The organism is Thermomonas sp. (assembly GCF_019104945.1).
Lineage (GTDB): Bacteria > Pseudomonadota > Gammaproteobacteria > Xanthomonadales > Xanthomonadaceae > Thermomonas.
The window spans coordinates 1-114,603 of the sequence record NZ_JAHRWW010000053.1 but is presented as its reverse complement, the minus strand read 5'-3'; the positions used below and the strand labels follow the sequence as shown (position 1 = coordinate 114,603).

100 protein-coding genes and 2 tRNA genes are annotated in these 114,603 nt (G+C 58.1%); 38 read left to right on the top strand and 64 right to left on the bottom strand.

Going from position 1 to position 114,603, the window contains the following annotated elements:
• From KUL77_RS12515 to KUL77_RS12420, 20 genes are all read right to left on the bottom strand, one after another.
• Positions 1-237 (bottom strand): hypothetical protein (locus tag KUL77_RS12515; protein WP_297147797.1); only part of this gene is annotated, 237 nt, incomplete at its 3' end.
• A complete protein-coding gene (locus KUL77_RS12510) occupies positions 234-998 on the bottom strand; it encodes a ParA family protein (protein ID WP_297147795.1) in 765 nt (254 codons plus the stop codon). The genes KUL77_RS12510 and KUL77_RS12515, both read right to left, overlap by 4 nt.
• Positions 998-1,906 (bottom strand): flagellar motor protein MotD, encoded by a 909-nt coding sequence (motD, locus tag KUL77_RS12505; RefSeq protein ID WP_297147793.1) that lies wholly within the window; start codon positions 1,904-1,906, stop codon positions 998-1,000. The genes KUL77_RS12510 and motD overlap by 1 nt, the downstream gene beginning before the upstream one ends.
• A 12-nt stretch (positions 1,907-1,918) precedes the next feature.
• Positions 1,919-2,659 carry a flagellar motor protein gene (locus tag KUL77_RS12500; protein ID WP_297147791.1) on the bottom strand — a complete coding sequence of 247 codons (741 nt, stop codon included), beginning with the start codon at positions 2,657-2,659 and terminating at the stop codon, positions 1,919-1,921.
• Between the two features lie 10 nt (positions 2,660-2,669).
• Positions 2,670-4,454, bottom strand: a complete 1,785-nt coding sequence (locus KUL77_RS12495) for a chemotaxis protein CheA (RefSeq protein ID WP_297147789.1) — start codon at positions 4,452-4,454, stop codon at positions 2,670-2,672.
• Positions 4,455-4,456: 2 nt separating this feature from the next.
• Positions 4,457-5,071, bottom strand: coding sequence for a protein phosphatase CheZ (locus KUL77_RS12490; RefSeq protein ID WP_297147787.1), 615 nt, complete (start codon positions 5,069-5,071; stop codon positions 4,457-4,459).
• Entirely contained in the window at positions 5,068-5,460 is a 393-nt protein-coding gene (locus KUL77_RS12485) for a chemotaxis response regulator CheY (protein WP_297147786.1), read from the bottom strand. The genes KUL77_RS12490 and KUL77_RS12485 overlap by 4 nt, the downstream gene beginning before the upstream one ends.
• A 93-nt stretch (positions 5,461-5,553) precedes the next feature.
• Positions 5,554-6,303, bottom strand: a complete 750-nt coding sequence (locus KUL77_RS12480) for an RNA polymerase sigma factor FliA (RefSeq protein ID WP_297147784.1) — start codon at positions 6,301-6,303, stop codon at positions 5,554-5,556.
• Complete coding sequence (locus KUL77_RS12475) at positions 6,303-7,157, bottom strand: P-loop NTPase (protein WP_297147782.1); 855 nt, start codon at positions 7,155-7,157, stop codon at positions 6,303-6,305. Before KUL77_RS12475 ends, KUL77_RS12480 begins: the two co-directional genes overlap by 1 nt.
• Entirely contained in the window at positions 7,144-8,733 is a 1,590-nt protein-coding gene (gene flhF, locus KUL77_RS12470; protein ID WP_297147780.1) for a flagellar biosynthesis protein FlhF, read from the bottom strand. Before flhF ends, KUL77_RS12475 begins: the two co-directional genes overlap by 14 nt.
• Positions 8,734-8,765: 32 nt before the next feature.
• Positions 8,766-10,844 carry a flagellar biosynthesis protein FlhA gene (flhA, locus tag KUL77_RS12465; RefSeq protein ID WP_297147778.1) on the bottom strand — a complete coding sequence of 693 codons (2,079 nt, stop codon included), beginning with the start codon at positions 10,842-10,844 and terminating at the stop codon, positions 8,766-8,768.
• Positions 10,841-11,983: a flagellar biosynthesis protein FlhB gene (gene flhB / locus KUL77_RS12460; protein ID WP_297147776.1), complete on the bottom strand. Its 1,143-nt coding sequence runs from the start codon at positions 11,981-11,983 to the stop codon at positions 10,841-10,843. Before flhB ends, flhA begins: the two co-directional genes overlap by 4 nt.
• A 4-nt stretch (positions 11,984-11,987) precedes the next feature.
• Positions 11,988-12,776, bottom strand: coding sequence for a flagellar biosynthetic protein FliR (gene fliR / locus KUL77_RS12455; RefSeq protein ID WP_297147773.1), 789 nt, complete (start codon positions 12,774-12,776; stop codon positions 11,988-11,990).
• Positions 12,777-12,785: 9 nt separating this feature from the next.
• A complete protein-coding gene (locus tag KUL77_RS12450; protein WP_297147769.1) occupies positions 12,786-13,055 on the bottom strand; it encodes a flagellar biosynthetic protein FliQ in 270 nt (89 codons plus the stop codon).
• 14 nt (positions 13,056-13,069) lie between these two features.
• Positions 13,070-13,807 carry a flagellar type III secretion system pore protein FliP gene (gene fliP, locus KUL77_RS12445; protein WP_297147805.1) on the bottom strand — a complete coding sequence of 246 codons (738 nt, stop codon included), beginning with the start codon at positions 13,805-13,807 and terminating at the stop codon, positions 13,070-13,072.
• Positions 13,808-13,893: 86 nt separating this feature from the next.
• Complete coding sequence (gene fliO / locus KUL77_RS12440) at positions 13,894-14,295, bottom strand: flagellar biosynthetic protein FliO (RefSeq protein WP_297147766.1); 402 nt, start codon at positions 14,293-14,295, stop codon at positions 13,894-13,896.
• 8 nt (positions 14,296-14,303) lie between these two features.
• Positions 14,304-14,636 carry a flagellar motor switch protein FliN gene (gene fliN, locus KUL77_RS12435; protein ID WP_297147763.1) on the bottom strand — a complete coding sequence of 111 codons (333 nt, stop codon included), beginning with the start codon at positions 14,634-14,636 and terminating at the stop codon, positions 14,304-14,306.
• Positions 14,633-15,628 carry a flagellar motor switch protein FliM gene (gene fliM, locus KUL77_RS12430; RefSeq protein ID WP_297147760.1) on the bottom strand — a complete coding sequence of 332 codons (996 nt, stop codon included), beginning with the start codon at positions 15,626-15,628 and terminating at the stop codon, positions 14,633-14,635. Before fliM ends, fliN begins: the two co-directional genes overlap by 4 nt.
• 10 nt (positions 15,629-15,638) lie before the next feature.
• Positions 15,639-16,127 carry a flagellar basal body-associated FliL family protein gene (locus KUL77_RS12425; RefSeq protein WP_297147757.1) on the bottom strand — a complete coding sequence of 163 codons (489 nt, stop codon included), beginning with the start codon at positions 16,125-16,127 and terminating at the stop codon, positions 15,639-15,641.
• Positions 16,128-16,212: 85 nt separating this feature from the next.
• Complete coding sequence (locus KUL77_RS12420) at positions 16,213-16,962, bottom strand: flagellar hook-length control protein FliK (RefSeq protein ID WP_297147755.1); 750 nt, start codon at positions 16,960-16,962, stop codon at positions 16,213-16,215.
• 137 nt (positions 16,963-17,099) lie between these two features.
• Between KUL77_RS12420 and KUL77_RS12415 the strand changes: the two genes are divergently transcribed.
• Together KUL77_RS12415 and KUL77_RS12410 are read left to right on the top strand one after the other, a co-directional pair.
• Positions 17,100-17,429, top strand: a complete 330-nt coding sequence (locus tag KUL77_RS12415; RefSeq protein WP_297147752.1) for a hypothetical protein — start codon at positions 17,100-17,102, stop codon at positions 17,427-17,429.
• 102 nt (positions 17,430-17,531) lie between these two features.
• Positions 17,532-17,822 carry a hypothetical protein gene (locus KUL77_RS12410; protein ID WP_297147749.1) on the top strand — a complete coding sequence of 97 codons (291 nt, stop codon included), beginning with the start codon at positions 17,532-17,534 and terminating at the stop codon, positions 17,820-17,822.
• A 378-nt stretch (positions 17,823-18,200) separates the two neighbouring features.
• Here the strand turns inward: KUL77_RS12410 and fliJ are convergent, their stop codons facing one another.
• From fliJ to rpoN, 9 genes are all read right to left on the bottom strand, one after another.
• A complete protein-coding gene (gene fliJ / locus KUL77_RS12405) occupies positions 18,201-18,647 on the bottom strand; it encodes a flagellar export protein FliJ (protein ID WP_297147747.1) in 447 nt (148 codons plus the stop codon).
• Entirely contained in the window at positions 18,644-20,017 is a 1,374-nt protein-coding gene (gene fliI, locus KUL77_RS12400) for a flagellar protein export ATPase FliI (protein WP_297147742.1), read from the bottom strand. Before fliI ends, fliJ begins: the two co-directional genes overlap by 4 nt.
• Positions 20,018-20,101: 84 nt before the next feature.
• Positions 20,102-20,701 carry a FliH/SctL family protein gene (locus tag KUL77_RS12395; RefSeq protein ID WP_297147739.1) on the bottom strand — a complete coding sequence of 200 codons (600 nt, stop codon included), beginning with the start codon at positions 20,699-20,701 and terminating at the stop codon, positions 20,102-20,104.
• On the bottom strand, positions 20,698-21,699 hold the full coding sequence (gene fliG / locus KUL77_RS12390) for a flagellar motor switch protein FliG (protein ID WP_297147803.1): 1,002 nt from the start codon (positions 21,697-21,699) through the stop codon (positions 20,698-20,700). The genes KUL77_RS12395 and fliG overlap by 4 nt, the downstream gene beginning before the upstream one ends.
• On the bottom strand, positions 21,689-23,365 hold the full coding sequence (gene fliF, locus KUL77_RS12385; RefSeq protein WP_297147737.1) for a flagellar basal-body MS-ring/collar protein FliF: 1,677 nt from the start codon (positions 23,363-23,365) through the stop codon (positions 21,689-21,691). The genes fliG and fliF overlap by 11 nt, the downstream gene beginning before the upstream one ends.
• A gap of 54 nt (positions 23,366-23,419) precedes the next feature.
• Complete coding sequence (fliE, locus tag KUL77_RS12380; protein WP_297147734.1) at positions 23,420-23,776, bottom strand: flagellar hook-basal body complex protein FliE; 357 nt, start codon at positions 23,774-23,776, stop codon at positions 23,420-23,422.
• Positions 23,777-23,838: 62 nt separating this feature from the next.
• Entirely contained in the window at positions 23,839-25,317 is a 1,479-nt protein-coding gene (locus KUL77_RS12375) for a sigma-54 dependent transcriptional regulator (RefSeq protein ID WP_297147732.1), read from the bottom strand.
• Positions 25,314-25,733 carry a response regulator transcription factor gene (locus KUL77_RS12370; protein WP_297147729.1) on the bottom strand — a complete coding sequence of 140 codons (420 nt, stop codon included), beginning with the start codon at positions 25,731-25,733 and terminating at the stop codon, positions 25,314-25,316. The genes KUL77_RS12375 and KUL77_RS12370 overlap by 4 nt, the downstream gene beginning before the upstream one ends.
• Positions 25,733-27,121, bottom strand: a complete 1,389-nt coding sequence (rpoN, locus tag KUL77_RS12365) for an RNA polymerase factor sigma-54 (RefSeq protein ID WP_297147726.1) — start codon at positions 27,119-27,121, stop codon at positions 25,733-25,735. The genes KUL77_RS12370 and rpoN overlap by 1 nt, the downstream gene beginning before the upstream one ends.
• 189 nt (positions 27,122-27,310) lie before the next feature.
• Between rpoN and tadA the strand changes: the two genes are divergently transcribed.
• A complete protein-coding gene (gene tadA / locus KUL77_RS12360; protein ID WP_297147723.1) occupies positions 27,311-27,802 on the top strand; it encodes a tRNA adenosine(34) deaminase TadA in 492 nt (163 codons plus the stop codon).
• A 34-nt stretch (positions 27,803-27,836) separates the two neighbouring features.
• Complete coding sequence (gene orn, locus KUL77_RS12355; protein WP_297147721.1) at positions 27,837-28,388, top strand: oligoribonuclease; 552 nt, start codon at positions 27,837-27,839, stop codon at positions 28,386-28,388.
• A gap of 26 nt (positions 28,389-28,414) precedes the next feature.
• On the opposite strand, the gene KUL77_RS12350 is transcribed toward orn, so the two are convergent.
• From KUL77_RS12350 to ppsA, 5 genes are all read right to left on the bottom strand, one after another.
• The gene (locus KUL77_RS12350) at positions 28,415-31,534 is read right to left on the bottom strand and encodes an efflux RND transporter permease subunit (protein WP_297147719.1); all 3,120 of its coding nucleotides are present in this window, start codon (positions 31,532-31,534) and stop codon (positions 28,415-28,417) included.
• 1 nt (position 31,535) lies between these two features.
• Complete coding sequence (locus KUL77_RS12345) at positions 31,536-32,915, bottom strand: efflux RND transporter periplasmic adaptor subunit (RefSeq protein ID WP_297147715.1); 1,380 nt, start codon at positions 32,913-32,915, stop codon at positions 31,536-31,538.
• Positions 32,912-34,144, bottom strand: a complete 1,233-nt coding sequence (locus tag KUL77_RS12340; protein WP_297147712.1) for a TolC family protein — start codon at positions 34,142-34,144, stop codon at positions 32,912-32,914. The genes KUL77_RS12345 and KUL77_RS12340 overlap by 4 nt, the downstream gene beginning before the upstream one ends.
• A 120-nt stretch (positions 34,145-34,264) precedes the next feature.
• The gene (locus tag KUL77_RS12335; protein WP_297147710.1) at positions 34,265-34,675 is read right to left on the bottom strand and encodes a hypothetical protein; all 411 of its coding nucleotides are present in this window, start codon (positions 34,673-34,675) and stop codon (positions 34,265-34,267) included.
• A gap of 63 nt (positions 34,676-34,738) precedes the next feature.
• Positions 34,739-37,108 (bottom strand): phosphoenolpyruvate synthase, encoded by a 2,370-nt coding sequence (ppsA, locus tag KUL77_RS12330; protein ID WP_297147706.1) that lies wholly within the window; start codon positions 37,106-37,108, stop codon positions 34,739-34,741.
• A gap of 78 nt (positions 37,109-37,186) precedes the next feature.
• Between ppsA and KUL77_RS12325 the strand changes: the two genes are divergently transcribed.
• From KUL77_RS12325 to KUL77_RS12310, 4 genes are all read left to right on the top strand, one after another.
• Complete coding sequence (locus KUL77_RS12325; protein ID WP_297147703.1) at positions 37,187-38,008, top strand: pyruvate, water dikinase regulatory protein; 822 nt, start codon at positions 37,187-37,189, stop codon at positions 38,006-38,008.
• 82 nt (positions 38,009-38,090) lie between these two features.
• Positions 38,091-38,576, top strand: coding sequence for a DUF1249 domain-containing protein (locus KUL77_RS12320; protein WP_297147700.1), 486 nt, complete (start codon positions 38,091-38,093; stop codon positions 38,574-38,576).
• Between the two features lie 44 nt (positions 38,577-38,620).
• Positions 38,621-38,696 (top strand) — tRNA-Ala (locus tag KUL77_RS12315).
• A 22-nt stretch (positions 38,697-38,718) separates the two neighbouring features.
• A tRNA-Glu gene (locus KUL77_RS12310) sits at positions 38,719-38,794 on the top strand.
• 70 nt (positions 38,795-38,864) lie between these two features.
• Here KUL77_RS12310 and KUL77_RS12305 read toward each other — a convergent pair.
• From KUL77_RS12305 to KUL77_RS12295, 3 genes are read right to left on the bottom strand one after another with little or no spacing between them, the layout of a single operon-like run.
• The gene (locus KUL77_RS12305) at positions 38,865-40,313 is read right to left on the bottom strand and encodes an aminotransferase class V-fold PLP-dependent enzyme (protein WP_297147697.1); all 1,449 of its coding nucleotides are present in this window, start codon (positions 40,311-40,313) and stop codon (positions 38,865-38,867) included.
• Positions 40,310-40,918 carry a DedA family protein gene (locus KUL77_RS12300; RefSeq protein ID WP_297147695.1) on the bottom strand — a complete coding sequence of 203 codons (609 nt, stop codon included), beginning with the start codon at positions 40,916-40,918 and terminating at the stop codon, positions 40,310-40,312. The genes KUL77_RS12305 and KUL77_RS12300 overlap by 4 nt, the downstream gene beginning before the upstream one ends.
• 3 nt (positions 40,919-40,921) lie before the next feature.
• Positions 40,922-43,933, bottom strand: coding sequence for an EAL domain-containing protein (locus KUL77_RS12295; RefSeq protein WP_297147692.1), 3,012 nt, complete (start codon positions 43,931-43,933; stop codon positions 40,922-40,924).
• Positions 43,934-44,118: 185 nt separating this feature from the next.
• Between KUL77_RS12295 and KUL77_RS12290 the strand changes: the two genes are divergently transcribed.
• Positions 44,119-45,573 carry an aminotransferase class V-fold PLP-dependent enzyme gene (locus tag KUL77_RS12290; protein ID WP_297147687.1) on the top strand — a complete coding sequence of 485 codons (1,455 nt, stop codon included), beginning with the start codon at positions 44,119-44,121 and terminating at the stop codon, positions 45,571-45,573.
• A 4-nt stretch (positions 45,574-45,577) separates the two neighbouring features.
• Here the strand turns inward: KUL77_RS12290 and KUL77_RS12285 are convergent, their stop codons facing one another.
• The 6 genes from KUL77_RS12285 to KUL77_RS12260 form a co-directional block, all read right to left on the bottom strand.
• Positions 45,578-46,573: a two-component system response regulator gene (locus KUL77_RS12285; RefSeq protein WP_297147685.1), complete on the bottom strand. Its 996-nt coding sequence runs from the start codon at positions 46,571-46,573 to the stop codon at positions 45,578-45,580.
• A complete protein-coding gene (locus KUL77_RS12280) occupies positions 46,570-50,253 on the bottom strand; it encodes an MHYT domain-containing protein (protein ID WP_297147682.1) in 3,684 nt (1,227 codons plus the stop codon). Before KUL77_RS12280 ends, KUL77_RS12285 begins: the two co-directional genes overlap by 4 nt.
• A gap of 100 nt (positions 50,254-50,353) precedes the next feature.
• Positions 50,354-51,301: a cysteine synthase family protein gene (locus KUL77_RS12275; RefSeq protein WP_297147680.1), complete on the bottom strand. Its 948-nt coding sequence runs from the start codon at positions 51,299-51,301 to the stop codon at positions 50,354-50,356.
• 129 nt (positions 51,302-51,430) lie between these two features.
• The gene (gene infA / locus KUL77_RS12270; RefSeq protein WP_143878402.1) at positions 51,431-51,649 is read right to left on the bottom strand and encodes a translation initiation factor IF-1; all 219 of its coding nucleotides are present in this window, start codon (positions 51,647-51,649) and stop codon (positions 51,431-51,433) included.
• Positions 51,650-51,746: 97 nt separating this feature from the next.
• On the bottom strand, positions 51,747-52,469 hold the full coding sequence (gene aat / locus KUL77_RS12265; RefSeq protein ID WP_297147668.1) for a leucyl/phenylalanyl-tRNA--protein transferase: 723 nt from the start codon (positions 52,467-52,469) through the stop codon (positions 51,747-51,749).
• A gap of 18 nt (positions 52,470-52,487) precedes the next feature.
• The gene (locus KUL77_RS12260) at positions 52,488-53,558 is read right to left on the bottom strand and encodes a GGDEF domain-containing protein (protein WP_297147665.1); all 1,071 of its coding nucleotides are present in this window, start codon (positions 53,556-53,558) and stop codon (positions 52,488-52,490) included.
• 140 nt (positions 53,559-53,698) lie between these two features.
• On the opposite strand from KUL77_RS12260, the gene lysS reads away from it, so the two are divergent.
• Positions 53,699-55,210 carry a lysine--tRNA ligase gene (gene lysS, locus KUL77_RS12255; RefSeq protein WP_297147664.1) on the top strand — a complete coding sequence of 504 codons (1,512 nt, stop codon included), beginning with the start codon at positions 53,699-53,701 and terminating at the stop codon, positions 55,208-55,210.
• Here the strand turns inward: lysS and metH are convergent.
• The 3 genes from metH to KUL77_RS12240 are packed head-to-tail and all read right to left on the bottom strand — an operon-like array spanning position 55,207 to position 59,931.
• Positions 55,207-57,897 (bottom strand): methionine synthase, encoded by a 2,691-nt coding sequence (gene metH, locus KUL77_RS12250; RefSeq protein WP_297147662.1) that lies wholly within the window; start codon positions 57,895-57,897, stop codon positions 55,207-55,209. The genes lysS and metH overlap by 4 nt on opposite strands.
• Positions 57,894-58,991, bottom strand: coding sequence for a homocysteine S-methyltransferase family protein (locus KUL77_RS12245; protein ID WP_297147659.1), 1,098 nt, complete (start codon positions 58,989-58,991; stop codon positions 57,894-57,896). Before KUL77_RS12245 ends, metH begins: the two co-directional genes overlap by 4 nt.
• A 10-nt stretch (positions 58,992-59,001) precedes the next feature.
• Positions 59,002-59,931: a metalloregulator ArsR/SmtB family transcription factor gene (locus KUL77_RS12240; protein WP_297147657.1), complete on the bottom strand. Its 930-nt coding sequence runs from the start codon at positions 59,929-59,931 to the stop codon at positions 59,002-59,004.
• A 145-nt stretch (positions 59,932-60,076) separates the two neighbouring features.
• Between KUL77_RS12240 and KUL77_RS12235 the strand changes: the two genes are divergently transcribed.
• The 5 genes from KUL77_RS12235 (at position 60,077) to KUL77_RS12215 (ending at position 70,714) form a co-directional block, all read left to right on the top strand.
• Complete coding sequence (locus KUL77_RS12235) at positions 60,077-61,225, top strand: acyl-CoA dehydrogenase family protein (RefSeq protein WP_297147654.1); 1,149 nt, start codon at positions 60,077-60,079, stop codon at positions 61,223-61,225.
• Positions 61,226-61,293: 68 nt separating this feature from the next.
• Positions 61,294-66,243, top strand: a complete 4,950-nt coding sequence (locus KUL77_RS12230; protein WP_297147652.1) for an NAD-glutamate dehydrogenase domain-containing protein — start codon at positions 61,294-61,296, stop codon at positions 66,241-66,243.
• A gap of 89 nt (positions 66,244-66,332) precedes the next feature.
• Complete coding sequence (locus KUL77_RS12225) at positions 66,333-67,103, top strand: NAD kinase (protein WP_297147649.1); 771 nt, start codon at positions 66,333-66,335, stop codon at positions 67,101-67,103.
• A gap of 25 nt (positions 67,104-67,128) precedes the next feature.
• The gene (locus tag KUL77_RS12220) at positions 67,129-69,774 is read left to right on the top strand and encodes an EAL domain-containing protein (RefSeq protein ID WP_297147647.1); all 2,646 of its coding nucleotides are present in this window, start codon (positions 67,129-67,131) and stop codon (positions 69,772-69,774) included.
• Entirely contained in the window at positions 69,767-70,714 is a 948-nt protein-coding gene (locus tag KUL77_RS12215; RefSeq protein WP_297147644.1) for a 5'-nucleotidase, read from the top strand. Before KUL77_RS12220 ends, KUL77_RS12215 begins: the two co-directional genes overlap by 8 nt.
• Position 70,715: 1 nt before the next feature.
• Here KUL77_RS12215 and KUL77_RS12210 read toward each other — a convergent pair whose 3' ends face one another.
• Genes KUL77_RS12210 through recN form a run of 3 tightly spaced genes read right to left on the bottom strand, consistent with a single transcriptional unit; the run spans position 70,716 to position 74,427 of the window.
• Entirely contained in the window at positions 70,716-71,258 is a 543-nt protein-coding gene (locus tag KUL77_RS12210; RefSeq protein ID WP_297147640.1) for a DUF2939 domain-containing protein, read from the bottom strand.
• A 37-nt stretch (positions 71,259-71,295) separates the two neighbouring features.
• On the bottom strand, positions 71,296-72,744 hold the full coding sequence (sbcB, locus tag KUL77_RS12205) for an exodeoxyribonuclease I (protein WP_297147637.1): 1,449 nt from the start codon (positions 72,742-72,744) through the stop codon (positions 71,296-71,298).
• A 24-nt stretch (positions 72,745-72,768) separates the two neighbouring features.
• Positions 72,769-74,427, bottom strand: a complete 1,659-nt coding sequence (gene recN / locus KUL77_RS12200; protein WP_297147634.1) for a DNA repair protein RecN — start codon at positions 74,425-74,427, stop codon at positions 72,769-72,771.
• Between the two features lie 121 nt (positions 74,428-74,548).
• Between recN and hrcA the strand changes: the two genes are divergently transcribed.
• From hrcA to recJ, 12 genes are all read left to right on the top strand, one after another.
• Positions 74,549-75,574 (top strand): heat-inducible transcriptional repressor HrcA, encoded by a 1,026-nt coding sequence (gene hrcA, locus KUL77_RS12195; RefSeq protein ID WP_297147801.1) that lies wholly within the window; start codon positions 74,549-74,551, stop codon positions 75,572-75,574.
• Between the two features lie 61 nt (positions 75,575-75,635).
• Complete coding sequence (gene grpE, locus KUL77_RS12190; protein WP_297147632.1) at positions 75,636-76,139, top strand: nucleotide exchange factor GrpE; 504 nt, start codon at positions 75,636-75,638, stop codon at positions 76,137-76,139.
• Positions 76,140-76,240: 101 nt separating this feature from the next.
• The gene (gene dnaK / locus KUL77_RS12185; protein WP_297147629.1) at positions 76,241-78,157 is read left to right on the top strand and encodes a molecular chaperone DnaK; all 1,917 of its coding nucleotides are present in this window, start codon (positions 76,241-76,243) and stop codon (positions 78,155-78,157) included.
• 74 nt (positions 78,158-78,231) lie between these two features.
• A complete protein-coding gene (dnaJ, locus tag KUL77_RS12180; RefSeq protein WP_297147627.1) occupies positions 78,232-79,365 on the top strand; it encodes a molecular chaperone DnaJ in 1,134 nt (377 codons plus the stop codon).
• A 63-nt stretch (positions 79,366-79,428) separates the two neighbouring features.
• On the top strand, positions 79,429-80,544 hold the full coding sequence (locus tag KUL77_RS12175; RefSeq protein ID WP_297147625.1) for a prephenate dehydrogenase: 1,116 nt from the start codon (positions 79,429-79,431) through the stop codon (positions 80,542-80,544).
• 118 nt (positions 80,545-80,662) lie between these two features.
• Entirely contained in the window at positions 80,663-82,873 is a 2,211-nt protein-coding gene (locus KUL77_RS12170) for a DUF1631 family protein (protein WP_297147623.1), read from the top strand.
• Positions 82,874-82,923: 50 nt separating this feature from the next.
• The gene (gene dapB, locus KUL77_RS12165) at positions 82,924-83,625 is read left to right on the top strand and encodes a 4-hydroxy-tetrahydrodipicolinate reductase (protein ID WP_297147620.1); all 702 of its coding nucleotides are present in this window, start codon (positions 82,924-82,926) and stop codon (positions 83,623-83,625) included.
• Between the two features lie 138 nt (positions 83,626-83,763).
• The gene (gene carA / locus KUL77_RS12160) at positions 83,764-84,909 is read left to right on the top strand and encodes a glutamine-hydrolyzing carbamoyl-phosphate synthase small subunit (protein ID WP_297147617.1); all 1,146 of its coding nucleotides are present in this window, start codon (positions 83,764-83,766) and stop codon (positions 84,907-84,909) included.
• Complete coding sequence (gene carB, locus KUL77_RS12155) at positions 84,902-88,150, top strand: carbamoyl-phosphate synthase large subunit (protein WP_297147615.1); 3,249 nt, start codon at positions 84,902-84,904, stop codon at positions 88,148-88,150. The genes carA and carB overlap by 8 nt, the downstream gene beginning before the upstream one ends.
• Positions 88,147-88,626 carry a transcription elongation factor GreA gene (gene greA / locus KUL77_RS12150; protein ID WP_297147613.1) on the top strand — a complete coding sequence of 160 codons (480 nt, stop codon included), beginning with the start codon at positions 88,147-88,149 and terminating at the stop codon, positions 88,624-88,626. The genes carB and greA overlap by 4 nt, the downstream gene beginning before the upstream one ends.
• Before the next feature lie 17 nt (positions 88,627-88,643).
• Positions 88,644-89,555, top strand: a complete 912-nt coding sequence (locus KUL77_RS12145; protein ID WP_297147610.1) for a phosphoglycerate mutase — start codon at positions 88,644-88,646, stop codon at positions 89,553-89,555.
• Complete coding sequence (gene recJ, locus KUL77_RS12140; protein WP_297147607.1) at positions 89,552-91,234, top strand: single-stranded-DNA-specific exonuclease RecJ; 1,683 nt, start codon at positions 89,552-89,554, stop codon at positions 91,232-91,234. Before KUL77_RS12145 ends, recJ begins: the two co-directional genes overlap by 4 nt.
• A gap of 5 nt (positions 91,235-91,239) precedes the next feature.
• Here recJ and KUL77_RS12135 read toward each other — a convergent pair whose 3' ends face one another.
• Positions 91,240-91,452, bottom strand: a complete 213-nt coding sequence (locus tag KUL77_RS12135; protein WP_297147605.1) for a DUF2945 domain-containing protein — start codon at positions 91,450-91,452, stop codon at positions 91,240-91,242.
• 112 nt (positions 91,453-91,564) lie between these two features.
• On the opposite strand from KUL77_RS12135, the gene prfB reads away from it, so the two are divergent.
• A protein-coding gene (gene prfB / locus KUL77_RS12130) for a peptide chain release factor 2 (RefSeq protein ID WP_297147603.1) occupies positions 91,565-92,693 on the top strand; the annotation gives its coding sequence in 2 pieces (ribosomal slippage) (positions 91,565-91,639 and positions 91,641-92,693; 1,128 coding nt in all).
• 20 nt (positions 92,694-92,713) lie between these two features.
• On the opposite strand, the gene KUL77_RS12125 is transcribed toward prfB, so the two are convergent.
• Both KUL77_RS12125 and KUL77_RS12120 read right to left on the bottom strand, forming a co-directional pair.
• Positions 92,714-94,456, bottom strand: coding sequence for an EAL domain-containing protein (locus tag KUL77_RS12125; protein WP_297147600.1), 1,743 nt, complete (start codon positions 94,454-94,456; stop codon positions 92,714-92,716).
• Positions 94,457-94,462: 6 nt separating this feature from the next.
• The gene (locus KUL77_RS12120; protein ID WP_297147597.1) at positions 94,463-95,698 is read right to left on the bottom strand and encodes an HD-GYP domain-containing protein; all 1,236 of its coding nucleotides are present in this window, start codon (positions 95,696-95,698) and stop codon (positions 94,463-94,465) included.
• 189 nt (positions 95,699-95,887) lie between these two features.
• On the opposite strand from KUL77_RS12120, the gene KUL77_RS12115 reads away from it, so the two are divergent.
• A complete protein-coding gene (locus KUL77_RS12115; RefSeq protein ID WP_297147594.1) occupies positions 95,888-96,274 on the top strand; it encodes a hypothetical protein in 387 nt (128 codons plus the stop codon).
• A gap of 26 nt (positions 96,275-96,300) precedes the next feature.
• Here the strand turns inward: KUL77_RS12115 and KUL77_RS12110 are convergent, their stop codons facing one another.
• A complete protein-coding gene (locus KUL77_RS12110) occupies positions 96,301-96,699 on the bottom strand; it encodes a helix-turn-helix domain-containing protein (RefSeq protein WP_297147591.1) in 399 nt (132 codons plus the stop codon).
• Between the two features lie 612 nt (positions 96,700-97,311).
• On the opposite strand from KUL77_RS12110, the gene KUL77_RS12105 reads away from it, so the two are divergent.
• The 8 genes from KUL77_RS12105 (at position 97,312) to KUL77_RS12070 (ending at position 102,336) form a co-directional block, all read left to right on the top strand.
• Positions 97,312-97,512: a hypothetical protein gene (locus KUL77_RS12105; protein WP_297147589.1), complete on the top strand. Its 201-nt coding sequence runs from the start codon at positions 97,312-97,314 to the stop codon at positions 97,510-97,512.
• Positions 97,512-98,543: a replication initiation factor domain-containing protein gene (locus KUL77_RS12100; protein ID WP_297147587.1), complete on the top strand. Its 1,032-nt coding sequence runs from the start codon at positions 97,512-97,514 to the stop codon at positions 98,541-98,543. Before KUL77_RS12105 ends, KUL77_RS12100 begins: the two co-directional genes overlap by 1 nt.
• Entirely contained in the window at positions 98,540-98,809 is a 270-nt protein-coding gene (locus KUL77_RS12095; protein ID WP_297147584.1) for a hypothetical protein, read from the top strand. Before KUL77_RS12100 ends, KUL77_RS12095 begins: the two co-directional genes overlap by 4 nt.
• 47 nt (positions 98,810-98,856) lie before the next feature.
• Complete coding sequence (locus tag KUL77_RS12090) at positions 98,857-99,066, top strand: hypothetical protein (protein WP_297147581.1); 210 nt, start codon at positions 98,857-98,859, stop codon at positions 99,064-99,066.
• Between the two features lie 12 nt (positions 99,067-99,078).
• Positions 99,079-99,306 carry a hypothetical protein gene (locus KUL77_RS12085; RefSeq protein WP_297147578.1) on the top strand — a complete coding sequence of 76 codons (228 nt, stop codon included), beginning with the start codon at positions 99,079-99,081 and terminating at the stop codon, positions 99,304-99,306.
• A gap of 94 nt (positions 99,307-99,400) precedes the next feature.
• The gene (locus tag KUL77_RS12080) at positions 99,401-100,903 is read left to right on the top strand and encodes a hypothetical protein (protein WP_297147576.1); all 1,503 of its coding nucleotides are present in this window, start codon (positions 99,401-99,403) and stop codon (positions 100,901-100,903) included.
• Between the two features lie 3 nt (positions 100,904-100,906).
• Positions 100,907-101,200, top strand: a complete 294-nt coding sequence (locus KUL77_RS12075) for a DUF2523 family protein (RefSeq protein WP_297147573.1) — start codon at positions 100,907-100,909, stop codon at positions 101,198-101,200.
• A gap of 5 nt (positions 101,201-101,205) precedes the next feature.
• Complete coding sequence (locus tag KUL77_RS12070; protein ID WP_297147571.1) at positions 101,206-102,336, top strand: zonular occludens toxin domain-containing protein; 1,131 nt, start codon at positions 101,206-101,208, stop codon at positions 102,334-102,336.
• Positions 102,337-102,520: 184 nt separating this feature from the next.
• On the opposite strand, the gene KUL77_RS12065 is transcribed toward KUL77_RS12070, so the two are convergent.
• The 9 genes from KUL77_RS12065 to grxD form a co-directional block, all read right to left on the bottom strand.
• Entirely contained in the window at positions 102,521-102,865 is a 345-nt protein-coding gene (locus tag KUL77_RS12065) for a hypothetical protein (protein WP_297147568.1), read from the bottom strand.
• Positions 102,866-103,307: 442 nt separating this feature from the next.
• Positions 103,308-103,709: a hypothetical protein gene (locus tag KUL77_RS12060; RefSeq protein ID WP_297147565.1), complete on the bottom strand. Its 402-nt coding sequence runs from the start codon at positions 103,707-103,709 to the stop codon at positions 103,308-103,310.
• A gap of 100 nt (positions 103,710-103,809) precedes the next feature.
• Positions 103,810-105,096 (bottom strand): O-antigen ligase family protein, encoded by a 1,287-nt coding sequence (locus KUL77_RS12055; RefSeq protein ID WP_297147562.1) that lies wholly within the window; start codon positions 105,094-105,096, stop codon positions 103,810-103,812.
• A gap of 189 nt (positions 105,097-105,285) precedes the next feature.
• Positions 105,286-105,597: a hypothetical protein gene (locus KUL77_RS12050; RefSeq protein ID WP_297147559.1), complete on the bottom strand. Its 312-nt coding sequence runs from the start codon at positions 105,595-105,597 to the stop codon at positions 105,286-105,288.
• A gap of 209 nt (positions 105,598-105,806) precedes the next feature.
• A complete protein-coding gene (gene ppnN / locus KUL77_RS12045) occupies positions 105,807-107,150 on the bottom strand; it encodes a nucleotide 5'-monophosphate nucleosidase PpnN (RefSeq protein WP_297147799.1) in 1,344 nt (447 codons plus the stop codon).
• Between the two features lie 142 nt (positions 107,151-107,292).
• The gene (locus tag KUL77_RS12040; RefSeq protein WP_297147553.1) at positions 107,293-110,550 is read right to left on the bottom strand and encodes a carboxypeptidase regulatory-like domain-containing protein; all 3,258 of its coding nucleotides are present in this window, start codon (positions 110,548-110,550) and stop codon (positions 107,293-107,295) included.
• A 200-nt stretch (positions 110,551-110,750) separates the two neighbouring features.
• On the bottom strand, positions 110,751-111,359 hold the full coding sequence (locus KUL77_RS12035) for a YhgN family NAAT transporter (protein WP_297147550.1): 609 nt from the start codon (positions 111,357-111,359) through the stop codon (positions 110,751-110,753).
• Between the two features lie 3 nt (positions 111,360-111,362).
• Positions 111,363-112,082 (bottom strand): SDR family NAD(P)-dependent oxidoreductase, encoded by a 720-nt coding sequence (locus tag KUL77_RS12030; RefSeq protein WP_297147547.1) that lies wholly within the window; start codon positions 112,080-112,082, stop codon positions 111,363-111,365.
• A gap of 2 nt (positions 112,083-112,084) precedes the next feature.
• Positions 112,085-112,408 (bottom strand): Grx4 family monothiol glutaredoxin, encoded by a 324-nt coding sequence (gene grxD, locus KUL77_RS12025; RefSeq protein WP_297147544.1) that lies wholly within the window; start codon positions 112,406-112,408, stop codon positions 112,085-112,087.
• Positions 112,409-112,558: 150 nt separating this feature from the next.
• Here grxD and KUL77_RS12020 point away from each other — a divergent pair, with 150 nt between their 5' ends.
• The gene (locus tag KUL77_RS12020) at positions 112,559-113,137 is read left to right on the top strand and encodes a Fe-Mn family superoxide dismutase (RefSeq protein WP_297147541.1); all 579 of its coding nucleotides are present in this window, start codon (positions 112,559-112,561) and stop codon (positions 113,135-113,137) included.
• Positions 113,138-113,208: 71 nt separating this feature from the next.
• Here the strand turns inward: KUL77_RS12020 and KUL77_RS12015 are convergent, their stop codons facing one another.
• Positions 113,209-114,348 carry a 5-(carboxyamino)imidazole ribonucleotide synthase gene (locus tag KUL77_RS12015; RefSeq protein ID WP_297147538.1) on the bottom strand — a complete coding sequence of 380 codons (1,140 nt, stop codon included), beginning with the start codon at positions 114,346-114,348 and terminating at the stop codon, positions 113,209-113,211.
• On the bottom strand, positions 114,345-114,603 hold a 259-nt coding region (locus tag KUL77_RS12010), incomplete at its 5' end, for an AIR carboxylase family protein (RefSeq protein WP_297147535.1). The genes KUL77_RS12015 and KUL77_RS12010, both read right to left, overlap by 4 nt.

Genomic DNA, 114,603 nt, shown 5'->3' with positions numbered 1-114,603 from the left:
AACACGTTGGGGTGCTTCAGGCTCAGTAGCTACTTCAGGCTCAGTAGCTACTTCAGGTTCAGCAGCTACTTCAGGTTCAGCAGCTACTTCAGGTTCAGCGACTGCTTCAGGCTTGTCTTCTACCTTTTCCACGGCTGGTGGGGATGGGGCGGGGGCTCCTAACAGCGCGTCTAGGTAGGCATCCACTGCCGCCGTGGGTGTTGGCGTGTTGCTGGGCGGGGGCGCTTGTGTGCTCATGCGGCTTCCCTTGCGGCAGGGGCGGTGTCGAGCAGCCATTGCAGGGCGTGCTCGTAGGCCATTAGACCGCGACCATAGAGGTGTTCTTTGCTGGCAAGCATATCGGCATCGCGCAGGCGCGTATCGAGCGGAATGGGGGTGCTGCAGATGGCGTCACCGTACAGCGTCTGCATTTGCTCAAGCACGTGCTGGCCGGACTTGGTGCGGCGGTCAAACAAGGTGGGCAAGACTTGCCGCAGCATGGGGCGCCCGCGTGAGCGCTCGACCATGGCAGCGGTATGCATCATGCCTTGCAAGCCGTGGATGGCGAGTGGGTCGGTTTGGCTAGGGACGATCAGACGATCGCAGGCGGCGAGCGCGTTGACCAAAAGCAGGCTAAGCGTGGGCGGGCAGTCCAGTAGCACGTAGTCGTAATCGTCTTTAGCGGCCTGCAGCGCACGCTCCAGTGCAAGGCCAAGGCCCGGCTGGGTGGCGCTGCGGCGTTCTAACGTGGCCATCGCTGGCTGGGCGGCAATGAGGTGGATGTTGGCAAGTGGGGTGGCGTGTGCAATTTCAGCAACACTTTGCCCGTTGAATAGCTCGTGTGTCCCGGCCGGTGGTGGGTCTGAAGGCACACGGAAGGCGCAGGTGATGGAGCCGTGCGGGTCCATATCAACGACTAAAACACGGTGGCCCAGCTCGGCGAGCCCGCGCGAGAGGCAGAGCGTGGTGGTGGTCTTGCCGACGCCACCTTTTTGGTTGGCAATAGCCCAAACCTGCATTATGGCTGTACTCCGGTGGTGGGTTGCGGGCTTTGCGTATCGCGCATGTCCACTCCATTCATGACGCTGTTGACGGCTTGTGAGTTTTCTAAAATAACGATTTCTACCCGCCGGTTGCTGCTACGCCCGGCCTGCGTGATGTTATCCGCAATGGGTTGGTATTCACTGTAGCCCATTGCCGCTAAACGATCAGGGCTGATGCCAGAAGTGATCAGGGCGTTTACGACATTCGTGGCGCGGGCGGTGGAAAGGTCCCAATTGGAGCGGAACTGCGCGTTCGAAATAGGTTGGTTGTCGGTATAGCCTTCGACGCGCACGGCGTTAGGGGCTTCGCGCAGGGCGTTGCCTAGCTGGTGGATGGTAGTAAGGGCCGCTTGGGTGGGCTGCGCTGAGCCGCTGGGAAACAGGAGGTCGCTTTGAATTTCGACCTCCAAATAATTGCGCCCGCGTTTGACCTGCACGACCCCGCTGCCGATAAGACCTGAAAGTGCCGATTCAATTTTGCTGCCGAGTGCACTGAGCTGTGCGCTGCTGGCGGCTTCCGCCATCTTTTGTGCTTCCGGTGTGGCGTTTTCCATGTCGCGCCGGGTCAGCGGCATTGGAACTTCAATACGGGTGGGCTGCGCCGGGCCACGACGGGCGCCAGTGTCGATTACTGAAGGGTGGTCGAAATCACCACCGCGCAGCTGCACTTGCCCCACTTGAATGGGCTTGATCGAACGCGGCGCGCCGCCAAACGCCGCCGATAGCGCATCGGCTACGACGCGGTACTTGCCTTCATTGAGGGTTGAGATGGCGTACATCACTACGAAAAACGCGAGGAGCAGGGTGAGCAGGTCACCGTAGGGAATGGCCCATGCTTCGTGGTTCAAGTGTTCTTCGGGCGGGTGGCGGGGGCGGCGGGCCATACGTCGCCTCGATCAATGTACGAAGCCGCTGAGGCGCGACTCGATGTTGCGCGGGTTTTCACCTTCGGCAATGGCGATAAGACCTTCGATCAGCATGTCGCGTTCCACCTGCTGACGATGGATGATGCCTTTGAGCTTTGATGCCACGGGCAAGAAGGCGAGGTTCGCCGATGCAATGCCGTAGATCGTGGCGGTAAATGCGGCCGCGATGCCGTGGCCGAGCTTGCTGGGGTCGGTGAGGTTTTGCATGACGGCAATCAGGCCGAGTACCGCGCCGATGATGCCAAGGGTAGGGGCATAGATACCCATGCCTTCATAGACTTTCGCAGCGGAAATGTCGCGGTGGTTCTGCGCTTCCGATTCGATTTCCATCATCTGCCGTAGGGTTTCAGGCTCAACGCCGTCCACGACCATCTGCAACCCTTTGCGCATAAATGGGTCGCGTAAATTATCGAGATGCGATTCCAGCGCGAGCAGGCCTTGCTTACGCGAGGTGGTGCTCCATTCCACCATGCGCGCAATCAGCGAGGCGTGGTCTTGCGGCGGCGGCACGAACACCCACTTCAAAATTTGTAGGGCGCGCCGAAAAGTAGGCAGGGAGGTTTGCAGCAAGATCGCAGCGAAGGTGCCAACGATGACGATGACGAATGCCGCTGGTGACCACAGGCCCGAGAGGCCTGCGCCTTTGAGCATGCTTCCGCCCACCAAGGCGATCAGCCCAAGGATCGCACCGATAATGCTGAGAATATCCATATACCCACACCTATCGGCTGCGGGCGCCTGCACTTGAGCCGCGCATCGCGGAGCCCAGCAGTGCATCGACATCCAAGATCATCGCCATGCGCCCGTCGCCCACAAGGCTTGCCCCCGCATAGCCGGAGATCCCGCGCAGTGAACGCGGCAGGGCTTTGATCACAACTTCTTCACGGCCAACGACGCGATCCACCAAGAGGCAGAAATGCTGTTCGCCCGACTGCAGCACCACGCCGCGCGTAGCGTCGATGGGATCGCCGGGGATACCCAGCCAATTGCGCAGGGAGAGCACGGGTAGTGGGCGCTCACGCAGATCAAGCACGCGCTGGCCGTCCATCCATAGCACGCGGCTTTCTTCGTGGGTGACCACTTCAATGACGCGCACCAGCGGCAGGGCGTACACGTCTTCGTCAATTTCCACCAGCAGTGTGGGCAGAATGGCCAGTGTCAGCGGCACGCGAATGATGAAACGTGAGCCTTTGCCCAGCTCAGACTGAATTTGTACTTGCCCGGAGAGCTCGCGGATTTTGGATTGCACCACGTCCATACCCACGCCGCGCCCGGAGATATTGGATACCTCGGTGCGCGTTGAAAAACCGGGCAGGAACAGCAGCGCCAAACATTCGTCTTCAGACAAACGCAGTGCGGCTTCGCTATCGATGAGGCCTTTTTTCACCGCACTGCGGCGGATGCCTTCGGGGTCGATGCCCGCGCCATCATCGCTGACTTCAATCGAAACGTGATCGCCTTCTTGCTGTGCCGAGAGCAGTACCCGGCCTTGTACGGGCTTGCCCGTGGCTTGGCGCTTCTCGGGCGTTTCGATGCCGTGGTCGATGGCGTTGCGCACGAGATGCACAAGCGGGTCGGACAAGGCTTCCACGAGGTTGCGATCGAGTTCGGTTTCACCGCCCTCAACCACTAATTCCACCTGTTTGCTGAGCTGGCGTGCAACATCACGCGCCACTTTGGGGAAGCGAGTGAACACGCGGCTCACTGGCTGCATACGCGCCGACATCACCGCGCCTTGCAGGCGTGCGGTGACGGTGTCGAGTGCGGTAACGGCGCGGTCGAGTGTTTCGCTGCGTAGGGTGGGGCGAATGGTTTTGAGGCGGTTGCGCGCCAGCACCAGTTCGCCCACGAGATTGACGAGCGCATCAAGGCGACGCACGTCCACGCGCACGGTGTGTTCGGCCTCGCTGCCGCCTGCGGCGGGCTTGCTATCGCCTGCAGCCGGTTTAGTTGGTGCTGCAGGTTTTGCAGGCTCAGGTGCGGGCGGAGGTGGCGGAATTTCGGCTTCGCCGGGAATTCCTCCCTTGCCGTGCAAGCTGTCGAGTAGTGCGTCGAAGTCGAGGTCGTCGAGATTGTCGGGCAGATCAAACGCGGGCGCAGCAGCGGCAGCCGGAGCGGCAACATGTGCGTCTTCACCACGAATTTGAATGAGCAGGGCTGGGTCAACGGGTTCAAGCTCAGCACCGTGGGTCAGCGCGTCCATCATGTCGATCAATAGATCAACCGAACGGTAGGCCGCCTCGAAGGTGTCGGAGTCCAGCATACGGGTGCCGCTGCGGGCGGCGTCGATGCGGTCTTCAAACGCGTGGCAAAGCGCCACCATCGGCGCGATGTCAAGGAACCCCGCGCCGCCTTTGATGGTGTGGAAACCACGGAATACGGCGTCTAGCGTGCTGCGATCTTCGGGCGCTTGCTCCAGATCCACGACCTGCTCACCGAGGCGGTCGAGGATTTCTCGCGCTTCGATGAGAAAGTCGGCACGGGCGTCGTATCCGTCTGACGTCATACTTAGATCCCGAGTGCGGCCAGTAGGTCGTTGGCCTCGTCTTGCGTGGCAGGTGCCGGGTCAACGCCTTGCACCGCCGGGCCGTGGCCTTGAGTATCGGTGCTGGTCATGGCTTTAAGGTCACCCAAACCACTTTGCAGCGAACGAATCAAATGAATGACCTTCTGAATGATTTGCCCGGTAAGGTCTTGGAAGCCTTGCGCCTCGGCCATTTGCGACAGGCGTGAGCGAATGGCTTCGACTGTGGCCTCGTGCTCAGGGCCAAGCGTGCCAAGCAGGGTGCGGCATTCGTCGGCCAGATCCAAGGTGCGCATGCTGGCTTCTTCGGTCATTTTGACCACATGTTCCAGCCGACTGCAGGCATCGGGAAGGCCGCTGTTGCTTTCTTTTGCGGCTGGAATCCGCGCATCGATACTGCGCTCAAGATCATCCAGCTCGCGGGCCAAGCTCACCAAACTGGCCACCACCGGTTGCCGGCGCCATTCCATCAATGAGTCGAGATGGCGTCGCCAGACGCTGCCATCACCTTGTTCCAGCGCCGCCATGGCAGCGCGGAGACGTTCGGCAATATGGGCTTCGTCAGCTGGGATGGCCGGTGGTTGCTCGGGCAGTGTCATGCAGCACTCTCCATTCGCTCAAAGATCTTGGTGAGCTTATCTTCAAGGGTCGCTGCGGTAAACGGTTTAATGATGTAGCCGTTCACGCCCGCCTGCGCCGCTTCGATGATCTGCTCACGTTTGGATTCGGCGGTAACCATCAGCACCGGAATCTTTTTTAATTCGGGGGCGGCGCGGATCGCCTTGAGCAATTCGATGCCGGGCATGCCGGGCATGTTCCAGTCGGTAATCACGAGATCGAACTTGGCTTTTTGTAGCTCCGCCAGACCTGTTGCACCGTCATCGGCTTCGGCGGTATTGGTGAAGCCCAAGTCGCTTAGCAGATTTTTGACGATGCGACGCATGGTCGAGAAGTCGTCAACGATGAGGATGCGAATGCCTTTGTCCATGTTGAATCCTGTAAACCTTGTTCTATGGGTATCGGTCAGAGGGAGAGTAACTTGAAAGTGGGACCGGGGCCACGTGTACAGGATAGGCGATATTTAGCCTTCGTCGGCATCAATCTCGCTGCGCCAATCGGTAAGACGTGAGCGAAGTCTCAACATGGCCTGCCCGTGGATCTGACAAACCCGCGATTCGCTGACGTTGAGTACCTCGCCAATTTCGCGCAAATTCAATTCCTGCTCGTAGTACAGCGAGAGCACCAGTTGTTCGCGCTCAGGCAGGTTGCCGATGGCATCGCCCAGTGCACTCCGAAATGCGCCTTGCTCAAGGCGACGCTCGGGGGTGCCGGTGTCGCGCTGGTCAAGCTTGGGTTCGCCGTCGTGTTCTTCGGTGTATTCGTCGAGGCTGAGCAGCTGCCCGCGCGCGGCGTCTTGCACAATGCTGTGGTATTCATCCACGCTCATGCCCAGCCCAGCGGCGATTTCTTGGGTGCTGGCGGCGCGGCCTTCGCGTTGTTCGATGCTGCGCGTCACTGCCACCACATCGCGGTAGCGGCGGTGCACCGAACGCGGAACCCAGTCGCCCGAGCGGATCGCGTCGATCATCGCGCCGCGAATGCGGATGGATGCATAAGTTTCGAAGGTGGCGCCTTGGTCGGACTGGAAATTACGTGCTGCCTCCAATAGGCCGATCATGCCGGCTTGGATCAGATCGTCGATTTCAACACTCGACGGCAAGCGCGCGGCGAGGTGGTGGGCGATACGGCGGACGAGTTCGGAATGCTGCCCGACAATGCCAGCGACATTGCTATTTTGCTGTGCGCGGTATTGGGCAGTTCCGACGTTCATCACGCAACGGTGCTCCCTTGGGTGGCGACTAGGCGGTCGGTGAAGAATTCAACGTGTCCACGTGGCCCTTGTGGGGCCTGCCATTTGCCTATCTTGCGCACAATGTCGCGAAAAGCAAGTGATGCAGGGGCGGTGGGAAAGGCTTCCACAACGGGCTCTTGGCGCTGAATGGAGAGGCGTAACCATTCATCACGGGGAATGGCGCCCAAATAGGACAGGGTGACATCTAGGAAGCGCGAGGTGACGCGTTCGAGCTTGTCGAACACGGAGCGGCCTTCGTTGACGTTCGGCACTTGGTTGGCCAGCACCTGGATGCGGTTGACGCCGCGGTCGCGGCTTAGAATTTTCACCAGCGCGTAGGCGTCGGTTACCGAGGCGGGCTCGTCGCAAACCACAAGGATGACCTCCTGCGCGGCTTGGCAGAAGGTCAGCACGCTATCGCTAATACCCGCTGGGGTATCAACGATCATCACATCGAGTGGGATGTTGAGTTGAGAGAACGCATTGACAAGGCCAATGTGCTGCTGCGGCAAAAGCTCGGTCATATGGCGCTTGCCCGAAGCAGCAGGCACCACCATCAGCCCTTTGGGGCCTTCTAAAATGGTGTCTTGCAGCTCGCAGCGCCCGGCAAAGACGTCGGCCAAGGTGAATTTGGGTGATAGGCCCAGCATCACATCGACATTGGCTAGGCCAAGGTCGGTATCGAGTAATAGGGTGCGCTGACCCGCTTCGATCATGGCCATTGCCAGATTCACGGACGTCGTGGTTTTACCCACACCGCCCTTGCCGCCGGTAACGGCGATAACACGCGGGGCGCGGAGAGGTTCGTTGGAGGTGGCGTCAGGCGAATGCATGGTGACCATCATCATGGAGGGGGCTGGCCGCGCCAGCCCGGCGCGGAAAATCAATAGCGCTGACCATACACCGTGCATCGGCCAGCTCGATGTCATCGGGCACCTGCTGGCCAGAGGCCGTGTAGGCCATAGGCAGATTATGCTGCACCAGCACCGATAGCGCAGCCCCTAGACAGGTGCTTTCGTCTAATTTGGTTAAAACGGTGGCTTCTGGGGCGGCCGAACGGTAGCGTTTCAGCAGTTCAGACAGGTCGGCTGGGTTGCCATTGGCAGGAACCACCAGCATGCAGCGCACGTTGCTGGCGCCGCGCACCCATAGGATTTGACGCAGTAGGCCGCGGTCGCGCAGGCCGTAACCAGCGGTATCAATGAGCACCAGGGGGTAGTCGGCAAGTTGCTCTAAGGCGTGGGTGAGGCCTTCGGGGCCGTCGGCGTCGCATACCGTAACGCCGAGGCGGCGGCCTAGGGCGTGCAGTTGTTCGCGTGCGCCGGTGCGCTCGTTATCGGCGCTGATCAAGGCAACATCGCGGGCGCGGTGGCGGGCGGCATAGCGCGCGGCAAGTTTGGCAATGGTGGTGGTTTTACCGGCGCCGGTAGGGCCAAGTAGGGCGATAACGCCACCTTTTTCTAGCGGGTCTTCGGTCGCAATAGGAAGCTGGGCCGCAAGCGCATTACGGGTGACTTCAACCACATCGCTGGTGGAAAGTGCGGGGTCAAGCTGGCCTGCGATCTGCTGCGCCAATGTGTCGCTGCAGCCGAAGGCGGCCAGCATGTCGAGTGCGGCGGCGCGCGCCGGGGAGCCGCGTAGGCGTTCTCCAGCAAACTGGCCGAGTTCGCGTTCAATCATTTTGCGCATAGAACTGAGTTCGGCGCGCAGTGCAGTGACGGCGGGGTCGGTCTCGACGGAGCGTAGCGGCGGTGCAGGGGTGGTACTAACCGCTGGTGCGGGGGCGGGCTGAGCGACAGCCGCGACCGGCGGTGCAGGCGGCTGAACCAAGCGGGTGGCCGGGTTGTTCGCCAAGGCCTCGCGTAGCGCTTGTGCAGGCGTCTGTGCAGGTATTGGTGCAGGCGCGGGGGGCGCTGTCGCGGCCACCGGTGTCTGTGCGGCTTTGGGGGCGCGACGCAGTGCTTTGACAAGGTCTTGCTGTGGCTCGAGCGTGGGTTCGATACGCTGCAGCGCGGCCGTGGTTTCGGCGGCGGGTTTGCGCGCTGAAAAAACCGACATCACTTGTTCGATACGGCTGCTGGAGCGTTCTTGCTTAACGGATGCTGCGGCGGCTTCTGCGGGGGCGACCGGCACGCCGTCGATATGGAACACCGCGCGCTCATGGTGGTTAGGTTCGGGAACGGTATGCGGCGCGGGCTGCGGTTCTGGTGCACTGCGCGGAGCCGGTGTTGTCATCGTGCGCAGGGTTTGCTGCACGAGCGCTTCATCGTAATCGGTGGCCGCGACCACCTCGACACCACCCTCGGCCAGCTGGTGGCTGGACAAAATAACCGCGTCCGGACCTTGTTCGTCGCGGATACGGCGCAGCGCGGTGCGCATGTCGGGAGCCGTGAAGCGTTTGATTCTCATGGTCGTTTTTTAATGTCGTGTCGATAAAAGGGTTAACCAACAGCTCCTAGCAGCCGCAACCGCTTGTCTTCCGGAACTTCACCATACGCCAGAACCGAAAGCTGCGGTACGCTGTGGCGCACCAGCCGTGAGATAGCTGCGCGGATCCCACCGGGAACAAGCAAAATGGCGGGTTCCCCCCGTTGTTCTTGCCTGCTCACGCACTCGCTGAGGCTTTGATGCAGCCGCTCAGCAAGCCCGGGTTCCAACGCAGCCCCTTGGCCGTTAACCGAGTCTTGCAAGATGCGTTCCATTTGCGGAGCTAAGGTAAAGACCGGCAGTTCGGCGGCCATCCCATTGAGTTCTTGCACGATAAAGGCCCCAAGCGCCGTGCGCACGGCGGCAGTGAGCGCGGCGGGGTCTTGGGTCATGATGCCGTGTTCAAGCAGGGCTTCCACGATGCGGCGAATTTGCTTGAGCGACACGCGTTCGGCCAGCAGGGATTGCAGCACGCGCACGATCACCGACAGCGGCAGCAGCTTCGGTGTCAGGTCTTCGACGAGCTTGGGCGACATCTTGCCGACACTGGAGAGCAGGTGCTGCACTTCATCGTGGCCCAACAGTTCACTGGCGCGCTCGCGCACAACGTGCGAGAGGTGGGTTGCAATGACGGTACCCGCATCCACCACGGTATAGCCTAAGGACTCAGCGTGGGCGCGCTGGCTGGGCAGGATCCATGTGGCATCAAGCCCAAAAGCCGGGTCTTTGCCGGGAATGCCTTCCAGCGGGCCAAACACTTTGCCGGGATCCAGCGCCATCATGCGGTCGGGGTGAAGTTCGCCGCTGCCCACCGGAACGCCGTGTACCAAAATGCGGTATTGGCCCGCAGGGAGCTCCAAATTGTCGCGCACGTGTACGGCGGGGATAAGAAAGCCGAGGTCTTGGGTAAGTTTTCGGCGCACGCCTTTGAGCCGCGTCAAAAGTTCGCCGCCTTGTGATTTATCGACCAGTGCAATGAGCTTGTAGCCCACTTCCAAGCCCAATGGCTCGGCAGGGCGGACTTCATCCCAACTTAGCTCGGCTGCGGGGGCCGCGGCTTGCGCAGCCGCTTCGTCGGCCGCGGGGACTAGCGCTGCGGCGTCTTCATTTTTCTTCAGTCGCCACGCGGCATAACCAAGGATGCCCGCAAACAGCAGGAAGGGCAGGTTGGGCATTCCCGGTACGACACCAATCAGGCCCATAAGACCGGCCGCTACGATCAGCGCGCGGCGCTGGCCGAACACCTGTTCGCCCACAGCGGCGCCCATTTCCTGCTCGCGGGTAGCGCGGGTGACCAGCATGGCCACGGCAGTGGACACCAACAGGGCCGGAAGCTGGGCCACAAGGCCGTCACCAATGGCCAGCAGGGTGTAGGTCTGCATTGCATCAGCAAAACCCAAACCGTGCTGCAAGGTGCCGATTGCCACGCCGCCAACAAGGTTGATGACAAGAATAAGCAGGCCCGCGATGGCGTCGCCGCGCACGAATTTGCTGGCACCGTCCATCGAGCCATAGAAGTCGGCTTCGTTACGCACTTCTTCGCGGCGCATTTTGGCGTCTTCGCGCGAGAGCAGGCCCGCGTTGAGATCGGCGTCGATCGCCATCTGTTTGCCGGGCAATGCGTCAAGAATAAAACGCGCCGACACTTCAGAAATACGCCCAGAGCCTTTGGTGACCACCACAAAGTTAACGATGGTGAGGATGGCGAACACGATGATGCCGACGGCATAGCTGCCGCCAACCACGAAATTGCCGAATGATTCGATCACATGCCCCGCTGCTGCGCCGCCTTGGTGGCCATGCAGCAGCACCACACGGGTGGAGGCCACGTTCAGCGAAAGCCGCAGCAGGGTGACCATCAGCAGTACGCTGGGGAAGACTGAGAATTCCAGCGGCCGTTTCACATACACCACCGCCAGCAGCACCATGAGTGACAACGCGATATTAATGGTGAAGAGAATGTCGAGCAGGAACGGCGGCAGCGGCACCACCACCATCGACAGCATTGCCAGCACCACCACCGGTGCGGCGGCACCACTGCGCAGTGAATGCAGTAGAGAATTCAACGAGTTGCCTTGTGGTGTTGCGCTCATCTTGGGGTCTGCCCATCATCCAATGCGGGGTCAATGACGACTTTGGCCAGTTGCGGCATTGGCCCCATACGTGGGTTCCAGCGACGCAGCTGGAAGACGTAAGAAAGCACTTGGGCCACGGCGGCGTAGAGCGTCACGGGAATTTCCTGATTCAATTTGGAATGGCGATACAAGGCGCGTGCCAAAGGGGGCGCCTCGATCATGCTGACCCGGTGTTTTTCGGCGACATCGCGAATGCGCATGGCAATTTCATCCACCCCAAGCGCTACCACTTTTGGGGCGGCCATCTTGCCGATTTCGTACTTGAGTGCGACCGCATAGTGGGTGGGGTTGGTGATGATGACATCGGCCGTAGGCACGGCTTCCATCATTTGCCGCTGCGCCTGCTGGCGGGCGATTTGCTTGAGCTTGCCTTTAACCTCAGGGTTACCTTCGGTTTCTTTGAACTCGTCGCGCACTTCTTGCTTGGTCATCTTGAGCTTTTGCGCCCAGTTCCAGCGCTGATAGGGCGCATCGGCGGCGGCGAGCAGGCCCATCGAGCCCACCACATAGCCAAGTACGTGCAGCATGCTGACCATGCCTTGGCTCACCGCGCTTTCCAGCGGCATCCGCTGCAGGCCAGGAATGGATTGCAGCGCGTTGCGCATCGCCCACGCCCCCACCAGCCCAACGATGAGCACGCGCAGCAGCGAGCGAATGATTTCAGCAACGCCTTCTTGCCCGTACACGCGGCGCAGCCAGGCCATGGGGCTTAGGCGTTCAAATTTGGGCTCCAGTGCCTCTGTACTAAAGCGCAGGCCCCCCATGGCCAGTGGAGAAATGAAGCAGGCCAGCAGGGCCACTGCAAGCATGGGGAGGATGGGCAGCACAGATGTGCCGAGCATCAGTACAGCGTGTTTGATTAAGCGATCATGCTGACCAATCAATTCTGGCTCGAAGGCGAGGGCATTGTGCATCCAGCCCAACGATGTGCGCGCCATGAAGCTGCCGCTGGCGAGCAGGGCGATGACGGAGCAGCCTAATACCGCGACGTTGGCAAGTTCTTTAGAGCGCGGGACATCGCCGCGTTCGCTGGCTTCGCGCAATCGTTTCGGTGTCGGGGCTTCTGTCCGGTCTTCGCGATCGGCTGTTTCACTCATGCTCTCAACCTGTTACGGCGCGGGCGGCTTGGAATGCCTCCATAAACAACGCGCGTATAGGTCCTAGCAATTCTTGTGCCAAGGCAGCCAGCAGGAACAGCCCCATAAGTAGGGCGACTGGCATGCCAATTTGGATGGGGTTGAGCTGTGGCGCAGCGCGCGCCAGCACGCCAACGATGATATGTACAGAAAGCAGGGCCACGGTGACCGGTAGTGAAATCAGCACGCTGGCACGCAAAATCACGGGAACAAATTCGGGGACGCGGGCGAGGAAGGCTTGCGTGTCCGGTAGTGCAACACCAATGGGAACCGCGCGGTAGCTATCGGCCACCAGACTAATCAGTGCAAGATGCGCATCCAAGGTGAAAAACATCAAACCGAAGGTAATAAAAAACCATAGCGAGACTACCGACATCGACGACTGATTGGCCGGGTCTGTCATCGTGGCAAACGAGAGCGCCATGTCTTGCGAAATAAACTGGCCGGCGAGGTTGCCCGCTTCAAAGGCAAGCCGAATCATCAAGCCAATAGCTGCGCCAATGGCGAGTTCGCGCAGTACCGACAGCGTGGTGAGGGCGCTCACCGTTGCCGCAGGGGGGGCAGGTAGGAAGCTGGCCATCATGGCCGAGAGCACTAGAATCAAGAGCAAGCGCGCACGCAGTGGGATGCCCCGTCCACCGACAAATGGCAATACCTGCAGCATGGCTCCGACACGCAGCGAATACCACAGTACAGTAGAAAACAGCGCAAATAGGTTGATGCCGGTAGCGGTGGTGAGCGTGATCGTGTCCACGGCGCGTGGTTAGCCGATCAAATGTGGAATTTGCCGGAACAGCTCCGTGGTGAACGATACCAGCCGCCCCAGCAAGAAGTTGCCGGTGATCGCCATGGTGGCGGCAAGCGCAATAACCTTAGCCACGAAGGCCACAGTGGGTTCGTTGATCGAAGTCGCGGCTTGGATGATACCCACGATCACGCCGGTGACCAGCACAGCGAGCAGCGGCGGCCCACCGAGTAGAAGTGCGAGATAGAGACCTTTGGCCAGCTGGGTTAACGCCATTTCTGGAGACATTGCGCGTTTCTCCTTTAGGTGACGTTGAAGCTGCCGGCCAGCGAGCCCACCACCAGCACCCAGCCATCGACCAGAACAAACAGCAGAATTTTGAACGGCGCAGAGATCAGCATGGGCGAGAGCATCATCATGCCCATCGACATCAATACGCTGGCCACCACAAGGTCGATGATCACGAATGGGATGTAGATCAAGAAGGCAATTTCAAACGCGGTCTTGAGCTCGGATGTGAGAAATGAAGCGGCCAGTACACCGAACGGCACGTCCTGCGGCGTTGCGTAGGGGCCGGTACCAGACAGGCCTGCAAACGTCATGAGGTCGGCATCGCGAATTTGTGCCAGCATGAACTCTCGGAACGGGCCGGAGGCTGCTGTCCACGCGGTATAGAAATCAATTTTCTGATCCAGATACGGCGCGATACCTGCCACCCAAGCCTGATTAAACACCGGCTGCATAATCATGGCCGTGAGAAACAGCGCCAGCGCCAGCAAAATCTGGTTGGACGGTGCTTGGCCGGTGCCAAGTGCCTGTCGCAGCAGGCTCAATACAATGATGATGCGGGTAAATGCCGTGATACCCAGCAGCAACGCAGGTAGCAGGGTGATGCTGGTCATCAGCAACAGCACCTGCATCGGCATACTCACCGGCTGGTTGCCTACTTGGCCGATATTGACCGCAGGAAGATTGGGCAGTGGCGAAGGCGGCGCTGGTGGCGCGGCGGCAGGGGCTGCCTGTGCAAAGACATCGCCCATGCCAAACCATGTAAGCGCAATGAGTGCGAACAGCCAAAACCAAGGGCTTGCGGCAAGCTGTGTTGGGCGCTGCCAGCGCGCCGCGCTCACGGGTTTTTCCTCATGTGCTTGGCCAGCAGCTGCGCAAATGCGGGCGCCTGTGCGGCGGGGGCTTCAGGGAGAGGGGTTTCAAGCTTGTGCAACACGCGTGTTCCTGATGCACCGGTGCCTAGCAGCAATTGGGTGCCGCCCACATCCACCACCACAATGCGTTCGCGCGTGGTGAGTGGCAGCGAGGCCACCAGCCGCAGCCCTTGGCTACGTTGTCCGAGCGCACCGGGCATGCGCCGCGCAAGCCAGGCCAAAATAAAAATTAGGCCTAGGACAATCGCCAGCGAAAATAGCGTGCCGCCAATCGCGCCTGCTGTACTCGGGGCTTCCGGTTGAGCAGTGTGCGCCGTTGTTGTCGTGGCCGCAGGCTTGAATGGCAGAGAGGTGGGCTGCTGCATTGGCAGACTCAGCGCAGGCGCTTGATGCGTTCGGCGGGGCTAACCACATCGGTCAAACGCACGCCGAATCGGTCGTTCACCACGACAACTTCACCCTGTGCAATGAGTGTGTCGTTGACGAAGACATCCATCGGTTCACCAGCCGCACGCTCTAGCTCCACAACGGAGCCTTGATTGAGCTGAAGCAGACTGCGAATCGGAATTTTGGTACGGCCAACGACCAGCGACAACGTCACCGGCACGTCGAGGATGACGTCGAGGTTGATATCACCCGTATCCGCATTTTTTTCGGATGTTAATGAATCAAAGGCGGCGCGCTCGGCTTCGTTATCTGTGCTCATGGTTGTTTCCGAATATCTTGAATAGCAAGAGGGGCATGTACCGAGGTGATCTTGACTGAGTTGTGGTCGTTATGAACGCCAAATTCACCAGAAAATAGTGGCATGTCCTCCACAAAAAGAGGGACTTCAGACTGCGGGTTGATCGGAATGATGTCGCCCACTTTGAGTTTGCTGAGCTCGCGCAGGCTGATCTGGCGCTGCGCCAAAATACTGGTGAGCTCTACCTCAACATCGCGCAGCTGCGCATGGAGCGAGCGCGTCCAGGTTTCGTCACGCTCGATACGGTCGCCTTGAACGCCTGCATCAAGGTGCTCGCGAATCGGTTCAAGCATGGACCACGGTAGCGCCATGTGCATCTCGCCAGCACCGCCATCAAGTTCAACGTGAAAACGCGAAACGACAATGTACTCACGTGGGCTGATGATATTGGCGAAATGCGGGTTGACTTCAGAATTCATGTACTCGAATTCAACCGGCATCACAGGTAACCACGCTTCGGTGAAGTCGGCAAAAATCTGCTTCAGCAGCAGATTGATGACGCGCATTTCGGTTTGCGTGAACTCACGCCCTTCAATTCGGGTGTGGTATTTGCCGTTGCCGCCAAAGAAATTATCGACCACGGTAAAGATCAACCGTGGCTCCATCATGATCATGGCGGTGCCGCGCAGCGGTTTGACCTTGAACAGATTGATATTGGTGGGAACGTGGAGCGAATGGATGTATTCGTTGAACCGAATCATATCCACACCGCGCACGGTGAGGTCGGGCGAGCGACGCAGTAAATTGAACAGGCCAATGCGCCATGCGCGGGCGAAGCGGTCGTTGATCATTTCAAGCGACGGCAGGCGGCCACGAATAATGCGTTCTTGGCTGGAGAAGTCATAACCGCGCACCTCGCCTGGTGTCGGCGGCGCTTCAGTTTCAACCTCGCCGGAATCAACGCCGTGAAGTAGGGCGTCGATTTCGTCTTGGCTAAGTAGGTCGGCGGTCATGACGGGCTCCTTACTGGATCACAACACTGGTAAACAGCAGTGCGTCAACCTTGTCGGCAGCGTGTTGTTCTTTCAGCACTTTGCGCACTTCTGTGAGCGCTTGTTTTTGCAGTTGTTCTTTGCCGTTGCGGCCATTGAGCTGCTCGGAGGTTTGCTGGCCAAACATCAGCAATAGCTTGTTACGAATAATGGGCATGTGCAGGGTAATGGCCGCCGCAGTCTCGGGGTCACGTGTCTGTAGCTGGATATCCGCTTGTAAATAATGCACGGCATTCGGGTCGGCCAAATTGACCACGAATGATGGTTCCAGCGCGATGTACTGCGGTGGCGCTAGCGGTTTTGGGCCTGCTGGCTTGGAGGGCTTCATCAAGAAAAACGCCGCACCGCCACCCGCAAGCAGCAGTACCAATAGCGCAATGATGATGATTTTGAGCTTACCCGATTTTTTAGCGGGCGCAGCGGCTTCTTCGGCTTTGGCGGGTTTGGATGCGGGAGGCACGGAGAAATCCTTCCTTGATGACGAACCTGAATTCTACCGTGCCAAGCCCTGCAAATCTCGTGCCGAACCGCCTCTATCTATGAATTTAGGCGTACACGTCCAAAAGCCCACGCGCCGGGCGCGAACGCGGCGTATTGGGGCCGCCGTTCGGATCGGGCTCGCCGGGAAGAACGCCTTCTTCGTTACCCTGCTGCGCAAAAGGTGCACCGCGCGAATGTTGCGCCTGTTCTTGAGGTTGCCCGGTTTGCTGCTGGCCAACACCTGCGTGCGCCAGCTGAAAGCCTTGTTGGCTCAGCATGTCGCGCAGCGCTGGGATACTGGCTTCCAGTGCATGCCGAACGTCGGGCTGGGCGCTGCTGAATTCGGCACGGATTTGGTTGCCGTCAAGCTGCAGTTGAATATCGATCGCACCGAGATGCTTGGGGTTGACACGAATTTCTGCGCGGCTGATTTGCTGCCCGGCCATCCACAATACGTGGCTGTTTAATTCGTCACCATAGCCTGCGTCGGCTTGGGTAGGTTGCTGCAAAACGCTGACAGGAGCCGGTGCGACCTGCTGCATTGGGCGTACTTCAACGGCGCTCGGCTGGGCGTGCACGGCGTTAGCGGCGGGCTCGGCGAGGGTAAATACGTCGTTCGAAGTGGCCACGCTCGTGCTGATGGGTTTGGCCGTGCTGGCTGTGGCGAGGGCTGCGGGCGCACTGGTATGTGGCACTTCTTGTGCGCTCTGGTGCTTGCCTTCCACAGCCCGCAGCGCAGGCTCGGCCGATTCGGTAGATTTGATGCTCGAAGTGGTGGCAACGGGCGTTGTGGAAGACGCCGCGGAGGCGGGCATCGCCGGGTCCGTAGCCGAAACTGCAACTGGAGCGAGCGTAGGTGCTGGCGTTGAGGTGGTTGCAGGCGCAGCGGCGGGGGCGGCGTTTTCACTGGCTTTGGGGTGTTGTGCCGGTGCTGGCTTGGCAGGTGAGGCTAATGTACTCGCGTCAGAAGGTGTTGTTTCTGGAAGCACTGATACGGTGTTTTTTGCCGGTTGTGGCTTGGATAGTGCTGCCACGATTGTCGCCGCTGCTTTGGGCGGTAACGCGGGCGCTGCGGGCGCTGGCGTGGATGCAGTTGGCTGCACGACCGCGGCAGGTGTTTGCAGCGCACGGACTTCCACTGGATGGCCTTGCTGGGCTGCCGCCATTGGTGGCATGTGCGGTGCTTCGCTCACTGCATGTTGCGAAGGCTGCGGTTGTGCAAGTGCAGCGGCAACAGCGGTATCAACTGTCGGAGCTGCCACTGTTGGAGCTGCCACTGTAGAAGCTGCCACTGTAGAAGCTGCCACTGTCGGGGCTGCCACTGTCGGGGCTGCCACTGTCGGGGCTGCCACTGTCGGGGCTGCCACTGTCGGGGCTGCCACTGTTGGGGCTGCCACTGTTGGGGCTGCCACTGTCGGGGCTACAACTGTCGGAGCTGCCACTGTCGGGGCTGCCACTGTTGGGGCTGCCACTGTTGGGGCTGCCACTGTCGGGGCTACAACTGTCGGAGCTGCAATTGTCGGAGCTGCAATTGTCGGAGCTGCAATTGTCGGAGCTGCAATTGTCGGAGTTTCTGGTGCTAGCGGTGTTGCTGTTTGCGTTTGCAAAATATGCGAAATCGCTGTTGCGATGTCGGCGCGAGGCGGCGGCGATGGAAGCGCCACTGCGGGCGTAAGGCTAGGCTGCGCTACTGCACTGTTGCTCATTACTGCAGGCGTCACTGCAGTAGGGATGGGCTGTGTCGTCTGCAGCCACGACGCCAATAGTGGGTTTCCCGCATCAGTCACTGGCTCGCTGGGTTTGCGGGGCAAGGGCGTTACGGGCGCGTGCTGCGTGCTGGCTTCGGTGAGAGATAATGCACTTGCTGGAACCGTGGGTTCACCTAATAGCTGCTCAAAGAGCTGCGCCGCCGATGCGGCATCACCCTGCGGCTCACCCTCTAACGCCGAGCCCATGGCAGAGGCCGCGTTTTGCAAGAGCGCAGTACCTGCGCCGGTTAAGGCTGCAAGAGGTGAAGCTGCCACTGTAGCGGCCACCGAAGCCGGGTTGCCCATCATGGCGTTCCCCCTTCTTGTGCCGCACGCACGCGGCGCGCGCCGATGTCATCGAGTTCGCGCTGTTCGCGTCTGCCTGCTTCGTAGAGTTCGTCGGCGCGGTAGCTGGCAGCGAGCTGTTCTAATACTTTGGAATTACGGCTGGCCAACATTAAGCGTGTGCGCTCAATTTCACGGTGCTGCACAGAGGTATCCACGGCCTGTGTTTGCTGCTTCACGGCCACATCGAGCTTACCGCGAAAGGCGACATGGTTGGCCAGCATAGCGGGCGAAAGCGTGCTTCCAGCAGGACTCAGAGTGAAACTATCGGCATAGTCTTTGAGAAGGTCGAGGCGTTGCTGCTGTTCATTGACGGTTTTTTCGCGTTCGGCCAGCTGCTTGGCCACGGCATCTTGGCGTTGCTGGGCGACACGAATCAACGGGTCTAAGCGTTCTGAACGGGTCATGGGGTCTCCGCTCCGTTATCAATCAATTGCGCCAGAGCTTCACGGCTGGCTTCAACATTGGATGCTTCCAGCACGTCCTGCGCAAGAAATTGTTGAATTCTTGGCCAGAGCGCAAGTGCATCGTCTACCAGTGGATCGTTGCCACGTTGGTAGGCGCCGATTGCGATTAGGTCGCGCTGCGCATTATACGCCGCCATTAGCTGCTTCAAGCGGCGGATACGGGCGCGCCACGGGCCGTCGGTGATTTCCTGCATCACGCGGCTAACCGAGACTTCCACGTCGATCGCCGGGTAGAGGCCGGAGTCGGCAATGCGGCGGGTCAGCACGATATGACCATCCAAAATCGCGCGGGCGGCGTCGGCGATAGGCTCTTGCTGGTCGTCACCCTCTGTTAGAACGGTGTAGAACGCGGTAATTGAGCCGCGGCCGTCAGAGCCGTTACCGGCGCGTTCCACCAAGGCAGGCAAGCGCGCGAAAACGGAAGGTGGATAACCACGTGTGGTTGGAGGTTCACCAACGGATAGGCCAATTTCACGCTGGGCGTGGGCAAAGCGGGTGAGCGAATCCATCAGCAGCAGCACGTGCAGGCCTTGGTCGCGGAACCATTCGGCAATGGCTGTGGCGCGCAGCGCGCCATGCAAACGCGCCAGCGGCGGGCGGTCTGCGGGGGCAGCTACGACCACGGCGCGGCGCAGGCCTTCGGGGCCAAGCGTGCTTTCCACGAAGTCGCGCACTTCGCGGCCACGTTCGCCGATCAGGCCCACCACGATCACGTCGGCGGCGGTGAACCGGGTCATCATGCCGAGCAGTGTCGATTTGCCGACACCAGAACCTGCAAACAGGCCGATACGCTGACCGCGACCAATAGGGAGTAGGGCGTTGATGGCGCGCACGCCCACGTCGAGCGAGCGGGTAATGGGTTCGCGCATCAGCGGGTTGATCTGCACACCGGTGAGGCTGACGTAGTCTTCGGCACGCAAGGGCGCACGCCCGTCTAGGGCGACGCCGTCGCTATCAATCACGCGGCCTAGCAGGCCTTCGCCAACGGCGACTTCACCGCGGCTGGTGCCGGTAATGACGCGTGCACTGGGCAACACGCCGGAGGTGTCGGACGTGGGCATTAAGAAGGTGCGATCACCGGAGAAGCCGACCACTTCGGCATCAACCCAGCGCCCACCCATGCTCTCTACCCGGCAGCGTGAGCCTAGTGGAGCGCTGCAGCCGGTTGCTTCTAGGGTGAGCCCCACGGCGCGGCGCAGCACCCCTTCGCGGACAAGACCCAAGGCTTCTACACGCGGATCGCGCGCGCGGAGCTGCGTCGCCAGACGCAGGCTGCGGGCCTCATCCCATTGTGCAGCGGCAACGCTCATCCGTACTTCTCTACTTTGTAGTGGCATCGTCCCATCAGGTGATGCAAGTATTGTGCCGCCTTTGTTGGGTGCGAAACGTGCAGGTTACGTATGCTCACTGTTAATAATCGCCTGCAGGGCCGTTTTAAGCCGTGCATTGAGGCTGCCATCGATGCGCACGCCGTCGGCATGAACGCGCAGGTCGCCACGCGAAAGGGTGGCGTCACCGCTGATGCGGACGCTCTCTTTGAGCATTAAATGCGGGGTGAGCATGGCGAGATCCGCTGGATGCAGGCGCAGCTCGACTTGCCGGTTATCGTCGTCGGCAATTTCCAGCGCTTCTTTGACGAGGTCGGCCAATAGCGTGGGGTCGGCTTCATAGCTGCGCCCCAGCAGAGCGCCGGCGATGCGCACTGCTAGCTCTCCCAGCGCATCGCCGACCTCTGCATCTAACCGCGAAAGTGGACGGGTAAAGGCGTCCAATATGCCTTCCATCTGCACGATAATCCGCCGCACTTCCGCTTGACCGCTGGCTACCCCTTCTGCATGCCCACGCGCAAAGCCTTCCTTGCGCGCCGCTTCTTCAATCGCTTGAAGCTCTTCAACACTAGGCAAGTGCCGTGTCGGTTCCAGAATTTCCTCTTCCACAATGGGAGCAGGGTTGGAAACCAGCTCGGGCGCGGCCCAGCGGATCGCCGTTGTCATACAAAGACCTCTGCCTTCGCCGCCAGCTGGATCGTGCCGTCATCGGCCATCTTGCGCACAATGGCCAGGATTTCTTTCTGCGCGCCTTCCACTTCGGCCAGACGCACAGGGCCGCGCGATTCCATGTCTTCCATGAGCATTTCGGCGGCGCGCTGCGACATATTGTTGGTGATCTTTTCTTTGACCTTGCTGTCGGCGCCGCGCATGGCCAGTGCCAATTTATCGGCAGGCACTTCGCGCAGGATCTGCTGCATCGCCCGGTCATCGACTTCAGCCAAGTTGTCGAAGACGAACATCAGGTCGCGAATCTTGCCGGTGAGCGGTTCGTCGATCTCGGAGATTCCGGTTAGGATCGCCTCGTCTTGCCCGCCGTCCATAAAGTTCAAAATGCTGGCCGCCGCTTTGATGCCACCGATATTGGACGACTTCAGGTTCTGGTTGCCCGAGAACTGCTTGGCCATCACGTCATTGAGTTCATTTAGCGCATTTGGCGGAATGCCATCGAGCGTAGCGATGCGGATCAGTGCTTCAGAGCGCGTGCGTTCCGGCAAGAACTTCAACGCTTCGGCGGCTTGATCGGGGTCTAAATGGCATAAAACGATCGCGATGATTTGCGGGTGTTCAAGGCGGATGAGATCGGCAATGGCGCGCGGCTCCATCCACTTCAATGTGTCCAGGCCGGTGGTGTTGCGGCCCAGTAAGATGCGGTCGATCAGGCTGCTGGCGCGGTCTTCACCCAAGGCCTGCACCAAGACAGCGCGCACGTAGTCGTCGGCGCCGCTGCCGATATTGGGCATTTGCAGGGTCGTGACGAAGTCGCCCAGCACGCGCTCGACGGTTTCGTGTGCGATGCCGCTGACCGAGGTCATGGCCACGCCCAGTTTCTGCACTTCTTTGGCGTTCATGTGCTTCAGCACTTCGGCCGCCTGTGCTTCGCCTAGCGAAAGCAACACGACCGCAGCGCGCTGTACGCCGCTTAATTGTTCGTCACGATTCATCGGCATTGACCATGTCCCTCACAAGTGCGGCAACATGTTTTGAATCTGCAGCAACAGCACTTCGCGCCACTTCCACTTTCTCGTCAAAATTTAACACGCCGGGGATCTTCTGCTGCGTGAGCGCGGGGCGCACCGGAGCTTCTTCACCGTCTGCATGTTCAATGGAGGTGATTGTGGCAGCTTCAACATCGTCTTTCACGGCGATTTTAGGCGTTGTGATGGCGCGGAAAGCGGGGCGTAGCACAAAGAGCACCACGGCGAGCACAGCAAGCCCACCCAGCAAGGTACGCAGCATATTGAGGGCGTTCGGGTTTTCCCAGAGCGGTGTTTTTTCGGGCTCTGCAGCCGGTTGGCGTGCGAACGGCGAGTTCACAACGGTGACAACGTCGCCGCGCTGGGCGTCAAAGCCTACCGCCTGCTGCACCAGCGATTCGATCTTGCTGATTTCTTGTGCAGTGAGCGCGCGCTCGGTGGGCTTGCCCTTTTTATCGGCAGGGCCAGCGAGGTTATCCACCAGTACCGCTGTGGTGACACGCTTGATGATGCCCGGTGCCTGCCGAGTATGGGTTAGGGTGCGATTGATTTCGTAATTGCGCACCGAACTGCGCGAGCCATTGGTGGCGGCGGTTTGGGTTGCCTGCGCCTGCGCCTGCGCCTGCGCCTGTTGGGCGTTGGCCTGTTCGGCTGCACCGGGGGTATTGCTGGCACTACCCGGTACGCCCTGCGGCCCCGCAGCAATATTGCCGCTTTCTGAAAGCTGTTCGCTGCGCACGATTGCCGGGTCGGGGCCGAACTTCTCGCTGGCCTGCTCGCTTTGGTTGAAATCCATATCAACACTGACCTCGGCGCGCACGCGGCCGGGGCCGGTCATCGGCTCTAGCAATTCTTGAATGCGGTGAACGAAGACGGTTTCTTGACGCCGCTGCTGTTCAAACTGCTTGGCGCTTACCGCCGCGTCGCTATCCGGGTCTGGGTTTGAGAGTAGACGGCCGTATTGATCGACCACGGTGACGTTTTCTGCGACCAACCCAGGAATGGAGGACGAGACAAGATGCACGATGGCATCCACTTGGCCTTGCTCTAGCGTTGCACCCGGACGTAATTGCAGAGCCACCGAGGCGCTGGCGGCTTCTTTTTGCCGAGTAAAGGCCGAGGGCTTGGGCAGGGCGAGGTGTACCCGCGCTTCGCGCACCGGGCGCAGATTGGTGATGGTGCGCGCCAGTTCCGACTCTAGGGCGTGCTGGTAGCGGGCGTTTTCAACGAACTGGCTGGTGCCAAAGCCTTGGTCGCCTTCCATCGCCGCAAAACCTTTATCCGGATTGGCGCCAAGCCCACCCGCTGCCAGCGCCATACGCGCTTCGCCGATTTTGTCCCCCGGCACCGATAGCACGCCGGTGGCGGCGTCGATTTTGAACGGAATCTTGGCTGCGGTGAGTACGCCGCGCGCGTCGCTGGCGGTTTTGGCATCGAGGTCTGGGAGTGGGGCGTAATCCGGGCGCTGGGTCCAGAAAAACAGCCAAAGCCCAAGCGCAATCGCCGCCGCCGCCACGGCAAACGTCATCATTTGGCGCACCAGTGGGATGTCCTGCAGACGGCCGAGGCTCTTCAGGCTCTCGGTCGTTTTGCTTAGGCCTTCATTGGCTTTGGTCAGGGCAGTGGCACTCATGGCATTGGCTATTTTATTAAATAATTATGAAAAACAATAGTTTATACAAGCAAGTTAAACCGGCATATTCATGATGTCTTGATACGCTTGCACCATGCGGTTGCGCACTTCGACCGTGGCTTTGAAGGCGACTTGCGACTGCTGCATGGCCACCATTACGCGGGCAAGGTCGGCGCGTGGATCGCCCAATTCAAACGCTTGCTGCAGGGCGCTGGCATCGTTTTGCGCTTTACTAACACCCTCAATGGCATTGCTTAAGGTTTGCTGGAAGTTGGATGTGCCGGTCTTGCCTACATCCACCGCATTGCCGGGGCGAATGTCGCCAATACTGGCCGCGCCACCAAGTGCGCCCTGCGTCCGCGTCTCGTGGGCGCGGATTTGGGAAAGGATGGAGCTGATCGCGTCGGACATCGCTGCAGCCGTGGGAAGTTAGAGTCTGCCCCCTCGCTGCAAAAAATGTGCCAGAGCAGGTGTCAAGAATCTTTCGTGTCGGGTTCCGTGGCTTGATCCGTTGCGGTGTCGGCGTGTCGGTCGATCCCGTATTTGCGCAATTTCTCGAGCAGCGTCGTGCGACGCAGCCCCAGCAGCGGGGCTGCGTGGGCCACGACACCGCCACTTTGCTGCAGCGCTTGGCGGATCAATTCGTTCTCGATTTCCGCAATGTGATGGCGCAGATCCAAGCCGCCTGCAGGCAGCGAGACCAGTGGCGATAGCATGGATGGATCAGGCGGCAACGGTACGGGCGGTAGCGGCTGTAGCGCTGGATCATCGGCCGTAGGCTGCAGCAGGTCGTCGGCGATGCCTTCGCGGTAGCGGGCAGGCAGGTCGATGGCTTTGACACTGCCGCTGGGATGGAGCACAGCAAGGCGTTCGATCAAATTGCTAAGCTCACGCACGTTGCCGGGCCATGCATACTGCTGCAAGACGGCGATCGCATCTTGGCTTAGGCTCACTCGGCCGCGCCCGCCTTCTGCGAGCTGGCGGGTAATGGCGTCGATCAGCTCCGGTAGGTCTTCGCTGCGTTCGCGCAGGGCGGGTATCTCAATAGGGAAGACGTTAAGCCGGTAAAACAAGTCTTCGCGAAACTTTCCGTCGGCGATATGAGCTTCTAAATTGCGATGGGTGGCTGCAATAACGCGCACGTCGCAGGCGATTTGCACCCCGCCGCCAACGCGCTCAAAGATGCGCTCCTGCAGGACGCGCAGCAGTTTGACCTGCATGGCCATCGGCATATCGCCGATTTCATCCAGCAGCAGGGTGCCACCTTCGGCCATTTCAAAGCGGCCTTTGCGCTGCACGAGTGCGCCGGTGAACGCGCCTTTTTCGTGGCCAAATAGCTCACTTTCAAGCAGATCAGGCGGAATGGCCCCGCAGTTGATCGCCACAAACGGTTTGCTGGCGCGCGGTGAACGCAGATGCACGGCGCGGGCAGCCACTTCTTTGCCGGTGCCCGATTCACCTAGGATCAAGACCGTGGTATCAAACTTGGCCACTTGGTCGATCATTCGGTTAAGCGACTGCACCGCGGCGCTGTGGCCGGTGGGGCCAATTTGCGGTTGCTCGCGGCTGGCGTCGTCGTCTAGCCGCTTGATGCTGGCTTGGCGCAGCACGTCTTGCAACTGGTTGCGGCGGATGGGGTAGTCCAGCAACCAGACCATTTCCGGATGCAGGTGTTTGCGCCAAGCAGCCTTTTCTTCTTGGTCGGGAAGTGTGATCACCGGCGGGTGCAGCGGGGTTTTGGAGAGCCATTGCACGAACGCTTCCCAAGCGGCGGTATCGCCGGGATCGCCCACGATAATCGCCACCCAATCGCTGGGCTTTACTTTATCAAGGTCGATATCCGCTGCATCCGCCACGATGCGCGGGGTGAAATCCATAAAATCAAGCAGGGTGGCGAGCCGTTCAACGCGGCCGTCATCGGTATCGACAAGAAGAATCCTAGACTCGCTCATCCTTGACGGCCTCCTGCTGGTGCGGCAGTAGTCAAGCGTTCCAAAAGAGGTAGCACTTCCTGAATATAGTTGAGCTTGCTGATAAACGCGTCGCTACCCGCGCGCAGGGCGTGCTCACGATGTTCGTTATCATCAAAATGGCTGACGATAGCGACAAATGGCGGCTTATCTTGGGCTTTTATCAGCCTAGTGGCCTGTAGGCCACCCATTTCGGGCATAGCTAAATCCATTAAAACGATGTCGGGGCGAAGGCTTTCAGAGAGGGCAACGGCTTGGATGCCATTGCCAGCGGTTCCGGCCACTTCGATCCACGGGTGTTTGCGCATATGCCGAAGCACTGCGTTAATGAAACCTTCGTGGTCGTCCACCAGCAGCACTTTGATCGACTGCGGCAGGGGTTGTTGCGGCTCTGCCATTATCCCACCTGTCTGCCTTTGACTGCGGCTGAGGACGCACCACGCCGTTGGCGGGCGGGCGCAATCCCCAGCTGTTCACGATATTTTGCCACGGTGCGCCTTGCAACGCGGATACCTTGGCGCGCCAGTAGGGTGGCAATCACTTCATCGGCCAGCGGCGTTTGTGACGGCTCGTCTTCAATCAACCGGCGCACCATGGCCTTGATCGCGGCGCCGGACACTTCTGCACCATCTAGCCGCACCGCAAAGAGCTGTTTGAGCTCCAGCGTGCCGCGTGGGGTTTGCATGTATTTGCCGTTGGTGATGCGGGAAACGGTGGATTCGTGAACGCCGATCTCTTCCGCCACCTCTTTTAAGGTTAAAGGTGCAATCGCCTCATCACCACGTTCCAAGAAGGCCTGTTGGCGCTGCACCAGCACCCGCGCGGTTTTCAGCAGGGTGTCGTTGCGAATGCCTAGGCTGCGCAGCATCCAGCGCGCTTCTTCGAGAAGACCGCGCAGGCTTTCGTGGCTGCCCGCCTGTTCGGCATACGTGCACAGGCGCAGCTTGGGCACGTTGCGCGAATTGAGCCGCACCTGCCAGCCACTATTGCCGCGCCATACGATGACGTCGGGCACGATAAACGCAGGTTCCGGCTCCGGTGGCTGCTCAACGGGGTGGGGCTGTAGCGACAAAATCAGCGTCACTGCTTCGGCGACAGCCGCCTCGCTCGCGCCAAGCGCCACTGCCAAGGCTGGGTGATCGTGCTTGGACAGAAGGTCAATGTGTTCGCCTACGATGCGCTCGGCCAACAGGCGAGCGGCGGAGGCGGGAAGCGCGTGCAGCTGCGCCAGCAGATTCTCGGCGGGCCCATCAGCGCTCATTCCTGGCCATTCACCGTTAAGCAAAAGACGCTGGCGAATGTCTAAGAGCTCTTGTTTGGGAAGCCCGGTTTGTTCGGCCCCTTGCGCGGCCAAAAGGGCAGGCTCGCCTTCTAAATAACCACTATCGTCGCAGTAATCTAGCCACCATGCGGCAATCGCCAGTTCACGTGCGCTGCACTGAAGCTGCAGTGTTTCTAGCAATCGCTGGCGCGGGTCGCTGGATTGCCCTGCAGCAATACGTGCCGTTGGGTCATCGTCTGGGTCGCCCGAATAGCTTCCGCCCGAGAGAAACATAGGGTCGGGCAGCTCGTCCCACGCGGCAGTATCCGCTGCGGCGGCATCGAGGCTAGTAGGTGGTGGATCGTCTTCCTCGGGCTCTTGTTCAAGCAGAGGGTTGCGGTCTAATAGCTGGTGAAGCTCTTGCTCCAGCTGCAGCGAGCCCACCTGCAGCAGCCGGATCGACTGCAGCAGCTGCGGGGTTAGCGTAACTTGCTGCCCCAATTTGACCTGCAAGCCCGCCTTCATCCCCGCGTCTTCCGTGCGGTGGCGTGCTTACAGCGCTGCGCTGGCAGGGCTTTATCCATTGGCGACAACGACATCCTTAGTGGGGTTCATGCGCAGCGAAGGCCGCACCATGCCGACACTATGGGAAATTGTGCTGCAAATGTCGAGTTTTTGACATCTCGCCTTGGTATGCGTTAAATCCGCGGTTTGATGCTGATCGATCGTGGGACGATGTTGGAACAAGACGAACATTGGATGCGCCAAGCCCTTGTCCTTGCGGAGCGCGCCCGCGATGAAGACGATGAGATTCCGGTGGGGGCGCTGGTGGTGGATGCCGATGGGCATTTAGTGGGAGAGGGGTGGAACCGCAACATCCGCCACCACGACCCGAGTGCGCATGCTGAAATCGTTGCGATGCGGCAGGCTGGGCAGGCGCTTGGCAATCATCGCCTCATTGGTTGCACGCTGTATGTCACCTTAGAGCCCTGCGCGATGTGCGCAATGGCCGCCGTGCATGCACGTTTGGCGCGCGTGGTGTTTGGTGCTAGTGACCCGAAAACGGGGGCCGCAGGCAGTGTGTTTGATCTCATCAGCGACCCGCGTCATAACCACCGCGTAGAGGTCACCGGCGGCGTGTTGGCCGATGTTGCTGGGCCGATGTTGACCCAGTATTTCCGCGCCAAACGCAAAGCCTCGGTATGATGAGCGTACTCGTTCAAGGCCACAATTAAGCACAATGAACACCAATTTGATCTGGATTGATCTGGAAATGACTGGGCTAGATACCAACAACGACGGTATCTTGGAAATCGCCACGGTGGTGACCGATGCGCAGCTCAATGTGCTGGCCGAGGGGCCTGAACTGGCCATTGCGCATCCGCTAGCCACGCTCGAAGCAATGGACGATTGGAACCGCAACCAACACAGTAAGTCGGGCCTGTGGAAGCGCGTGCTGGAGCAAGGCGTGCCGCTAGAAGAGGCGGAAGCGCGCACTGTTGAATTTCTAAAAGCTTGGGTGCCTGCCAATACGTCACCGATTTGCGGCAATTCGATTTGCCAAGATCGCCGCTTTCTTGCGCGGCTGATGCCCACACTTGAGCACTATTTTCACTACCGTAATTTAGATGTCAGCACGATCAAGGAGTTGGCGCGGCGCTGGTCTCCTAAGGTGTTGGACGGCGTGAAGAAAACCACCGCGCACACTGCCCTAAGCGATGTGCACGATTCCATCGAAGAACTGCGTTACTACCGCAAATTTATGGGTGAACTGGCGGGGCTTGCGCCGTAACGGCCACAAGCCCCGCATGCAGCGGCTTAGTGCGAAAGATGCGCCTGCCGCTGTTTCACTAGCGCATAGATCACCGGGATCACCACCAGCGTGAGCACGGTAGACGACACCATGCCGCCCACCATCGGTGCGGCGATGCGGCGCATCACTTCAGACCCCGTGCCGTGGCTCCACATAATCGGCAAAAGGCCAGCCATGATCGCAACCACCGTCATCATCTTGGGGCGCACGCGTTCGGCCGCGCCAACGATGATGGCTTGGTGTAGATCACTTGCCGACAGCGGGCGGCCTTCGGCGAGGCAGCGTGCCTTGCGCTCTTCCAGTGCGTGATCCAGATAGATCAGCATCACCACGCCAGTTTCGGCGGCAACACCGGCCAGCGCAATGAAACCTACCGCAACGGCAACGGAGACTTGATAGTCAAGCAGCCACAGCAACCACACCCCGCCGACGAGGGCAAACGGTACAGAGAGCATCACGATCAGCGACTCGGTGACGCGGCGGAAGTTGAGATACAGCAGCAAGAAAATCAGCGCGAGGGTAATGGGGATCACAATTTTCATGCGTGCCATCGCACGCTGCATGTACTCGTATTGCCCGCTCCAGCTGATATACGTGCCGGTGGGCAGCTTTACCTCAGCGGCAACGGCCTGTTGGGCGCGCTGCACATAGGCGCCTAGGTCGCTTTCACGCGTGTCCACATAGATATATGCCGCCAGCTGGGCGTTCTCTGTGCGAATGGATGGCGCGCCTTTGTGCAAGCTGAGTGTGGCTAATTCACCCAAGGGGAGCTGGGCGCCGCTGGGGGCAGTTACAAGCACTTGCTGCGCAATTTTCTCTGGGGTATCACGTAGTTCGCGCGGGTAGCGCACGATCACGCCAAAGCGTTCGCGGCCCTCCACCGTTGTTGTGATCAACTGTCCACCCAAGGCGCTTGCGATCACGTCTTGCACATCGCCCACGCTCAGGCCGTAGCGTGCCAGTCGTGAAAGATCTGGGGTGATATCCAAGTAATAGCCGCCCGTGAGTCGTTCGGCATAGGCGCTGGTGGTGCCGGGTACTTTGCGCACCGCCGTTTCAATCTGCCTTGCAACCTCTTCCAACTGTTCAAGGCTATTGCCAAACACCTTGATGCCAACAGGCGTACGGAACCCGGTGGAAAGCATGTCGGTGCGCGCTTTAATCGGCATCGTCCAGCTATTGGCCACACCGGGAAACTGCAGTGCGGCGTCCATTTCGGCAATGAGCTTGTCCACGGTCATGCCGGGCCGCCATTGATCTTCAGGTTTTAAGTTGATGGTGGTTTCAAACATCTCCATCGGCGCGGGGTCGGTTGCGGTTTGTGCGCGCCCCGCCTTGCCGAACACCGATTCCACCTCTGGGAAGGTTTTGATGATGCGATCTTGCTGTTGCAGTAATTTCCCTGCCTGCGTCACCGATAGGCCGGGCAGGGTGGTGGGCATATAGAGCAGGGTGCCTTCGTTGAGCGTAGGCATAAACTCGCTGCCTAAGCGCGCAGCAGGCCAAAGCGATGCCAGCAGTAATACCCCTGCAACGGTGAGTGTGGCAACGCGGTGGCGCAGCACGCCTTGGATAATGGGCCGGTAGAGAGCGATAAGGAAACGATTGATCGGGTTTTTATGCTCCGGCACGATTTTGCCGCGCACAAACAGAAGCATCAGCGCAGGTACAAGTGTCACTGAAAGCAGCGCCCCGCCTGCCATTGCGAAGGTCTTGGTGAAGGCCAAGGGTTTGAATAGGCGGCCTTCTTGCGCTTCAAGCGCAAATACGGGGAGGAAGGACACGGTAATAATCAATAGGCTGAAGAACAGCGCTGGCCCCACTTCGCGGCAGGCGTCGATCAGAATTTGCAGCCTTGGTTTGCTACCGCCATCGCGTTCCAAATGCTTGTGGGCGTTTTCAATCATCACGATGGCCGCATCAACCATCGCGCCAATAGCAATCGCGATGCCGCCAAGGCTCATAATGTTGGAGTTCATCCCCAATAGGCGCATGGCGATAAAGGCGATCAGCACGCCAATGGGCAGCATGATGATGGCCACCAGTGCGCTGCGCACGTGGAATAAAAACACGATGCACACCAGCGCTACGATGAGGCTTTCTTCCAGCAGCGTACTGCGCAGCGTGGCAATGGCGCGGTCGATTAGCTGCGAACGGTCATAGACGCTGCGAATCTGCACGCCTTCGGGAAGGCCGGCCTGAATTTCTTTCAGCTTTGCTTTAACGCTATCAATGACGGTGAGTGCGTTCTCGCCGTAGCGGGCAATGGCAATGCCGCCCACGGCTTCGCCTTGGCCATCCATTTCCGCAATGCCGCGGCGCTCGTCAGGCACAAACTCAACGTGCGCAACATCGCGGATCAGTACCGGGACACCGTTTTCGGCTTTCAAAACCAAATGTTCGATATCGCTAATGCTGCGCAAATAGCCGCGCCCACGCAGCATGTATTCGGTTTCAGAAAGCTCTAATGAACGTCCGCCCACGTCGCGGTTGCTGGTGGTGATGACGTCTTCAATTTGCGCCAGTGAGATGCCGTATTCGCGCAATTTTATTGGATCAACTGTGACCGAATACTGGCGAACGAAACCACCAATGCTCGCTACTTCGGCAACGCCATGTGCGGCGGTAAGTGGATAGCGCACAAACCAGTCTTGCAGCGTGCGCAGTTGGTCGAGCGCGTGGTGTTTGCTTTCCAAAATATATTGATAGACCCAACCCACGCCGGTGGCATCAGGGCCGAGCGTAGGTGTTACGCCCTGTGGCAGTTGGCGCGAAGCGAAGCTTAGGTATTCAAGCACGCGCGAGCGCGCCCAGTACACGTCGGTGTCGTCTTCAAAAATGATATAGACGAATGATGAGCCGAAGTAGGAGAACCCGCGTACGGCTTTGGCTTTGGGTACCGCGAGCATTGCGGTAGTGAGTGGATAGGTGATTTGGTCTTCCACAACCTGTGGCGCTTGCCCGGGCGCTTCGGTGTAGAGGATGACTTGCACGTCCGATAGGTCGGGTTGTGCGTCAAGCGGCGTATGGATCAGCGCGTAGATGCCGCCTGCCGTGAGCGCTACGGCGAGGGTGAGCACCCAAAAGACGTTGCGCGCAGACCATTCAATCAAGCGTCCTAGCATGTCAGTGCTCCATCTGGCTCATGTCGTGGCCCGCGTGCGGGTCTTCCACTTTGGGGGCTTTTGCGGCAGGCACTGCGGGCGCTGCCGCTGGCATTGTGTGGCCGCTCATGTCGTGGCCTTCGTGTGCCGCTGCGGCGGGTTTGGCCATATCGGTTAGAGCCGAACGCAAATTGCTTTCTGCATCGATCAGGAAGTTGCCTTCCACCACCACCTGTTCGCCTTCGTTTAAGCCTTTCAACACTTCAATGCGATCATCACTGCGCTGGCCGATCAGCAGCTGGCGTGGGGCAAAACGCCCTTCGGCCACCTGCACCAGCGCTATCTGCCGTTCGCCACTATCAATTAAGGCCGAGCGCGGAATGGTAAGAACGGGGGAATGCGCTGGGCCGCTGAGTGCAACGCTGCCGAACAAGCCGGGGCGCAGTTGGCCGTCGTGGTTAGCCAACTCAATACGCACGGCAAGCGTGCGGGTCGTGGCATCAAGGGTTGGTTGAAGAAAATTGAGTGTGCCTTCAAAGCTGCGTCCGGGAATGGCGGGGGTGGTAAACACCGCCGGTTGGCCGTCTTTGAGCTGGCTGATCTTTGTGGTGGGAATGTTGACGGTGATCCAGACGGTAGAAAGGTCAACGAGGCGTAGCAGAACATCGCCTGCCACAAAGCGTGCGCCTTCCACTGCAGGCTTTTCCAAAATCACGCCATTACTGGGTGCGGTAATCGCAAGATTTCCCGGCGGTAGATGGGCGAGATGCTCAAGCTGGGTTTCGCTGATATTCCAGTTCAACAGGCGGCGTTTTGCTGCATCGCGCAGGCGCTTCATGGCCTGTTGGCTGGCTGCATCGCCTTTTTTGAGCTGGCGCAGCGCCGCATCGGCCACGCGATAATCTTCTTGCGCGGCCATCAGTTGCGGGCTGTACACCGTTGCCAGCGTTTGCCCGCGTTTCACCGCCAAGCCGGTTTGGTTGGCGTGTAGCGTTTCAATCCAGCCATCGAAACGCGGCGCGATGACGTGCTGTTTGGTTTCGTCGACGGCAATCGTGCCGCTAGCCAAAAAAGCCAGATCGAGCGCTTGCTTGCGCACGGCTTCGGTGCGCACGCCAAGGGTTTGCATTTTTTCTGGTGAAATAACGACGGTACCAGGTGATGCCGATGCCTCGTCTTCTGCATAGACAGGGATATAGTCCATGCCCATTTCGTCTTTTTTGGGCACAGGTGATGTGTCAGGTAGGCCCATTGGGTTGCGGTAATACAGCGGTTTTTTCTCCGCTGTGGCCGCTGCTTGTGGGCTTGCTATGGTGGGTTTAGTCAAGCGCCCAAGCACGATGCCTCCGCCCAGTGCCGCTGCAATGGCGAGTGTTCCGATAAGCATTGAATTGCGGGTCATGGGGTTTCTCCGGCGAGGGCGCGCACGCTAGCGGCGCTAATGAGTTCGTCACGTTGGGCGTCAAGCTGGGCGAGCTTGGCGTCTTGCCATTGGGTAAGGGCGTCGAGCAGGGCGTTAAAATCCACTTCACCCACTTGATAACTGGCAAGTGAAGAGTTGAAGTTGGCTTCGGCTTGTGGGATGCGCGTGTTTTCAATTAATAAACGTTGGCGCTGCGCGCTGCGCCACTGCGTCCACGCGGCACCCAGCTGGCCGCTAAGCGTGGTGAATTGCGCTTCGGCGCGGGCTTGCGCTGCTGCTTCTAAGCGTTCGGCTTCACGCGTGCGTGCGGCTAAAGCGCGGCGTTGTAGGGGAAGTTCTACTTCCAGCATCAATTCGTAGTCTTTTAGATGACGGTCGATTTGCATGGCGCTTACACCTATCGAAACGTCTGGCCAGCGCTCACGCTGGCGTAGGCGTAGGGTGTCTTGTGCGGCAACCAGCTGGGCCTGTGCGGCGCGTTGGGCCGGGTGCTGGTGCTTATCGAGTGCGGTAAGGGCATCGCTAAATGACGCGCTTGCGATGGAAATGTTCGGCATGTTTTGAGGTGCGGCTAGCTCCGCATCGGCCCTGCGTCCTAAAACGAGGTTGAGCAAAATGCCCGACTCATGGCCCGTTTCTTCACGAAGAATGCGCTCGCCTTGCACGCGGCTAACTTCTACCTGTGCGCGAATGGCGTCCTGCTGCGGCGCCATACCAAGTGCGTAACGCACACCTGCAATTTCTTCTACTTTTTGCAGTAGTGTCAGTTGCCCGTCAAGGAGTAGCAGCGACTGTTTGGCGTGCCAAAAATTCACATAGGCCGTTTCGGCTTGCGCCATGAGCGTGAGCGCATTGGCTTCGCGGCTGGCATCAAGCGCCTGGGCCTGCTGTGAGGCGATGTCGCGCGCTAGGCCGCGCTTGCCCCAAAGTGGAATGCTTTGGCGCAGTTGATAGCGCGTATCACCTAGGAGCGAGACGCTGGCTGTGGGGTTGGGAAGACTGCCTGCCGCAATCGTTTGTGCTTGAGCAGCCTCGGTTTCTGCCTGCTGCGCGCGCAGCTCGGCGTTGTGCTGCAGCAACCATTGGCGAATGGAGGCCACATCTTTGCCCGGAAGGGGCTCTGAAGGTTGCTGCGCGGCAACGGGTCGCGTCAGCAGCAGGCAAGCCAGCAGGCTGCCCAGCAGTAGGCTTCGAGAGAATATGAGCATGAAACTACCTATCGCTTTGATCCAACGTTTTGGACGTTAGAGAAGAAGCGCGCGCCAAGAACGTGGGCGCACGCGTTTACGGCTGCGCGAGGGCGCAACCGTTAACGGCGATAGATGGGATCAAATAAGTAGCAGCGCTGCAGGGTGCAGCGTTGGCCGGTTCCAAGGAATGGGCGGGGGGGTGTCTGTCTGCACTACAACCGCAGGTGATGGCGGCAGCAGCGCTGCGGTCAGTGCGGGCACCAGTGCGGGGAGTGCGAGGAATGCAGGAATACGCACGACATCGGAGCTGGGCGCACCTTGGTCGCAATGCGCAGCGCACAGTGAGTTGTCGATAGGGGCAGGCGGTGCGGTGTCGCTGCAGTGCTCCATATGCCCCTGCATCGCGACTGTTTGTGCGACTGGTGCAGGCAGTTGCTGCGCGTGGGTACATAGCGCATGCCAAGCCATCACCGTTTGCGACCACAGCAGCAACAGCATCGCCACGAGGGCGATGCGTTGGTGTAAGCGGCGGCGCAAATAACGGAGCATGGCGGCGATAGTACCCGAGTCCGCGCAAGTTGCGAACAACCTTCCTTGCGCGGAAGGTTGCGCTTAGGCTTTGGACTTCGCCAGTGCCAGCCACGTATCGACAACGGTATCGGGGTTGAGCGATACCGATTCAATCCCTTGTTCCATCAGCCACTGTGCCAGATCCGGGTGGTCGGACGGACCTTGGCCGCAGATGCCGACGTACTTACCCTTGGCGCGCGCAGCAGAAATAGCCATCGACAGCATTTTCTTGACCGCAGGGTTGCGCTCATCGAACAGCCCGGCCACGATGGCCGAATCGCGATCAAGCCCAAGCGTGAGCTGAGTCATATCGTTGGAGCCGATCGAGAAGCCGTCGAAGATATCAAGGAATTCATCGGCCAGCAGCGCGTTAGACGGAACCTCGCACATCATGATGATCTTCAGGCCATGCTCGCCCTGCACCAAACCGTTTTCGCGCAGCACGTCGATCACGGCTTGACCTTCGTCCAAGGTGCGCACAAACGGGATCATCACCCAGATGTTGCCTAGGCCCATTGCTTCACGCGCGCGCTTCACTGCCACGCATTCCAGTGCAAAAGCTTCCTTGAAGCTGGGGTCGATATAACGCGACGCGCCACGGAAGCCGATCATCGGGTTTTCTTCGTGCGGTTCGTACTTGGAGCCGCCCAGAAGGTTGGCATATTCGTTGGATTTGAAATCCGATAGGCGCACGATCACCGGCTTCGGATACACCGACGCCGCAATCGTGGCGATGCCTTCCTTCAGACGCTCGATGTAGAACTCCACCGGCGAAGCGTAGCCTGCGATACGCGCATCGATCTTGGCCTTGGTAGCGGCGTCTTGCTTGTCGTATTCCAGCAGCGCCTTGGGGTGCACGCCAATATGGCTGGCGATGATCATTTCCAAACGTGCCAAGCCAATACCCGCGTTCGGCAGCATGCCGAAGTCAAACGCACGCTCCGGGTTGGCAACGTTCATCATGATCTTCAACGGCGCTGGCGGCATATTGCCAAGGTCGGTGGTGGTGCGCTCGAAGGGCAGGGTACCTGCGTAGATAAAGCCGGTGTCACCCTCGGCGCAGCTCACGGTCACCGGGTCGCCGTCTTTCAGCATGTCAAGCGCGTTGCCGGTGCCCACCACGGCAGGAACCCCTAGCTCACGTGCGATGATCGCTGCGTGGCAGGTGCGGCCACCGCGATTGGTAACGATCGCGGCGCTGCGCTTCATCACCGGCTCCCAATCGGGGTCGGTCATGTCGGCGATCAGCACGTCGCCGGGCTGCACGCGGTTCATATCGTCCAAGCTGCGCACCACACGTGCGATACCGGTACCAATTTTGCTGCCAATCGCGCGGCCTTCCACCAGCACTTCACCGCGCTGTTGCAGGGTATAGCGTTCGATCTGAGTGGCGTGCGCGCGCGACTTCACCGTTTCCGGGCGCGCCTGTAGGATATAGAGCTTGCCGGTGTTACCGTCTTTGCCCCACTCAATATCCATCGGGCGGCCGTAGTGCGCCTCGATCACCAGTGCTTGCTTGGCAAGCTCCTGCACGTCGGCATCGGTAATAGAGAACTGCCCACGTAGTTCGAGCGGCGTTTCTTCGGTGCGCACGCGCTCGCCCGGTACGTTCGAATAGACCATACGCAGCTGCTTGCTGCCAAGGCCGCGGCGCAAGATGGCGGGCTTGCCTTCTTGTAGCGTGGGTTTGAATACATAGAATTCGTCGGGGTTCACCGCGCCTTGCACCACCATCTCGCCGAGGCCAAAGCTCGACGTGACAAACACCACGTCGCGGAAGCCCGATTCGGTATCGAGGGTGAACAACACGCCGGAGCTGCCTACGTCCGAACGCACCATTAGCTGTACGCCAGCAGACAGGAAGACGTCTTCATGGGCGAAGCCGTGGTGCACGCGGTAGGCAATGGCACGGTCGTTATAGAGGCTGGCGAAGACTTCCTTGACCTTGTGCACCACATCGTCGGCACCGGTCACATTAAGGAAGGTTTCCTGCTGGCCCGCAAAGCTCGCATCGGGGAGGTCTTCAGCGGTGGCTGAAGAGCGTACTGCTACGGCGATATCCGCCGCGCCCGCGTCAGCGCAAAGCTTGGCGTAAGCACTGCGAATATCCGCATCAAGATCAGGCTGCAGCGGTGCATCGATCACCCAGCTGCGAATTTCTGCGCCTGCTTTCGTCAACGCTGGCACGTTTTCCACATCTACCGTGGCGAGCTTGTCGTAGATGCGCGCATGCAAATTGTTGTGTGCGATAAACGCCTTGAACGCATCGGCTGTGGTGGCATAGCCGCCTGGTACCGAAACGCCGAGCCCAGATAGCTGGCCGATCATTTCGCCGAGTGAGGAATTCTTGCCACCGACTTGGGCAAGGTCGGTAAGGCGCAGGTCGTGCAACCAAAGGATATTGGCAGTCAAGGCAGGCTCCGAGGAGAAAAACAGCGCGGGGGCGCGGAAGTTCGCTATTTTAACCCGACCCGGACTGAAGGAACCCCCATGGACGCTGTTCGCCCCGTTTTTTACGTCTCTGATGGCACAGGGATTACTGCCGAAACGATCGGTCATAGCCTGCTGACGCAGTTCAGCGGCGTGCGTTTTGTTTCGGAGCGCCTACCATTCGTCGATACTCAAGACAAAGCCCGCGAAGCCGCGAAACGCATTACGCTTGCAGGAACAAACGCAGGTGTGCGCCCTGTGGTGGTCAATTCCTGCGTGGATCCCGAGCTAAATCGCATTTTGGCGGAAAGTGGCGCACTGATGCTGGACGTGTTTGCGCCATTTATCGCGCCGTTGGAAGAAGAACTGGGGCATACGCGTAACGCCTATATCGGCCGCGCCCACGGCATCGTCGATTTTGATACCTACCATAAGCGCATCAATGCGATGAACTATGCACTTGCGCACGACGACGGCGTGAAGCCCGATTATTCCGAGGCAGATTTAATCCTTGTCGCCGTATCGCGCGCGGGCAAAACGCCTACCTGTGTGTATTTGGCCCTGCAACACGGCGTGCGCGCGGCCAACTATCCATTAACGCCAGAAGACCTTGAAAGCGAGCGATTGCCGGCCGTGCTGCGTCAGCACCGACACAAGCTATTTGGGTTGACGATCGACCCGATGCGGCTGCACCAAATTCGCCAAGAGCGCCGCCCCAATTCGCGCTATGCGCAACTGGATACCTGTAAGCGGGAAGTGGCGCAAGCCGAAGCGATGCTGCGCCGAGAAGGTGTGGAGATGCTGAGCACCACGCACGCCTCGATTGAGGAAATCTCCAGCCGGGTGATGGAACACCTCGGCATTGCGCGCGAAATGTTTTAACGCATCGACTTTTTCAGCTTAGGCCGGCCTAACGCGGGCGTCAATGCTGCCGCGCACGCGTTTGCACGTGTACGATCAGGCCATGAGCCTTGCCCTTGTTAAACGTGAAAAATTGCCCTCGATCAGCCGTTTTGGCTGGTTGATGGGCTTGTATGCAGAAAATTTTCTGCGCCTGCAGCGCTTGTTTGAAGTAGCAGAGCTTGGCTGCGGACGCTACGTCTCATCCGTAGGGGATGGGCTGGACGTGCATATCGATATTGTCGAACAGCACGCCTATACCACTGAGCTGCGCATGAGTTATGGCCTGATCGACCCGCAAACAGGATTGGCCGACCCGTCGGCCAGCGTGCGGCTGTACCGCGACGCGCGGCAAGTGGAAGCCACACACTGTTATGCGGGGCGGCGTTGGCAGGACGTGATCGGCATGTATCCGCCGCCACAACGCGTGCTCAATCACCGTTTGCGGATGAATACCTTCCTTGGTAAATGGCTGCAATATCTCGCGGAGCAGGGGCATGGCGTGGCAACGCTGAAAGAAAATTTTCAAAAAAGTGAAAACAACGCTTGACGGAACTTCATTTTGGCCCCAGAATGCGCGCTCTCCAGATTCATGGGGCCATAGCTCAGCTGGGAGAGCGCCTGCATGGCATGCAGGAGGTCAGCGGTTCGATCCCGCTTGGCTCCACCATTTACAACTTGTTTTCGGTTTTGTCCCCATCGTCTAGAGGCCTAGGACATTACCCTTTCACGGTAGCGACCGGGGTTCGAATCCCCGTGGGGACGCCACTTCGAAACCGAAATCAAGTCGCATTATTCAATGGCTACCGCAAGGTAGCCATTTTTTTTGGTGCGTACTTTAACGCCGCTGTTGCTTGCGCTGCACATACCACTGCATTGGCCGCTCTGCCCACGACTCCAATTTGCCGCGCAGGCCGGGAGCGGGGGGCGGCAGGGTGTGCAGGTCCACCTCACCACCGTCGGCACGATACATCTGCGCAAAGAGATCCAGCACCTTTTGCCGCACCATGCCGCGCAGAGGGACATGGCTCATCATGCCGTAGGTAGCGGCGCTGCCGCTGTTCGCAAGCTCGGGGTGTGCACGCACAGCGGCCACGGATTCAGCCAAGTCGTGTAGGTATTCATCCACCACGTTCAAATGCTTGGCGGTGATCATTGCGTGCAAACCATCCGGGTTTTGCAGCCGGTTGACACTCCAACCGCGGGCTTCCATTTGATCGCCCACGGCAAAAATATTGAGCCTGCGATCCGTCGCCGCGTAGGCCAATAGAGGGCCGCAGGGAGCGCCCAATACGCGCAAACCATCAATGGCGCGAACACCATCACGCATGCGTTCAAACGCCCGCTGTGTGCACGCGGCAAGTTCGCGGTAACCATCCACGCCAAAGTGCTGCATCGCGGCCCACGCAGCCGCGTAGGCGCCACCGGGGCGGGTGCCTAATAGAGCAGCAGAGGCAAATACGCCGCCCGGCCAGTCTTGGTCAACAAACATTTGCTGCTTGAGCAAATCAAGATGGCGATAGGTAATAGTCGAGGCGCCTTTGGCTGCATAGCCATATTTATGAATATCCGCCGAAATACTGGTAACGCCGGGGACGCTGTAATCCCAGCGCGGTAGCGGCACACCGTTGAGCGCCATAAATGGCAGGATAAACCCGCCCACGCAAGCATCAACGTGCATGGGAATGTTGTGTAGCGCGGCGATCTTCGCCATGTGCTCGATTGGGTCGATGGTGCCGTGGGGGTAGGCGGGTGCAGAGCCAAGCACCATGATCGTATTACGGTTGAGCAGCCGGAGTAGTTTCGACGCATCGGCGCGCAGGTCTTGATCGAGCGGCAGCTTACGAATTTTGACGCCGAAGTATTCTGACGCTTTGCCCCAAGCCACATGCGCCGTTGTGGGAAGTACCATTTCGGGTCTGCGAACGCCGCGTTTACGCGCAAGATCGCGGTAGGTCTTGACCGCCAATAAACAGCTTTCGGTGCCGCCCGAGGTGACCACGCCGCAGACAGTGTCCGGGCCGTGGTGCAGTTTGCCCACGCTGCTAATAATCTCGGTTTCCATGCGTTTCAGGCTTTTGAACACGGATGGGTTCAACCCGTTGGCGCTTGAAAACTGCCGGTAGGCTTGACCTAGAAAATCATCGTGGGCTTCGTCTAAGTAATAGACCAAGCTCCATAGCTTGCTATGTTTGTAGTCTGGATCGTCACTGGAAAACGCCTGCAGCGCTTTCAGTACATCTGCGTGGCTACGGCCATGTTCTGGCAAGCCAGAGACTGGCTTCATTGACGCCCCCTTCGTTTTCTCCGCCTCCACCACCATAGCACTGAAGCCAGTGCAATGCCGCCTAGCAAATACCACTGCGCACCATGCAGATAGCCTTGCAGCACTTGCCAGCGCCCGCCAACGTAGCGCACGCCATAGACGAGAAGTGGCAGCTCAATCAGCGCGGCCACGCCGTCGTATAGGAAAAGGTCGCGATAGCGCATCCGTAGGCTGCCAGCGGCAAAGAAGAGTGCGGTACGTATGCCGGGAATAAATCGAACGAAAAACAAAAACGCCGCGCCGCGCCGCCGTAGTACATGCTGCATTACCTGCAGCTTATGTGGGCTTACGATGCGGGCCATAAAGGGTTTTTCTAAAAGCTTCGCGCCAAACCGATGCCCCCAATGAAAGATCAGGGCATCGCCGCAGAGTAGGCCACACCACGCCGTTGCGATCAATGGAATAGGCTCCATTGTGCCGTGTAGGGTAAGCGCGCTGGCGGTGAGCAGCACGATGTCTTCGTTGACAGGCAGGCCAACGCCGCAGCCGGCCAAAACGGCAAACAGCAGTAGATAGGCGGGCGGCCCTTGCAGTGTTTCCAGTAAGACTAAAAAAGATTCGAACACGAATTAAAACGAGCTAATAGGGTTCGTAGAGGTTAACGCAGGATGCTCGGCCTTGGGTTTGTCGAGGTGGTAGCCCTGCAGCATATCCACCCCCATATCGCGCAGCATCAACATGGTGCGGCCGTCTTCTACAAATTCGGCCACGGTTTTTTTACCCATGCCGCGCGCCACATCGATGATGGCACGCACGAACACTTGGTTGTCACGGTCGCTTGGTAGATCGCGGATAAACATGCCATCAATCTTGAGTACGTCGGCTTTCACGTGCTTGAGGTAGGCGAACGAAGAAAAGCCCGTACCGAAGTCGTCGAGGCAGAGCGTGCAGCCGGTTTTGCGTAGTGCATCAATGAAGCGCGAGGCGTCACCGATATCAGAAATAGCCGAAGTCTCGGTAAGTTCAACCAACAGGCGCTTGGGTGAAACGTGCTGATCGTGCAGCTGTTTCGCAATATAAGCGGGCAGATCTGGATCATCAAACGAACGCCCCGAGACATTGATCGCAATCGCGCTCAGATGCGGGTGCAGGGCCAACGTGCGGATTGATTCGCGAATCACCCAGCGGTCAATATCAAGAATTTTTCCGCTTTTTTCCGCGTGCGGAATAAATTGCCCGGGCAAGAAGACGTTTCCTGGGGTGGATTCATCCTCCATACGGATCAAGGCTTCAAGGTGTGCAAGGTGGCCGTTGCTGGCGAGATAAATACCTTGATAGTGCAAGTGAAAGAGGCCGCGCGCCAACGCGCGGTTGATGCGCTCATTCCAAGTAATGCGGGTGAGTGTTTCTTGTGACACATCGCGGTCTTGGCGATAAATGCTCCAGCGATTTTTGCCCATGCGCTTGGCCTGATACATCGCAGTATCGGCATGGGAAACAAGATCATCGGCACTGTTGGCGTGCGCGGGATAACAGGCAATCCCAAGGCTGGTGGTCATACGCAGCACTTTGTCGTCTATTTGTAGCGGCGCTTGGGCGATGCGGGATACCAGACGTTCGGCCAAATGCTGTGCGGTTTTTTGCGCGGCATCGGGCATAAAGACGGCAAACTCATCCCCCCCTAAACGGCAGAGGGTAGCGTCGTCTGGAACGAGGGAGCGCAATTCTGCGGCCACACGGCTAAGGACAGCATCGCCGCAGCGGTGGCCATGGGTGTCGTTGATGAATTTGAATTCGTCGAGGTCGAAAAACAGCAGGCAGGCTTGGTCGTAGTTAGGGTTGGCACTGCGGAAAAACTTGGCAAGCTCATCTTCAAATTTACGGCGGTTATACAGGCCGGTTAGCGCGTCATGCTCGGCGATTCGCACCAATTGCTGCGCCACCTGCCGATCATGGGTCACATCTTCCTGCGCCCACAGCCTGCCAACCAAACGGCCTTGTGCGTCGTTGACGGGGTAGGAGTTATGCAAAATGATGCGCCCGTCGAGGCGATGAATTTCGACGTGTACAATTTGAGTGGGTGTTTTGGCAACGCGCTCTTTGATGTCCAGCAAACTTTGTGGATCAACCAGCAGTGGGATAATTCTCTTCAGCCCTTCACCGGCATTGCTGCCAATGATGTCTTTGGGCTCGGTGTAGTCCCACATTTTCAAGAAGGCTGCATTGCAATACACCACCCGGTTTTCGTTATTGACGAAAAGAATGCTTTGCTTCATCGCGCCAAGAAGAGAATGCAGGCGGGCACTTTCTTCTTCTAAGCGTCGCATGAAGGTAAGACGTTCGCTAATTTCTCCCTGTAGCGCCTGTGCGTGGGCGTTCTGCAAAGCGTGTTGATGGCCCAACTCACTCACCATCGCGTTAAAGGCGAGGGCAAGCCGACCGAGCTCGTCATCGTGGCGCATCGCAATAGGTTGCGGGGTTGTGCCTTGCCCAAAGGTATCCACCGCTTCGGTGAGACGTTTCAGCGGTGTGGCCACAAAGTGATACACACGGCGGCGCAGCAGCCAAATGGCCGGCAGTAAAATAAGAATGCCCACCGCAATAAACGCAGCCAAACCGATAGCCAGCCATGTGTTGATACGTGCCTGCGGAAACAGATACACCTGAAACCAGCCGGGGCCTTGGATCGGTGCCCACGCCACCCAAAAACTGCCGTCGGGCGTGCGGCTTGCGCCGCTGTGGCCGTTGGCGTGGGCCAGCATCTGATGCACCTGAGCCAGTACCGGGTCGTTGGTGGCATCTACTTTGAGCTGCCCGTTGGCCGCTTCGATACGTTTGCGCAGGTCGGGGTGAGCGATGAGATCCCCTGCTGCACTCATAATCAGGCGGGTGCCGTTACTACGGTTTTTATCAATAACGCTATCAATCAGCTCTTGTACGGAAAGGTCGTGGCCAACGGTGCCCACCCATTGGCCTTGCCAGTCCAGTGGTTTGATCACCGAGACCATCCACGTATTGGCTTGCTTGTCTAAATAGACGGGTGTCCAGAACACTTTGCGAATGGGGTTGTTGCGCGGTTCCGACCCCTGCATGGTGGGGTAGCCGGTATTGGTGTAGTCGGCATCGGCGCTGCTGGCCCAGTCGTGCCCGCGCGAGTACACCATCAGGCCGTCTTCAACAAAATCCATATAGACCGAATAAAACGGCGGGTCCAAGGCCGGGCCTTGTTCACGCAGCAGGTCGTAGCTCATCACCGCGCGCATTTTGGCCGAGTCGGTGAGCCCGCGTGGAGGCTGGTGCAGGTACAGCGTGGGCGCGTGTTCGGCATCGACTAGCTCTGGGCGCAGCCGCCACAAGCCGTCAGGGCTGCGCGCGAAGAGGTAATTAAAGCGCGCGATCGTGGTGTCGTGATCGCTTGCGTCGAGGCGTTTCAAGAGCACGTCGCGCAGGCGTTTTACGCTGGCTTCGGCCTGCAGGAATAGGCCGTCTGACGCATCGGCGCGCAGTTCGATGGCTTGCTGCATCAGCAGCGGCACAATGCGATTGGCGGTGAGTGTCATCGTTAAATACGCAAGCGCCGCCAGCAAGAGCAGCAGGGCGATGAAAAGCCCCCATATGCTCTTTACGAGTCGATGGATCAACGATGCTGGACGTTGGCGGTACGGCAAACGGAACCCTCTTCCAGAGGAAAACGGCAGCCACCCATAGGAACATCAAGTGGTGAAAGATGCTTACATACTATGACTTTTGGTGATTCACAATAGGCGCACTAAGCGGCATGCTTCCATAAGGTATTTCAATTGCCTGTTTTGGAGACGAAATAGTGATGAGCCATAGTGAACACCCCTTCGATGCTGCGGATCTAGACTTTTCGCCTGCCCAGATGGCTAGCATGGGGGAAGATGTCCTGCGTCGCATCGTGGCCCATCTGCAGGCGCTACCGGAAACCCCTTCGCGCGGTACCTTAGAGGGCTGCGCCGATCTTTGCCGCAGCCTGCGCGAACCAACACCCGAGCAGGGGGCTGAGTTAGACGCGCTGCTTTCCCCTCTATTTGAAGAGTGGATTCCACGCTCGTTCAACACCCCGCACCCAGGGTATCTTGCCTATATTCCCGGTGGCGGCCTGTACCCTGCGGCCTTGGCTGATTTTATTAGTGCGACCACCAACCGCTATACCGGTATTTGGGACGCCGCGCCTGCCTTGGTGCAGCTGGAAGCCAATACGCTGGATTGGCTGCGCGACTGGATGCAGTTCCCTGACACGACGCGCGGCCTTTACACCACGGGCGGCTCAATGGCGATGTTCAACGCGATTGCCTGCGCGCGGGAGAAATTGCTGGGGCACAATATTCGTTCTGGCACGCTGTATGTTTCAACACAGTCGCACCACTGCATTGAAAAAGCCGCCAAGCTGGCTGGCATTGCGCATGATCGGGTGCGCGAAATCGATGTGGATGCGCACTACCGTATGCGGGTGGATGTGCTGCAGCAGCAGATCGCGGCCGACCGCGCAGCGGGCTTGAAGCCGTTTATGGTGTTCTCCACCGCAGGCACCACCAATACCGGCGCGGTGGACCCAATGGACGCGGTGGCGAATCTATGTGCGCGTGAGGGGATTTGGCACCATGTCGATGGGGCTTACGGCGCGTTCTTTCACATGGTGCCGGAATTGCGCCCATTGCTCGCTGGGCTGGCGCGTGCCGATTCTTTGACGCTTGACCCGCATAAGGGGCTGTTTATGCCTTATGGCATCGGTGCGCTCTTGGTGCGCGATGGCGAGGCGCTGCGCGCCCTGCATTCTTCAACGGCGGGCTATCTTCCGGATAACCAAAGTGAGTTTTATGACCCCGCGCAGTACGGGCCGAACCTGTCGCGCGGTTTTCCCGGTTTGCGGGTATGGCTATCGGTCAAGCTATTGGGCGCGGCACGTTTCCGCGCGGCGCTGGCTGAAAAACGCACACTGGCGGTGGAAGCGGCAGAAAAGATCGCGCAGATTCCAGGCATCGTGATGGACGCCGAGCCGCAGCTCTCGCTGTTTGCCTTTCATCTGCAAAGTTCTGCACTGACAACGCTTGACGCGCAAAACGCCGCCACGCGTGCGTTGATGGAACGCATTACCCGGCGCGGCAAAGTGATGCTCACGGGCGCGCAAGTGGGTGAGCGCTTCTTGGGCCGCGTCTGCGTGCTGAGCTTCCGTACCCGGCGCGAGGAAATGGATATTTGCGTGCAGCAGATGGCAGAAGAAGCCGCGGCGGTTTTGGCTGAGGCTGCGGCGAAGTAGGGGGTTAGTCGGCCCAACGCTGGCGGATATGCTCCAGTTCTTCGCGCAGCGGCAAAAAGGCGCGAACAAGTGCCGGGTCAAAGTGCTTACCGCTTTGGCTTTCAATGTGCTGCAACGCTTCTTCCACCGGCCATGCCTTTTTATAGGGGCGCACAGAGGTAAGCGCATCAAATACATCGGCCACGGCCACGATGCGTGCCTCTAAGGGGATTGCTTCACCGGAAAGGCCATGCGGATAACCACTGCCATCCCATTTTTCATGGTGGCCAAGCGCCACCGAGCGGGCGAGACTGAGCACATCGGAAGTGTGCTCGCCAATAATTTCAGCCCCAATCTCTGGATGCTTACGCATGGTCTGCCATTCTTCCGGCGTGAGCGGGCCGGGTTTTTGCAAAATGGCGTCGGGAATACCGATCTTGCCCACATCATGCATGGGCGCGGCGTTGAGCAGAGCGTCCGCCCACTCGGCGCTGCAGCCGATAGCCAAGGCAAGGCGCTGCGAAAAATAACTCATGCGCACCACGTGCATGCCGGTTTCGTTGTCTTTGTACTCCGCTGCGCGGCCAAGCTGCTGCACGATCTGCAAGCGCGATTCGCGCAGTTCTTCTGTGCGCACCAGTGAAAGATGCGTGCGCACACGGGCGCGCACCACGGCTGCGTTGATCGGTTTGGTGATGTAGTCCACCGCGCCCACATCGAAGCCGCGGGTTTCATCGGTGGACTCTGCCAGTGCAGTGACAAAAATCACTGGGATATGCGCTGTGGCCGGGTTTTTCTTGAGCTCGGTGCACACGGCGTAGCCGTCCATCTGCGGCATCATCACGTCAAGCAAAACCAGCTGCGGCTTTTGCTCAAGGACCAGCTGCAAAGCGCGCGCACCGTCGGTGGCAAACAGCAGACGGTAATCGTTTTGCAGCACTTGGCGCAGCACCTGCAAGTTGGTGGGCTCATCGTCCACTAACAGAAGACAGGGCTGGCGGGTGGGTTGGTCAGGCGTCATGTGGTTTTGCTGCGTAACTGTTGTTCAAGCAGGTTAAGCCCAGCCTGCGCGTTTTCAAAGTCAAATGTATCTAGGGCCTTTTGCACGCGCTGTAATTGCGGGGAAGAGAGCAGCGTTTCGAGTTCTGTGATCAGGCGATCGGAAAGTTCACCGCGCTGCAGCGTGCTGCGCAGTGCGTGGATCGCTTGGAGTGCGCGCTGACAGGCCTCATCTGATAGTTCAAAGGCCGGCACTGCTGCGTTGGGCGCGTCTTGCAAACTGGTAGGTGTCACTTGCAGTACGGCCTCCCATGCGCGGCACACCGCCTGCAGGGCTGCGGTAAGGTCTCCTGCACTGGAGCTGCGTGCCTGTGTTTCTAGCACGGTGAGCGCATCGTAAAGCGCAGTAAGCCCCAAGTTGCCTGCTGCACCACGCAACCTATGCGCCGCGGCGGCGAGTGCACTGGTATCGGGCTGAAGCGTCGTTAACGAGTGCGAAAGCGCCGCGTTATCGCGCAGGAATTGCGCCAGTGCTGTGCGTAATGCAGGCATTGAGCCCCATAGCTGCAGCCCACGATCCCAGTCGAAGATGGCCGCTTGCGCCGCGCTTGTACTGCCCACACTGGGTAGATGGATACCAAGCACGCGGGCAATTTCGCTTTGTAGTTTGGGAAGGTCTAAGGGCTTATGCGCAAAGCCATCCATTCCTGCAGCAATGGCTAGGCTGCGGTCGTCATCGAGCACGCTCGCGGAAAGGGCAATGATCGGCGTTGCCGCGAGGTTGTTGGATTGTTCAATTTCCCGAATGCGTCGTGCGGTTGCAAACCCATCTAAGCCGGGCATTTGTAAATCCATCAACACGAGGTCAAAGTGCTGTTTTTCAAGTTGCGCGATTGCCTCTGTACCGCTATTGACGGCGGTAAGTTGGTGCCCACCACGCACCAAGGCAAGCTGCAATACTTCTAAGTTAGCGGCCACATCATCTGCCGCCAAGATGCGCAGAGGGGGGAGGGTGAAATGGGCCGCCGGTGCGAGTGGGGCTACGGCCTCCCCTAAGGGAATAGGTAGCTCAAGGAAGAACGTACTGCCTTCCCCAAGTTGGCTTTTCACCGTAATCGTGCCGCCCATCAATTCCACCAGCTGTAGCGCAATGGTGGTGCCAAGGCCCGAGCCGCCGAAGCGCCGTGACGTGGACGCGTCGGCCTGAGCAAACGGCGAAAAGACGCGCGCGACTTGTTCAGGGCTCATGCCAATGCCGGTATCTTGTACCCCCAAAAACAGGCGCTGATCGCGATAGCGCACGCGTAAGGTTACGCTGCCTTCGGCGGTAAATTTCACCGCGTTGCCAATGATATTGGTGAGCACCTGCTGCACGCGCAGGGCGTCACCGCGCAGATAGTCGGGTTCTTCGCTGGGGTAATCCAGTTGCAGTGCCAACCCCTTGCCTGCAGCGGTAATGCGCAAGGTGTCCAAGGTGAGCTGGCAGAGATTGCGCAGGCTGAAGTCCAGCGCTTCCAGTGTCATTGCGCCTTTGTCGAGCTTGGCGGTGTCTAAAATGTCGTTGAGCAAGCGCAGCAGTGAGCGGCTAGCACTTTGCACCGTGCTGAGTTGGCGGCGCTGGGACGAGTTAATGGGGGAATCGAGCAGGGAGTCGGTAAACCCTAAAATGGCATTCATTGGGGTGCGAATTTCATGGCTCATATTGGCCAAGAAGTTGCTGCGTGCGGTGGCGGCTTGTTCGGCGCGATCTTTGGCTTCACGCAAGTCTTCTTCTATCGCTTTGCGCTGCGAGAGGTCGGTGGCAAATTTGATGATTTTGAAGACATTGCCTTCGGGATCCAAAATAGGGTTGTAGCTTGCTTGGATCCAAAGCTTTTGCCCGTTTTTGCCAAGCCGTAGAAATTCGCCCGCTTGGTACTGGCCTTGCAATAAGTGGCTCCAAAATTCGTGGTAGGCCGTGCTCTGTGCTTCTGCATGGGTGCAGAAAATAAAATGTGGCTGGAATTGTATTTCTTCCAGTGAATAGCCGGTAAGCGCCAAGAAATTCTTGTTGGCGTTGATCAAACGCCCCTGTAGGTCAAATTCTGCAATGGCTTCTGAACGGTTCAGTGCTTGCACCGTGCCAATGAACTCTGCATCGCGCTTCTTTATTGCACTGATGTCCAGTAATACACCGTCGATCCAGCGTATCCGGCCTTGATCGTCAAGAACACCGCGCCCATTTTCTGAGATCCAGTGGGTGCTTCGGTCTCGCGCTTGAATGCGATACTCGATGCTATAAGGGGTGTTTTGGGACAGCGCCACCTCCATCTCCCCGGCAATACGCTGAGCGTCGTCTGGGTTCACTAGTTGGCCGAAGTGCACATGCCCCTGCACGAAATCATGGGCGTCCCAGCCCGTGAAGCCTTTGACACCGTCACTGATGTATTCCATCGGCCAAGGGTCTTCGTTACGGCAGCGAAACGCCGCGCCTGGAAGGTTAGACATCAGCGAGCGGAGTTGCTCGCGGTCACGCTGGCGTTCTTCTTCCAGCGCTTTATAGTGCGTCATATCCACCAAAAAGCTGACAAAGCGCGGGGGCGTTTGTGCGTCGTCTGACTCGATACGGCCAAGCGCAAGCCGCATCGGGACGGTGTGCCCCTCTTTATGGCGCATATCGATATCGTGGGTGTCATCCAACCTAGACGGCTGCCCCAACGTATATTTACGTAGCTCACCTCGATGCTGTTGTTTGAATGAATCAGAGACGAGGGTCAGGATGTCTTGCCCGAGTAGCTCGGCCTCGTTCCAACCCAAGATGTGCGCGGTTGCTGGGTTGGCCGACTGAATGATGCCGTATTCGTTGAAGGTGATGATGGCGTCTACTGCGGTGTTGTTGAGTGCGCGCAAGCGCGCTTCATTTTGACGCGAGCGTTCAAGTAGATTGCGGTAACGCAGGCTGGAATTGGTGGCAACCAGAATAAGGCTGAGTGCCACCGTAACGCCGATAATCGCCAGCGCGATCGGGGTCTCCAGCGGGAGTGTTGGGGTGGTGATGTGGATCTGCGTGATGGGTGTGGTAAAACGCAACGCCGCCATACCGGTGTAGTGCATGCCAGCAATGGCCAGCCCCATCACGCTACCTGCCAATATATTGGTGACGGTGCTTCTCAGGTGAAGGTACTTTTCAAGTCCGAAGCGGATCCATAGTGCCAGCATGGCCAGTAGCACCGCCACCACGATGGATAGTGCGAACCCAAACGCGTCGTAACGCATCAGTGGCGCCACGGCAGAAGCCGCCATGCCGATGTAATGCATCGCGCCGATTCCTGCACCGACCAATACACCGCCCGCAAGCAGATGCTTAAACCGAATCTGTTCACGAATCAGCAGGCGCAGTGCTGCCCACGAGGCGGCCAGCCCCGGCACGACAGAAAGTAAAGTGAGCCAAGGAGAAAAGCCGGCGCGCCCGCATAGAGCGAAGGCCAGCATCCCCACATAGTGCATGGTCCAAATACCGCTGCCTAGCGCGAGCGCCCCGGAGGTGAGAGCTAGTTGGCGGTTCCCCGGAAGCGTAGCGCGCCGCGCCAGTGACGCCATATAAAGCGCTACTGCGGCAGCCCCCATAGAAACCAGCAATGAGAGCGCAACCAACCAAGGATTGTGCTGCTGCCACAACATAGGATCGGCGGCGAGTTGCTGGGTAAAGAAGCGCTCAAACATCCAAAAGCCGTTTGATAGGGGGCGACACCTGCGTTATAGCAAAAACGAGCCATGGCGAACCATGTCGGTTCGCCTATACGGGTAGAGGAAAGGCTTTCGACTAGTGGAAGGGCAGCGGTTTATCGTTGCTCAGGGATGGCTGCATATAAAAATCATGCAGGTATTTCTCACCTTCGTCGTCGAAAATGGTGACAATCGTCTTTAATTCCGGAAATTGTGCGCGGATACGCTGTGCGGCAAGTAAATGCGCTCCGGAGCTGGGGCCACAGAGCAGGCCGCGTTCGCGCGCCAGCTTGCGCATTTGCAGCACTGCCTCTTCGCTGGAAACGCTGATGGTGTCTTTCACTAATTCTCTGTGCCGGGCGAAGATGCCGGGAATAAAGCCATCAGAAATGCCTTCGATCTGGTGTAACGCCACTTCGCCGCACAAAATAGTGCGCGACTCTGATGGCTCCATTGCAAACAGCCGCACGTTTGGATTCACCGCACGCAGCGCCTGACCCACGCCAATCAATGTGCCGCCCGTGCCAACGCCGTGCACAAACGCATCCGGCACGCGGCCGCCGAGTTGGGACAAAATCTCCTGCCCCAGCCACGAACGGTTTTCTTCCACATTCCATTCGTTTTCAAACTGACCGGGAAAGAAGAAGCCGGGCTGTTTGCCCAGCTCGCGAGCGCGTTCTAGCGCAGCGTTGACATGAAAGTTGCCGCAGAACAGCACCTCGGCCCCAAAGGCACGCGAGATGGCAACGCGCTCACTCGACAAGCCCTCGGGCATCACCACAATCATGCGGTAGCCCTTCACTGCAGCGACCATCGAAAACGCATTGCCCGTATTGCCACTTGTGGCTTCCACAATCGTGTCGCCGGGCTTGATGAGGCCTTCTTTTTCCGCACGCTCAATGATGTAGTGGGCGATGCGCGCCTTGATCGAGCCAGATGGGTTCAAAAATTCGCACTTTGCAAACACGCCATCGATATCGAGCAGCGGCGTATCACCGATAGCTTCGAGGATGTTTTTGGCGATACCGGTATGGCGGATAGGCATGGATAGGGCTCCAGTAAGGTGCAGAAAGTGTGCTATCGAAAGCACTATCTTCCCCATGACCCATGTCAACGCGGCGCGAAAACGCAAAACGCCCCTTGCGGGGCGTCTGTCGATATTGGATCGCTTGAATTAGCGATGACGGTAGGTAATGCGGCCCTTGGTGAGATCGTAGGGTGTCATTTCAACCTTCACCTTATCGCCAGTCAGGATGCGAATGTAGTTCTTGCGCATGCGGCCAGAGATATGGGCGATGATTTCGTGGCCGTTCTCCAGTTTGACCCGGAACATGGTGTTCGGGAGGGTTTCAGAGATGGTGCCTTCGAATTCGATGACGTCGTCTTTCGCCATGTGTATGCCGCAGCGTTCCTAATGAGGGTGGTGGCCGGTTTTATGGCCTGAAAGTTCGTCATTGTGTCACGAAGTTGGCCTGTTTGCAAAAAACTGGTTAACGCCCCAGTAGGGAAGCGGGGCGATCACCCCAGCGCTGCGTCCATGTGCCGGGTGGCGAGGGTAGATCGCGCTGTTTGGCGAGCGCCTCTAAGTAATGAGGGCGTGCCCAAGTTTCAACGCCTAGCCGCTGCGTATGCGAGTTGGGCACTTGCGAATCAATGATCGGCCAGCCCCAGCCATGCAGGGTGTGCGCGAGCATGGCAAGCGCCAGCGAAGACGCGCCAGATTCGGCCGAATACATACTGTCGCCACAAAACATCTGGCCGAAGGCGAGCCCGATCAAGCCGCCAATCAGGCGATCGTCCGCGAACACTTCGATGCTGTGGGCATAGCCTAATGCGTGCATTTGCCGATACGCCGTGTGCATATCGGCGGTGATCCAAGTGCCTTCATGGCCGGCTCTAGGCGCAGCGCAGCCATCCACCACTTGAGCAAACGCGGTGTCAGCGCGCACTGTCCAGCCACTCGTGCGCAGACGGCGGCGCAGGCGCGTCGACAGGTGAACAGCCTCGGTGCGAAAGACGGCGCGCTTCGCAGGACTCCACCAGAGCAACGGCTCGTCTTCGGAATACCAAGGGAAGATACCGCTGCGGTAGGCGTTCAAAAAGCGCTGGGGCGACAGATCGCCGCCGAGAGCGAGTAGCCCATCTGGCTCGGTTTCCGCTTGGTCAACCGGCGGAAACGGGGCATTCGGGTCGTTGCCAAGAAGAAAAAGCATCTGGCAAGTGTAATGCGCTTAAGCGCTGATCACCTCGGCGTTGCGATGCTTGAGTTGCGGTGTGCGGCTACGGCTGCGGGGCAGCGGAACAATACTCAACACGCTAGACATCACCGTCACCACGCCCTTGGCGGCTTCCGGCTGCTCTAACGCGGCGATAGCCGTGGCTTCGTCCGGCAACTGTGCGCCCCAATAGCCTACCCATGCGTCGCGGGTGCGTTTGGATGCATAGAGCGCGGTGTCGGCCATGCGTAACGCGTAATCCCAACGGTGCGCCGTGGTATTGCTGGCAGGGGCTTCAAAGAAGGGAATGGGGGCTAGCCCAAGCGAAATGGTGACCGCGTGCGGGCCGTTTGCGGTGTTGAGCGTGTAAGCCATTGCTGTGCGCAGGCGGCAGGCGATCTGCTCGGCTTGTTCGCGGGTAAGGTTAGGGCAGGCCACCAAAAACTCTTCACCGCCCCAGCGGGCCACGAGGTCGGTTGGGCGACAGGCGGTTTTCAGGCGTTTGGCCATTTCCACGAGTACCTCGTCACCCGTATGGTGGCCATAGCTATCGTTGATGCGCTTGAAGTGATCAATATCGATTAAGAAAAGCACGTGACGGGTGCCTTCCGGGCCGCGCTGCTGGGTCATTTGGTTCAGCGCTTCAGTGGCAGCATGGCGGTTATTCAGGCCGGTGAGGGCATCGATTTCGCTCAGTTTGCGCAGCTGTAGATGGCGCTTACGCAGCAGCAGGCTAAACCCAGCCGCTGCCGCCAGTAGCAGCGATAGCACGGAAATAATGGCGACGTAAAACAGTCGCTCATTCTCGCTTTTAAGCGCCTGAATCTGGGCTTGATGCTGCGCCTGCTCTAAGCTGCGTTGGCTGGCGATCACCTGATGCTTGGCGTTGAGCGCCGATAAGGCGATTTTGGGGCTCGACAGACGGCTTTGTAAGGCGAGGCACTGGGTGATGCCGCTTTCGCTCAGCACCGGGCTTGCGGGCGACGCAACCGAAATAGGTGCAGGCACCGCTGCAGGCGCTGCGGTGAGGCAGGCCAGTAGCGCGAGTGGCAGAAAGCGGATTGTCTTAAATAGTGGCTTTGGCATGGGGGTTACCTGGGCTTTGCTTCCCCTACGCAATTTCCATGCCAAGCAAGATGACGAAGTTTTGACAGATCGGTGCTAAGAGCGCTCTCTGTTATCCTTTTGAGCTGAAACTTCGCCCGAATGGGCCCGATGGATAAACGATGAACGAACCTGCTTCTCCCCAACCCGTGGATGAAAACCGCCTAATTGCCGAGCGTCGCACCAAATTAGCGACGCTGCGCGAACAGGGCGTGGCCTTCCCGAATGATTTCCGCCGCAGTGAGTTTGCGGGCGATTTGCACGCCGAATATACCGATGTCGAAAAATGGACAGGGGAGGCGTTAGAGGCCAGCGGGCGCAGCGTAGCGATTGCCGGGCGCATTTTGGCGAAACGGGTGATGGGTAAAGCAGCGTTTGCCACTGTGCAGGATATGAGTGGGCGGATTCAGCTGTTTTTGCAAAGCACGACGCTGGGGCCCGCTTACGACGCCTTCAAGAGCTGGGATATTGGCGATATCGTGGCGGCCGAAGGCAGCCTGATGCGCACCAAGACCGGCGAACTGTCGGTGAAGGCAACATCGTTGCGCCTGCTGGTGAAAGCCTTACGCCCGCTGCCGGATAAATTCCATGGCCTTGCTGACGTGGAGCAGCGCTACCGCCAGCGCTATGTCGATTTGATCGTTACGCCGGAAGCGCGTGACGTGTTTATTGCCCGTTCGCGGATTGTTTCCGCGATGCGTCGTTGGCTGGATGGCCGCCGCTTCTTGGAAGTGGAAACACCGATGATGCATTACATCGCCGGTGGTGCCACTGCGCGCCCGTTCACCACGCACCATAATGCACTGGATATCGACTTGTTCCTGCGCGTAGCGCCTGAGCTGTATCTCAAGCGTCTGGTTGTGGGCGGCTTAGAGCGCGTGTACGAGATCAACCGCAACTTCCGCAATGAGGGCGTGTCCACCCGGCACAACCCTGAGTTCACCATGCTGGAACTGTACGAGGCTTATGCCACCTACAACGAGGTAATGGATCTCACCGAAACCATGATGCGCGACGTAGCGCGCGAGGCAATGAACACCACGAATTTCGAGTGGGACGGCCATGCCATTGATCTTGCCCCCGCGTTCCGTCGCTGGAAGCTGGAAGAAGCGGTGCGTGAGTTGAACCCAGAAATCTCGGTGGCCGATTGCCGTGACCGCGAAGCCTTAGCCAAACACGCCGTGCGCCTTGGTATCTACGTCAAGCAGGGCTACGGCTGGGGCAAGCTGCTGCTGGAAATTTTTGAGAAAACCGTGGAAACCGGCCTGATCCAGCCCACCTTCATCACCCACTACCCGGTGGAAGTAAGCCCGCTGGCGCGCGAATCAGATAGCGAACCCGGTATTACCGACCGCTTCGAGCTATTTGTGGGCGGTAAGGAGCTGGCCAACGGCTTCTCCGAGCTCAACGATCCAGAAGACCAAGCCGCACGTTTCAAAGCGCAGGTGGCGGCAAAAGACGCAGGTGATGACGAGGCGATGCACTACGACGCCGACTATATCCGCGCCTTAGAAACCGGCCTTGCGCCCACCGGCGGGCTGGGCATTGGTATCGACCGTTTCGTGATGCTGCTCACCGGCTGCAGCTCGATCCGTGATGTGCTGCTGTTCCCGTATATGCGACCCGAGCATTAGTCCGGGTCGTAATCGAGGTTAAACGAGAGCCAGCGTTCGGCCTGAGCAAGATCAACACCCTTGCGTTTGGCGTAGTCGGCCACTTGTTCTTTGGTGAGCCGTCCAACGACGAAGTATTTGCTCTCCGGGTGGCTGAAATACATCCCCGACACGCTGGAGGCAGGGTACATGGCGAAGTGGTCGGTAAGCTCGACGCCTGCGTTTTTAGTGGAGCTGAGTAGGTCGAAGATCATGCGCTTTTCGCTATGCTCCGGGCAGGCAGGGTAGCCTGGGGCAGGGCGGATGCCTTGATAGGCTTCTGCGATCAACGCGTCGTTGTCCAGTGTTTCATCGGGTACAAAGCCCCAGAACTCTTTACGCACGCGTTGGTGCAGGCGTTCGGCAAAGGCTTCGGCCAAACGGTCGGCTAGTGCCTTGAGCAATATGACGCTGTAGTCGTCGTACTCGGCGCGGAAGCGGTCGATGTGTTCCTCAATGCCAAGCCCAGCGGTAACGGTAAACGCACCCACCCAGTCTTGCTTGCCCGCGTCTTTGGGCGAAATAAAATCGGCCAAGCACAGATTGGGGCGTTCGATAGGTTTGTCGGCCTGCTGGCGCAGGCAGCGCAGCCAGCGGGTTTCACCATCGACGTTGAGTTCAATATCATCACCCACGCTATTGGCGGGCCAGAAGCCGCACACGGCCTTGGCGGTGAGCCATTTTTCATCGACAATTTTTTTCAACATCGCGCGCGCATCGCGGTACAACTCGCTGGCCTGTGGGCCTACCACTTCGTCGGTGAGGATGGCGGGGAACTTGCCCGCAAGCTCCCACGCGTTAAAGAAGGGGCTCCAGTCGATGCAGGCAACGAGCTCTTCCAACGGGTAATTATCGAAGACGTGGATGCCGGGCTGCTTGGGCGCAGGTGGGGTGTAATTGGCCCAGTCGCAGGTGAACTTTTGCGCGCGGGCTTTTTCCAGCGTGACCAGCTTTTTGCCATCACCGCGGTTGCGGTGGCGCTGGCGCACTTCGGCGTAGTCATTGGCGGCCGCCTGCACGAAATCGTCGCGCAGCTCGGGGCTCATCAGTGACTGTGCCACGCCCACGGCGCGCGAAGCGTCTTTCACCCAGATGGTGGGTGATTTGTAGTGCGGGTCAATTTTTAGTGCGGTATGTGCACGCGAAGTGGTGGCTCCGCCAATCAGTAGCGGCATGGTAAAGCCTTGGCGCTGCATCTCTTTGGCGACATGGCTCATTTCTTCCAGCGATGGTGTAATGAGGCCGGAGACGCCGATCATGTCGGCATTCTCGGCAATGGCAGTGTCTAAGATTTTTTGCGAAGGCACCATCACGCCAAGGTCGATCACCTCGAAGTTGTTACAGGCCAGCACCACACCAACGATATTTTTACCGATATCGTGCACGTCGCCCTTCACCGTGGCCATTACGATTTTGCCGTTGCTCTTGCCCACATCGCCAGTGCGCAGCTTTTCTTCTTCGATAAACGGCAGTAGATGTGCCACGGCTTTTTTCATCACGCGCGCCGACTTCACCACCTGAGGCAGGAACATTTTGCCCGCGCCGAATAGGTCGCCGACCACGTTCATGCCGTCCATCAGCGAGCCTTCGATCACGTCTAGCGGCCGTTTGGCGGCAAGCCGCGCTTCTTCGGTATCTTCCACTACGTAGGCGTCGATGCCGTGTACCAGCGCGTGCGAAAGCCGCGCCGCCACTGGTTGTTCACGCCAGCTGAGGTCTTCAACCTTTTTCTCGCCTTTTTTCTTTTTGTAGTTGTCGGCAATTTCCAGCAGGCGCTCGGTGGCATCGCTGCGGCGGTTTAGCACAACGTCTTCTACGCGCTCGCGCAGCACCGGGTCGAGGTTGTCGTAAATTGGTAACGCACCGGCATTGACGATACCCATGTCCATGCCCGCCTTGATGGCGTAGTACAAGAACACGACGTGGATGGCTTGGCGCACCGGCTCATTACCGCGAAAGCTAAAGCTGACGTTGGACACGCCACCGGAGATATGGCTAAACGGGAAGCGTTGACGCAGCTCACGCGCGGCTTCGATGAAATCCACCGCGTAGTTATTGTGTTCTTCAATACCCGTGGCGATGGCGAAGCAGTTGATGTCGAAGATGATGTCTTCCGGTGGGAAGCCAATTTCTTCAGTGAGTAATTTGTACGCGCGCGCACTAATTTCCACCTTGCGCTGTGCGGTATCGGCTTGGCCCACTTCGTCAAACGCCATCACCACTACCGCCGCACCGTAGCGGCGCACAAGACGAGCCTGGCGCAGAAATTCTTCCTCGCCTTCTTTCATCGAGATGGAGTTGACAATGCCTTTGCCCTGCAGGCATTTCAGGCCTGCTTCGATGATCTCCCATTTCGAGGAGTCCACCATCACGGGTACTTTGGCGATATCAGGCTCTGCGGCGATGAGGTTGAGAAATTCCACCATCGCTTTTTTTGAATCCAGCAGACCTTCGTCCATATTGACGTCGATCACCTGCGCGCCATTTTCTACCTGCTGCCGCGCTACCACCACGGCTTCGTCGAGGCGGCCTTCGAGGATCAATTTTTTGAACTGCGCGCTGCCGGTGATATTGGTGCGCTCGCCTACGTTGATGAAGTTCGACTCGGGCGTGATGACCAGCGGCTCAAGCCCAGACAAACGTGTGTAGCGATGGAGTTGGGTGCTCATGCGGCGATCTCCACAACAGGAACGATGCGCGGCGGCAGGCCGTGCATGGCCTCAGCAATGGCGCGGATATGCTCTGGTGTGGTGCCGCAGCAACCACCCACAAGGTTGATCAAGCTACTTTCGGCAAATTCACGCAGTACGCTGGCCATGTCTTCGGGTGTTTCATCGTAGCCACCAAACGCATTAGGCAAACCGGCGTTGGGGTGGCAGCTCACGAAGGTGTCGGCCACTTGTGCGAGCACGTCCACGTGTTGGCGCAGGTCTTTCGCACCCAGCGCGCAGTTCAGGCCAATGCCCAGCGGCTGCACATGGCGCAGGGAATACCAGAATGCTTCGGCAGTTTGCCCCGATAGGGTGCGGCCCGAGGCATCGGTAATGGTGCCGGAAATCATCACTGGCAGGCGCGCACCGATTTCGTCGAATACGTCGTCGATGGCAAATAGCGCAGCCTTGGCGTTGAGTGTATCGAACACGGTTTCTACCATCAGCACGTCAGCGCCGCCTTCAATCAATCCGCGCGCGGCTTCACGGTAGGCTTCCGCTAGCTCGTCGAAGGTGATGGCGCGAAAACCAGGGCGGTTGACGTCTGGCGAGAGTGAGGCCGTGCGGCTGGTGGGGCCAAGCACGCCGATGACAAAGCGCGGCTTGGTAGGATCATTGGCTTCAACCGCATCGCACTCTGCGCGCGCCAAACGCGCGCCTTCACGATTCAGCTCGCGCACTAAATGCTGCAGGCGGTAGTCGGCAAGCGAAATGGAGGTGGAATTGAATGTGTTGGTTTCCACCAAATCTGCACCGGCTTCTAAATAGCCGCGATGGATGCCAGAGATAATTTCGGGGCGGGTGAGCGAAAGCAAGTCGTTGTTGCCGCGCTGGTCGTGGCCTTCGCAGCCACAGCCGGGGCCGTGGGCGTGACCATCGTTTGCGAACAGGGCATCGTAGCCTTCGGCAAAACGCTGGCCGCGATAGTCGGCTTCCTGCAGCTCATGGCGCTGGATCATGGTGCCCATCGCACCATCGATAATGAGGATGCGCTGGGTCAGCGCAGACTGCAGCGCAGCAACGCGTGCGGGGTTTTTCCAAACGAGCGACATAGCAAAATCCTTACGGTTTAACGCCGGTGAGGGAGATCACCTCAAAATGCGGAGGACGACGCTCGCGCGTCACGGTTTCGCAATTAGCGATATTTAGCCCTGCTTTTTCCGCAAACTTGCGCAGTTCTTTTTCACTAAAGCCTAGGTTGACGTGACCATACGCCTCTACCGCGCTGCGGTGTTCGTGCTTGGCGAGACTTGAGAGCAGCAGGCGGCCACCAGAACGCAGCACACGCGCGGCTTCGGCCACGGCCTGCGCGGGTTTGCTGGCATAAGTCAGCGCGTGCATCAGCACCACAAGGTCGAAACTATTGTCGTCAAAGGGCAGTGCATGCATATCGCCTTCACGCACTTCTACATTGTTGAAGCGGCGCAAGCGTTCGCTGGCCGCAGCCACCACGCGTTGGCTGGAATCAATGCAGACATAACGCTGCGCATGCGGGCTGAGCAATTCCGCCAGCACGCCATCGCCTGAGGCAATGTCTAATACGTCTCCCGGCCACAGTAAGGGCAGGGCGGTGCGCGCTAGGGCCTCCCAAGTGCGCCCCGGCGAGTAGTGGCGCTCCATATCGCCAGCTACGCTATCGGCCCAGTTTTGATCTGCGGCGCGGTTGGCCAGCACGCTGGGAACGCGCTCAGCGTCTTGGCGTAGTAGTGGATCATCACTACCGGTGCGAATGGAATGCCATAATTGCCGCTGGGCGGGTTCAATACTGGTATCGTCGAAGCGGTAATAGGCGGAAACCCCCGCGCGCCGGTCGCGCACGAGGCCTGCTTCTTTCAGTTTGGCCAGATGTGTGGACACGCGTGGCTGTGCCAGCTGGGTGATAGACGAAAGCTCTGCAACGGTGAGCTCTTCGCCTTCCAGTAGCGCCAACAAGCGCACACGTGTCGCGTCGGCAAACACTTTAAGTTGCAAAGACCAGCCTTCAAGATCCATATATCTTTCCATCGCGATTTAGAGATAATTCTCTCGCGATACTCGATATGGGTCAAGTAAAACCGTGATTAGGGCGTGAGAGGCTTCGGTTTTATCCGGGTCAGGGCTACAATGCGCCAACTTCATAGTGATGCGGAGCGCGGGCGTGGATTTCGGATTCAGCGAAGAGCAGCTGATGTTGCAAGACGTGGCACGGCGAATTGCCCGCGAGAAGATCGCGCCCAGTGCCGAGCATCACGACCGCACCGGCGAGTTTCCGCTTGAAAATATCCGTGCTCTGGGCGAAAACGGCCTGATGGGTATTGAAGTGCCTGCCGAGTACGGCGGCGCAGAAATGGACCCGGTGGCCTATGTGCTGGCGATGGTAGAAATCGCTGCTGCCGACGCAGCGCACAGCACCATTATGTCGGTGAATAATTCACTGTTCTGCAATGGTATTTTGACCTTCGGTACCGAAGCACAGAAGCAAAAGTATGTGCGTGATATTGCCGAAGGCCGCGAAATTGGCGCGTTTGCGCTCACCGAGCCGCAATCAGGTTCCGACGCTACTGCCATGCGCTGCAAGGCCACTAAGCAGGCCGATGGTTCGTATGTGATCAACGGTAAGAAAAGTTGGATCACCTCTGGCCCTGTGGCCAAATATATCGTGTTGTTTGCCATGACCGACCCGGACAAGGGCGCCAAGGGCATCACCGCGTTTATGATCGACACCACACGCGAAGGTTTCCACCGCGGCAAGACCGAGCCCAAGCTTGGCATTCGCGCTTCGGCTACCTGCGAAATCGAATTTACCGATTATGTGGTGCCGGCCGACGAAGTGCTGGGTGAAGAAGGTCAGGGCTTCAAAATTGCGATGAGCGTGCTGGACGCAGGCCGCATTGGTATTGCCAGCCAAGCCATTGGTATTGGCCGCGCCGCATACGAAGCCACGCTTGCCTATGTCAAAGAGCGCAAGTCGTTCGGCCAGCCGCTGGGCAGCTTCCAAATGACCCAAGCCAAGATTGCCGATATGAAGTGCAAGCTCGATGCTGCACTACTGCTCACGCTGCGTGCCGCGTGGCTGAAAGGGCAGGGGAAACGTTTTACCACTGAAGCCTCGGTGGCCAAGTTAACCGCGTCGGAAGCAGCGATGTGGATCGCTCATCAGGCGCTTCAAATTCATGGAGGTATGGGCTATTCCAAGGAGATGCCGATCGAGCGTTACTTCCGCGATGCCAAGATTACAGAGATTTACGAAGGTACCAGCGAAATTCAGAGGTTGGTCATTGCCCGTAACGAAACCGGGCTTCGATAAACCGACAATAAAACTCAAGACGGCCGTGCTCCCCTGCGCGGCCGTTTCCCTTTGGAGGCTTAGTACAGATGAATAAGTCAGTTGATTCCCGCAATGTTGATCTCAAACCGGTTCTCGATGCGTTAGCCAAGCGTGTTGGCAAGGCCGGACAGGAACAGGCGATTGCATTTGCAACCGCGTTCTATCAGCGTTTGGACGCTGAAGAATTGGCCAGTCGCAGTATTGATGAGTGGGCCGACCTGGCCGCCGATACGCTGGAGTTTGTCGCCACACGCAAGCGCGGCAAGGCCAATGTGCGCCTCACCAACCCGGCGCTGGAAACGAGTTCTTCGTCGCATACCGTGCTGCAGATCGTGAATGACGATATGCCGTTCTTGGTGGACTCGGTGAGCATGGCGCTGGCCGATATGGGCGTTGGCGTGCATGTACTGGGCCACCCGATTGTGCGCTTCACCCGTGATAAGAGCGGCAAAATTACCGCCGTGGGCAGTGGTGATGCAGAGTCGGTGATGTATATCGAAATTGACCGTCAGCAGAAGAGTGAGCTGGCTACGGTCAAGGCGGGCGTCAATAAGGTGCTGGAAGATGTGCGCGCCATTGTTGCCGATTGGGAGCCGATGCGCGCACAAATGCGCGAAGTGGCCGAAGAACTCAGCACGCGCAAGTTACCAGTCACCGAGGCGGGCCGCAAAGAGGCGCAGGAGTTCTTGCGCTGGGCCGCCGATGACCACTTCACCTTCTTTGGCTACCGCGAATATCAAGTGGGCAAGCAGGGTAAAGACGAGGTGCTGGCTTCGGTATCCGGTAGCGGGCTTGGCCTGCTGCGCGACGATAGCGAAAGCAAGCCGCGTTCGATCAAGTCGCTTGCGGCCCATACGATGCCGCAATCGGGCGCTGTTGATGCGCTGATCTTGACCAAGACCAACGCCCGCGCCACGGTGCATCGCCCCGGTTATATGGACTACATCGGCGTGCTCAGCTTCGACAGCAAGGGCCGCGCGGTGAGCGAACAGCGTTTCGTTGGGCTGTACACCTCAAGCGCCTACACCCGTCGCCCATGGGATATCCCGCTGGTGCGCGAGCGCCATAATTACGTGATGGATCGTTCCGGGCTTGACCCGAACGGGCACAGTGGCAAAGCGCTACGCCACATCCTAGAAACCCTGCCGCGTGACGAACTGTTCCAAGCCAATGAGGAAGAACTGTTCAAGACCTGCATGGGCATTCTTGGTTTGCAAGAACGCGTGCGCAGCAAGTTGTTCCTGCGTCGCGATCGCTACGGCCGCTATTACTCCGTGTTGACCTACATCCCGCGTGAGCGGATGAGCACGCAAATCCGTCACCGCATTGAAGCCATGCTGCGCGAAACGCTGGGAGGCGTGCGCGTGGATACCAATGTGCAAATCGGTGATTCGCCACTTGCACAGATGCACACCATGGTGCGCTTGGATGCGGGCAATACGGCAACGGCCGTGGATATTACGGCACTGGAATCCAAGCTGGCGCTGATCGTGCGCGACTGGCGCGACGAGCTGCGTGAGCAGCTGGTGGCCAACCACGGTGAAGAGCAAGGCCTGAAGCTGGCCGCACGTTATGCCAGTGCACTGCCTGCGGGCTATATCGAAGAAGTCAGCCCGGAAGTGGCCGCCGACGATGTTGAACACATCGATAGCATGCATACCCCTGCCGATATGTGCCTGAAGCTGTATCGCACCTCGGCCATGCAGCACGAGCGCCTGCGCTTCAAGATGTTCCGTTACGGCGCGCCGCTGGTGCTATCAGAAGCCCTGCCGGTGCTTGAAAACATGGGCCTAAAGGTGCTTTCCGAGCACGTCTTTGAAGTGACTTTGGATGATGAATCCATCTTCATCCAAGACTTCGAAGTGATGAGCCAGATCGACCAATTTGGCTTTGAAAGCATGGACGTGGAAGCCGTTCGTGGCGCTTTTGAAGGTGCTTTCGAGCAAGTACTGCGCGGCAATTCCGAAAACGATGGGTTCAACCGTTTGGTGCTTTCGGCCAAGCTGGATTGGCAACAAGTCGCCATGCTGCGTGCTTATAGCAAATACCTGCTGCAGACCGGCGTCCCGTTCTCGCAGAGCTATATGGAAGCCACGCTCACCCGCTACCCGCTACTTGCGCGATTGCTGGTGGAGCTGTTTGAAGCACGCTTCCACCCGGAAACTGGCAAAGAAAATGCCGCGATGATCAAGCAAGGCGTGGAGCATTTCACTGCGCAGCTCACCGCACTGACCGATGGTGACGAAGCCGCACTGACGCTGCTGAAGCCACTGCTTGCGGCCCGTAGTGGTAAGCGCGAGCAGCAAATTGAAGCGGCCCATAACGCACTGAAGAGCCTGCTGGACCGCGTCGCCAGCCTCGATGAAGACCGCATCTTGCGCAGCTTCATTGGTGTGATCGACGCCACGCTGCGCACCAACTACTACATCGACTACGCGGACGGCCTGCGCAAAGATGGTGGCCCGGCCGACTACTTGGCGTTCAAGTTCGACACCGCGCTGGTGCCGGATCTTCCCAAGCCGCGTCCGTACCGCGAAATTTGGGTCTGCGGCCCGCGCGTTGAAGGTACCCACCTGCGTTTCGGCCCGGTAGCCCGCGGCGGCTTGCGTTGGTCCGATCGCCGCGAAGACTTCCGCACCGAAGTGCTGGGCCTTGTCAAAGCGCAGATGGTGAAAAATACCGTCATCGTGCCGGTGGGCAGCAAGGGCGGTTTCTATCCGAAGCAACTGCCCAACCCCGCCGTGGATCGTGACGCTTGGCTGGCCGAGGGTATTGCCTGCTACAAGCGCTTTATCAATGGCCTGCTCGACATCACCGACAACCTTTCGGTTGAAGGCAAGGTGCTACCGCCGCCGCGCGTTGTGCGCCACGATGGCGATGATCCGTACTTGGTGGTGGCGGCCGATAAGGGCACCGCGAGCTTCTCGGATATTGCTAACGGCATTGCGCAAGCGCACAGCTATTGGTTGGACGATGCCTTCGCGTCGGGCGGCTCTGCGGGCTATAGCCACAAAGGGATGGGCATCACCGCACGCGGCGCGTGGGAGTCGGTGAAGCACCACTTCGGTGCGCTTGGCCGCAACTGCCAGAAGGACGATTTCACCTGTGTCGGTATTGGTGATATGTCCGGCGACGTGTTCGGCAACGGCATGCTGCTATCCACGCATACGCGCGTGCTCTGCGCGTTCGATCACCGCCATATCTTCCTTGATCCAAACCCGGATGCAGCGGTGTCGTTCAAGGAACGTCAGCGCTTGTTCAAACTGCCGCGCTCCAGCTGGGCCGATTACGACACCAAGCTGATCAGCAAGGGCGGCGGCGTGTATGCGCGCTCGCTGAAATCGATCGATATCACCCCGGAAGTACGCGCAGCACTTGGTATTGCCGATGATGTGCAGCACCTCACGCCTACCGAATTCATCAGCGCCGCACTGAAAGCGCCGGTGGATCTGCTGTACAACGGCGGTATCGGTACTTATATCAAGGCATCGAGTGAAACCAATGCCGAAGTAGGCGATCGTGCCAATAACGGGCTGCGCGTCAATGGCGCTGACCTTCGTTGCAAGATCATTGGTGAAGGCGGCAACCTCGGCATGACCCAGCTGGGCCGTATCGAAGCCGCACAAGCGGGCGTGCTGCTCAACACCGACTTCATCGACAACTCGGCAGGTGTGGATACCTCGGACCATGAGGTCAACATCAAGATTCTGCTGAACGGCGAAGTGCAGAAGAAGAAGCTGAAACTAGCCGACCGCAACAAGTTGCTGGCGTCGATGACCGACGAGGTGGCCAAGCTGGTACTGAACGATAACTATCGTCAGAACCAAGCGCTCTCGCTGATGGAGCGTATGAATGTCTCGCGTCTTGGTTCGAAGATGCACTTTATCAATACGCTGGAATCGCAAGGCCTGCTGGACCGCCAAATCGAGTTCCTACCCACCGATGCGCAAATTGCCGAACGCAAGCTGCGTGGGCAGGGGCTGACCCGTCCGGAATTGGCCATTCTGCTGTCGTACTCGAAGCTGGTGGCGTTCCCGCAACTGCTCGATTCAGATATTCCGGAAGATCCGTATCTATCGAAAGAACTGGTGCGCTACTTCCCCGAACCGCTGCAGGCCAAGTATGCCAAGGTGATGGATGGTCACCGGCTGAAGCGCGAAATCATCGCAACGGCGGTGACCAACTCCACCATCAACCGCATGGGTGCCACCTTCCTGATGCGTATGCAGGAAGACAGCGGTCGCAGCATTGGTGAAATCGCACGTGCGTACACCATTACCCGCGAAACGCTGGACGCACGCGAGCTGTGGGCGCAGATCGACACGCTCGACGGCAAGGTGGGCGAGGGCGTTCAAGTGGACGCGCTGATGGTGATCTGGGAGCTGCAGCGCAGCTTCACCCGCTGGCTGCTGTCGCGCCCAGGTGCGGTACCGGCAATCACCACAGCGGTGGAGCGTTACCACGATGGCTTCCGCGATATTCGCGCAGGCGATGGCATCATTTCCGACGCGCAGCGTCCGGAATACGAAGCCAACCGCAAAGCGTGGCGCAGTAAGGGGCTGTCGGCTGCGTTGGCTGATCAGCTAGCAGCGTTGCCGTACCTTGAATCCAGCCCGGACATCATCGAACTGGCACGCGAGCGTAAGCTGCGTCCTACCGATGTGGCCAAGGTCTATTTCCGCTTGGGCGAAGCCCTGCGTGCACCGTGGCTGCGTGCGCAGATCGAAGCGCTCAAGGTGGAAGGCCGCTGGCACGCTGTGGCACGCGGCGTTCTGCGCGACGAGCTGTTTGCGCAGCTGCGCACGCTGACCGGCCAAGCCCTGTCGATGCCGGGTAAGGATGCCGATGCCAAGGTACAGGCATGGCTGTCCCGCGATGACTCCAGCCTGCGCTTCACCTTGGCGATGCTCACCGAACTGGCTTCGCACAAGACGCTGGACTACCCAACCGCCTCGGTTGCGGTACAGCGTGTAGCCCAACTGGCAAGCCGCGGCTAAGCCCCTATGCCCTCTTCATCAGTGGAGAGGGCATAAAATTACGGATACCTCCCCTTCAATGAAGGGGAGGTGGGCTGTAAGCTCAGCACATGACTTCTCCTCGCATCGCTTTTCTTGCCAGCCCAACCGACGAAGCGCAAACAACACTTGCGAGGCTTGTGTCTCGGCACGGTCTCTACGCACCTCAGGACGCCGACGTTATCGTGGCACTTGGTGGTGACGGCTTTATGTTGCAAACCTTGCATCGCCACGGCGATTTGGGCAGGCCGGTGTATGGCATGAAGCTGGGCACGGTCGGCTTTTTGATGAATCAGTACCGTCCGGAAGACGACCTGCTGGCGCGCCTCGCCGATGCCGAACCCGCGACGTTGCACCCGCTAGAAATGCAGGCACAAACAGAGTCGGGAGCGTGCGTTTCATCTCTGGCCTATAACGAAGTCTCGCTACTGCGGCAAACGAGGCAGGCGGCGCATGTGAGTATCGAGCTCAATGGCGAAGTGCGTTTAGATGAGCTGGTTTGCGATGGCGTTATGCTGGCCACGCCGGCCGGCAGTACCGCCTATAACTTTTCTGCGCATGGGCCGATTCTGCCGCTGGGCGCGAACGTGATGGCGCTTACGCCTATTGCCCCGTTTCGGCCAAGGCGCTGGCGTGGGGCTGTATTGAAGTCGGGTACAGAGGTGCGTTTCAAGGTGCTGGACCCGCATAAGCGGCCTGTCAGTGCAACCGCAGACTCGCACGAAGTGCGCGATGTCACCGAAATTCTGGTGCGCGAATCGATCAACCGCAGCGTGCGCCTATTGTTTGACCCAGAGCACAATCTTGAAGAGCGAATTTTGATTGAACAATTTGCCGTATAAAGTAACGGACACCTGAGAACAGCAGATGCCGTTTGATAGCTACGACAACGAGGCCTCCCAAGCGATCCGGTTGATGAGCAAGCGGCGCGTGCCCGCGATCGTCTGGGCGTTACTGGTCTTCGTCTTGGGGCTGCTCGCTACCGGCTGGGTGTCGCTGAACGAGCGTGCGCGTGAACAAGACGCAGCGAAAGAAGCGTTTAAGCATGAAGTAGTCTTGATTACTAGCGCCGTAAAAGATCAATTGCTGGCGTGCGAGAGTCTCATTCGCACATTTCAATCAATCTTTCTTGCTTCAGACGAAGTCACCGAAGATGAATATGTGCGTGCCTATGAAAATATGTATGCCAATAGCATTGTTCGGATCAGCCTACAGGCGCTGGCGTATGTCGAGCGCAAGTCGTCGTCCGCAGGCGATCGTTACATCACCACACTGTTTGCACCGCGCGAAGGCAATCAGGCGATTGTGGGCTTGGATATTCAGAACCAGCCGCCCAATCTCGACGCTGTGCTGCGTTCGCGTGATACCGATCAAATCGCGATGTCGTCGGTATTTCGTCTACGACAAAGTGGTAACAGCCAAGTAACAAAAGATGGTTTTATTCTGCGCCTACCGGTGTATGCGCATGGCGTCGTTCCGGAATCGGTTGAACTGCGGCGCAAGCATATTATCGGGTCGGTTGGCGCTTCGTTTCGCGTAGAAGACCTCATCAACTCGGCACTGCCGTCGAAGATTCACTCACTCGCAAGTTTAAGTATTGCCGATGTCACGGGTGGTGCGCCGGTAACGCTCTACCAGCATCGTTTCGGACAAGCCGCCTCCACCCAAGCAGAGGTAGCAGAGCTGCTGCAATTTGGTGGGCGGCAATGGCAGATCACAGGCGTCCCACAAATCTCCGTCGTTAATACACAAAATTGGCGCCGGGTGTTCATCACGGGTGTCATTATCAGCCTGTTGCTCGCGGCCTTAGTGTGGTCGCTGGCCATGACCCGCGCGCGCGCATTTGCACTCGGCCGCGCCATGAGTGAAAAATATCGGGCCAGCGAAGAGCGCTTTCGCAAACTCAATGAGTTGCTGCCCTCGCTTGTGCTTCTTGCACGCAAAGACAATGGTACTGTGGTGTATCGCAATGCAGTAGCACGCCAGCGGCTTACTGTAGATACGGGGCTTGCTGGGCTCGCCACCGTTTTGCCGCACGATATCGCGCATCGCCTTGAAGAAATTAGCCAAAGCGAGCACCCAGCGTTTGAAGTGTATCTACACGATAGCGATGGCAAACCGTTCTGGCTGATGATACGCATCAGTTCAATTGTGATCGATGACGTGCCAATGTGGCTGCTCGTGGGTAACGACGTTTCGGAGCAGCGGCAGCTGTCTGAGCGGCTTAGCTACCAAACCAACCACGATGCGCTCACTAGGCTCTATAACCGCACCAAATTTGAGGCGCACACACAGACGCTGTTAGAGAGCGAAGAGGCGCGTGCAAGCGCACTACTGTTTATCGATCTAGATCAGTTCAAACTCATCAACGATATTTCTGGCCATGATGCGGGCGATGCATTGCTGGTGCAGATCGCCAAACGCATTCGCGATGAACTGCGCCCATCGGATCTATTGGGCAGAATGGGCGGCGACGAGTTCGGTGTTTTATTGACATCGGTGCCTTCTGCTGTGGCCGCGCTGCAAACCGCAGAACGGCTGCGGCGCAGTATTGAAGAGTTCGTCTTCAATTGGGAACGCCGGATCTACACCGTGAGCGCCAGTATCGGCGTGGTGATGGTGGAAGAATCGACATCGGTCAAGGAGCTTTTCGCTAACGCCGACGCTGCCTGTTTCTTAGCGAAGGAAAATGGGCGCAATCGCGTGCAATTGCACTCCAGCAGCGATACAGCGATTGCTTCACGCATGGTTGAAATGGAATGGGTCAACCGAATCCGTGATGCCATGCGCTACGACCGTCTATTGCTGGATTATCAAGAGCTGCACCCGCTTAAAGAAACCAACCGGGGGGCGCATATCGAGCTGCTGCTGCGCCTGCGTGATGAGGATGGGCAAGAGGTTCTGCCCGGCGTCTTTTTGCCTGCTGCCGAGCGCTATGGCCTTATGCCGCACATTGACCGCTGGGTATTGGAAACCGCGCTTGCTCACTTCGATCAACTGCACCCACAAGGCGCTGCGCTGGCGACTTGCGCGATCAATCTCTCTGGCGCAAGCCTAGAAGACGAAGGGCTTTTTGATTTTATCAAAAACCTGATCGAACGCCATCAGATCAACCCGCAGCGCCTGTTGTTTGAAATTACCGAAACAGTTGCGATGCGTGATATCAATGTATCGAGCGCACTGATTTCGCGCTTGCGCCTATTGGGCTGCCGCGTGGCACTCGACGACTTCGGTTCGGGTATGTCGTCGTTTGGCTATCTCAAAACATTTGAGCTGGACGTACTGAAGATCGATGGAAGTTTTGTGCAGACCATGACCACCGATGCAACATCGCGCGCCATCGTCAATGCCGCTACTGAAATCGCCCACTTGCAGGGCTTGGAGGTTGTGGCTGAGTGGGTGTCCACGCCCGACATTCTGCTGCTGATCTCTTCGCTACAAGTGGACTATGCGCAGGGCTTTGCCTTTCATAAACCCGAACGTGTACCTTTCCAGCGGACGAACCATGCCTAAGCAGCAGCCCGTACCCTCTGTATCAGAACAGCCGCATTCGCCGCTTATCGTGGCGATTACCGCGCGTGCGCTGTTTCTGATGGAAGACAGTCATGCGCTGTTTGAACGCGAGGGGATCAAGGCTTTTGCCGATTATCAGCGCCAGCACGAAGATGATGTGTTGCCCCCTGGGCTGGCTTTTCCTTTGGTGCGCAAGCTACTGTCGTTGAACGAAGGCGCCAGCGCCGAAGCACCGCGCGTCGAAGTTATTTTGCTATCGCGCAACTCTTCCGATACCGGCCTGCGCGTGTTCAATTCTATTCAGCACTACGGGCTGGATATTCGACGCGCAACGTTCACGGCCGGTGCTCCGGTGTGGCCGTACATCAAGCCCTTTGGTGCACAGCTATTTCTTTCAGCCAATTCCGAGTCGGTGCGCAGCGCGTTGGCCGCTGGCGTGGCGGCGGCCACGATTTTGCCGGAGCGCGGCAGCGAGCCGAGGCAGCGGCAATTGCGTATTGCCTTCGATGGCGATGCGGTGATCTTTGGTGATGAAAGCGAGCGCGTCTCACGCGAGCAGGGGCTTGAAGCCTTTGGTAAGCACGAGCGTGCACTTGCCCACGAGCCGCTTTCTGGGGGGCCTTTCCGGGGGTTCCTGTCGGCATTGCACGACTTACAAGAAGCCTTTCCTGCAGACGACACTTGCCCAATCCGCACGGCTTTAGTCACGGCACGTTCTGCACCTGCTCATGAGCGCGTGATCCGAACGCTACGCGAATGGGACGTTCGTCTTGATGAAGCGTTGTTCTTAGGGGGGCGTGACAAAGGCCCATTTTTGGAAGCATTCGGTGCCGATATCTTCTTCGACGACTCACCGCACAATATCGACTCAGCACGCCGTCACGTCGCCGCTGGGCATGTGCCGCATGGTGTGGTCAATAACGATGCGAAGAAGAATTGACTCAGTTTTCTGGAAGCCGTAGCCCGGCGAGTTTCCACGTTAAACCGCTGCGACGAAATTCGAAGACCACCGGCTTGCCTTCAGCATTGGCGGCCGTTGCAGTAAATAAAGAAGGCGATTCGAAATGTGTTGCCGCGCCTTTCAGTGGGTCGGTTGCTTGCGCTTGGCCTTGCTCATTGACGATGCCCCGCACGCGGTTGCCGAACGCACTACCTTCTAACAATGTCGCAATACCCTGTGGCGACACCATGGCGTCAATTGCAGGGTCGGCAATCATTGCGGTGACTTCACCAATCGCTTTAGCCCCTTGGCTTGTGCCGGTGTGGCCCATAATGCCGCGTGCAATACGTTCTTGAATCTGCGGGCGTAAGCTGCTGCGCAACTGGTCGAAATCAATAAAGCGCCAAAGCTCTCCATATTGGCCACTGGCCACCACGTTGTGAATGCCGTTGATCGCAAGATAGGGGCCCGCAGCTATGTAGCCAAGCATCAACGCAAGCAGTGCGGCGATGACGCTAACGCCCCATTTGAGTTTCTTCGACACAGGCAGGCTCCAAATAGTGTTCGGGCAAGTGTACTGGTTAGGCTTTGATTTCGGCGGCCATTTGTGCGCCCCATTGCACCAGTTGTTCTAAAAGGTGCAACTTTTGCGGGGCGTCTGCATGTTCTTCGCGAAGACGGGTGATTTCATTTTGAAAATGCGGCAGGCTGCCTTCTGTACTTGGATCCTGCTCCAGCCAGCGCTGCTTGCGGAACTCGCGCCACTGCTGCTGTTCCGCTGGGAGCAGTTGCTCTGGCCAGTTGCGGGCGCGATAGCGAAATAAAAGTTCCGGCAGGCGCGCGTCGCGGAACGCATACTGCGCACTTGCTAGGAGATGCGGCGGCGTACCGCGCACCTGTGTTTGTAGGCGCTTATCCCCTTCGGCCATAAAGCCGTCGTAGAGCGCCGCATCGACGTCTTGTGCACCCGCCATACGTTCACGCACAAATACTTGGCGCATCTTTTCAGCCAGCGCCGGACCTGCGGCGCGAATGCGTTCGGCACGCGCAAGCACCGTGTCAGGGTCAATCGCCAGCCGCGCAAAATCTGCTTCGCGCAAATGATCCCAGCGCACAAGAGCAGGGCATTTGTTGGTATGCACTTCCTTCAGAGGGACGCGCACTTGCCCTTCCTGTAGCTGGTCATGGCGTAGATACAGGCGCTCGGCAATAGTGGCGGCATCTAGCTCTAAAAGTGCATCAGGCTCGGCGCTCAGATCGAACGCAATCACCCGCGTTGCGATGTGTGGGTGAACAGCCAATGGCAAGATCGGCGCCGCCGCTAATCTTTCGGCGGGGTAACGCTGCGAAATATGCAGCACTGGCGTCATTGCAAAGGTATCCAGAAGCGACGCAGCAAAGCGTTTGTCGCGCAGGCGCAGGGCGTATTCCCAAAGTTTCGGTTGGGCGCGTTTGAATAATTTGCCAACACCGATGAGCGCACGTACGTCCGACAATGCCTCGTGCGCCTCACCAATACGCAGCCCGTTGTCTTCGGCCAAATGCTCAAGTTTGAAGCTGCTGCCTTTGCCATCCTCACGTTGCCGCCAGGTAATGCCATCAGGGCGCAGCGCATGCATCATGCGTAGGGCATCGAGCATATCCCAGCGCGAATTGCCGCCGCGCCACTCGCGCTCATACGGGTCGTAGAAATTTCGATAGAGCCCGTAGCGAATAAACTCATCGTCAAAACGCAGTGAGTTATAGCCGGCGCTACAGGTTTCCGGGCGCGCCATCTCTTCCATGATGCGCGCGAACGCGGCGGCTTCGTTGACACCGTGCTGCAGCGCGTACTGCGGTGTAATGCCGGTGACTAAGGTAGCGGCAGGCGAGGGCAGTACGTCGTTGGCAGGCTTTACGAAAAATGAAATGGGTTCATCAATTTCGTTGAGCTCGCTATCGGTGCGGATCGCAGCAAATTGGGCGATGCGGCTTTGCCGCGGGTTGATACCGAAGGTTTCTAAGTCGTAAAAGAGAAAAGAGGCGGCCATTCTGGGATTGTAGTGGGGAATGCTTTATTCCGTTGCGAGCAAACGCTTCGCCGCGGCGCGCGCCTCTTTACTGATTTCTGCGCCGCCCAGCATGCGCGCAATTTCATCCACGCGCCCCGCACTATTAAGGGCTGTTACCGCCGATTGGGTGATGCCGTCCTGGGCGGCTTTGCTCACACGGTATTGCGCGTGCCCCGCAGCGGCCACCTGCGGCTGGTGGGTGACACATAAGACCTGCCGCTCGCTCCCCAGTTGGCGTAGTTTTGCACCAACTGCTGCAGCCACGGCGCCACCGATACCAGCATCCACTTCGTCAAAAACCATGGTGGCAACCGCATCTTGGCCTTGCGTGGCGACTTCAATAGCCAGTGAAATGCGCGACAGTTCGCCGCCTGAGGCGACCTTGCGCAGCGGGCGCGGCGGTTGGCCGGGGTTGGCAGAAACCAAGAACTCTGCGCGCTCGGCACCAAGACTATCGGGGGCGTCGCTACTATTAGGGGTCAGGGCGATCTCAAAACAACCGCCCTGCATGCCCATATCACTGATAAACGATGCAATGGCGGCGGCCAAGGCATCACCCGCACGGCGGCGCGAAGTGCTCAAAAGACGTGCAGCGCTGCTCCATTGGGCCAGCGCTGCTGCAATGTTTTGATCAAGATGTTGCAGGCGCTGTTTGGCATCGGCAAGCGATTCCAACTCTTGCGTTAGCACTATTCGGTGGGCCAAGAGCTGGTCCGGCGTGAGGCGATGTTTGCGTGCCAAATCTTGCACGCGGGTCAAGCGACGCTCTAGTTCAGCCAAGGCGTCGGGGTCGATGTCTAAATCATCGCGCACGCGCTGAAGCAGGGAGTTTGCTTCATCCAATTGAATCAACGCGGAGTCCAGCATGCCGTCCACATCGTTCAAGCGTGGTTCGTGGCGTGCTTCGCGCTGAATCAACCCGCGCAGTACATGTAGGCGACGGCTGAGTGAGTCGTCACCACTCAGTGCCAGAAGGGCGTCATCACAAGCACCGATAAGCGTGGCGGCGTGTGCTTGGCGGCGGTGGTTAGCATCAAGCTCGGCCAAGGCTTCCGGTTCAAGCGGCTGCGCGTTGAGCTCGATCAGCTGGTGCTGAAGCCATGCTTGGCGATCTGCAACATCGCCGCGCGCAAGCAGCGTGCTGCGTTCATCGCATAGTTGTTTCCAACGCTGCGCAGCTTCGCGAACGTCTTGTAGTAGCTGCGGATGGCGCGCGAATGCGTCCAGTAGTGTCGTTTGCTGGCCACGTGCCAATAGCGCCTGCTGCGCGTGCTGGCCGTGAATTTCCACCAAAAGTTGTGCCAATTCTCCTAGTTGGGTCACCGGCACCGGGCGGCCGTTGATCCAAGCACGCGAACCACCGTCGGCACGCAGCGTGCGGCGCAATTGGCAGGTATCGCCCTCATCCAGCTCGTTGTCTCCCAGCCACTGCGCGGCTTCGTTGCAATCGGCCAACGAAAACTCGGCGCTCAGCTCCGCACGTTCTGCGCCGTGGCGCACCGCGCCCGAGTCGGCACGTGCGCCCGAAAGAAAACCGAGTGCATCAACCAAGAGGGATTTACCTGCGCCGGTTTCGCCCGAAATAACGGTAAGCCCTTGGCCGAACTCAAGTTCAGCTTGGGCAACAACGGCAAAATCGCGAATGGAAAGTCGGGTCAGCATGGGAATGGCATTGTGCCTGCATGAAGCGAAGACGGATAGCGGTTGCATAACGATGCGGCGATGCTTACAACTAGATACCTATCACTTGAAGTCAACAATGCGCCGCCACCTACCCGATATTATCCACGACCCACGTGTTAGGCAGCTGCTGCGTACCTTGGTGGCACGCCACGTCAGCAGCGGCGAGCCGGTTGGCTCACAGACACTCGCCAAGCACGCCGGGCTGGACGTTAGCCCAGCAACCATTCGCAATATCTTGGCCACGATGGAAGATGCAGGGCTACTGGCCGCGCCTCATGCGTCCTCCGGACGGGTGCCCACACCGCAGGGCTATCGCCTCTTTGTTGACTCGCTGCTGCAATTAAAACCACTGACCGCCGCTGAACTCGACCACCTACGCCATACGCTACCCGCAGGAGCAGGTACACAAGCCCTGCTGAACAGTAGTAGCGAATTGCTGTCCAGCATGACCCGCTTTGCCGGCATGGTGAGTGTGCCCAAGCGCGATAGCTTCACCTTTCGCCAAATTGATTTTGTCGCGCTCGACCCGCAGCGCGTATTGGCTATTTTGGTGTTTGCCGATGGCGAAGTTCAAAACCGCGTCGTGCAGGTGCGGCGCGCGTTTTCCCCTTCCGAATTAGAACAGGCGGCCAATGTTCTCAATGCCCACTATGCGGGCAAGCCGTTATCGCACATTCGTACAGCATTTTTAAGCGACTTGCGGCAAGCACGCAGTGAAATGGAGCGCTTGTTGGCCAATTCGATGGACCTAGCCGAGCAGGCGTTTGCCCCGACGGCGGGTGATGACATGCTGGTGGCGGGGCAAACGCGTCTGATGGGCTTGCAAGACATGGGGGATGTCGATCGTCTGCGCGCCCTGTTTGAAGCTTTTGCCGAAAAGCGCGAGCTGTTGCAGTTGCTGGAACGTACCGCCAAAGCACCGGGAATGCGCGTATTTATTGGTGAGGAAACCGGGTTGGCATCGCTGGATGGGATGTCATTGGTCACCGCCCCGTATGGCCATGACGGGCAAGTATTGGGCGTATTGGGGGTGATCGGCCCCAGCCGCATGGCCTATGAGCGGGTCATTCCGGTGGTGCAGGCCACGGCGGCCGTCTTGGGGGCGGCCTTGAATCAGGACGGCTAAGCCCCCATAGCTGTGTGCAGAGGCGGCATCCCGCCGCAAATTTAGACTGCAAACCGTGAATATGAGCAACGAACCGACGCAGGACATCAATGACACCGCCGCCGAGGTGGAGCAGCACGACGAACTGGAAGTGCTGCGCGGCGAAATCGACCAACTCAAGGCGCAGTCTCTGCTTGAGCGCGCCGACCTTGAAAACCAGCGCAAGCGCTTGGCGCGTGATATCGAGCAGGCCCGCAAGTTCGCCAACGAGCGTCTTTTGAGTGACCTGCTGCCGGTGTTCGATAGCCTAGACGCTGGTCTTGCTGCTGCCGCAGACGGTGCCGACGCATTGCGCCAAGGCTTGGAGCTGACTTACAAGCAGCTGCTGAAAGTAGCGCACGAAAACGGCATGAGCGTGCTTGACCCTGCCGGTGAAGCTTTCAACCCCGACCACCATCAGGCCATTAGCCAAGGCGAAGCCGAAGGCGTTGCGCCGGGGCATGTGATTACCGTGTTCCAAAAAGGCTACCTGCTGAATGGCCGCCTGTTGCGCCCGGCGCTGGTGATCGTAGCGAAACACGATTAACTGCATTCCGACACCCCCTTGAAGGCTTGCACCTTCATCCCCAGATACAAACCAGTGGCGCGCGGCGCCAACCAGACATCAAGATTTAAGAGGACATCGTCATGGGCAAGATTATCGGTATTGACCTCGGCACCACCAACTCCTGCGTCTCCATCATGGAAGGCGGCAAGGCCCGCGTCATTGAAAATAGCGAAGGCGACCGCACCACCCCGTCGATCGTTGCGTGGACCAAAGACGGTGAAGTGCTGGTGGGCGCTTCGGCCAAGCGTCAGGCAGTCACCAACCCCAAAAACACTTTCTACGCGGTGAAGCGCCTGATTGGCCGCAAGTTCACCGATGCCGAAGTGCAAAAAGATCTCGGCGTAGTGCCGTACACCATCACCGCACACGACAATGGCGATGCGTGGGTGGGTCTGGCCGACGGCAAGAAGCTGGCGCCGCAGGAAGTCTCCGCCAAGGTGCTGGAGAAGATGAAGAAAACCGCTGAAGCCTTCCTAGGCGAAACCGTCACCGAAGCGGTCATCACCGTGCCGGCGTACTTCAACGACAGCCAGCGTCAGGCCACCAAGGATGCTGGCCGCATCGCCGGGCTGGATGTCAAGCGCATCATCAACGAGCCCACCGCCGCAGCGCTGGCCTATGGCCTTGACAAGGGCGACGGCAAAGACCGCAAGATCGTGGTGTATGACCTTGGCGGCGGCACCTTCGACGTATCGATTATTGAAATTGCCAACGTCGATGGTGAAAAGCAGTTTGAAGTGTTGGCCACCAACGGCGACACCTTCCTCGGCGGCGAAGACTTCGACAACCGCGTGATCGACTACTTGGTGGAAGAGTTCCAGAAGTCCGATGGTGTGGATCTGCGCAAAGATCCGCTGGCCCTGCAGCGCCTGAAGGATGCCGCCGAACGTGCCAAGATCGAGCTGTCCAGCAATCAGCAGACCGACGTCAACCTGCCGTATGTCACGGCTGACGCCAGCGGCCCGAAGCACCTCAACATCAAGCTGACCCGCGCCAAGCTGGAAGCTTTGGTGGATGACTTGGTGAAGAAGACCATCGAACCTTGCCGCGTGGCCCTGAACGACGCCGGTTTGCGTGCGTCTGATATCCACGAAGTGATCCTGGTCGGTGGCCAAACCCGTATGCCGAAGGTGCAGGTCGCTGTGGCCGAGTTCTTCGGTAAAGAACCGCGTAAGGACGTCAACCCCGACGAAGCTGTGGCCATCGGTGCGGCGGTGCAGGGTGGTGTGCTGGCCGGCGACGTCAAGGACGTGCTGCTGCTGGACGTGACCCCGCTATCGCTGGGCATTGAAACTTTGGGCGGCGTGTTCACCAAGATCATTGAGAAGAACACTACCATTCCGACCAAGGCTTCGCAGACCTTCAGCACTGCCGAGGATAACCAGAGCGCCGTTACCGTGCACGTGCTGCAAGGTGAGCGCGAGCAGGCCCGCTACAACAAGTCGCTGGCCCGCTTCGACCTCACAGGTATCGACGCTGCACCGCGCGGTATGCCGCAGGTGGAAGTGAGCTTCGACATCGACGCCAACGGTATCGTCCACGTCACCGCCAAGGACAAGAAAACCGGCAAGGAACAGAAGGTTGAAATCAAGGCGGGTTCAGGCCTGAGTGATGAAGAAATTCAACGCATGGTGCAAGACGCCGAAGCCAACCGCGAGGAAGACAAGCGCTTCCACGAGCTGGTGTCGGCGCGTAACCAAGCCGATGCGCTGATTCACACCACGCGCAGCACCATCAAGGACAATGGCGATAAGCTGCCGGGCGAGGCCATTGGCAGCGCGGAAGCCGCCATTGCCGAGCTGGAAGTGGCGATCAAGGGCGATGACAAGGCCCAGATCGAAGCCAAGGCCAAGGCGTTGGAAGAAGCCGCGCAGGCCCTGTTTGCCGCAGCCGCTGCCGCCAGCCAGCAGCAGGAAACCGGTGGTGCGGAAGCCGGTAAATCCGGTGACGACGTGGTGGATGCCGAATTCACCGAAGTCAAAGACGACAAGAAGTAATCAAGTTTCGGCTTGACGTAACAACGGGCAGGCCAAAGGTCTGCCCGTTGCTGTGATGGGAATAGGTTGAACCGATGAGCAAACGCGACTACTACGAAGTGCTGGGCGTGGCCCGTAATGCCAGCGACGATGAGCTGAAGAAAGCCTATCGCCGCTTGGCGATGAAGTATCACCCCGACCGAAATCCGGGGGATGCAACGGCCGAAGTCTCGTTCAAAGAGGCCAAGGAAGCTTACGAAGTGCTGAGCGATGGCGGCAAGCGCCGCATTTACGATCAGCATGGCCATGCGGCGTTTGAAAACGGCATGGGTGGCGGCAACGCGGGCCCCGGCTTTGGCGGCGCCGACATGGGCGATATTTTTGGCGATATTTTCGGCAATATCTTTGGCGGCGGCGCGCGCCAGCAGGGGCCACGTCGCGGCGCTGACATCGGCTACATGATGGAGCTGGATCTGGAAGAAGCCGTTGCCGGTGTGGAGAAGCACATTCACATTCCCACGCTCACGATGTGCGAACCTTGCAAAGGCAGCGGTTCGGAAGATGGCAAGGTAGAAACCTGCACAACCTGCCACGGGCGCGGGCAGGTCATCATGCAGCGCGGCCCGTTCAGAATGCAAAGCCCATGCCCGCACTGCGGCGGCGCAGGCAAGACCATTGCCAACCCGTGCAAAACCTGCAACGGCAATGGCCGCGTTGAAGAAGAAAAAACGCTGGAAGTCAAAGTGCCTGCCGGTGTGGATAACGGCGACCGCATTCGCCTTGGCGGCGAGGGCGAAGCTGGCCCGGCGGGTGCGCCTCCGGGCGATTTATACGTTGAAATTCGCGTGCGTCCGCACGAGATTTTTGAACGCGATGGCGATGATCTGCATTGCGAGATTCCCATCCGCATTTCGCAGGCAGCACTAGGTGACAGCGTACGGGTGCCGACGCTGAGTGGCGAAGTCGAGCTACGTATTCCTGCCGAAACCCAAAGCGGTAAAGTCTTCCGTGTGCGCGATAAGGGCGTGAAGTCAGTGCGTAGCCGTCAACCGGGCGATCTGTACTGCAAGGTGGCGGTGGAAACGCCGATCAACCTCACCCCCGAGCAGCGCGAGCTGTTGGAAAAATTTGAAGCCACGTTCGTAGGCGAAGGCGCACGCCGCCATTCGCCCAAATCCAGCACATTTATTGATGGTGTGAAGGGCTTTTTCGACCGCATGGTGTCCTGAGCTTTCAGCAGTAACTATTAAGATTTCTTAGAATCGCGTCTGGCTTGCCAAGACGCGATTTTTTTGGACACTCAGTATCCCACCATCGGTATTGTTGGCAGTGCAGGCGCTTACGGGCGCTGGTTGCGCGACTTCTTTGAACAGTGCATGCAGCTGCAGGTGATCGGTCACGACCCGGCCGATGCCAACTCAAGTAGCGAAGAAGACCTCTTGCAGCAGGCCGATGTACTGCTGTTCTCCGCACCTATTCGGCAAACGCCCGCGCTGATTGCGCGCTACGTACAGCAATCGGCAGGGCGCGAAGTTGGGCGGCTTTGGCTGGATGTCACTTCCATTAAGTCCGAACCAGTGGCCGCCATGCTGCTCTCACAGGCAGAAGTCATGGGCCTGCACCCCATGACAGCACCGCCTAAGTCGCCAACATTGCGCGGCCGCGTGCTCGCCGTGTGCGAAGGCCGCTTGCAGCACTGGGGTGGTTGGTTCGCCAAGCTGCTTGACACACTTGAAGCCGAATGCGTGCACGTCACACCTGAGCAGCACGACCGAGCCATGGCCATGGTGCAGGCCATGGTGCATGCCACCCATCTTGCCCAAGCAAGCGTGCTGCACCAGCACACCGTACAAACGGGGGGGCTAAGTGGCCTGCTACCGCTGCGCTCAGCTTCATTTGAAATGGATGCAGCCATTGCCAGCCGCATCTTGTCGCTTAACCCCGCGATCTACGAAGACATTCAGTTCGGCAACCCGCACGTTCCTCAGGTGTTGCGTGGTCTCGCCGAACAGCTCACGCGTATTTCCAGTTTGGTTGAACACGGTAGCGATACCGCGCGCGCTAGCTTCCGCAGCGAGTTTCTCACCAATAATCGGAACGCCTTTGGCGAACAGGCACTTGCCGCGGGCAACTACACCTACGAGCGACTTGGCTATCTGCTTGCCGATCTGGCCGACCCGCATACGATGAGCGTGCATTTACCCGAAGACCGGCCGGGATCGCTACGCGCGCTATTGCATGTATTCGAAACGCAGGGCGTGAGTATTGCCTCATTGCACTCATCCCGCACCCCGTCGGGAGAAGTCCATTTCCGCTTCGGGTTCAATAGCGGAACACCGCTGGATCGGCTGGCTGCAGTGGCAAGCGCACTGGCAGAATCCGATATCGGAACGGTGCTCTCAGGATAAACGGTTAACTGCACCTGACGAACGGCGACAATGTTTGTCAAATCATGACAGCCATCAATAACTTGCTTGTAAAGTTGCGGTAACGTACAACTTAGGGTTACTCCATCTAGGCCTCGTCATGACTTTCCGTTCCCCCGCGGAATCTACGCACCCAAAAAGTCCCGCCAACGCGGCGCTGATCGATGCGATTCAAAAGCATCTATTAGACCGTGTTGCGCCTGCACTTGACCGTGCGCTAGCTGATGTCGATGACTACCTGTTTGATCGCAGCCAAAATGGTGAATCCAAACTTGGGATGATGGCACTGCGTGAAATGCGCCACGCGCGCGCCGATGTCGTCAACAACTACAAGCTGACCATCACCCGGCGTTTCCGTGCACTGCGCGATCAGCAGGGGCCATTGCAGGGGGGCGAAGATGCTGGCCTAAGTCTGCTGTCGGAGCAAGCATTAGAGGAACAGCTCGCGGTTGAGCAATTGGCCTCCACAGTCTTGCGCGCACATGCCTCGCTTTTTGAAGTGACAAGCAAGCGTTTTTTTGTGGTGGTCGGGCAGGGGGAGCTACGTTCTCGTGAGAACCCGCTCGACCCCGTATTCCTAGCAACGGCTCTGGGCAATGCCATGAGCCAGCTAGAGCTTGATGACGATCTCCGCATCGTCATTTTTAAGTATTTTGAACGTGAAGTTTCCAACGTCGTGGGCGATCTCTACGAGCGCTGCAATACGCTCTTGCTCTCGGCAGGCATTCTTCCCGATCTACGTGCCAGCGCGGGGGCCAAGCCTGTCCATGTGCGCGCACCGGCGACGCACGACGAGGCGGGCAGCTATGCCGGTATGCCGCCGCAACATGCACCGCCCCCGCAGCAGCAGCCGGCAGCCGCCTCCTACTTAGGTGAGACACCAAGCGCTGCAGATCAAGCCATGTTTACCAGCATGCTTGGGCAGTTGGCTGCTTGGCGCAACACAGCGGGTGTGCAGCCAAGCGCCGCACAAGGCCCGACGTTGGGCACACATGACCTGCTCTCTATCTTGAGCCTGATGCAGCATGATGCAGCACCGGCGATCTCACCCGATGTGGAAAGTGCGCAAACACTCGCCGCACAGCTGCGCGAGCGCATGCTGCAAAGCGCGCATAAGCTCGGTGTGCCCGGCGATAATTTGCACCTCGATGGCTTAGATAACGACGCCGTTGACCTTGTAGCACTGCTTTTTGACGTACTCCTAGACGGCCCACAGTACGACTCGCAAATTCGCGGCATGATTGGCCGCATGCTGGTGCCTTATGTGAAGGTCGCGGTAAAAGACCGGCGCATGTTTATGCTCAAAGAGCATCCGGCACGCAAGCTGCTCAATACCGTGGCCGAAGCTTGTGAGGGCAACCGTGGCGAAGCGCCGCAAGAGCGCGCCATCTTAACTCGCGTCGATCACACCATCGACCGGCTCGTTGCAGAGTTCAATGAAGACGTAGCAATTTTTGAAACGCTGGAACAAGAGCTGCGCGCCTTCCTCGCCCAGCAGCGCAAGCGTTTTGAGTTAGCAGAAAAGCGCACCACCGAAGCCCAACGCGGGCGTGAGCGTTTAGATCATGCACGTTCAGCAGTGACCGAAGACGTTGCAGCGCATCGCGGCGCCCGGGAGCTCCCGCCGGTGCTAGATGACTTCATTTCGCACCACGCAACGCACCACCTTGTTCAGATCACACTGCGCGACGGCAAAGGTTCGCCGCGCTACAACACGGCCATGCAGGCCGTTGATGACGTATTGGCAGCGTTTGATCTGGCCAGTGCGGGCCAGTTGCCGCATTTTGCAACGGCGCTGCCTTCTGCGGTCTTGTCCGATATTTTTGCCAGTGCGGGGTGCTCGGGTGAAGCCGCCATCGCTGCTGAAGATGCGCTGCGCGATGCGCTCACTCGCCTCGCCAATGGCGAAGCAGCGCAAGTGGCGGATGTGCGCCTGCCTGCACAGATCGACGTGCTCGATCCGGAGCTCACGCCGCAGGAAGCACAGTTGGAGGTCGTTGCAGACAACGCCGCCCTCGACTTTGATGCGGCCATGTTGGAGCGCATTCGCAAACTCAAAATTGGTGACTGGCTGCAGCTTGCCGGTGCCGACGGTCATTTTGCCCCGGCCAAGGTGTCGTGGATCAGCCCAATTTCCGCACGTTTGCTGCTGGTGAACCGGCGCGGAATCCGTGTATTGGTAGCTTCGGCGCAAGAATTAGCGGTGATGGCCAAGCTGGATCGGGTCATTGTGCGCGAGGGTTCCAATGCGTTCGATGAGGCGATGCATTTGATGGCGGGGCGCCTGCAATCTGCGGCCGAATCCGCATAATGGGCTTAACGCGCTTGCTAAAGCCCCATTCAGGCCGTTAACCTGCACGGATGACCAAGATTCGTGTATTGATCCATGGTGCCACCGGGCGCATGGGGCAGGCGCTTTTGCGCTTGAGCAAAGAGGCTGAGGCGCGCTACGACGTTGTTGCGGCTGTTTCGCGTAGCGGTGAAGGTGAGGCAGGTGTGCCGGTGTTTCCGGTCAGCCAGCTACATGCCGTTCCCGCGTTTGATGTGGCCATCGACTTCAGTCTGCCGCAAGGCTTTGACGACATTCTCGCGCTATGTGTGGCGCGTAAAGCCGCGTTCGTATCTGGCACCACTGGCCTTAGCACGCAGCAAGAAACGACGCTGCAGGCCGCTGCTTCCAACATCCCCGTGCTTTGGGCAAGCAACTTCAGCCTCGGCATTGCTGTGCTTAATCAACTGGTTGAAAGCGCTGCGCGCGCACTGCCCAACTGGGACTGCGATATCGTGGAAGCCCACCACACGCAGAAAAAAGACGCGCCTTCGGGCACCGCGCTTACGCTTGGACAAGCCGCGCAGGCGGGTGGGGTAACGCCGCACTATGCTTCGATTCGCGCTGGCGACATTGTGGGTGAGCATTTGGTGCAATTTACCGGCACCGGCGAACGCATCGAGCTGGTGCACCGCGCCAGCAACCGCGATATTTTTGCGCGCGGCGCGCTGCATATCGCGGGCCGCCTCGCTGGACGTCCGGCAGGGTGCTATCAGGTCATCGATTTGTTGTGATTTGTAGCGTCTTTTTCGAATAGGGACTGGCGTAACGCGCCGTTCCCCGGTAAAATTCCCCCTCGCCTAACCTCCTCACGCTCCGAACCGGCCAGCCCGCTTCGGCGCTTTTTTGCAACCTCACGCAAGGCGACGCACTTGAATAATCCCGCCCTTCTCGCACTTGAAGACGGTACCGTCTTTGAGGGTATTTCCGTGGGTGCCCCCGGCTTGTCCGTGGGCGAAGCGGTGTTTAACACCGCCATGACCGGTTATCAGGAAATCCTGACCGACCCGTCTTATGCCCAACAGTTGGTCACCTTGACCTATCCGCATATCGGTAACACCGGTTGCACCGACCAAGACGACGAAGCCAGCCAAGCCTGGGCCGCCGGTTTGATCGTGCGCGACGTGCCGCGCCGCCCCAGCAATTGGCGCAGCCAAGTGTCGCTGCCGGAATGGCTGCAGGCACGCGGTATCCGCGCCATTGCCGGTATCGACACCCGCAAGCTCACGCGCATCCTGCGCGAACGCGGCTCGCAGAATGCGGCTCTGCTGGCTGCGGCCAGCCATGACGAGGTGCTGGACGCCGAACATGCCATTGAAGCGGCGCGCAAATTCCCCGGTCTAAATAATATGGATCTGGCTAAAGTGGTCAGCACCAAGGCTCCTTACCAGTGGAGCGAAGGCCAGCTGGATCTAAACGCCAACGACTGGATCCGTACTCCCCCCAAGTTCAAAGTGGTGGCCTACGACTTCGGTGCCAAGCGCAACATCCTGCGCATGCTGGCCGAACGCGGCTGCGATGTGCATGTAGTGCCTGCGCAGACATCGGCCCAAGACGCACTGGCGCTGCAGCCTGACGGCATCTTCCTCTCCAATGGTCCCGGCGACCCGGCCCCCTGCGACTACGCCATCGAAGCGATTCGCGAGTTTTTGAAGGTCAAAATTCCGTTGTATGGCATTTGCCTTGGCCATCAGCTGCTGGGCCTTGCCATTGGCGCGAAGACCATGAAGATGCCGCACGGCCACCACGGTGCGAACCACCCCGTGCAAGAAATCGCCACAGGCCGCGTGCTGATCACCTCGCAAAACCACGGTTTCTGCATTGACGAGAGCACCCTGCCGGAACGCGCCCGCGTCACCCACCGTTCGTTGTTTGACGGCACCAATCAGGGTATCGAGCTCATCGACGCGCCTGCGTTTAGCTTCCAGGGCCACCCGGAAGCCAGCCCCGGCCCGCAAGACCTGTCCCCCTTGTTTGATCGTTTCGTTGCGTTGATGGAGAAGAACAACAATGCCTAAGCGCACCGACCTCAAGACCATCCTCATCATCGGCGCCGGCCCGATCGTCATCGGCCAGGCCTGCGAGTTCGACTACTCCGGCGCGCAGGCGTGCAAGGCGCTGCGCGAGGAGGGCTACCGGGTGGTGCTGGTGAACAGCAACCCGGCCACGATCATGACCGACCCGGACATGGCCGATGCCGTGTACATCGAGCCGATCAACTGGCAGACGGTTGAGAAGATCATTGCCAAGGAAAAGCCCGACGCGATCCTACCCACCATGGGCGGGCAGACCGCGCTGAACTGCGCGCTGGACCTGGCCGATAATGGCGTGTTGGAAAAATACAACGTTGAGCTGATCGGTGCTAAGCGCGACGCCATTCGCATGGCGGAAGACCGCGAACTGTTCAAGCGGGCGATGACCGAAATCGGCCTTGACAGCCCGAAGTCGGAAGTGGCGCACACCTACGAAGAGGCCGTTGTCATTCAGGCGCAGGTGGGGTTCCCCACCATCATTCGCCCAAGCTTCACCCTGGGCGGCACCGGCGGCGGCATCGCCTACAACCGCGAGGAGTTCGAGGAGATCGTCAAGCGCGGCCTCGAACTGTCGCCCACCAGCGAAGTGCTGGTCGAGGAATCGGTGCTGGGCTGGAAGGAATTCGAGATGGAGGTCGTCCGCGACACCGCGGACAACTGCATCATCGTCTGCAGCATCGAGAACTTCGATGCGATGGGCGTGCACACCGGCGACAGCATCACCGTCGCCCCCGCGCAGACCCTGACCGACAAGGAATACCAGCGCCTGCGCGATGCGTCGATTGCGGTGCTGCGCAAGATCGGCGTCGATACCGGCGGCAGCAATGTGCAGTTCGGCATCAACGCGAAGGACGGCCGCGTGGTCGTCATCGAGATGAATCCGCGCGTGTCGCGGTCCTCGGCGCTGGCGTCCAAGGCCACCGGCTTCCCGATCGCCAAGGTCGCCGCCAAGCTGGCGGTGGGTTATACGCTGGACGAGCTCAAGAACGAAATTACTGGCGGTAAAACCCCGGCGTCGTTCGAGCCGTCGATCGACTACGTGGTGACCAAAATTCCGCGTTTTGCGTTCGAAAAATTCCCCGCCGCAGATTCGCGTTTGACCACGCAGATGAAATCGGTGGGCGAGGTGATGGCGATTGGCCGCAGCTTCCAAGAGTCACTGCAAAAAGCACTGCGCGGGCTGGAAACCGGCAAGATCGGCCTAGACCCCACCGGCCTAGAGCTGACCAATGAAGATGATCTTGTGCGTCTGCGCCGCGAGCTGAAAGAGCCCGGCCCGGAGCGTATTTTCCATCTGGCCGATGCGTTCCGCGCAGGCATGAGTGTGGAAGATGTGCATGCGTTGTCGTTTGTGGATCCTTGGTTCTTAGATCAAATCGAAGAGCTGATCGACGCCGAAATGGACGTGGTGCACCGTGGCTTGGATGGCCTCGACGGCAAGCGCTTGTACGCGCTTAAACGCATGGGCTTTTCCGATGCGCGCATCGCCAAGCTGGCGGGCACCAACGAAACCGCAGTGCGCGCCCTACGCAAAGCCTTCAATGTGCGTCCGGTGTATAAGCGCGTGGATTCTTGTGCGGGCGAGTTCGCCACGTCCACTGCTTATCTGTATTCAACCTATGAGGACGAATGCGAGGCGCAGCCAAGCGACCGCAAGAAAATCATGGTGCTCGGCGGCGGCCCCAACCGGATCGGCCAAGGTATCGAGTTCGACTACTGCTGCGTGCACGCCGCGCTGGCGCTGCGCGAGGACGGGTACGAGACCATCATGGTCAACTGCAACCCGGAAACTGTGTCCACCGACTACGACACCTCCGACCGTCTGTACTTCGAGCCGCTGACGCTGGAAGACGTGCTGGAGATCGTTGAGCTAGAAAAACCGCAGGGCGTGATCGTGCAGTACGGCGGGCAGACTCCGCTGAAGCTGGCCAAGGCACTGGAAGCCAACGGCGTGCCGATCATCGGCACCTCGCCGGACTCCATCGACCTCGCCGAAGATCGCGAACGCTTCCAAAAACTCGTCGATGATTTGGGCCTGAAACAGCCGCCGAACCGCACTGCACGCAGCGCCGAAGAAGCACTGACGCATGCGCGCGACATCGGTTATCCGCTGGTCGTGCGCCCAAGCTACGTGCTGGGCGGCCGCGCGATGGAAGTGGTGCACGCCGACGCCGACCTTGAGCGCTATATGCGCGAGGCAGTGAAGGTTTCGAACGATTCGCCGGTGCTTTTGGATCACTTCCTCGATGCGGCGGTAGAAGTCGATATCGACGTCATCGCCGACCGCGACGGCAATGTACTGGTGGGCGGGGTGATGGAGCATATCGAAGAAGCAGGTGTGCACTCCGGCGATTCGTCGTGCTCGCTGCCGCCATATTCTCTGTCCAAACGCACGCAAGAACGCCTGCGCGAGCAGGTGGTGGCGCTGGCCAAGGCGCTGCACGTGGTCGGCCTGATGAACACCCAGTTTGCCGTGCAAGTAGGCAAGCCTGACGGTAACGAAGAAGACACCATCTACCTGCTGGAAGTGAACCCGCGCGCTAGCCGCACGGTGCCGTTCGTGTCCAAGGCGATCGGCCGCCCGCTGGCAAAAATTTCGGCGCGCTGCATGGCTGGGCAAACCTTGGCCGAGCAGGGCGCGACCAAGGAAATCGTGCCGCCGTACTACTCGGTGAAGGAAGCGGTGTTCCCGTTCGCCAAGTTCCAAAATGTGGATCCGATCCTTGGGCCGGAAATGCGTTCCACGGGTGAAGTGATGGGCGTGGGCCGCAGCTTCGAAGCCGCATTTGCGCGTGCCGAAGAAGCGGCCAATATCAAAGCACCGCAGCCGGGCAAGGCCTTCATCTCTGTGCGTGATCCGGATAAGGCGCGCGTGCTGCCGGTGGCAAAATACATGATCGAGCGCGGCTTTAGCATCGTTGCCACCAGTGGTACTGCCGATTACTTGGCAGCCCACGGTGTTGAGTGCGAGCGCGTCAACAAGGTGGTGGAAGGTCGTCCGCATATCGTCGATTTGATCAAGAACGGCGAAATCTGCTACATCGTCAACACCACCGAAGGTCGCGCGGCGATCAACGACTCGTTCTCGATCCGTCGCGAGGCGCTGCAGGCCCGCGTCACCTATTCCACCACCGTGGCAGGTGCCAGCGCGCTGCTGCATTCACTGGACTATCGCGGCAAGGGCGACGTGCTCTCGCTGCAGGAACTGCATAAGGAGCTGGCATGAGCCGCGCCCCCATTACTGCCAAAGGCGCGCTGCGTCTGCGTTCGGAATTAGATGAGCTGAAATCGGTCAAGCGCCCGGCGATCATTGAAGCGATCGCCGAAGCACGTGCTCATGGCGATTTGAAAGAAAATGCCGAGTACCACGCCGCGCGCGAGCAGCAGGGCTTTATCGAAGGCCGCATCAAGCAGCTGGAAGCTGAGCTGTCGCACGCGCAAATCATTGACGTATCCACCCTCAACGCGGGAGATAAAGTCGTGTTTGGTGCCACCGTGGTACTGGCCGATTGCGATACCGACGAAGAGAAAACTTATCAAATCGTGGGCGACCTTGAAGCCGATATCAAACAAGGTCTCATTGCGATTTCTTCGCCGGTGGCCCGCGCCATGATCGGTAAAAACGAAGGCGACGCCATTACTATCGAAGCCCCTGGCGGCACCCGCGAATACGAGATTATTTCCGTTCGCTACGCGGGTTGATCGAGAGCATTCGTCCGTTGATTCTTCTACTACCGCCGCTACAGAAATTTGGCGGAACGTCTCTGCCCGAGCGGCTTGCAAAAGCACTCGCGCAGGCGGATCGTGGAGCTCTGGCTGCAGGCGAAGAAGCACAGTTACTGCGCTATTTCAAACCGCTGCCACTGCGTTTACCATACGCGCCACTAAGCCGAGTTACCGACATTGGTTTAGCTGAAACCCGCGACGTGCAATGGCTACGTGCAGACCCCGCGCATATCCGTCCTGACATCAATGGCGCACGCTTATTGGGTATTGGCCGCACAGTGGGGATCGAACAGAGCGATGTGGACGCGCTGCTTCCCGCGCTGCGCCCACTGTTCGGTGATCTTGGTATGTTGCTCGATGCGCCATCGCCGGAACGCTGGTATCTCAAGCTCGCAGCGGGGGCCACGCTTCCCACATTCGCCTCGCCCGAGCAGGCGTTAGGGGATGATGTGTTTGAACACATTCCCGATGGGCCAGAAGCGCGGCGCTGGCGGCTATTATTGAACGAGACCCAGATCGTCTTGCACAACCATCCGCATAACGAAGCTAGGCTTGCGGCGGGGCGCGTGCCGATCAACTCGCTGTGGTTCTGGGGCGGCGGGGCGCTGCCCGATTCGATCTCCACATCGGTGACTCAAGTCTTTTCAGATGAAGCGGGTCTGCGCGGTGCGGCACGCCTTGCGAGAATCGCCTGCGGTGAGCTTAGTGATTACAGCGCAACCCCATCGAACGTACTCATTGACCTGCGCCAACAGCGCGACTGGGCCGGGCTGATCCAGCATTGGCTGCTGCCAGCAGCGCACACCGACGCGGTGCTGGATTTTGCTGACGGCGCAGTCTTCACCCTACGCAGCAACCAGCGCTGGCGCTTCTGGCGTAAACCGCTGCGCACCTTGCAAGGATGAGTGCGCCACGCAAGATCGTGCGCCGTCCGGTAGCGAATACCGTCGGCGACTGGCCCGCACAGTGGCCCGACGTCTTGCGCCGCGTGCACAGCGCTCGCGGCAGCCACGATGGCGCGCAGGCCTTGCCGCGCTTGGCCCAATTGCTACCGTACCAGCAGCTTAAAGGTATCGAGCGCGCAGTCGATTTACTGCAAGCCGCCATTAAAGCCCAAGCCCACATCTTGGTGGTGGGTGACTTCGACTGCGACGGCGCTACCGCCACCGCGGTGGGCGTGCGTGGGCTGCGCATGCTGGGCGCGCAGCGCGTCTCGCACGCGGTGCCCAACCGCATCGTACATGGCTATGGGCTCACGCCGGGGCTGGTGGATGAACTCGCTGCGCTCAAGCCTGATCTCGTGGTGACGGTCGATCACGGCATCGCCTGCCATGCGGGTATAGCGGCCGCTAAAGCGCGGGGCTGGCAGGTATTAGTCACCGATCACCACCTGCCGGGAACAACACTTCCCGCTGCCGACGCCATCGTGAACCCAAACCAGCCAGGCTGCAGTTTTCCTAGCAAAGCCCTCGCTGGTGTTGGGGTGATGTTCTATGTGCTGGCCGCGTTACGCGCGCAGCTGGGTGTGCAGGCCGATCTTGCATCCTTACTCGATCTCGTCGCTGTGGGCACCATAGCCGATATGGTGCCGCTCGATGCCAATAACCGCACCCTCGTCGGTGCGGGGCTACGACGCATGCGGGCGGGGCAGGGCGCAGCAGGGCTGAATGCCTTGATCGAAGTATCCGGCCGCCATGCTGCCAGCTTGTCCACCACCGATATTGGCTTCGCCATCGGTCCGCGTATCAATGCCGCCGGGCGGCTGGAAGACATGGGCATTGGTATTGAATGCCTGCTCACTGAAAGCGCCACGCAGGCGCGTGAGCTTGCCAGTGTGTTGAACAGCATCAATGAAGAACGGCGCGCCCTGCAGGGCAATATGCAAGACACCGCTGAAGCGAGTCTCGATGGCATCGACACCCGTGTGACAGCCTGCTTGTTTGACCCCAACTGGCACCCCGGTGTAGTGGGGCTAGTGGCTTCAAAATTGAAGGAAAAACTGCACCGACCGTCCATCGCGTTTGCCCCTGCTGAGCCTGAAAGCGACATGCTGCGTGGCTCGGCACGCTCAATTCCGGGCTTCCATATTCGCGATGCGTTGGCCTTGGTCGATGCCCGTCATCCCGGCTTGATCCCGCGTTTCGGTGGGCATGCGATGGCCGCAGGGCTGAGCCTTGCGCGTGAAAATTTCCCCACCTTCAGCATGGCCTTTTCGCGGGTGGCGAATGAACTGTTGAATGCCGAACTTCTCACCGAAGCGCTCTATAGCGACGGCACGCTTACCGCGGCCGAGATGACCATCCACACCGCACTAGCACTGCGCGATGGCGGTTTATGGGGGCAGGGCTACCCGGAACCGTTATTCGACGGTGCATTTGAGGTACTGAACTGGCGCGTGCTCAAAGAGCGCCACCTCAAGCTGGAACTGGGGCTGGGCGGGCGGCGTTTGAACGCGATCCAGTTCAACGGTTGGGAGGGCGAGGAGCCAGCCCGGCGCATCCATGTCGCGTATCGGTTGGCGCCAGATGACTATCGCGGTGGCGATGCGGTGCAGCTGTTGGTAGTGCATCGGGAAGCAGCGTAAGAGGCTTAAATTTTTGTTAGTGCAGCACCGTAATGCGCAGCAATGTGTTTGCTCTTATCACTTTGAATTTCATACTGCGGCTTGCTTGGCGACGCACGATGCGTATGGCCTTTATAGTCAAAATCGGCCGTATGCACTTTGATGATGCGCCCGCTCACCATCCCAGCCTTTGAATTCCAGCGTACATGGTCGCCAACGGAAAAGGGCGTTGCAGTCATAACGAGATCCTTGGATATAACGCCGCCGAGCATGAATACTCACGCGCGAAGTCTGCGTGAGCAAACTACAAACTGCTAAACTACGCGATTACCTGACGTAAAAGTATTTGCCATGATCGAGCTCAATCCTATCCGAGCCCGCATTGCCGACCTGACCGGGCGGCTGGATGCGCTCCGGGGGTTTCTTTGACTACGACACCAAGCGTGAGCGCCTGGAAGAAGTCGAACGCGAATTAGAAAACCCAGATATTTGGAACGACCCGGAGCGCGCGCAGGCGCTGGGCCGCGAGCGTTCCATGCTGGATAAAACAGTGAACGGCATCCGCAACCTGAAAGAAGGCTTGGTGGGTGCCGACGAACTGCTTGAGCTGGCCGAGATGGAAAACGACGAAGACACCGCGCTGGCCGTTGTGAGTGACGTCGATGGCTACCAAAAAGGCGTGGAAGCGATCGAGTTCCAGCGCATGTTCTCCGGCCAGATGGACAGCTGCAATGCCTTCGTGGATATCCAAGCGGGCGCGGGTGGCACTGAGGCGCAAGACTGGGCGGAAATTCTGCTGCGCATGTACCTGCGCTGGGCCGAGTCGCGCGGCTGGAAGGCCGAGCTGATGGAAGTCTCCGGCGGCGACGTAGCCGGAATCAAATCCGCCACCTTCCGCGTGGAAGGCGAGTACGCCTATGGCTGGTTGAAAACAGAAATCGGCGTGCACCGGCTGGTGCGCAAGTCGCCGTTTGACTCCGACAACCGCCGCCATACGAGCTTTACCTCGGTATTTGTGTCGCCGGAAGTCGAAGACGATATCGACATCGACATCAACCCTGCTGACCTAAGAACCGACGTGTACCGATCCTCGGGCGCCGGTGGCCAGCACGTCAACAAGACCGAATCGGCGGTGCGTATTACCCACGTTCCCACCAATACAGTCGTTGCTTGTCAGACCGAACGCAGCCAGCACGCCAACCGCGACCGCGCGATGAAGATGCTGAAGGCCAAGCTGTACGAGCTGGAAGTGCAGAAGCGCAACGCCGAAAAAGACGCGCTGGAAGCCACCAAGTCCGATATCGGCTGGGGTAGCCAGATTCGCAACTATGTGCTCGACCAGAGCCGCATCAAAGACCTGCGCACCGGCATTGAGCGTTCCGATACGCAAAAAGTGTTGGATGGCGATCTGGATGAGTTCGTAGAAGCAAGTTTGAAATCTGGCCTCGAAGCCGGTGCAAAGCGTAGCGACGCCGCTTAAGTTGAAGGCGCAGCTGGGGCTTAACCTCGGCTGCGCTGCTGTTCTACCAACCGAAACGCCTCACGCACATGTTCGCGCAGATCGGCATCGTCCCACGGCTTTAGCAAGAAGCGGAACACCGCACCTTGGCTAATGGCTTGGCTAATGACGTCCATGTCTGCATACCCCGAGAGCGCCAGCCGGACAGTATTCGGATAAAGATCGCGCACGCGCGAAAGAAATTCAATGCCGCTCATCCCCGGCATTCTCTGATCAGACATGATGACTTGCACATCCTTGCAGGCCAACAGATCAAATGCCTCACTCACGCTGTTCGCGGTCAATATCCGATAACCATCACGGCGTAGTAGCCGCACCAGCGAGCGCAGGATATTGTCTTCATCATCAAGAAGAAGCAAGGTGCGCGAGGCTGCGAAGTCAGTTGTGTTCTGAAAGATATCCGGGCGCAAGAACCGGCTGCGTACAAGCGCATCAATCCCTGCATCGGGCAGGGGAGGGCTAAACAAGTAGCCTTGGAAAAAATCGCAGTGCTGCCGCCGCAGAAAACCCAGCTCGGCTTCGGTCTCCACACCTTTGGCAATTACGGTCATACCAAGTTTATGGCCCATTGCGATCATGCCGCGAAGCAACGCCGCCCTTCGAGGGTTATTTGTAATATTGCGAAGAAAACTATGGTCGATTTTCAAACGCTCTAGCGGGTACTGCGCGAGTGCATTCAACCCTAATCCGCGCGTACCAAAATCAGCAAGGGTCAGAATAGAGCCCTGTGCGCGAAGGCCTTCCAGATTCCCCATAACGTGCGGGTCATCGAGTGCAAGCGCGGATTCCGATATTTCATATTCCAGCGCACTGCCAGGCAAGCCCGTGCGATGGAGTAGGTCGGCAATGATGTCAACGCATTCGAAACGCAATAAGAGCGCGCTCTCTAGCGGCACCGACGCCGTGACATAATCGATCCCGGCACTGCGCCAGCGCTGCACTTGACGCATCGCCGTTTCAATCGTCCAAAGCCCCACTGGCCCTGCCAAGCCCGCACGTTCAATCGCAGGTAATACGCGGTTGGCGCGCAGCACACCTTCTTGTGTATCGTGCCAGCGCAGCAACGCGCTACAGGCCACAATGCTCCCGTCTTGGCCACTGACAACCGGCTGATAATAAAGACGAAACTCGCTATGGGCGATTGCATCAACGAAACGATGTTCCAGCGTTTCTTTCGGAACAGCGTCAGTCGCCTGCGCAGTGAGTTCGGGGGTGTAACTGGCAAAACTGCCGGGGCCTCCGCGCTTGGCTTTCCGTAGCGCTTGCTCTGCAGCTTCAAGTAATGTTTGCGCATCGTGCGCATGTTCCGGGTAACGCGCCAGCCCAATTGAAAGACTGATATCCAGCGTGAATGATGCCCCCTGAAGCGGCGTATCAAACGCGTCGCGCAGCTGTTCCACCAAGGCTTCACCCGCATGCTGTTCGTCACCATGAACGAGCGCAACCACAAACCCTTCGCCACCTAAACGCCAGAAACGCGCATTCTCTGGAATGGTTTGCAGCACGCGCCGCGAGATCGCAACAAGCGCCTGTTCCACTACGTTTTCGCCCATCGCCGCATGGATGGCACCCACGCCATCGACGTCTAAGCACAATAGAGAAAGCTGTTGGTGCCTGCCGTCTGCGGCGGCGATCACCGATTTCAGACTAGGGCCATTGGCGCCCAATCGATAGACTTCGGTCTGTGGAAATCCTAATCCGATTTTGCGCTCATCGATGGGCATGCTTGATTATTGCCAATACGCGTTGAGATTTCTTCCACCTACAACGGCAGGGTCCATTCTAGCCACGATACTATCGCGGCACGACGGCGCACCAAGATCGACGGTTTCCACATGGATATCCTGTTGGCTCGTTAGTGAATGGAATACACGAACGATGGGCGAGAGTAGGGAGTGTTTGCCTGGCTCGGTTACAACGGCCAACCGGTTTGAGGCTAAACGTACCAATGATCCTACCGGATAAATACCCACGGATTTCACGAACGCATTAAAAATACTGGTGTCGAAATGCCCCTGCCACTGCGCCATCTGATGCATCGCCATGGCTGGGTCCCACGGCTCTTTGTAGGCGCGTACGGAGGTTACCGCGTCATACACATCACACACGGCCCCCATGCGCGCGAGCAGGGTAATTTCGTTGCCTTTCAACCCGTGCGGGTATCCTAGGCCGCTGATTTTTTCATGGTGGTGCAGGGCGATATCAACAGCCTCAGCAGACGCACCAGACTGCTGCAACGCGCGCGCGCCTTCCACCGGGTGCTGCTTCATAATGGCGAATTCGTCATCTGTGAGCTTGCCCGGCTTATTGAGCACATCAAGCGGCATGAAGGCTTTGCCAAAGTCGTGCATCAAGCCGCCAACACCTGCTTTCTTGGTTTGCATATCATCCAGCCCAAGCTGCTTAGCAAGTGCCAGCATCAGCCCGCATACCGCAACCGAATGTAGGTAGGTGTAGTCATCGTGTGTTTTAAGCCGCGCTACGCTAATCAATGCAGCTTGGTTACGCGAGATAGAGGCTGAAATTTCTTCAACCAAAGGAATGACTGACGCCTCTGTGACCGTCTTCCCCATGCGCAAGTCTGCAAACAGCTGTTTTACTTCTTCTTTGGCCGCCAAACAAAATGCGCGCGCATGCTCAAGCTCAACCATCATTGAAGTAGGGGCGAGCGATCGTTCTTTACCACCTTGTTGTGCTTCCTCTTCAACAGGCGCAGCCAGCTCAACCGGCCATTCTTCAGGGGCATCAACTTCGGCCACTGCAGTGGATTCGTCCAGCGTAAGCCCTTTGGATTCATCGATCCAAACCGTCCTAATGCCAATGTCCTGAATTTTGCGCAGATCCTCCTGCGTTTCCAGTAAAAAACTACTGCGCACAAAAGGATGGTCTAGCCACGAGGTGCCTAGTTTATGCACGTACATGCCTAGGCAGAGTTGGCCTATTTCAATTTCTCTTACTGCCGTCATTATGTGTGACGCACACCCCTGACATCGCTCATCGCGACAACCGCACATCCTCGCACAGTTGCCGAGCAAGCGTTTTAGTGAAGCTCCTTTATCTGAACCACATCAAATTTTGTGTTTAGGCAACAGACATGTTGCCCAACCCTGCATTTAATTTAGCGTGTGCTAGGCTTGCTCCTTTGTGAGCCCTACATGAGCCGAAAACCATTTACCAGAGACGATGAAGGCGGCACACCTTTTTGGCGTATTTTCGGCGCGGTGCTTGCTGCGCTGATTGTGCATAGTCTTTTGCAAGCGGCCGTTGTTGCGTTGGCTGCAAGGTCCGCTGCCGACAGCTTTAACGAATCCCTGAAGGAGGTGACTTCTCAGCTTGAACAGGCCGCACCTGTGCAACCTGCATCGTTGCCTACGTCGCCTTACCGCAGCGATCAACAGCCGAACCGTTACCCGTCTATGATGGGGCCGGTTCAAGCAATGCAGAAAAAAGCCGCTTTTGCGTGCGTTAACGGCAAGGTGACGCGCATTGGTGGCGGCACATTTGACCAGTCAAACGAGAGATGTTCAGCATACAGCGAATAATCGCGACCTCATGATTTGAACTCTGATTAGGAAAGTCCACCTTTTAATAACTTCGCATAATGCATAGTAGTTACCGCTCCGCGCTCGATCTGCTGGCCGTCTGCGTCCCTTGCATTTGCTGGGTTTGAGAAGGCGATTCCCAGGGAAACGATTCCCAGGGAAACGATAGCCGCCAGCCTTCGCCATACTTTTTTTTCTTCTTTGCTGATTGCGCGGGCTTCACCCACAATTCCAAGAACGCGGGCGAGGGGTTCGCCTGTTAGTCCCGCAATGGTGGCGCACTGTACGGCATCGGGTAATGTTCTTTCCTTCCGCCAGTTGCTTACCGTCTGCCTTTTTACTCCCAAGGATTCTGCGAGAGCGTTATCTGACGCGAGAGAGCGCGTTTCCTTGATTTTGTCAAGTAATTTATTTAGCTGCTCCATGTCTCCACCCTATTGACAGTTTTGTCTCTAGGTAGTGTACTTGCCCGCGTGTCTCTTGGTTAGAGACATGGCCACGCCACCGGGGCGGGCCGTAGGGCAGGGAACTGTTCAACCCGAGGCATCCCCAGCCGCGCCCTATCCGCCCCGGTGTCGATGAGCAAACGACTATGCCCGCCGGGTAGGTCGCTGAACCCCTCCCGGTGAGGGGCCAGTTCATCCGGCGGGCTCCATTCAAAGGGGCAAGCAATGGAAATTCAGCAGGATATCGCCAGCATTTTTCAAGCCGCATTCGCGCTTGGCTTTGGCGTCGGTGTTGTGTGCTGCGCGGTTCTGTATTGGCAGTTCAACGTAAGGGGCCGCTAACTTGAATACTTTTTCCCAGCGTTCTTTAACTCGCTCGGAGTTCCTCGACTCCTTCCGCCTTGCCCGTCTTGTGTTTGGTTTCCGTCGTTCGCTTCCGTTCAAGGTTGCGTGCGTCTTTGATGTTGTTCCCCTGCTTGATGGGGTCGCTTGGCATGGCGTCTATTCCGCTGCTGCTCCTTTCGATGGCTTGGCTTTTCCGCGAATCGGCCGCCAACGTCGGAACATTCCTACGCCTAAGGGGGAGCTCCCATGATTGGCTATTGCCGCGAAGCTAACCTATTCACTCGCCGTGAGCTGGGCGCGGTCTGCGCGCACGCTGCCGCGCTCTGTAACCTCCGCGCCATCTCCTGCGCTTCTCAACGCGACATTGACGACGCCGCCCGCGTAGAGCTTTGGGCGGGCATTCTCTGCGCTGCGCTCGAAGAACGCGCCTCTATGGGGGCTCACTAATGGCCGCTGTCGCACCTTTTCACCGCTTCGAGCGTGCAAACGCTGCCGCAACTTCGGCAGTTGGCCCGGTTAGTAACACGGGCCAAAAGTCCCCCACATCGCTAAGTTGTCCGATTATCGATTTCTGCACTGTTGTTTTAGATACCGACGCGGCTAAAGCGTTCATGCGCAAGTTGCCACCGGCTGAGGTTCTGCGCTCTATCTTCGGTGTTGGTGGATCTATCGCCGTTGGCTCTGTTCAGGATCGTCCTTTCAATTTCTACCCAAAAAGCGCGGTAATGGTTGACTCAACCGGAAGCGTGGCGGGGCGTATTGGCCTTGGTGACGATGGCCGCATGTGCATCTCACTGACTGGCCAAGGTTGCCAGCACGTCACGAACTGGCCGACCGTTGCGGCCAATCTAGAACGCATCGGCGGGCGTATTACCCGCCTTGATATTGCCGTGGATGATCTCACCGGCGAAACCTTCGATATCCAGACCTTTCTAAATTTCTATGATGAGGGCAAGTTCACTATGAACGGCAGACCTCCCACGCCTGTTTTTGTTGATGACATGGGAAGCGGCAAGGGTTGCAGCTTCTACGTAGGCCAGAAAGGCCACAAGCAATTAAACGTTTACGAAAAGGGCAAGCAATTAGGCGATCCTGACTCAAGGCATACGCGCTGTGAGCTTCGCCTTTACGCCAAGCGCTTAGATCTTCCTCTAGACGCTCTCCGCGATCCCGGCAAGTATTTTTCCGGTGCTTACCCGGTGTTGGCTGCTTATGTCATCGGTGAGGCTGAGCGCCTCCTTGTTAAAGACCAAATTATCAACGCGAGTGCTAAGGCAATGGTTCGCTTCCTGCGTAATCAGGCAGGAACCGCGCTGCATCTGGTCATGAATGCCCTAGGTGATGAAGCGCTCGAATACCTCATGGAAAACGTCGTTCGGCCCGGTCGCCCCGGACGATTCAAGAAAATTCCCGGCGATCTTCACGCGCTTGTAAAAGCGCAGTTATCTGAATCTCTTGAACAGGAAATATATTTATGAAGATCACAATCACCAGCCTCAACGTAGATGAAAAAAAATGGATTAAGGGCGAGCGTTCCGGCGTTATTCGCACGCAAGACGCGCAAGCGGAGTGTGCACGCTTTCGCCAGCGTATCCGCCTTGACCTTGGCAAAGATGAGCCATTCCCGCTTGGTGAATATTCCTGTGACATTGAGGACGCAATCAGCGTGGGCGACTTCGGAGATTTGAAGCTGGCCCGACGTCTTCCCCTCGTTTCCATCGGCGCACCGGCTCCGAAACGCTAACCATTTGAAGGCGTCCGTCGCTTGCGGCGGGCGCCTCGGAAAGAACCATGATTGAGCCGACACTTGTCATGCATTGCCTTGCATCGGATTTTGACGCCGTTACAAATGCTTGTGCCGCGCCTTTCTGGTCTGTTGCTTCATCGTTTCCGCCGCCGATGAGCATTGAAGATTCCCTCTTGATCTCCAGCGCTATCGGGGTTCTTTGGGGGATTGGCCACATGATCCGGCAATCCCGCCGGGCAGCGGCAAGCGGCTAAGGAGTTGTATCTATGAACGTGTTCCAAAAAGCGGCCGCAAAGGCCAAGAGTGGTTTTTACACCTTCGCAGCGGTTGGTACTGCTGCAATGATGACCGGCCCAGCGTTTGCGGGTGACCTTGCTACCGCTGTTACTGGTGCGCTGGATGCCTCGGAAATGACTCTAATTGGCGTTGGTGTGTTGACGCTGACGGGTGTCGTTGTGCTCATCAAGAAAGCCCAACGAGCCGCTGGGGGCTAAACCGATACGGGCCGGGAAACCGGCCCTATCTCTAAAGGGGTAGGGTGATGGAATACGCGGGTTATTTTGTGATGCTTGGATTGTTAGGTGGCTTATGGCTCGCTATTTCGGGTTAATTTTAATTATTTGCCTTTTTTTTTATCCTTTACCTTCGCTTGCTTCTGATCCGGCAGAATCTAATGCTTGTTTGAATCCTAACCCTTCTGCTCTTCCATCTTCTTGCGTTTTTTTTGAGAATGCAAAGAATGTTCTATCCATTTGGATATCAAAAAACGCTGTAACTAATTACTTGGTTTGCGGGCCAAATTATGATTATTCATCTAAAAAGGCTTTTGCGACGTATGTCCATCAAAATAATTATAATAAATGTTCCCCTTCTCTTTTTAGTCCTATAAATCCAACTGACCCTAGGTTTACGGTTTCTTGGTCTGTTCTTTGCCCTTCTGGAAGCGCATTTAATCAAGCAACTAAATCTTGTTCTGTTGTTTGCCCATCCGGTCAAATACAGAATTCAATCACTAACCAGTGTATGGACTCCTGTAGCGGCCGGGCGAATAAGTCTAGCGTTACTTACTCTTACATGATCCCAAACGGTTCGATTGGCTGTGATTCGGGTTGTATGTATATAGCTCAATCGAATGGCGACGGTACTTATTCGAATACCTTTTTTGGCGATGGAGAAAGCTTTCACTGCATCGCGTCGCCAACAAATTGTGGTGATAACGGCCCCGGCTGGACTATGAACTATGGCCTGAATATGTGCGTTCCACCGCTAGATGAATGCAAATCGAACGAGGTTAAAGACCCGGTTACAGGCATGTGCAAGGTAGGCTGCCCCTCAGGCATGTCTGCCGATTCGACCGGCATGTGTAAGCCTGAATCGAACACCTGCCCTGCGGGTGAAACTAAGGGGCCTGACGGCTCTTGCATAAAGAAACCCGACGCCTGCGGTGAAGGAAAAACTGCTGGCGCTGATGGCACTTGTAAAAAAGACGGCGACACGGATAAAGACGACGGCGATGACGACAAATATTTTAGCGGCGGTGATAGCTGTTCATCACCTCCGGCTTGTAGTGGCGACCCGATTATGTGCGGTCAGGCCCGTATCCAATGGCGCATCGATTGCAACACGCGCCGTAATGTGAATATCTCCGGCGGTGCATGTAACGCTATGCCTGTTTGCACTGGTGACTTGTGCGGTGCGATGGAATACAGCCAGCTTCTAATGCAGTGGCGCACTGCTTGCGCTCTCGAGAAAGACAAAAGCGCAACGGGCGGCGAGGGTGACGAAGGTCAACCGGGCTGGACGAAGGTCGATGGCATGAACCAAGACGCAGGGCAGGGCGAGGGCGCAGGCGATACGCAGGGCGTCCAGACCAAAACCCAGAGTTTAGATTCTCTGGATTCTGGCGGCTGGCTTGGTGGAGTGGGTTCGTGTCCTGCAATTATGGCCGGTGGCGGTGATGGCCTCGGCGGTTCATTTGCCCAGTCACTTGCAAGCCCGCCTGCTTACTTCTGTCAATTTATTGGAATGATGGCGGCTATTGTTCTTCTAGGTGCCTCCGTCGTGAGTTCAGTTATTCTTGCGAGGGGTTAACCAATGCCTGCAATTATCGGCGCGCTAGTTGCTGCGCTCATCGGTGCGTTACGCCAGTACCTACCGGGCCTTATTGGTCGGGTTCTGCTTACGTTCGGAATTGCGCTCACGGCGCATGAAATAGCCTTACCTGCACTTAAATCCTTCATTCAAAGCTACATGGGCGGCCTTCCTTCCGTCCTGCTTGCTTATGCAGGGGCGCTTGCTTTTGATAAGGCCGTGACCTTGATTCTGTCTGCTTATGCGGCTGTGCGTCTTCAGCGCGTGGTGCTTTCTAAAATTGCGAGTACTCCCTAATGGGTATGATTCTTGTAACTGGTCAACCGGGCCACGGCAAAACGGCTTGGGCCATTGACCACGCTTTTAATTTGAAGAAAGAGGGCCGCGAGATTTACGCCTCTGGCATCAAGGATTTTGACTACCAGCGGGCCGGGTTTAACTACCTAGCGGAACCTGAAAATTGGCAAGATTTGCCCGACGGTTCCGTGATCCTTCTTGATGAGTGTTATACCGTCTTCCCGAATCGTAACCCCGGCGCTAAGGTTCCTGAGCACGTCGAGGCAATGGCGCGTCATCGGCACCGAGGCTTTGACTTTATTCTGATTGCTCAGCAAGGCTTGCAGCTTGACCCGTTTTTACGTGGTCTTTACGAGCAGCATATACACGTTAGGCAAACTAGCGTTTTACGCAGTAAGACCAAGCTAAAGCGCTGGAACCAATACCAAAGCAACGTTAACGGGGCGTGCAATGATGCGGTGGATTGGATTCGTCCTAATTATGTTTTTGACTACTACACCAGCACAACGAAAATAACGACTAAACGCCACATGCCTATGTGGTTGCGTTGGCTACTGTTCGGCGTCGTGTTCCTTGTTGTGATTCTTCTTGCGCTGAAGTGGTATTTCACCGGCAAGATTGCAGGCCAATCGGCGGCCCACGATGCACGAGGAGGCACGTCCATATCTGGCAGTCGGTTTGCCTCGGATGGCGCTTCTGCTGACCCCGACGCACCACGCTGGGCAACGGCTGCAGATTACGCGGAAGCGCATTTGCCACGTTTTGCAACGATGCCTTGGACGGCTCCAATCTTTGACCATCGTCAACCTGTTAGCGATCCTCAGCTTTTTTGCATGAGTGGTGGCCCCGGCTTGGACGCGAACAATAAGCACACCGAAGGCGGTTGTAAGTGCATTACAGAACAAGGCACTGATTACGACATCAGTCAGGGCGAATGTCGCAGGATTGCCCGCGGTGGCCAAGTCTATAACCCCTACAGAGTGGCAGGCCAATATGCGCAACCTTCGGCACCTTTACCGGCTCCTTCGCCTGCTGCGCGTCCTGCGCCTTCTGCTGCGGTGACGGGTAGCACTGGGACGGATGTTCAAGCATCCTATGGACAGATGAGAGGCGGGGCTGGCCGACTGCGATTTTGAGCGGTCGGACGGCACCGCCTAACCCTCTCTGAAACTTGGCCAAGTTTTCGGCTCGTCGCGCAGCTCTTGGGGTGTAGGGGCTTGCCCCTACGTTGACGCCTCTTGCGTTACGGCTTCCACCGCCTCGCCGGTTCGGTTCCAACCTAACCGCACGCGCCTACACTGTCCACCTGCCAAACCGCTTTTAATCGCAACGGCCCACGTTCGAGAGCTCACCGTTTACGGTTTCAAATAGAATGCCGTCGAGGCATCTAGTGTTCTTGTAGTTCTCTCTGGCGCGTTCGTCTGCAGCTTGTTCCCGCATCATTCGAATGTGCTCTAGTTCGGCGGCTTGTTGCTGCCGCAGCTTTTCGAGCTCTACATTCTTTGACGGTTCGGACTTGGCTACCTTGGCCAGCGGGCGAGGGCGTTTCGAGCGCTTCGCACTGTCTGCGATCTGCATAACTCCGGCGGCGCTGGCAATCAGCACGATAAGCATGATTCCAGCGCCGACGATGCCCGTTAGGCTAATAGATGATTGATTCCCCATGTCCGAATTGTAGCCGGACAATAGCGCTAGGCGTAGCCGCAAAACCTCTCGCGTGCGGGTATCACTTTGGGTTCGATCTTTCGAGCTCGTGCGCGATCTCTCCGCGCTTCGGATTCCTCGCGCCACAACAGACCGCGCAAGCGTTCCGGGCTGATTCTCTGGCGATCAGGCGCGACAAGATCACGCCCAGCGAGTCGCCAACCGGCCCACGGCCCTGTTAGCGTGACGTGGTTGTCTGACATTTGCCTGTAAAGCGCAATTGCGCAAGCGTTGGGCCTTGTTCCGAGTTTGTGACAGGGCGCGGTTCCATCCTCTCTTAACATGCGTAAGCTTCCAGATTGTTCGGCCCTCGATTGTGTCGGCTGAGCTTCCACTTGACCCATATCCAGATCAAGCAAGCCTCATTCTTGAGCCACTTCGCATAATGCATATTATGTAAAACTCAATATCCGTGACAAACGCTTCGCACCTCTTCACCAAGCTGACTCAGCTGCTCGTATGTGCGGTTTAGCCCCAGTTGCTCTAATTTCAATGCGCGCTTGCTCTTTGCAGCTTTACATCGATCCGCATCCGTCAACTGAGGCTTTGCGCGAAAACGATAAGCGGATTGATAGTTAGAAGCCCTGCGCCAGCGTGTTGTTTCGGGAAAACGTGGGTCGCGAATGGATTGCTGTGGTGTCAGCACCACCGGCGGCTCCGACTGAAAGGCATACACCTGCCGCAGCGTCTGCTCAGGCGAACATGGCGCACTTTGAAAGCTGACTGCTCCCTTCAAGCTTTCACACCGATACAGTTCACCGCTCACGGCCCGGCCAGAGAATAAAAACAGTACGGCGGTGAACATCGACGGTAAATGCTGAGTATGCATAAGAGCAACCGACTAGATGGGCCTTAAACAGACTAACGCCCATCTGGGTCGGCACCGATCAGGAACTGCCGCGGAATTAGGTCAGATCTACCCGACGCTTACCTTTCTTACCCCTAGGGTGCACCTCGGCAAGTGACGCGAGAAGCACGCCACAAAGTAATCCCGTCGTGCTCATCAGAGTAAGCGTGCGCAAAGGGTACTCGGCCCAAGAATGCGCCAACACGGCAAAAATGGCGGCCATACACCCACCAGCTAGAGCTGCGTGGCGCCCTTCACTACGAAACAATTTCCATGTGGCTGCCAACAGCAATGTAAGCGTCAAGCCGAGGACGAGCATGCCCAGCCAACCCGTCGTTAGCCACCATTGGGCGTACTCGTTGTGTGCATGGTTGATAAAGCCAGATAGTAGAAGGTTACGCGGGATCGCCTGTTCGAACACGGGCACAAATGTACCGATACCGCTGCCTAAGGGGGCGTTCGCCTCCCCTAATTGCACCGTGGCGGCCGCCATGGTGTGGCGTAGTTCTTCGGCTTGATCAACAGCCATCCAGCCAAGAGCCGCATGTACACCTGCGACAGCTAACACCAAGAGCCCCATACCAATGAGCATCGCCCGACGGCTGTGCAACATGCGCCCAAGGCGAAGCGTGGCCGTTAGCAACAGTGCCAATACTAATACAGGGAGTGCGAGCGACACACCCGCGCGAGAAGTAGACAGGGGCACCATCAGCAGTAGGGCCACGGCTAGTCCAAAGTACCACCAGCTACGCTGAACCGTGGCCATCCCGCGTTTTTCCCGAAGCCTGGCTTCAGCACCTAATCCAATAGCTAGCGCCATCCCGATATTGCATGCTGTCGCTTGGTGATTCGTATTAGCCAATAGCCCGCCAAAGCCAGCATTGAAGTCTTGATACAAGCGAAGCGGGCTATCGGGAGGTAGTCCCGTTTGGAAAAAGGCGAACGCGACATTAAATAACACTAAAACCAAAACGCCCTGCACTACGCGGCGTCGCTGCTGGGTCTCTAGGGCTAAGGCGGCTAAAAAAGCGGCCACTGCAGGCAGCAAAGCCCAGAGTGAAGCCTCCGTGGCGCGAGGAGAAAGCGTCCAGTGCGGAGCCGTAGTGACGCCAGCAATACGTAAATCTTCTGCGAGAGTGGCTCTTGCCGGAATCCGCAACCAGAACTGTTCTGAAATGGGAAGCAGCTGCAGCACAGGCACCGCGGCGATTAGCGCTGCTAGCGCGATACCAAAGCGTGCCCAGTGCGATGCGGGATTTTCAAACAATATCCAAGCCGCCAATAACAAAACGGGAAGAGCAAGCAGCTGCAGCCCTTCATCGACCCAAGTGTCATCAACGGTCACCCCGCCCCCCAACCAGCACGCGACAAGGAGCACCAATAGAGCGGGCAAAAGCAATCGCTGCGCAGTTCCCATCCTTAGACTTTACCTGTAACAAATCAAAACACGAGTAAAAACCATTAGTGCGCACCAAAGCAACAGGGCAGACCTCCCGATCTGCCCTGTTGGTAAAACTAGTACGATCTAGAATGATCAGTAGTGACGAACACCGGTGCTCAGAGGGCCGTTATCGGTGTTCTTGCCTTGATCAATCGCAACGGCGCCCAGCGCAGCAGCACCAGCAATGACAGCAGCGTTCATGCCGCTAGAACCGCCACTGCTCTTACCACCCGCAGCTTTGCATTCTGCCGGAACGCTGTAAGTACCCGGCTGGGTCAATTCCATTTTGCAGCCATTGCCATAGGTCAACGTAGCAGACGACCCAGCGTTTAGCATGACACTCTGGCCTGCCGCAACTGCCTGACCGCTGGCAGCCGATACAAAATCGCCGCCCGTGCTGGTCATGACGGAACCAGTGTTGACTTGAAGAGTGATGCTAGCGTCTTGGCCTGCTGCAAAAGCAGATGACGAAAAGACCGTAGCAACAAAAAGAGCAAGAGCAAGCTTCTTCATGGGGATCATCCTTGTTTAGGCGGATATTGAAACAGCAAAAAATGGTTCCCAGCGATCCTAGCAAAACCTACGACGGAATGCAAGAGGATGTGCAAAATTCATTACGCAACCACCTTATAACAAGGCTTGTACTCTCCCGAAATCTTCATGCGCCGCTGCTGGACGAACGCGCGCAGCAGCGCGTCTAGTGCACGCATGATATCGGGGTCTCCGTGGATTTCGAAGGGGCCGTGCGCCTCAATCCTACGCAGCCCCTCCTCTTTCACGTTGCCCGCCACAATACCGGAGAACGCGCGGCGCAGGTCTGCTGCAAGTTCGTGCGGCTTGCGGCCGTGGTGCAGATCCAGCCCGGCCATAAGTTCATGGGTGGGGCTAAACGGCTGCTGTAGCTCCAACGGCACGTGCAACGCCCAGTTAAAGAAGAACGAGTCACGCTGGGCGATACGCTGCTCTTTTACCTTCTTTACACCCGCGTCCATTCGCTTGGCCACCTTCACCGGGTCGGCCACGATGATTTCGTACAGTTTGGCCGCTTCGTCGCCCAAGGTCAGGCGGATGAACTTGTCGATCTGTTCAAAATAGGGCGCTGCGCCGGTGGGGCCCGTTAAGATAAACGGGAAGCGTAGATGGGCGTTTTCTTCCTGTAGCAAGATCCCCAACATATAGAGAATTTCTTCTGCTGTCCCTACCCCGCCCGGGAACACGATAATTCCGTGCGCCATGCGTACAAAGGCTTCGAGGCGCTTTTCAATATCCGGCATGATCACCAGATGATTGACGATGGGGTTAGGTGATTCCGCTGCAATAATCCCAGGCTCGGTGATGCCGATATAGCGGGTGCGGTGGCGACGCTGCTTGGCGTGGGCGATGGTAGCCCCCTTCATCGGCCCCTTCATGGCACCGGGGCCGCAGCCAGTACAGATATCTAGCCCGCGCAGGCCAAGCTCGTAGCCCACCTGCTTGGTATATTTGTATTCTTCTTGCCCAATTGAGTGGCCGCCCCAGCACACGACAAGATTTGGGTCGGCCGGATGCAGCACGCGCGCATTGCGCAGCAGGCGGAACACGGCGTCGGTAATGCCTTCTGTAGTGTCGAGTGAGGTGTCGCCGTTGAGGTCGATTGCGGTGAAGGCAAGATCGCGCACAACGGCAAATAGCAGTTCGGCTACGCCGTGGATGATTTCGCCATCTACAAAGGCCATGGCGGGCGCGTTTTTCAATTCGATCCGCACGCCGCGATCTTGTTGGCGCACTTCGATATCGAAATCCGGATACAGCTCACCGGCCGCACGCGGGTCATCCGAGGCGCTGCCAGAGGTCAACACGGCCAGTGCGCAGCGACGCAACAACTCATGCAAGCCGCCGGACGATGCATCACGTAGGCGCGCCACTTCTTCACGCGAGAGCACGTCCAGCGCGCCGTGTGGGTAGATGTGGGTGCTGATGGTAGGAAGGGTGGTTAAGGCCGCACCCTGCGGCGTTTTTGTTGTCGTTGTCATGGCCTCACTTTAACTCAATCGCATGAGAATGGCGCAAAAAAACACCCGGGTTGCCCCGGGTGTTTGGTGGTGCAGTTGTTGCGGTGGATTAGAACTTGTACTTGAAGCCCACCATCACCGACCAGCGCGACACGGCGGTGTTGCCCTTGTCGTTATTGTTTTCCTGAATGGAAGCGTTATCGGTCGAACCTGTAAAGGTATAGATATATTTTCCAGTGACCGGATCAATACCTGCGTAGTTTGCGACGCGACGAGTCGAGTAGAAGCCATAGTCGTCGATCAAACCCCACTTTTTGTTGAGCAGGTTGCCGATGTTCATAATGTCCAACGACAGTTCGGCCTTATGACCCTTGAAGAAAGCCGGCAGTTCTTGGCTGATCCGAACATCGAAGCTATTGACCCACTTAGCGCGATGCGAATTGGCAGGCACAGCCAAACCACGGAATGCATTCAACTCGGGGGTATTTTCTAGCCAGTCAAAGAAGGCCTTTTCCATGGTAGCGCCGCCGGTAAACAGCACATCACCATAGCCCTTCGGCACATAGAACAAGTCATTGGTACCTGCGCCATCGCCATTGGCGTCGTTGTAGAAGATGTAGCTATACGGACGACCCGTGCGACCTTCGTAGAACAAGCCTGCACGAGTAGCGTAGTCACCGAAGAAAGCATGCTTCCACTCAACAGTGCCGGTCAAACGATCCTTGATCGCATAGCGTGAGTTATACGCCACGTTCTCGTTTGCATTGAAGATCAATGTATTGTTCCAGTTCGAGGTGTTCTGCGAACTGGTCAGCGGGCTGACTTCCTTGGCATTGGTGTAGGTATAGCCCAACGACCAGCCCCAGTGCTGGGTCATCGGCTTGCTGAGGGCGAAAGTCAACTGGGTGCTGCGCCCCTTGTCAGTATTGCGCAACAGCATCACATCGCCGATATCGCTAGGACGGTTGCCCTTCACGTCCGGACACAAACCGCCGCTGACCTGTGCCGTCGTACAAGTCTTGCCGTTGATTTTACCCACCTCCATGCCGTACTGGCCTGCATTAGCCGGATTGCGGCCAGCAGCATTCCAGTAGTTATCACGACCATCTTGGGTGCCCGTGAAGGTTGGGTTCATTAAGTCCAGACGTTCAAAATACAGTGCATCTTTGACCTTAGTAACCAGCACTTCGGCCGATGCCACCATGCCATACCAAGGTAATTCATGCTCGAACGCCAAGTTGGCTTTCCATACCGACGGCAGACGTGTGCCCGGCGCGATGACGTCTACGTTCTGACGTGCTGCCGACGGAGTCAAACCAGCGGTAGGAGGTGGCACAGTCGGGTCGAAATTCGGCGCAGCATTGCCCTTGAGGTCGTACTCAACGTAATTCAAACCCGTGTTCTGATAGGCACCAGCCAGCCAGACGTTGGGCGCTGCACCACCGAACAGACCCACACCACCACGCAGCTGAGTTGGGCGTTCGCTATCGAAGGTGTAGTTGAAACCCACACGCGGCTGGAACAGCTTCTTCTCTGGCAGGTTGGTATTGTTATAGCCATACAACTGCTCGATGCGTGCGTTATACAGGCGCTGCTCACTAAACTCCGGCATGTCCATGCGCAGGCCGAACATCAGGTTTAGATTATTTCCGATCGCCCAAGTATCTTGCAAGAATACGCCAGTATTCTTCAGCGTGAAGGATGCGGGGATGTCGTCACGGCTGCCACCCGGACGCGGGGCGCGCAACTGGTAGCGCGACGGATCGCCATTGAGAAAATCCGTCAGGTTGGCAAACTCATAGACGCCATTGAGGTTGCGCCCGTAGAAGTTCATCAAGTCGTTATCGCTGTAGTCGAAACCGAACTTGACGCTGTGGTTACCCACATACCAAGTTCCGGCGGCAAATACGCTCAGCTCTTTAGACTCAACGATATTGACGTGAGTGTTCTGCTCCGTACCAATGAACAACGAATTGTTCTTCGGGCCAAAGCCCTTGATCTGGATCGCCGGCAGATCGACTGCTGGCACACGGCTAGCCGCGTAATCCTTGTGCGAGATCTTGAATTCGGTGGAGAAATTATCGCTCCAGTCCGAGAACACCTCACCCATCCACGTTTCATAAGTCTTGGGTTGGGCATACCAGTAATTGCTCAGCGAGAGCTGACTGGAGCTGATGCCGGGGAAGCGCATCACGCTCTGCTCCATCTTGTTGTAGCGCAGCGCTGCACGATGATCGTCGTTGATATTCCAGTCCAGCTTGACCGCGTATTCCTCGATCTCGGTCTTGCTATCCGGAGCATCTAGGCCACCTACGTCATAGCCCTTGGCAGACATAAAGTCTTGCACCTGCTTGATCTGGGTATCGGTGATATCACCCTTACCATATGGGCCGTCGGCCAGCGCCACGCCCGGCGCTGAGCGCTGGTACTTTTCGTAGTTAGCGAAGAAGAACAGCTTGTCCTTAACGATTGGGCCACCAACCGTCATACCGTAGGTTTTTTCATCATTGAAACCGTTGAAATCGCCTTTATCGCCGTCCAGACGGGTTCGCACCATATCCTTATCGCGGTAACTGCCGTAGATCGAACCGTGGAAGTCGTTGGTTCCCGACTTAGTCACAGCGTTGATCACCGCGCCAGTGCCACCGTAGATGGTGGTGTCGTAATTGGACAGATCGATATTGATTTCTTGAATCGCATCCATCGACACCGGCTGACGCTCGGTTGGTAGATTGTTGGACTCAAGGCCAAACGGGTCACCGGCACCGATACCATCGATGCGGATCGCGTTATAGCGGGTATTCTGGCCACCAGCAGAGATTGCACCATCGGCTTTACTGATCTGCGAGATACGCGGATCAAGGCGAATGTAATCTTGAATATTACGATTGGCCGAAGGCAGGGCTTCGATCGTGGTGCGGGTTACGTTGGAGCCTGAACCCATCTTATTGGTGCTGAAGATATCCAAACCACCAGCTACGCCCAACACCTGCACGGTATCCATAGTGGCAGCAACACTATTGTTGAGCTGGGCATTGACGGTATTGACCTGATTTAGGTTCAGATACACGCCATCCTCAGTCTTGCTCCCCTCACCCGCCTTGGTAATGACGATGGTGTACGGGCCGCCCACGCGCAGGCCGCGGGCGTTGTAGCGGCCGCTGGCATCGGTGGTGGCGCGGCTGACTGTGCCGGATTCAACGTGGGTGATGGTGATTTCGGCACCTGCCACCGGCTGGCCGCCAGCGGAAACGACCTGGCCACCGACGCCGGCGGAGGTGCTTTGTGCGAAAACAGGTGCTGCGGCGAGGGCGACGATCAAACCCAGCGAAAGCTTGGACAGCCTAGCGCGGCTCGGATGGTTCATGGCATAACCTCTGATTATTGGAGGAGAACAACTGACAATGGACTAAACGCCGCTGCGGCCTAATTTCGGACATCAACGGCGATATTGCAGGAATGTGTGGGCCGTACCCTGCTGTACGGTATTACTAAAGTTTAACATGATAACGAGCATGCATGACGGAGGTGTGACAACGGCATGTCGCGGTCGTGACAGCCAGTTTTTTAACCCAGCCCTACCTGCGAAGGTGTCTTCAAGTAAGACGCCACGCCGTCCAAGAACATTTGTACCGAAATCGCTACGATCACCATCCCCATCAGACGCTCTACGGCGGTCAATACGCGGGTACCAAGCAATTTTTTGAGCCATGGCGCCGAGTACAGAATGACGGCGGTTGCGCCCCAAGCAAGAATCAAGGCCAGCATCCAGTCCAACATGCGGTTAGGTTCTTGGCTACCAAGCAGCATCACAGCAGCCATGCCGGAAGGCCCCGCAATCATGGGAACAGCCAACGGCACTACGAAAGGTTCACCGCCTGGTACATCGCCCATCACCCCTTCAGCCGTGGGGAAAATCATGCGCAGACCAATGAGAAACAGCACGATACCGCCAGCAATTGACACCGACTCTTGCCGCAGGTGCATCAAGTTCAATGCATATTGCCCGCCCCAGAGAAATAGCATCAACACCACAAGGGCGATCAGCAGTTCTCGGGTCAACACCTTGCGCTGTCGGTGGGCAGGCACATTCTTGAACAAACTCAACAGCACCGGGATATTGCCCAACGGATCAAGAATAAAAAACAGCAGCAGTGCGGCGGCGGTAATCGTCATTGATCAGTCCTCGGCTTTGCGTATTGTTCCACGCCATGTGCCGGCCGCAGGAGTGAGCATTTCAACGCAAAGCGGCGCGTAGTCTGTGGCCGAGCGTGCCTTGGCATCGGCATTGAGCTGGTAGGCTTTGGCACGCAAATTCGTGCGCATGGGGCCAAGCTGCAAGCCGCTGATACGCGGGCCGGAACTGCCTAATTCTGCTTGTAATATTGAGATCATGGCCGCCTGCCCTGCTTGCGCAATCCCGTAAGCGCCCCAGTAAGCGCCACTGGTGCGCATGGGGTCGTCCACCACGAATACTGCCGCACCGGCATCGGATTTGAATAGCAGCGGCAGGCAGGCTTGGGTCAGCCACCAGCGTGCGGTAAGGTCCACATGGATCGCACGCGCGAAGTCGGCTGGATCTGTGTGCTGCAGTGGGGTAAGTGCTTTGAACTCGGCGGCGCAGTGCAGCAGACCGTCTAACTTCCCAAATTCACCTTCCACCGCCTGCGCTAGCTGGTCGTAGTCGTCCGGAGACGCGCCTTCTAAATCGAGTGGATACAAAATGGGTTCTGGCCCAACGGCTTTGATCGCGTCATACACGCGGTTAAGCGGCGCCACTTTGCGGCCAAGCAACACAACCGTGGCCCCTGCCACTGCACAGGCGATGGCCGCCTCTTTACCCAGCCCACCGGCCGCGCCTGCGATTAAAATGACGCGGTCTTGTAACACGTTATTCATGCTTATCCTTGGTGCAAGTCTGCGATCAAGCGTGCCAGTTCACCCGACTCGGCCAGTTCAACAATGATGTCGCAGCCGCCGATCAGTTCGCCATTAATAAAGATCTGTGGGAAGGTGGGCCAATCGGAATAACGCGGCAAATTGGCGCGAATTTCGGGCTCTTCCAGCACATTGATCGTATGCAAATGCGTGGCACCTGCCGCCTGTAACGCTTGTACCGCGCGACTAGAAAAACCGCACATGGGATACTGCGCCGTCCCCTTCATAAACATCACGAGGGGGTAGCCTTCGATCTCGGCGCGGATGCGCTCTTCCACAGACGGCATTGTTTCAGCTCCTGCAACAGTGCAGCCCGTTGATTTCACGATGACGCAACGGGCGAAATGGATACAATCCGCTATTGTAATTCGTTGTGCGCCGTTTCGGCTCGCATCTTTCAAACCGCTCGATTCAAACAGCTAGATAAGGAGTTCTTCGTGGCTATCACCTTGCCAGCCCTACCCTACGACCGCACCGCGCTGGAACCGCATATTTCGGCCGAAACCATCGACTTTCACTACGGCAAGCACCATCAGGCCTATGTCACCAATCTGAACAACATGATTGTGGGCACCGAGTTTGAAAACGCTTCGCTGGAAGACATCATCCGCAAGTCGCAGGGCGGTATGTTCAATAATGCCGCGCAGGTATGGAACCACAGCTTCTATTGGAATTGCTTAAAGCCCAATGGCGGCGGCGCACCAACCGGCAAGCTGGCCGATGCCATCAATGCCGCATTCGGCAGCTTTGAAGCGTTCAAAGAAGCGTTCACCAAGACCGCCGTTACCACCTTCGGATCTGGCTGGGCATGGTTGGTGCAGCGCCCGGATGGCGCATTGGCGCTGGTCAGCACCCCGAACGCGGCCACCCCGCTAACCGGCGAAGACACCGCGCTACTCACCTGCGACGTGTGGGAGCACGCCTATTACATCGACTATCGCAACGCCCGCCCGAAGTATGTGGAAGCGTTCTGGGCGCTGGTGAACTGGGACTTTGTGGCATCGCAACTTAAGTAAGCCTCTTGGTTTGCGCCATAGAAACGGCCGGGTTTCCCCGGCCGTTTTGCTAACTACTTTGGGAGGCCCGCTTAGCCCAGCCGGGCCACCACCGGCGCCACTTGTGCCTGGCGGCTCAATGCCTCACCCAGTGCGCTAAGCGCCTGCGCTAATTCAGCCGGAGTGTCGGCGCGCACAGTGGCGTGCCCAACCTTGCGCCCGTCGCGCGGCTGCTTGCCGTAGTCGTGCCAATGCACGCCTGCCACGCGCAGCGCGGCCTCGCGGTTAGGCATCTCGCCCAGCCAGTTCAACATGCACGCATAGCCGCGCATAGCGGTGCTACCCAGTGGCAGGCCCGCTACAGCGCGCAGGTGGTTTTCAAACTGCGATGTTTCGCTGCCTTCTGTCGTCCAGTGGCCCGAGTTGTGCACACGCGGGGCCATTTCATTGGCGAGCAGTTCACCATTGCGTTCAAACAGTTCGAGTGCGAACACGCCCACATAATCAAGCGCTTCAGCCAGTTTCTGTGCATGTGCGAGGGCGATCGCCTGTTGTTCTGGGGGCACCTGTGCGGGCGCAAGGCTGGCCGATAGCACGCCATCTACATGCCAATTCTGCGTTAGTGGCCAAGCGCGGAACTCGCCACTGCGGCTGCGTACTGCCACCACCGAGAGTTCGCGCTGGAAGGCTACAAAACCTTCCAAAATCAGCCCTACTTTTTCCGCCTGCGGGCCAAGTGCAGCCCACGCGGCCTCGACATCAGCCGCCGACTTGATGCGGAACTGCCCTTTACCGTCGTAACCAAAACGACGGGTCTTAAGAATGCAGGGCGTCCCTAGCGCAACAACCGCGGCCTGCAGCTGTACAAGCGTGTCGATCGCGGCAAACGGCGGCACCGGAATGCCCAGTTCACGGAATAAGGTTTTCTCCGAAAGCCGGTCTTGTGCAACCGCTAGTGCGCGCGCATTCGGCGCCACTTGTGTCTGTGCAGTAAGTTGCTGCGCGGCCTGCGCGGGTACGTTTTCAAAATCGAATGTGGCCACATTCACGCCCGTTGCCCAATCGGCAAGCGCGGCTGTATCGGCGTAGTCACCCATGGTCAGCGATGCAAGCTGTCCGGCGCAGGCATCGGCTACGGTGTCAAAAATTTTGAATTGCAGGCCTAATGGTGCGCCCGCCAGCACCAACATGCGGGCCAGTTGGCCACCGCCTAAAATGCCGACCGTGCTCACTGGCGCGGGTCGTCGTTATTGACGACGTCCTCGGTTTGCTTGGCGCGAAAAGCAGCCAACGCGGCACCAATAGCCGGGTATTCCACCGCCAGCATGGCGGCTGCAAACAGCGCTGCGTTAGCCGCGCCGGCATTACCAATGGCGAAGGTGGCCACCGGAATGCCTGCAGGCATCTGCACGATAGACAATAACGAATCCATGCCGTTGAGCGCTTTACTCTGCACCGGCACGCCCAGCACCGGTACGGCGGTTTTA

Excerpts from the sequence above, each read along its gene's own strand:
- KUL77_RS12510 (WP_297147795.1), bottom strand. The coding sequence starts at position 998 with ATGCAGGTTTGGGCTATTGCCAACCAAAAAGGTGGCGTCGGCAAGACC.
- motD (WP_297147793.1), bottom strand. The coding sequence starts at position 1,906 with ATGGCCCGCCGCCCCCGCCACCCGCCCGAAGAACACTTGAACCACGAA.
- KUL77_RS12500 (WP_297147791.1), bottom strand. The coding sequence starts at position 2,659 with ATGGATATTCTCAGCATTATCGGTGCGATCCTTGGGCTGATCGCCTTG.
- KUL77_RS12495 (WP_297147789.1), bottom strand. The coding sequence starts at position 4,454 with ATGACGTCAGACGGATACGACGCCCGTGCCGACTTTCTCATCGAAGCG.
- KUL77_RS12490 (WP_297147787.1), bottom strand. The coding sequence starts at position 5,071 with ATGACACTGCCCGAGCAACCACCGGCCATCCCAGCTGACGAAGCCCAT.
- KUL77_RS12485 (WP_297147786.1), bottom strand. The coding sequence starts at position 5,460 with ATGGACAAAGGCATTCGCATCCTCATCGTTGACGACTTCTCGACCATG.
- KUL77_RS12480 (WP_297147784.1), bottom strand. The coding sequence starts at position 6,303 with ATGAACGTCGGAACTGCCCAATACCGCGCACAGCAAAATAGCAATGTC.
- KUL77_RS12475 (WP_297147782.1), bottom strand. The coding sequence starts at position 7,157 with ATGCATTCGCCTGACGCCACCTCCAACGAACCTCTCCGCGCCCCGCGT.
- flhF (WP_297147780.1), bottom strand. The coding sequence starts at position 8,733 with ATGAGAATCAAACGCTTCACGGCTCCCGACATGCGCACCGCGCTGCGC.
- flhA (WP_297147778.1), bottom strand. The coding sequence starts at position 10,844 with ATGAGCGCAACACCACAAGGCAACTCGTTGAATTCTCTACTGCATTCA.
- flhB (WP_297147776.1), bottom strand. The coding sequence starts at position 11,983 with ATGAGTGAAACAGCCGATCGCGAAGACCGGACAGAAGCCCCGACACCG.
- KUL77_RS12450 (WP_297147769.1), bottom strand. The coding sequence starts at position 13,055 with ATGTCTCCAGAAATGGCGTTAACCCAGCTGGCCAAAGGTCTCTATCTC.
- fliP (WP_297147805.1), bottom strand. The coding sequence starts at position 13,807 with ATGGGCGATGTCTTTGCACAGGCAGCCCCTGCCGCCGCGCCACCAGCG.
- fliO (WP_297147766.1), bottom strand. The coding sequence starts at position 14,295 with ATGCAGCAGCCCACCTCTCTGCCATTCAAGCCTGCGGCCACGACAACA.
- fliN (WP_297147763.1), bottom strand. The coding sequence starts at position 14,636 with ATGAGCACAGATAACGAAGCCGAGCGCGCCGCCTTTGATTCATTAACA.
- fliM (WP_297147760.1), bottom strand. The coding sequence starts at position 15,628 with ATGACCGCCGACCTACTTAGCCAAGACGAAATCGACGCCCTACTTCAC.
- KUL77_RS12420 (WP_297147755.1), bottom strand. The coding sequence starts at position 16,962 with ATGCCCGCCTCCGCGGCGTCTTCCACAACGCCCGTTGCCACCACTTCG.
- KUL77_RS12415 (WP_297147752.1), top strand. The coding sequence starts at position 17,100 with ATGTACTCGCGTCAGAAGGTGTTGTTTCTGGAAGCACTGATACGGTGT.
- fliJ (WP_297147747.1), bottom strand. The coding sequence starts at position 18,647 with ATGACCCGTTCAGAACGCTTAGACCCGTTGATTCGTGTCGCCCAGCAA.
- fliI (WP_297147742.1), bottom strand. The coding sequence starts at position 20,017 with ATGAGCGTTGCCGCTGCACAATGGGATGAGGCCCGCAGCCTGCGTCTG.
- KUL77_RS12395 (WP_297147739.1), bottom strand. The coding sequence starts at position 20,701 with ATGACAACGGCGATCCGCTGGGCCGCGCCCGAGCTGGTTTCCAACCCT.
- fliG (WP_297147803.1), bottom strand. The coding sequence starts at position 21,699 with ATGAATCGTGACGAACAATTAAGCGGCGTACAGCGCGCTGCGGTCGTG.
- fliF (WP_297147737.1), bottom strand. The coding sequence starts at position 23,365 with ATGAGTGCCACTGCCCTGACCAAAGCCAATGAAGGCCTAAGCAAAACG.
- fliE (WP_297147734.1), bottom strand. The coding sequence starts at position 23,776 with ATGTCCGACGCGATCAGCTCCATCCTTTCCCAAATCCGCGCCCACGAG.
- KUL77_RS12375 (WP_297147732.1), bottom strand. The coding sequence starts at position 25,317 with ATGAGCGAGTCTAGGATTCTTCTTGTCGATACCGATGACGGCCGCGTT.
- KUL77_RS12370 (WP_297147729.1), bottom strand. The coding sequence starts at position 25,733 with ATGGCAGAGCCGCAACAACCCCTGCCGCAGTCGATCAAAGTGCTGCTG.
- rpoN (WP_297147726.1), bottom strand. The coding sequence starts at position 27,121 with ATGAAGGCGGGCTTGCAGGTCAAATTGGGGCAGCAAGTTACGCTAACC.
- tadA (WP_297147723.1), top strand. The coding sequence starts at position 27,311 with ATGCTGATCGATCGTGGGACGATGTTGGAACAAGACGAACATTGGATG.
- orn (WP_297147721.1), top strand. The coding sequence starts at position 27,837 with ATGAACACCAATTTGATCTGGATTGATCTGGAAATGACTGGGCTAGAT.
- KUL77_RS12350 (WP_297147719.1), bottom strand. The coding sequence starts at position 31,534 with ATGCTAGGACGCTTGATTGAATGGTCTGCGCGCAACGTCTTTTGGGTG.
- KUL77_RS12345 (WP_297147715.1), bottom strand. The coding sequence starts at position 32,915 with ATGACCCGCAATTCAATGCTTATCGGAACACTCGCCATTGCAGCGGCA.
- KUL77_RS12340 (WP_297147712.1), bottom strand. The coding sequence starts at position 34,144 with ATGCTCATATTCTCTCGAAGCCTACTGCTGGGCAGCCTGCTGGCTTGC.
- KUL77_RS12335 (WP_297147710.1), bottom strand. The coding sequence starts at position 34,675 with ATGCTCCGTTATTTGCGCCGCCGCTTACACCAACGCATCGCCCTCGTG.
- KUL77_RS12325 (WP_297147703.1), top strand. The coding sequence starts at position 37,187 with ATGGACGCTGTTCGCCCCGTTTTTTACGTCTCTGATGGCACAGGGATT.
- KUL77_RS12320 (WP_297147700.1), top strand. The coding sequence starts at position 38,091 with ATGAGCCTTGCCCTTGTTAAACGTGAAAAATTGCCCTCGATCAGCCGT.
- KUL77_RS12305 (WP_297147697.1), bottom strand. The coding sequence starts at position 40,313 with ATGAAGCCAGTCTCTGGCTTGCCAGAACATGGCCGTAGCCACGCAGAT.
- KUL77_RS12290 (WP_297147687.1), top strand. The coding sequence starts at position 44,119 with ATGAGCCATAGTGAACACCCCTTCGATGCTGCGGATCTAGACTTTTCG.
- KUL77_RS12285 (WP_297147685.1), bottom strand. The coding sequence starts at position 46,573 with ATGACGCCTGACCAACCCACCCGCCAGCCCTGTCTTCTGTTAGTGGAC.
- KUL77_RS12280 (WP_297147682.1), bottom strand. The coding sequence starts at position 50,253 with ATGTTTGAGCGCTTCTTTACCCAGCAACTCGCCGCCGATCCTATGTTG.
- KUL77_RS12275 (WP_297147680.1), bottom strand. The coding sequence starts at position 51,301 with ATGCCTATCCGCCATACCGGTATCGCCAAAAACATCCTCGAAGCTATC.
- infA (WP_143878402.1), bottom strand. The coding sequence starts at position 51,649 with ATGGCGAAAGACGACGTCATCGAATTCGAAGGCACCATCTCTGAAACC.
- aat (WP_297147668.1), bottom strand. The coding sequence starts at position 52,469 with ATGCTTTTTCTTCTTGGCAACGACCCGAATGCCCCGTTTCCGCCGGTT.
- KUL77_RS12260 (WP_297147665.1), bottom strand. The coding sequence starts at position 53,558 with ATGCCAAAGCCACTATTTAAGACAATCCGCTTTCTGCCACTCGCGCTA.
- lysS (WP_297147664.1), top strand. The coding sequence starts at position 53,699 with ATGAACGAACCTGCTTCTCCCCAACCCGTGGATGAAAACCGCCTAATT.
- metH (WP_297147662.1), bottom strand. The coding sequence starts at position 57,897 with ATGAGCACCCAACTCCATCGCTACACACGTTTGTCTGGGCTTGAGCCG.
- KUL77_RS12245 (WP_297147659.1), bottom strand. The coding sequence starts at position 58,991 with ATGTCGCTCGTTTGGAAAAACCCCGCACGCGTTGCTGCGCTGCAGTCT.
- KUL77_RS12240 (WP_297147657.1), bottom strand. The coding sequence starts at position 59,931 with ATGGATCTTGAAGGCTGGTCTTTGCAACTTAAAGTGTTTGCCGACGCG.
- KUL77_RS12230 (WP_297147652.1), top strand. The coding sequence starts at position 61,294 with ATGAATAAGTCAGTTGATTCCCGCAATGTTGATCTCAAACCGGTTCTC.
- KUL77_RS12225 (WP_297147649.1), top strand. The coding sequence starts at position 66,333 with ATGACTTCTCCTCGCATCGCTTTTCTTGCCAGCCCAACCGACGAAGCG.
- KUL77_RS12220 (WP_297147647.1), top strand. The coding sequence starts at position 67,129 with ATGCCGTTTGATAGCTACGACAACGAGGCCTCCCAAGCGATCCGGTTG.
- KUL77_RS12215 (WP_297147644.1), top strand. The coding sequence starts at position 69,767 with ATGCCTAAGCAGCAGCCCGTACCCTCTGTATCAGAACAGCCGCATTCG.
- sbcB (WP_297147637.1), bottom strand. The coding sequence starts at position 72,744 with ATGGCCGCCTCTTTTCTCTTTTACGACTTAGAAACCTTCGGTATCAAC.
- recN (WP_297147634.1), bottom strand. The coding sequence starts at position 74,427 with ATGCTGACCCGACTTTCCATTCGCGATTTTGCCGTTGTTGCCCAAGCT.
- grpE (WP_297147632.1), top strand. The coding sequence starts at position 75,636 with ATGAGCAACGAACCGACGCAGGACATCAATGACACCGCCGCCGAGGTG.
- dnaK (WP_297147629.1), top strand. The coding sequence starts at position 76,241 with ATGGGCAAGATTATCGGTATTGACCTCGGCACCACCAACTCCTGCGTC.
- dnaJ (WP_297147627.1), top strand. The coding sequence starts at position 78,232 with ATGAGCAAACGCGACTACTACGAAGTGCTGGGCGTGGCCCGTAATGCC.
- KUL77_RS12170 (WP_297147623.1), top strand. The coding sequence starts at position 80,663 with ATGACTTTCCGTTCCCCCGCGGAATCTACGCACCCAAAAAGTCCCGCC.
- dapB (WP_297147620.1), top strand. The coding sequence starts at position 82,924 with ATGACCAAGATTCGTGTATTGATCCATGGTGCCACCGGGCGCATGGGG.
- carB (WP_297147615.1), top strand. The coding sequence starts at position 84,902 with ATGCCTAAGCGCACCGACCTCAAGACCATCCTCATCATCGGCGCCGGC.
- greA (WP_297147613.1), top strand. The coding sequence starts at position 88,147 with ATGAGCCGCGCCCCCATTACTGCCAAAGGCGCGCTGCGTCTGCGTTCG.
- recJ (WP_297147607.1), top strand. The coding sequence starts at position 89,552 with ATGAGTGCGCCACGCAAGATCGTGCGCCGTCCGGTAGCGAATACCGTC.
- KUL77_RS12135 (WP_297147605.1), bottom strand. The coding sequence starts at position 91,452 with ATGACTGCAACGCCCTTTTCCGTTGGCGACCATGTACGCTGGAATTCA.
- KUL77_RS12125 (WP_297147600.1), bottom strand. The coding sequence starts at position 94,456 with ATGCCCATCGATGAGCGCAAAATCGGATTAGGATTTCCACAGACCGAA.
- KUL77_RS12120 (WP_297147597.1), bottom strand. The coding sequence starts at position 95,698 with ATGACGGCAGTAAGAGAAATTGAAATAGGCCAACTCTGCCTAGGCATG.
- KUL77_RS12115 (WP_297147594.1), top strand. The coding sequence starts at position 95,888 with ATGAGCCGAAAACCATTTACCAGAGACGATGAAGGCGGCACACCTTTT.
- KUL77_RS12110 (WP_297147591.1), bottom strand. The coding sequence starts at position 96,699 with ATGGAGCAGCTAAATAAATTACTTGACAAAATCAAGGAAACGCGCTCT.
- KUL77_RS12105 (WP_297147589.1), top strand. The coding sequence starts at position 97,312 with ATGATTGGCTATTGCCGCGAAGCTAACCTATTCACTCGCCGTGAGCTG.
- KUL77_RS12100 (WP_297147587.1), top strand. The coding sequence starts at position 97,512 with ATGGCCGCTGTCGCACCTTTTCACCGCTTCGAGCGTGCAAACGCTGCC.
- KUL77_RS12095 (WP_297147584.1), top strand. The coding sequence starts at position 98,540 with ATGAAGATCACAATCACCAGCCTCAACGTAGATGAAAAAAAATGGATT.
- KUL77_RS12090 (WP_297147581.1), top strand. The coding sequence starts at position 98,857 with ATGATTGAGCCGACACTTGTCATGCATTGCCTTGCATCGGATTTTGAC.
- KUL77_RS12085 (WP_297147578.1), top strand. The coding sequence starts at position 99,079 with ATGAACGTGTTCCAAAAAGCGGCCGCAAAGGCCAAGAGTGGTTTTTAC.
- KUL77_RS12080 (WP_297147576.1), top strand. The coding sequence starts at position 99,401 with ATGGCTCGCTATTTCGGGTTAATTTTAATTATTTGCCTTTTTTTTTAT.
- KUL77_RS12075 (WP_297147573.1), top strand. The coding sequence starts at position 100,907 with ATGCCTGCAATTATCGGCGCGCTAGTTGCTGCGCTCATCGGTGCGTTA.
- KUL77_RS12070 (WP_297147571.1), top strand. The coding sequence starts at position 101,206 with ATGATTCTTGTAACTGGTCAACCGGGCCACGGCAAAACGGCTTGGGCC.
- KUL77_RS12065 (WP_297147568.1), bottom strand. The coding sequence starts at position 102,865 with ATGGGGAATCAATCATCTATTAGCCTAACGGGCATCGTCGGCGCTGGA.
- KUL77_RS12060 (WP_297147565.1), bottom strand. The coding sequence starts at position 103,709 with ATGTTCACCGCCGTACTGTTTTTATTCTCTGGCCGGGCCGTGAGCGGT.
- KUL77_RS12050 (WP_297147559.1), bottom strand. The coding sequence starts at position 105,597 with ATGACCAGCACGGGCGGCGATTTTGTATCGGCTGCCAGCGGTCAGGCA.
- KUL77_RS12040 (WP_297147553.1), bottom strand. The coding sequence starts at position 110,550 with ATGAACCATCCGAGCCGCGCTAGGCTGTCCAAGCTTTCGCTGGGTTTG.
- KUL77_RS12035 (WP_297147550.1), bottom strand. The coding sequence starts at position 111,359 with ATGACGATTACCGCCGCCGCACTGCTGCTGTTTTTTATTCTTGATCCG.
- KUL77_RS12030 (WP_297147547.1), bottom strand. The coding sequence starts at position 112,082 with ATGAATAACGTGTTACAAGACCGCGTCATTTTAATCGCAGGCGCGGCC.
- grxD (WP_297147544.1), bottom strand. The coding sequence starts at position 112,408 with ATGCCGTCTGTGGAAGAGCGCATCCGCGCCGAGATCGAAGGCTACCCC.